Annotated in this window: 100 protein-coding genes and 1 pseudogene (2 of these 101 only partly in view); 45 read left to right on the forward strand and 56 right to left on the reverse strand. The window is 36.4% G+C overall.

Annotation, left to right across the window (positions count from 1 at the left end; translation table 11 throughout):
• Together R2Q16_RS04890 and R2Q16_RS04895 are read left to right on the forward strand one after the other, a co-directional pair.
• Nucleotides 1-592, forward strand: the 3' portion of a protein-coding gene (locus R2Q16_RS04890; RefSeq protein ID WP_316735499.1) for a HAMP domain-containing sensor histidine kinase. It extends 1,238 nt beyond the left edge of the window; only the last 592 of its 1,830 coding nucleotides appear in the window; its start codon lies beyond the left edge, outside the window; the stop codon is at nucleotides 590-592.
• 189 nt (nucleotides 593-781) lie between these two features.
• Nucleotides 782-1,477, forward strand: coding sequence for a response regulator transcription factor (locus R2Q16_RS04895; protein ID WP_316735500.1), 696 nt, complete (start codon nucleotides 782-784; stop codon nucleotides 1,475-1,477).
• Nucleotides 1,478-1,566: 89 nt separating this feature from the next.
• Here R2Q16_RS04895 and R2Q16_RS04900 read toward each other — a convergent pair whose 3' ends face one another.
• Nucleotides 1,567-2,394 carry a 1,4-dihydroxy-6-naphthoate synthase gene (locus R2Q16_RS04900; protein WP_316735501.1) on the reverse strand — a complete coding sequence of 276 codons (828 nt, stop codon included), beginning with the start codon at nucleotides 2,392-2,394 and terminating at the stop codon, nucleotides 1,567-1,569.
• A 42-nt stretch (nucleotides 2,395-2,436) separates the two neighbouring features.
• Nucleotides 2,437-3,060, reverse strand: a complete 624-nt coding sequence (gene mqnB, locus R2Q16_RS04905; RefSeq protein WP_316735502.1) for a futalosine hydrolase — start codon at nucleotides 3,058-3,060, stop codon at nucleotides 2,437-2,439.
• Nucleotides 3,061-3,192: 132 nt separating this feature from the next.
• Between mqnB and R2Q16_RS04910 the strand changes: the two genes are divergently transcribed.
• The 4 genes from R2Q16_RS04910 (at nucleotide 3,193) to R2Q16_RS04925 (ending at nucleotide 9,074) form a co-directional block, all read left to right on the forward strand.
• The gene (locus R2Q16_RS04910; RefSeq protein WP_316735503.1) at nucleotides 3,193-3,603 is read left to right on the forward strand and encodes a 6-pyruvoyl trahydropterin synthase family protein; all 411 of its coding nucleotides are present in this window, start codon (nucleotides 3,193-3,195) and stop codon (nucleotides 3,601-3,603) included.
• A 6-nt stretch (nucleotides 3,604-3,609) separates the two neighbouring features.
• Nucleotides 3,610-4,245 carry a GTP cyclohydrolase I FolE gene (gene folE, locus R2Q16_RS04915; protein WP_290240491.1) on the forward strand — a complete coding sequence of 212 codons (636 nt, stop codon included), beginning with the start codon at nucleotides 3,610-3,612 and terminating at the stop codon, nucleotides 4,243-4,245.
• Nucleotides 4,246-4,372: 127 nt separating this feature from the next.
• A complete protein-coding gene (gene fabD / locus R2Q16_RS04920; RefSeq protein WP_316735504.1) occupies nucleotides 4,373-5,254 on the forward strand; it encodes an ACP S-malonyltransferase in 882 nt (293 codons plus the stop codon).
• A gap of 88 nt (nucleotides 5,255-5,342) precedes the next feature.
• Entirely contained in the window at nucleotides 5,343-9,074 is a 3,732-nt protein-coding gene (locus R2Q16_RS04925) for a HAMP domain-containing sensor histidine kinase (RefSeq protein ID WP_316735505.1), read from the forward strand.
• Nucleotides 9,075-9,077: 3 nt separating this feature from the next.
• Here R2Q16_RS04925 and R2Q16_RS04930 read toward each other — a convergent pair whose 3' ends face one another.
• Nucleotides 9,078-9,980, reverse strand: a complete 903-nt coding sequence (locus tag R2Q16_RS04930; protein ID WP_316735506.1) for a hypothetical protein — start codon at nucleotides 9,978-9,980, stop codon at nucleotides 9,078-9,080.
• A gap of 207 nt (nucleotides 9,981-10,187) precedes the next feature.
• Between R2Q16_RS04930 and R2Q16_RS04935 the strand changes: the two genes are divergently transcribed.
• Nucleotides 10,188-11,732, forward strand: coding sequence for a glycoside hydrolase family 10 protein (locus tag R2Q16_RS04935; protein WP_316735507.1), 1,545 nt, complete (start codon nucleotides 10,188-10,190; stop codon nucleotides 11,730-11,732).
• On the opposite strand, the gene R2Q16_RS04940 is transcribed toward R2Q16_RS04935, so the two are convergent.
• From R2Q16_RS04940 to nagB, 3 genes are all read right to left on the reverse strand, one after another.
• Entirely contained in the window at nucleotides 11,733-12,875 is a 1,143-nt protein-coding gene (locus tag R2Q16_RS04940) for an acyltransferase family protein (protein ID WP_316735508.1), read from the reverse strand.
• A gap of 49 nt (nucleotides 12,876-12,924) precedes the next feature.
• Nucleotides 12,925-13,443 (reverse strand): transposase, encoded by a 519-nt coding sequence (locus tag R2Q16_RS04945; protein WP_316735509.1) that lies wholly within the window; start codon nucleotides 13,441-13,443, stop codon nucleotides 12,925-12,927.
• Between the two features lie 96 nt (nucleotides 13,444-13,539).
• The gene (nagB, locus tag R2Q16_RS04950) at nucleotides 13,540-15,465 is read right to left on the reverse strand and encodes a glucosamine-6-phosphate deaminase (RefSeq protein ID WP_316735510.1); all 1,926 of its coding nucleotides are present in this window, start codon (nucleotides 15,463-15,465) and stop codon (nucleotides 13,540-13,542) included.
• 157 nt (nucleotides 15,466-15,622) lie between these two features.
• On the opposite strand from nagB, the gene R2Q16_RS04955 reads away from it, so the two are divergent.
• From R2Q16_RS04955 to R2Q16_RS04975, 5 genes are all read left to right on the forward strand, one after another.
• A complete protein-coding gene (locus R2Q16_RS04955; protein WP_316735511.1) occupies nucleotides 15,623-16,819 on the forward strand; it encodes an anhydro-N-acetylmuramic acid kinase in 1,197 nt (398 codons plus the stop codon).
• 69 nt (nucleotides 16,820-16,888) lie between these two features.
• Entirely contained in the window at nucleotides 16,889-20,008 is a 3,120-nt protein-coding gene (locus tag R2Q16_RS04960) for a SusC/RagA family TonB-linked outer membrane protein (RefSeq protein WP_316735512.1), read from the forward strand.
• 18 nt (nucleotides 20,009-20,026) lie between these two features.
• Nucleotides 20,027-21,331: a RagB/SusD family nutrient uptake outer membrane protein gene (locus R2Q16_RS04965; protein ID WP_316735513.1), complete on the forward strand. Its 1,305-nt coding sequence runs from the start codon at nucleotides 20,027-20,029 to the stop codon at nucleotides 21,329-21,331.
• A 142-nt stretch (nucleotides 21,332-21,473) separates the two neighbouring features.
• Nucleotides 21,474-22,709 (forward strand): DEAD/DEAH box helicase, encoded by a 1,236-nt coding sequence (locus tag R2Q16_RS04970; protein WP_316735514.1) that lies wholly within the window; start codon nucleotides 21,474-21,476, stop codon nucleotides 22,707-22,709.
• A 48-nt stretch (nucleotides 22,710-22,757) separates the two neighbouring features.
• Nucleotides 22,758-23,669 carry an AEC family transporter gene (locus R2Q16_RS04975; RefSeq protein WP_316735516.1) on the forward strand — a complete coding sequence of 304 codons (912 nt, stop codon included), beginning with the start codon at nucleotides 22,758-22,760 and terminating at the stop codon, nucleotides 23,667-23,669.
• 353 nt (nucleotides 23,670-24,022) lie between these two features.
• Here R2Q16_RS04975 and R2Q16_RS04980 read toward each other — a convergent pair whose 3' ends face one another.
• Nucleotides 24,023-25,450, reverse strand: a complete 1,428-nt coding sequence (locus tag R2Q16_RS04980) for an L-serine ammonia-lyase (RefSeq protein ID WP_316735517.1) — start codon at nucleotides 25,448-25,450, stop codon at nucleotides 24,023-24,025.
• A gap of 141 nt (nucleotides 25,451-25,591) precedes the next feature.
• Here R2Q16_RS04980 and R2Q16_RS04985 point away from each other — a divergent pair, with 141 nt between their 5' ends.
• A complete protein-coding gene (locus tag R2Q16_RS04985) occupies nucleotides 25,592-26,089 on the forward strand; it encodes an RDD family protein (protein ID WP_316735518.1) in 498 nt (165 codons plus the stop codon).
• On the opposite strand, the gene R2Q16_RS04990 is transcribed toward R2Q16_RS04985, so the two are convergent.
• The 10 genes from R2Q16_RS04990 to miaB all read right to left on the reverse strand — a co-directional run bounded on the left by R2Q16_RS04990 (nucleotide 26,070) and on the right by miaB (nucleotide 39,647).
• Nucleotides 26,070-26,729, reverse strand: coding sequence for an MgtC/SapB family protein (locus R2Q16_RS04990; protein WP_316735520.1), 660 nt, complete (start codon nucleotides 26,727-26,729; stop codon nucleotides 26,070-26,072). The two genes, R2Q16_RS04985 and R2Q16_RS04990, sit on opposite strands and share 20 nt — an antisense overlap.
• A gap of 23 nt (nucleotides 26,730-26,752) precedes the next feature.
• Complete coding sequence (locus R2Q16_RS04995; protein ID WP_316735521.1) at nucleotides 26,753-27,778, reverse strand: PorP/SprF family type IX secretion system membrane protein; 1,026 nt, start codon at nucleotides 27,776-27,778, stop codon at nucleotides 26,753-26,755.
• Complete coding sequence (locus R2Q16_RS05000) at nucleotides 27,775-32,031, reverse strand: PKD domain-containing protein (protein WP_316735523.1); 4,257 nt, start codon at nucleotides 32,029-32,031, stop codon at nucleotides 27,775-27,777. The genes R2Q16_RS04995 and R2Q16_RS05000 overlap by 4 nt, the downstream gene beginning before the upstream one ends.
• Before the next feature lie 312 nt (nucleotides 32,032-32,343).
• Nucleotides 32,344-33,981, reverse strand: a complete 1,638-nt coding sequence (gene groL / locus R2Q16_RS05005) for a chaperonin GroEL (protein ID WP_316735525.1) — start codon at nucleotides 33,979-33,981, stop codon at nucleotides 32,344-32,346.
• 86 nt (nucleotides 33,982-34,067) lie between these two features.
• Complete coding sequence (gene groES, locus R2Q16_RS05010; RefSeq protein ID WP_025141798.1) at nucleotides 34,068-34,358, reverse strand: co-chaperone GroES; 291 nt, start codon at nucleotides 34,356-34,358, stop codon at nucleotides 34,068-34,070.
• Between the two features lie 488 nt (nucleotides 34,359-34,846).
• Nucleotides 34,847-35,203 (reverse strand): preprotein translocase subunit SecG, encoded by a 357-nt coding sequence (gene secG, locus R2Q16_RS05015; protein WP_316735529.1) that lies wholly within the window; start codon nucleotides 35,201-35,203, stop codon nucleotides 34,847-34,849.
• A gap of 13 nt (nucleotides 35,204-35,216) precedes the next feature.
• Nucleotides 35,217-36,314, reverse strand: a complete 1,098-nt coding sequence (locus tag R2Q16_RS05020) for a hypothetical protein (RefSeq protein ID WP_316735531.1) — start codon at nucleotides 36,312-36,314, stop codon at nucleotides 35,217-35,219.
• A gap of 53 nt (nucleotides 36,315-36,367) precedes the next feature.
• Complete coding sequence (locus R2Q16_RS05025; RefSeq protein WP_316735532.1) at nucleotides 36,368-36,871, reverse strand: LptE family protein; 504 nt, start codon at nucleotides 36,869-36,871, stop codon at nucleotides 36,368-36,370.
• Nucleotides 36,872-36,907: 36 nt separating this feature from the next.
• Complete coding sequence (locus R2Q16_RS05030) at nucleotides 36,908-38,152, reverse strand: sigma 54-interacting transcriptional regulator (protein WP_316735533.1); 1,245 nt, start codon at nucleotides 38,150-38,152, stop codon at nucleotides 36,908-36,910.
• 79 nt (nucleotides 38,153-38,231) lie between these two features.
• Nucleotides 38,232-39,647: a tRNA (N6-isopentenyl adenosine(37)-C2)-methylthiotransferase MiaB gene (gene miaB / locus R2Q16_RS05035; protein WP_316735534.1), complete on the reverse strand. Its 1,416-nt coding sequence runs from the start codon at nucleotides 39,645-39,647 to the stop codon at nucleotides 38,232-38,234.
• A 132-nt stretch (nucleotides 39,648-39,779) separates the two neighbouring features.
• Here miaB and R2Q16_RS05040 point away from each other — a divergent pair, with 132 nt between their 5' ends.
• Together R2Q16_RS05040 and R2Q16_RS05045 are read left to right on the forward strand one after the other, a co-directional pair.
• Nucleotides 39,780-40,340: a 5-formyltetrahydrofolate cyclo-ligase gene (locus R2Q16_RS05040; RefSeq protein WP_316735535.1), complete on the forward strand. Its 561-nt coding sequence runs from the start codon at nucleotides 39,780-39,782 to the stop codon at nucleotides 40,338-40,340.
• Between the two features lie 11 nt (nucleotides 40,341-40,351).
• Nucleotides 40,352-40,510: a hypothetical protein gene (locus R2Q16_RS05045; protein ID WP_316735537.1), complete on the forward strand. Its 159-nt coding sequence runs from the start codon at nucleotides 40,352-40,354 to the stop codon at nucleotides 40,508-40,510.
• An 84-nt stretch (nucleotides 40,511-40,594) separates the two neighbouring features.
• On the opposite strand, the gene R2Q16_RS05050 is transcribed toward R2Q16_RS05045, so the two are convergent.
• The 4 genes from R2Q16_RS05050 to R2Q16_RS05065 all read right to left on the reverse strand — a co-directional run bounded on the left by R2Q16_RS05050 (nucleotide 40,595) and on the right by R2Q16_RS05065 (nucleotide 44,342).
• Nucleotides 40,595-41,566 carry a formimidoylglutamase gene (locus R2Q16_RS05050; RefSeq protein WP_316735539.1) on the reverse strand — a complete coding sequence of 324 codons (972 nt, stop codon included), beginning with the start codon at nucleotides 41,564-41,566 and terminating at the stop codon, nucleotides 40,595-40,597.
• On the reverse strand, nucleotides 41,544-42,782 hold the full coding sequence (gene hutI, locus R2Q16_RS05055) for an imidazolonepropionase (protein ID WP_316735540.1): 1,239 nt from the start codon (nucleotides 42,780-42,782) through the stop codon (nucleotides 41,544-41,546). The genes R2Q16_RS05050 and hutI overlap by 23 nt, the downstream gene beginning before the upstream one ends.
• Nucleotides 42,783-42,855: 73 nt before the next feature.
• On the reverse strand, nucleotides 42,856-43,623 hold the full coding sequence (locus R2Q16_RS05060) for an exodeoxyribonuclease III (RefSeq protein WP_316735542.1): 768 nt from the start codon (nucleotides 43,621-43,623) through the stop codon (nucleotides 42,856-42,858).
• A complete protein-coding gene (locus R2Q16_RS05065; protein WP_316735544.1) occupies nucleotides 43,623-44,342 on the reverse strand; it encodes a peptidylprolyl isomerase in 720 nt (239 codons plus the stop codon). The genes R2Q16_RS05060 and R2Q16_RS05065 overlap by 1 nt, the downstream gene beginning before the upstream one ends.
• Nucleotides 44,343-44,436: 94 nt before the next feature.
• On the opposite strand from R2Q16_RS05065, the gene R2Q16_RS05070 reads away from it, so the two are divergent.
• The 7 genes from R2Q16_RS05070 to R2Q16_RS05100 all read left to right on the forward strand — a co-directional run bounded on the left by R2Q16_RS05070 (nucleotide 44,437) and on the right by R2Q16_RS05100 (nucleotide 49,389).
• Complete coding sequence (locus R2Q16_RS05070; protein ID WP_316735545.1) at nucleotides 44,437-44,841, forward strand: HYC_CC_PP family protein; 405 nt, start codon at nucleotides 44,437-44,439, stop codon at nucleotides 44,839-44,841.
• Between the two features lie 119 nt (nucleotides 44,842-44,960).
• Nucleotides 44,961-45,497, forward strand: a complete 537-nt coding sequence (locus R2Q16_RS05075) for a heavy-metal-associated domain-containing protein (RefSeq protein WP_316735547.1) — start codon at nucleotides 44,961-44,963, stop codon at nucleotides 45,495-45,497.
• A 3-nt stretch (nucleotides 45,498-45,500) separates the two neighbouring features.
• On the forward strand, nucleotides 45,501-46,310 hold the full coding sequence (locus R2Q16_RS05080) for a hypothetical protein (protein WP_316735548.1): 810 nt from the start codon (nucleotides 45,501-45,503) through the stop codon (nucleotides 46,308-46,310).
• 88 nt (nucleotides 46,311-46,398) lie between these two features.
• On the forward strand, nucleotides 46,399-46,902 hold the full coding sequence (locus R2Q16_RS05085; protein WP_316735549.1) for a DUF3347 domain-containing protein: 504 nt from the start codon (nucleotides 46,399-46,401) through the stop codon (nucleotides 46,900-46,902).
• Nucleotides 46,902-47,462, forward strand: coding sequence for an AraC family transcriptional regulator (locus R2Q16_RS05090; RefSeq protein ID WP_316735551.1), 561 nt, complete (start codon nucleotides 46,902-46,904; stop codon nucleotides 47,460-47,462). Before R2Q16_RS05085 ends, R2Q16_RS05090 begins: the two co-directional genes overlap by 1 nt.
• Nucleotides 47,463-47,667: 205 nt before the next feature.
• Entirely contained in the window at nucleotides 47,668-48,492 is an 825-nt protein-coding gene (gene ygiD, locus R2Q16_RS05095) for a 4,5-DOPA dioxygenase extradiol (protein WP_316735552.1), read from the forward strand.
• 177 nt (nucleotides 48,493-48,669) lie between these two features.
• Entirely contained in the window at nucleotides 48,670-49,389 is a 720-nt protein-coding gene (locus R2Q16_RS05100; RefSeq protein WP_316735553.1) for a heavy-metal-associated domain-containing protein, read from the forward strand.
• 3 nt (nucleotides 49,390-49,392) lie between these two features.
• Here R2Q16_RS05100 and R2Q16_RS05105 read toward each other — a convergent pair whose 3' ends face one another.
• Nucleotides 49,393-49,914: a YfiT family bacillithiol transferase gene (locus R2Q16_RS05105; protein ID WP_316735554.1), complete on the reverse strand. Its 522-nt coding sequence runs from the start codon at nucleotides 49,912-49,914 to the stop codon at nucleotides 49,393-49,395.
• 117 nt (nucleotides 49,915-50,031) lie between these two features.
• Entirely contained in the window at nucleotides 50,032-51,423 is a 1,392-nt protein-coding gene (locus R2Q16_RS05110) for an aldehyde dehydrogenase family protein (protein ID WP_316735555.1), read from the reverse strand.
• 160 nt (nucleotides 51,424-51,583) lie between these two features.
• Here R2Q16_RS05110 and R2Q16_RS05115 point away from each other — a divergent pair, with 160 nt between their 5' ends.
• Together R2Q16_RS05115 and R2Q16_RS05120 are read left to right on the forward strand one after the other, a co-directional pair.
• Entirely contained in the window at nucleotides 51,584-52,771 is a 1,188-nt protein-coding gene (locus tag R2Q16_RS05115; protein WP_316735556.1) for a hypothetical protein, read from the forward strand.
• Between the two features lie 273 nt (nucleotides 52,772-53,044).
• Entirely contained in the window at nucleotides 53,045-55,432 is a 2,388-nt protein-coding gene (locus R2Q16_RS05120; protein WP_316735557.1) for a S9 family peptidase, read from the forward strand.
• 440 nt (nucleotides 55,433-55,872) lie between these two features.
• Here the strand turns inward: R2Q16_RS05120 and R2Q16_RS05125 are convergent, their stop codons facing one another.
• The 6 genes from R2Q16_RS05125 to R2Q16_RS05150 form a co-directional block, all read right to left on the reverse strand.
• The gene (locus tag R2Q16_RS05125; RefSeq protein ID WP_316735558.1) at nucleotides 55,873-56,490 is read right to left on the reverse strand and encodes an ABC transporter ATP-binding protein; all 618 of its coding nucleotides are present in this window, start codon (nucleotides 56,488-56,490) and stop codon (nucleotides 55,873-55,875) included.
• Nucleotides 56,491-56,512: 22 nt separating this feature from the next.
• The gene (locus tag R2Q16_RS05130) at nucleotides 56,513-56,983 is read right to left on the reverse strand and encodes a GNAT family N-acetyltransferase (RefSeq protein ID WP_316735559.1); all 471 of its coding nucleotides are present in this window, start codon (nucleotides 56,981-56,983) and stop codon (nucleotides 56,513-56,515) included.
• Nucleotides 56,984-57,042: 59 nt separating this feature from the next.
• Nucleotides 57,043-57,828, reverse strand: coding sequence for an acyl-ACP--UDP-N-acetylglucosamine O-acyltransferase (lpxA, locus tag R2Q16_RS05135; RefSeq protein WP_010599175.1), 786 nt, complete (start codon nucleotides 57,826-57,828; stop codon nucleotides 57,043-57,045).
• Nucleotides 57,828-59,240 (reverse strand): bifunctional UDP-3-O-[3-hydroxymyristoyl] N-acetylglucosamine deacetylase/3-hydroxyacyl-ACP dehydratase, encoded by a 1,413-nt coding sequence (locus R2Q16_RS05140; RefSeq protein ID WP_316735560.1) that lies wholly within the window; start codon nucleotides 59,238-59,240, stop codon nucleotides 57,828-57,830. Before R2Q16_RS05140 ends, lpxA begins: the two co-directional genes overlap by 1 nt.
• Nucleotides 59,230-60,306, reverse strand: coding sequence for a UDP-3-O-(3-hydroxymyristoyl)glucosamine N-acyltransferase (gene lpxD / locus R2Q16_RS05145; RefSeq protein WP_316735561.1), 1,077 nt, complete (start codon nucleotides 60,304-60,306; stop codon nucleotides 59,230-59,232). Before lpxD ends, R2Q16_RS05140 begins: the two co-directional genes overlap by 11 nt.
• A 122-nt stretch (nucleotides 60,307-60,428) precedes the next feature.
• Nucleotides 60,429-61,652, reverse strand: coding sequence for an HD domain-containing protein (locus tag R2Q16_RS05150; protein ID WP_316735562.1), 1,224 nt, complete (start codon nucleotides 61,650-61,652; stop codon nucleotides 60,429-60,431).
• 111 nt (nucleotides 61,653-61,763) lie between these two features.
• Here R2Q16_RS05150 and R2Q16_RS05155 point away from each other — a divergent pair, with 111 nt between their 5' ends.
• From R2Q16_RS05155 to R2Q16_RS05170, 4 genes are all read left to right on the forward strand, one after another.
• Nucleotides 61,764-63,317 carry a PglZ domain-containing protein gene (locus tag R2Q16_RS05155; RefSeq protein ID WP_316735563.1) on the forward strand — a complete coding sequence of 518 codons (1,554 nt, stop codon included), beginning with the start codon at nucleotides 61,764-61,766 and terminating at the stop codon, nucleotides 63,315-63,317.
• A 150-nt stretch (nucleotides 63,318-63,467) separates the two neighbouring features.
• Nucleotides 63,468-63,887: a tRNA (adenosine(37)-N6)-threonylcarbamoyltransferase complex ATPase subunit type 1 TsaE gene (gene tsaE, locus R2Q16_RS05160; RefSeq protein ID WP_316735564.1), complete on the forward strand. Its 420-nt coding sequence runs from the start codon at nucleotides 63,468-63,470 to the stop codon at nucleotides 63,885-63,887.
• A gap of 144 nt (nucleotides 63,888-64,031) precedes the next feature.
• Nucleotides 64,032-65,261 carry an alanine dehydrogenase gene (locus R2Q16_RS05165; protein ID WP_316735565.1) on the forward strand — a complete coding sequence of 410 codons (1,230 nt, stop codon included), beginning with the start codon at nucleotides 64,032-64,034 and terminating at the stop codon, nucleotides 65,259-65,261.
• Between the two features lie 96 nt (nucleotides 65,262-65,357).
• Nucleotides 65,358-66,041 (forward strand): M15 family metallopeptidase, encoded by a 684-nt coding sequence (locus R2Q16_RS05170; protein WP_316735566.1) that lies wholly within the window; start codon nucleotides 65,358-65,360, stop codon nucleotides 66,039-66,041.
• A gap of 6 nt (nucleotides 66,042-66,047) precedes the next feature.
• On the opposite strand, the gene R2Q16_RS05175 is transcribed toward R2Q16_RS05170, so the two are convergent.
• From R2Q16_RS05175 to R2Q16_RS05205, 7 genes are all read right to left on the reverse strand, one after another.
• Entirely contained in the window at nucleotides 66,048-66,548 is a 501-nt protein-coding gene (locus R2Q16_RS05175) for a phosphoglycerate mutase family protein (RefSeq protein WP_316735567.1), read from the reverse strand.
• 117 nt (nucleotides 66,549-66,665) lie between these two features.
• Nucleotides 66,666-68,036 (reverse strand): RagB/SusD family nutrient uptake outer membrane protein, encoded by a 1,371-nt coding sequence (locus R2Q16_RS05180; protein ID WP_316735568.1) that lies wholly within the window; start codon nucleotides 68,034-68,036, stop codon nucleotides 66,666-66,668.
• A gap of 9 nt (nucleotides 68,037-68,045) precedes the next feature.
• Nucleotides 68,046-71,357, reverse strand: a complete 3,312-nt coding sequence (locus R2Q16_RS05185) for a TonB-dependent receptor (protein WP_316735569.1) — start codon at nucleotides 71,355-71,357, stop codon at nucleotides 68,046-68,048.
• 84 nt (nucleotides 71,358-71,441) lie between these two features.
• Nucleotides 71,442-72,467, reverse strand: a complete 1,026-nt coding sequence (locus tag R2Q16_RS05190; protein WP_316735570.1) for a FecR family protein — start codon at nucleotides 72,465-72,467, stop codon at nucleotides 71,442-71,444.
• 58 nt (nucleotides 72,468-72,525) lie between these two features.
• Complete coding sequence (locus tag R2Q16_RS05195) at nucleotides 72,526-73,074, reverse strand: RNA polymerase sigma factor (protein WP_316735571.1); 549 nt, start codon at nucleotides 73,072-73,074, stop codon at nucleotides 72,526-72,528.
• A gap of 85 nt (nucleotides 73,075-73,159) precedes the next feature.
• Nucleotides 73,160-74,200, reverse strand: a complete 1,041-nt coding sequence (locus R2Q16_RS05200) for an aminotransferase class I/II-fold pyridoxal phosphate-dependent enzyme (RefSeq protein WP_316735572.1) — start codon at nucleotides 74,198-74,200, stop codon at nucleotides 73,160-73,162.
• A 69-nt stretch (nucleotides 74,201-74,269) separates the two neighbouring features.
• Nucleotides 74,270-75,598, reverse strand: a complete 1,329-nt coding sequence (locus R2Q16_RS05205; protein ID WP_316735573.1) for a D-alanyl-D-alanine carboxypeptidase — start codon at nucleotides 75,596-75,598, stop codon at nucleotides 74,270-74,272.
• A gap of 106 nt (nucleotides 75,599-75,704) precedes the next feature.
• On the opposite strand from R2Q16_RS05205, the gene R2Q16_RS05210 reads away from it, so the two are divergent.
• The 4 genes from R2Q16_RS05210 to R2Q16_RS05225 all read left to right on the forward strand — a co-directional run bounded on the left by R2Q16_RS05210 (nucleotide 75,705) and on the right by R2Q16_RS05225 (nucleotide 79,093).
• Nucleotides 75,705-76,895 (forward strand): aspartyl protease family protein, encoded by a 1,191-nt coding sequence (locus R2Q16_RS05210; protein ID WP_316735574.1) that lies wholly within the window; start codon nucleotides 75,705-75,707, stop codon nucleotides 76,893-76,895.
• Between the two features lie 71 nt (nucleotides 76,896-76,966).
• Nucleotides 76,967-77,824 carry a phosphodiester glycosidase family protein gene (locus R2Q16_RS05215; RefSeq protein ID WP_316735575.1) on the forward strand — a complete coding sequence of 286 codons (858 nt, stop codon included), beginning with the start codon at nucleotides 76,967-76,969 and terminating at the stop codon, nucleotides 77,822-77,824.
• Between the two features lie 42 nt (nucleotides 77,825-77,866).
• The gene (locus tag R2Q16_RS05220; RefSeq protein WP_316735576.1) at nucleotides 77,867-78,796 is read left to right on the forward strand and encodes a hypothetical protein; all 930 of its coding nucleotides are present in this window, start codon (nucleotides 77,867-77,869) and stop codon (nucleotides 78,794-78,796) included.
• Nucleotides 78,797-78,901: 105 nt separating this feature from the next.
• The gene (locus R2Q16_RS05225; protein ID WP_010599196.1) at nucleotides 78,902-79,093 is read left to right on the forward strand and encodes a cold-shock protein; all 192 of its coding nucleotides are present in this window, start codon (nucleotides 78,902-78,904) and stop codon (nucleotides 79,091-79,093) included.
• A 67-nt stretch (nucleotides 79,094-79,160) separates the two neighbouring features.
• Here the strand turns inward: R2Q16_RS05225 and R2Q16_RS05230 are convergent, their stop codons facing one another.
• The 4 genes from R2Q16_RS05230 to R2Q16_RS05245 form a co-directional block, all read right to left on the reverse strand.
• Nucleotides 79,161-79,646 (reverse strand): hypothetical protein, encoded by a 486-nt coding sequence (locus tag R2Q16_RS05230; protein ID WP_316735577.1) that lies wholly within the window; start codon nucleotides 79,644-79,646, stop codon nucleotides 79,161-79,163.
• Nucleotides 79,643-80,224: an RNA polymerase sigma factor gene (locus R2Q16_RS05235; protein WP_316735578.1), complete on the reverse strand. Its 582-nt coding sequence runs from the start codon at nucleotides 80,222-80,224 to the stop codon at nucleotides 79,643-79,645. Before R2Q16_RS05235 ends, R2Q16_RS05230 begins: the two co-directional genes overlap by 4 nt.
• A 335-nt stretch (nucleotides 80,225-80,559) precedes the next feature.
• The gene (locus tag R2Q16_RS05240) at nucleotides 80,560-80,880 is read right to left on the reverse strand and encodes a multidrug efflux SMR transporter (protein WP_316735579.1); all 321 of its coding nucleotides are present in this window, start codon (nucleotides 80,878-80,880) and stop codon (nucleotides 80,560-80,562) included.
• Nucleotides 80,881-80,947: 67 nt separating this feature from the next.
• Entirely contained in the window at nucleotides 80,948-81,514 is a 567-nt protein-coding gene (locus tag R2Q16_RS05245) for a Crp/Fnr family transcriptional regulator (protein WP_316735580.1), read from the reverse strand.
• Nucleotides 81,515-81,647: 133 nt separating this feature from the next.
• Here R2Q16_RS05245 and R2Q16_RS05250 point away from each other — a divergent pair, with 133 nt between their 5' ends.
• Nucleotides 81,648-82,004, forward strand: coding sequence for a DUF6249 domain-containing protein (locus R2Q16_RS05250; RefSeq protein WP_316735581.1), 357 nt, complete (start codon nucleotides 81,648-81,650; stop codon nucleotides 82,002-82,004).
• Between the two features lie 50 nt (nucleotides 82,005-82,054).
• Here R2Q16_RS05250 and R2Q16_RS05255 read toward each other — a convergent pair whose 3' ends face one another.
• The 3 genes from R2Q16_RS05255 to R2Q16_RS05265 are packed head-to-tail and all read right to left on the reverse strand — an operon-like array spanning nucleotide 82,055 to nucleotide 84,162.
• Nucleotides 82,055-82,477: a hotdog fold thioesterase gene (locus R2Q16_RS05255; protein WP_316735582.1), complete on the reverse strand. Its 423-nt coding sequence runs from the start codon at nucleotides 82,475-82,477 to the stop codon at nucleotides 82,055-82,057.
• On the reverse strand, nucleotides 82,467-82,976 hold the full coding sequence (locus R2Q16_RS05260; protein ID WP_316735583.1) for a DinB family protein: 510 nt from the start codon (nucleotides 82,974-82,976) through the stop codon (nucleotides 82,467-82,469). The genes R2Q16_RS05255 and R2Q16_RS05260 overlap by 11 nt, the downstream gene beginning before the upstream one ends.
• A complete protein-coding gene (locus tag R2Q16_RS05265; protein ID WP_316735584.1) occupies nucleotides 82,957-84,162 on the reverse strand; it encodes a HAMP domain-containing sensor histidine kinase in 1,206 nt (401 codons plus the stop codon). Before R2Q16_RS05265 ends, R2Q16_RS05260 begins: the two co-directional genes overlap by 20 nt.
• 204 nt (nucleotides 84,163-84,366) lie before the next feature.
• Here R2Q16_RS05265 and gltX point away from each other — a divergent pair, with 204 nt between their 5' ends.
• From gltX to R2Q16_RS05305, 8 genes are all read left to right on the forward strand, one after another.
• Complete coding sequence (gene gltX, locus R2Q16_RS05270; protein WP_316735585.1) at nucleotides 84,367-85,875, forward strand: glutamate--tRNA ligase; 1,509 nt, start codon at nucleotides 84,367-84,369, stop codon at nucleotides 85,873-85,875.
• Nucleotides 85,876-86,011: 136 nt separating this feature from the next.
• Nucleotides 86,012-86,851 (forward strand): neutral zinc metallopeptidase, encoded by an 840-nt coding sequence (locus tag R2Q16_RS05275; RefSeq protein WP_316735586.1) that lies wholly within the window; start codon nucleotides 86,012-86,014, stop codon nucleotides 86,849-86,851.
• A gap of 143 nt (nucleotides 86,852-86,994) precedes the next feature.
• Nucleotides 86,995-88,134 (forward strand): hybrid sensor histidine kinase/response regulator, encoded by a 1,140-nt coding sequence (locus R2Q16_RS05280; RefSeq protein WP_316735587.1) that lies wholly within the window; start codon nucleotides 86,995-86,997, stop codon nucleotides 88,132-88,134.
• A gap of 6 nt (nucleotides 88,135-88,140) precedes the next feature.
• A complete protein-coding gene (locus tag R2Q16_RS05285) occupies nucleotides 88,141-91,728 on the forward strand; it encodes a response regulator (RefSeq protein WP_316735588.1) in 3,588 nt (1,195 codons plus the stop codon).
• A gap of 13 nt (nucleotides 91,729-91,741) precedes the next feature.
• A complete protein-coding gene (locus R2Q16_RS05290; RefSeq protein ID WP_316735589.1) occupies nucleotides 91,742-92,116 on the forward strand; it encodes a response regulator in 375 nt (124 codons plus the stop codon).
• The gene (locus R2Q16_RS05295; RefSeq protein WP_316735590.1) at nucleotides 92,113-92,931 is read left to right on the forward strand and encodes a protein-glutamate O-methyltransferase CheR; all 819 of its coding nucleotides are present in this window, start codon (nucleotides 92,113-92,115) and stop codon (nucleotides 92,929-92,931) included. The genes R2Q16_RS05290 and R2Q16_RS05295 overlap by 4 nt, the downstream gene beginning before the upstream one ends.
• Nucleotides 92,916-93,503, forward strand: coding sequence for a chemotaxis protein CheB (locus R2Q16_RS05300; protein WP_316735591.1), 588 nt, complete (start codon nucleotides 92,916-92,918; stop codon nucleotides 93,501-93,503). The genes R2Q16_RS05295 and R2Q16_RS05300 overlap by 16 nt, the downstream gene beginning before the upstream one ends.
• A 23-nt stretch (nucleotides 93,504-93,526) precedes the next feature.
• A complete protein-coding gene (locus tag R2Q16_RS05305; protein WP_316735592.1) occupies nucleotides 93,527-93,892 on the forward strand; it encodes a response regulator in 366 nt (121 codons plus the stop codon).
• Here the strand turns inward: R2Q16_RS05305 and R2Q16_RS05310 are convergent.
• From R2Q16_RS05310 to efp (R2Q16_RS05335), 6 genes are all read right to left on the reverse strand, one after another.
• Nucleotides 93,889-94,815, reverse strand: coding sequence for a DUF3137 domain-containing protein (locus R2Q16_RS05310; RefSeq protein WP_316735593.1), 927 nt, complete (start codon nucleotides 94,813-94,815; stop codon nucleotides 93,889-93,891). The two genes, R2Q16_RS05305 and R2Q16_RS05310, sit on opposite strands and share 4 nt — an antisense overlap.
• Nucleotides 94,816-94,841: 26 nt before the next feature.
• On the reverse strand, nucleotides 94,842-95,399 hold the full coding sequence (locus tag R2Q16_RS05315) for a LemA family protein (protein ID WP_316735594.1): 558 nt from the start codon (nucleotides 95,397-95,399) through the stop codon (nucleotides 94,842-94,844).
• Between the two features lie 49 nt (nucleotides 95,400-95,448).
• On the reverse strand, nucleotides 95,449-97,263 hold the full coding sequence (locus R2Q16_RS05320) for a hypothetical protein (RefSeq protein WP_316735595.1): 1,815 nt from the start codon (nucleotides 97,261-97,263) through the stop codon (nucleotides 95,449-95,451).
• Nucleotides 97,264-97,330: 67 nt separating this feature from the next.
• Nucleotides 97,331-99,118, reverse strand: a complete 1,788-nt coding sequence (locus R2Q16_RS05325; protein WP_316735596.1) for a hypothetical protein — start codon at nucleotides 99,116-99,118, stop codon at nucleotides 97,331-97,333.
• Between the two features lie 129 nt (nucleotides 99,119-99,247).
• Nucleotides 99,248-99,808 carry an elongation factor P gene (efp, locus tag R2Q16_RS05330; RefSeq protein WP_316735597.1) on the reverse strand — a complete coding sequence of 187 codons (561 nt, stop codon included), beginning with the start codon at nucleotides 99,806-99,808 and terminating at the stop codon, nucleotides 99,248-99,250.
• A gap of 111 nt (nucleotides 99,809-99,919) precedes the next feature.
• The gene (gene efp, locus R2Q16_RS05335) at nucleotides 99,920-100,480 is read right to left on the reverse strand and encodes an elongation factor P (RefSeq protein WP_316735598.1); all 561 of its coding nucleotides are present in this window, start codon (nucleotides 100,478-100,480) and stop codon (nucleotides 99,920-99,922) included.
• Nucleotides 100,481-100,941: 461 nt separating this feature from the next.
• Here efp (R2Q16_RS05335) and R2Q16_RS05340 point away from each other — a divergent pair, with 461 nt between their 5' ends.
• The 3 genes from R2Q16_RS05340 to R2Q16_RS05350 are packed head-to-tail and all read left to right on the forward strand — an operon-like array spanning nucleotide 100,942 to nucleotide 102,145.
• Nucleotides 100,942-101,574, forward strand: a complete 633-nt coding sequence (locus R2Q16_RS05340; RefSeq protein ID WP_316735599.1) for a peroxiredoxin — start codon at nucleotides 100,942-100,944, stop codon at nucleotides 101,572-101,574.
• A gap of 14 nt (nucleotides 101,575-101,588) precedes the next feature.
• A complete protein-coding gene (locus R2Q16_RS05345) occupies nucleotides 101,589-101,897 on the forward strand; it encodes a thioredoxin family protein (RefSeq protein WP_123207128.1) in 309 nt (102 codons plus the stop codon).
• Entirely contained in the window at nucleotides 101,897-102,145 is a 249-nt protein-coding gene (locus tag R2Q16_RS05350; protein WP_010599336.1) for a DUF6952 family protein, read from the forward strand. The genes R2Q16_RS05345 and R2Q16_RS05350 overlap by 1 nt, the downstream gene beginning before the upstream one ends.
• Before the next feature lie 120 nt (nucleotides 102,146-102,265).
• On the opposite strand, the gene ybeY is transcribed toward R2Q16_RS05350, so the two are convergent.
• The 7 genes from ybeY to R2Q16_RS05385 form a co-directional block, all read right to left on the reverse strand.
• Entirely contained in the window at nucleotides 102,266-102,703 is a 438-nt protein-coding gene (ybeY, locus tag R2Q16_RS05355; protein ID WP_316735600.1) for an rRNA maturation RNase YbeY, read from the reverse strand.
• Nucleotides 102,704-102,712: 9 nt separating this feature from the next.
• The gene (locus R2Q16_RS05360) at nucleotides 102,713-106,027 is read right to left on the reverse strand and encodes a DUF4175 family protein (protein WP_316735601.1); all 3,315 of its coding nucleotides are present in this window, start codon (nucleotides 106,025-106,027) and stop codon (nucleotides 102,713-102,715) included.
• Between the two features lie 345 nt (nucleotides 106,028-106,372).
• Nucleotides 106,373-108,958: a phosphoenolpyruvate carboxylase gene (locus R2Q16_RS05365; protein ID WP_316735602.1), complete on the reverse strand. Its 2,586-nt coding sequence runs from the start codon at nucleotides 108,956-108,958 to the stop codon at nucleotides 106,373-106,375.
• Between the two features lie 262 nt (nucleotides 108,959-109,220).
• A complete protein-coding gene (locus tag R2Q16_RS05370; RefSeq protein ID WP_316735603.1) occupies nucleotides 109,221-110,768 on the reverse strand; it encodes a DHA2 family efflux MFS transporter permease subunit in 1,548 nt (515 codons plus the stop codon).
• 7 nt (nucleotides 110,769-110,775) lie between these two features.
• Nucleotides 110,776-111,855: an HlyD family secretion protein gene (locus R2Q16_RS05375; protein WP_316735604.1), complete on the reverse strand. Its 1,080-nt coding sequence runs from the start codon at nucleotides 111,853-111,855 to the stop codon at nucleotides 110,776-110,778.
• A gap of 8 nt (nucleotides 111,856-111,863) precedes the next feature.
• A complete protein-coding gene (locus tag R2Q16_RS05380) occupies nucleotides 111,864-113,183 on the reverse strand; it encodes a TolC family protein (protein ID WP_316735605.1) in 1,320 nt (439 codons plus the stop codon).
• Nucleotides 113,180-113,806, reverse strand: coding sequence for a TetR/AcrR family transcriptional regulator (locus tag R2Q16_RS05385; protein WP_316735606.1), 627 nt, complete (start codon nucleotides 113,804-113,806; stop codon nucleotides 113,180-113,182). The genes R2Q16_RS05380 and R2Q16_RS05385 overlap by 4 nt, the downstream gene beginning before the upstream one ends.
• A 116-nt stretch (nucleotides 113,807-113,922) precedes the next feature.
• Here R2Q16_RS05385 and R2Q16_RS05390 point away from each other — a divergent pair.
• Nucleotides 113,923-115,343: pseudogene (locus R2Q16_RS05390) on the forward strand (glycoside hydrolase family 9 protein); it runs 379 nt beyond the window's last position.

Genomic DNA, 115,343 nt, shown 5'->3' on the forward strand with positions numbered 1-115,343 from the left:
GGTTACCGAAGATAAATCACGTTTAAAGCGCCTTGCAAATATCATCTATGATGAGAATGTACGCTTGGGCAGCCATATTGAACGTGTGTTAAGTATTGCCCGACTAGAAAAAGGCGAACTTAAAATGGAAAATACCGAAGTTGATATTAACGATTTAATTGTGATTGTGCTGGATAGCATGAGTCTTCAACTTGAAAAGAAAAATGCCATTTTAACCATAAATACCGACGCAGAACACGCAACCGTATTTGGCGATGAATTACATCTTTCTAATGTGCTTTATAACTTGATTGATAACGCGAATAAATACAGTAAAGAAATTCCTGATATTACGATAAGCACCCGAAACGTTGGTAAAAATTTGGTGATAGAAATTGCCGATAAAGGCATTGGAATGAATAAAGAACACACAAAGCGGATTTTCGATCAGTTTTATAGAGTACCAACTGGTAACTTACACGATGTTAAGGGCTTTGGACTGGGACTAAATTACGTTCAGGATATTGTGAAAAACCTGAATGGTAACATTAAAGTGAGTAGCGAAAAAGACAAGGGGACAACCTTCGAGATTATTTTACCGTATATAAATTAACCTATAAAACCATCGGCACAAAAGCGGGCTTTGTCGATACTTTAAAATTATGCCCGCATTTAATCTGTAATATAGCTGTTAATTAATTTAACTATTTCAAATTTGAATTAAACCGTTATGCAGAATTCCACTCAAACCTTAAGTAGCGTTTACTCTAAAAACAGCGTTTACTCAAATAAAATTAATAAAATGAAGAAAATACTTCTGGTAGAAGACGATCCAAATCTTGGCCTTCTGTTGCAAGATTACCTGCAATTGAAAGGTAAATTTGATGTAGTTTTATGTACTGATGGAGACGAAGGTTTTAAAGCATTTAGTAAGCAAAGCTTCGATTTATGCATTTTAGATGTTATGATGCCTAAAAAAGATGGTTTTACTTTGGGTAAAGACATTAGAAAAGTAAATGCACAAGTGCCAATAATCTTTGCAACGGCTAAAACAATGCTCGAAGATAAATCTGCAGCATACGATTTAGGTGGCGATGATTACATTACAAAGCCTTTCCGTATTGAAGAATTGTTATTGCGCATTAATGCAATGTTTAAAAGAGTTGCAAATAAAGCTGGCAGTGGCGAAGAAGCTACTGAAAGTCAGTTTTCAATTGGTAAATATAATTTTGATTATACCACGCAAATCATCACGCACGACGATAAAATTCAAAAACTTTCTACTAAAGAAGCCGAATTACTGCGTTTATTGTGCCTGAAAAAAAATACAGTTTTAACGAGAGAAGAAGCTCTACTTTCCATTTGGCATGATGACAATTACTTCAACGGCCGCAGTATGGATGTGTTTTTAAGTAAACTCAGAAAATACCTACGCGAAGATTCTACCGTAGAAATTATAAATGTACACGGCAAAGGTTATAAACTATTAGTGAGCTAATTGAACGAGAACAAAGGAGCAAGGAATAAAGATAAATTCGTCTTCAAACCTCTGCCCTGCTCCTTTGCTTTTACGCTTTCCCCTCGCCCTTAAACGTATAAATTTTCTGGCACAGCCGGAATCAAATTCTTCTCTTCCGCTAAGCTGAATAAGGTATCAACAGCCTTTTTACCTTCATCGCCTAAATCAATACTGTACTTATTTACATAAAGTTCAATGTGTTTGTACATCACGGCTTCATCCATTTCTTGAGCATGTTCACGAATAAATTCTATGCCTGATTTAGGATTTGCAAACGCATATTCAACCGATTTTCGAATCAAACGGTTAACTTTTAACTGAACCTCTTTATCCAATTTCCGGTTAATAACGATGCCACCAAGCGGAATAGCACAACCTGTTAGCTTCTCCCAATAATCGCCTAAATCAACAATCTTATTTAAGCCTTTATCCTGATAAGTAAATCTGTTTTCGTGTATAATCAAACCCAAATCAATTTCTTCATTTAACAAAGCTGATTCAATCTCCGAAAAAACCATAACTTTTTTATTCTGCAATTGCGGATAAGCAATACCCAACAAGAAATTTGCAGTAGTATACTTGCCAGGAATCCCAACAATTAAATCTGCTGGCAAATCATGGCCAAAAGGCTTTTTACTTATCAACAGCGGACCAACACCAAAACCTAAAGCACTACCGGCACCCAACAAAGCATATTGGTTAGCCACATACGCAAATGCATGAAAACTCAACTTTGTGATGTCTAATTCGCCATTTAGCGCTTTTTTATTGAGTGTTTCCACATCATCAAAAAAAACTTCGAACGTTAAACCTTCAGTATCAATCTTATTGTGAATTAAGGCGTCGAAAATAAATGTATCGTTAGGGCAGGGCGAAAAACCAAGTGTAAGTTTCATGGTTTCAAAATTAAAAAACTATGCTGCATTAGTTGGTCATAATCAATTCATATCTCCAATAAAAGATATTGCCCAATCGTTTAGGTTTTTAATGGCCAAACCTATTTTCCATTTATCTTTATTTCGAGGTTCAACATAGTTAGAAATACTTCGAATCTGTAAACAGTTAATTCTTTCATGATGGCAGGCAAATAATACTGCAGCACCTTCCATACTTTCGGTTGTTGGGTTTAGCCTCTTAATTAAGCTTTTAATGTTTTTATCATTGCCGCTCACGCGATTAACGGTGACTCCAGAAACCTGCGGTAAATCTACCTTAACATTACTTTTGCCTTGGTAAGTGCTTTCACCAAAGCCCAAATCGGAAATTGTTAAAAAGTTATCGCCATCTTCTGCGCCAAGCTCTGCAAAAGTATCTTGTGTAATATTTACAATTTTTCCAAGCTCAATACTTCTATCAAAACCACCTGCAATTCCTAAATTTAAAACCAAGTGATATTTTGATGATAGATGTTTACCTAAAGAAAACGCTGTAGCAACCATTCCAACGCCTGTAATCAGTACGTCGAATTTCTTTTCCTCAATAAAATCTCCTTCTGGCAAACTAAAATGCTGATAAAAAAAGGTAAGTTCTGCTTTGGTGGCTGCAACGATGAGTATTTTCATAAGTTTAAAGGTAAAGATTGCGTATTAAATCTTCCGTAAATAAAACGTTTAAGTTCATCATTCATTTTTACATCTTTTATAATTCGTTTGCGTTTCGTGGTAATACGTATATTTGCATTTTATTTTTTGATAATGATCTATATAACAAGAAAAGCATCGTTTAACGCGGCTCATAAATTAGCCAGGCCAGATTGGGATGCAGATAAAAATGCGGAGGTTTATGGCAAATGTGCCAATCCAAATTGGCATGGCCACAACTACTGGTTATACGTTACGGTTAAGGGCGAAATAAATCCTGAAACTGGTTTTTTGGTCGATTTAAAATGGCTTAAAGATGTAATGAATACTTACGTTGTAGATAAGGTTGATCATAAAAACTTAAACCTCGATGTAGATTTTATGAAAAATAAACTAGCATCAACAGAGAATTTAGCCATCGCAATCTGGGCGCAACTTTTGGCTCCAATTACTGAGGCTGGTGCAATTTTACACTGCGTTAAAATCTACGAAACTGAGAATAATTTTGTTGAATACTTTGGTTAAACCTTAATGGAAAAGAAAGATATTTTAAAAGGAGAATCGAGAGATGGTTATGTAAAAATAGACCGTTACGATGAATCTAAAATTGAAGCTGTAGCCACTCATTATAAAGATATTTTGGTTAATTTGGGTGAAAACCCTGAACGCGAAGGTTTGTTAAAAACGCCCGAGCGAGTTGCAAAAGCTTTACAATATTTAACACACGGTTACGATTTAAAACCCGATGAAATTTTAAAATCGGCAATGTTTGAAGAAGATTACAGCCAAATGGTTGTGGTTAAAGACATTGAGGTTTATTCTATGTGCGAACACCACATGTTGCCTTTTTTTGGTAAAGCACACATTGCATACATTCCAAACGGGCACATCGTTGGTTTAAGCAAAATCCCTCGCATTGTTGATGCTTTTGCCCGTAGATTGCAAGTACAGGAGCGTTTAACCAATGAAATTAGAGATTGTATTCAAAACACGCTAAGCCCAATGGGTGTTGCTGTTGTGATGGAGTGTAAACACCTTTGTATGGCGATGCGTGGCGTTCAGAAGCAAAATTCTGTTACTACAACTTCGGCCTTTACCGGTACTTTTTTAAGCAATGATAAAACAAGAGCCGAGTTTTTAAGGTTAATTACAGCAAGCTTAGATTAGGTAAGTATCGAATAGAAATATCTAGTATCAAGATGATATAATAACAGTACTAGATTCATTAAAATAACATAGACAGGCTAAGCGCCTTGGTTAACATCGCCATGCGTAATGCGCTAAATAACATAGAATGAAAGCATATATATTTCCTGGTCAGGGAGCACAATTTGTAGGAATGGGTAAAGATTTATACGAAAACCCAACAGCTGCAGCACTATTTGAAAAAGCAAACGAAATTATTGGTTTCCGCATAAGCGATATTATGTTTGGCGGAACTGATGAGGAACTTAAACAAACCAACGTAACGCAACCTGCAATTTTTTTACATTCCGTTATTTTAGCGAAGGTTTTAGGTGATGATTTTAAACCAAATGTTGTTGCGGGACACTCACTGGGCGAATTTTCAGCACTTGTATCGGCCAACGCATTAAGTTTTGAAGATGGTTTAAGATTGGTAATTGCCCGAGCAAATGCTATGCAGAAAGCTTGTGAGGCTCAACCATCAACAATGGCTGCAATTTTAGGGCTAGCTGATGATGTAGTTGAAAAAATTTGCGCTGAAATAGATGCAGTAGTTGTGCCTGCTAACTATAACTGCCCAGGTCAATTGGTAATTTCTGGAAGCATTGAAGGTATTGACTTAGCTTGTGCAAAATTAACAGAAGCCGGCGCAAAGAGAGTTTTAAAACTTAATGTTGGTGGTGCTTTTCACTCTCCATTAATGGAACCAGCAAAAATCGAACTTCAAACCGCAATAGAAAACACTAATATTTCTACGCCAATTTGCCCGATTTATCAAAATGTTGATGCAAAACCATATACTGACCCAGAGCAAATAAAGCAAAACTTAATCAAACAATTAACTGGTGCAGTACGTTGGACTCAAACCGTTACACATATGTTAGCCGATGGCGTAACTGAATTTGTTGAGGTTGGTCCGGGTAGCGTATTACAGGGATTAGTAAAAAAAGTAAGCCGTGAGGTGAGTACAAGCAGTGCAACAATTGCTTAAACAAGCTTTAAAATAATTAATATCCGGCGCCATAAGCATTCGTGTTTATGGCGTTATTTTTTATCAATATTTATATCTTTATCAATAGATGAAACTAAGCTTTGGTGTTAAAATAAGATTTCTATTGCTTATTCTAGGCTGCTGCCTGATTGCAACATCTATTTCCCTGAGTCGTTTCACCAACAAAACCGAACTTCTGGAAAGCGAAGCCAAAAAAGTTCAAGAAAATCTATCTATAAAAGAACAAATTGTTGATGATTTTTTATCTGACAATAAAAGAATAAAGCAGGCTGAAAAATTTCATTTAAACGCTGCTGAAGGTATTGGCTTTCTAGAAATCTACCGGAAAAACGGCATTAATCTACAAACATTTCAAAAAAACCAACTCAAATACTGGAGTACCATTAAGATTACAGATATCAATCCTCATTTTATTAAAGAAGGAAAATCGGTTCTACAATTATCTAACGGTTACTATGAAATTATTAAGAAAACAGATGGCGATTTCACATTACTTTTCTTAATTGCAATTCAATCTCAATACGCCGTTCCCGAAAACAGATATTTTAAAAATGATGTTGATGCACTGCTTTCTGATTCTAAAATAATAACCCTTGCATCCTATTATGATAAAGATGCATACGCCATTCGAAGCAATGATGATTCCTTTTTATTTAGTTTGAAAATTAAATCTGGTTATGCCGATGATTATTATTCTGACACCCAGCTTTGGCTTTTTGTTGCCGGAATAATCTGCGTTTGCATGTTTGTCAATTCTCTTTGCTCGCTAATCGCCAGAAGAGGTTATTTAATATTTGCCAGTTTGCTGCTCTTCGCCTTTTTCGTTTGCGGCCGTTTAACAGATATGTCATTTGGCTGGTTTAACCACAGGTTTCCGTTAGAATTATTTGACCCAAGAATTTACGCCAATAGTGATTTAATGCCATCACTGGGCGATTTTTTAATGAATGTTTTAACCGCAACCTGGTGGCTACTTTTTGTGTATAATCATAAGGAGCAGTATAAATTTCCGGAGTGGATAAAAAAGAGCAAGTGGATTGGAATTTTAATCCATGCCGTACTCCTATTTCATATTGGTGCAATCGCTTTTTTTGTTGATGATTTATTTTTCGGTTTAATAAACAACTCCAAAATTAATTTCGACATTATTAACATCCTTAAATTAAGCGGAAACAGCTGGGTGAGTATTGTTATTTTATGCTTGGTATGGTTTCAAATTTATTTGATAACGATTGTATCGATAGAGGTTAGTAAACAACTGAATGTTACCAATAAGGAACGTGTTATTCTCTTCATTATCGGTTTTATTGGCGTACTTATTTACAGGTTACTAAATAACTTCACAGCCTTTTTCATTGTTTATGCGCTTGTATTGTACATTGTTGCCAGAATATCTTACATAAAAACTAAGCATTTTTCTATAGGTTTATTAGCGATTTTGTTTTTCTGCCTCGCCTTTAACACCTCAATAAAATACATCAAATATAAAGACATTAAAGAGCGAAGTGAGCGTGAACTCCTGGCGAGAAAAGTACAAGCTTCAGATGATCCAAATGCAATTATCGCCCTTGGAAAACTAGAACGACAGTTACTTGAAGATGAATTTCTGGTAAAATATTTCAATGCAACTAAAGGTCAATCAAATTTTGCAGTTTTAAAAAATCACCTCAAAGGTTATTTAGATGGCTATTTAAGTCGCTATGATTATAACATTTACGATTATAATAAATTTGAAAATCCACTAAATAAAACAGATGTACAACCAATTGAAAAGTATAAACGTTTAGTAGAATCAGGCTCTGTAAAAATTGAGGCTTCAAATTTTTTCTATCAGGTTAATAATACCTTTGGTTACCAAGATTATTTTGGGATAATTCCGGTAGTTAGCGAGAATAGTTTGGTTGGTACGCTAATAATCGAACTGCGCTCTAAACCATATAATTACAGCAACCGCCTGCCTGACTTACTTGCCGACCAAAAATATAACAAGGATGAGGAGTTTAAAGGTTATTCTATCGCTTTATACAGTAACGACAAGTTGTTAAATCAATCGGGTGCTTACACCTATCCGCTTAGTGGAAAAATTTACAAAGGCAAAAAAGATGATTTTGTGGTTGTAAATGATGACGAACAACGCTATAGCCACTTACTCTTTAAGCCAAGCGCCAGTAAAATGGTGGTCATTAGTAAAGAAAAAGTGGGTTACATCGAGCGATTGGCAGCACTATCGTTTTTCTTCCTTGTTTTCATTATTTTTTGCTTCATATTGTATGGGTTAATCTGGCTTATTAAAAACCTGGATGATGATAAAGTTGGATGGTTTAGCATAAATCGATCGTTAATGATTAATGCCAACAAAATTCTCTACAAAACCCGTATCCAGGTTTCTATTGTATTAACGGTTGTGGCAACGCTACTTGTTGTAGGCTGGACAACCTACGGCTACATGAACAAGGAATACAGGGGGCAGCAGGATGTTTTGATAAAGGATAAAATTAGAAAGGTTCAGCAGAATTTTGAAAAGCAGGTTTTTAATGATGGGAAAATAAAAACTGATGATAATGCCATTGCAGATTTCAACAACTTTGCCGATATAAATAACGCCGATTTAACGCTTTATGATACCAAAGGTGATGTAATAATGACCACCTATCCTAAGCTTTATAATTTTAAAATTATTGGTCGGAAAATGGGGCCAATGGCTTTTCTAAACCTGAGTGGATTGCAACGTTCAGAATTTATTAATCAAGGTGAAAAAATAGGAAGCTTAACTTATGCCGCGGCCTATGCGCCAATCAGAAATGCGCAAAACAAAACAATCGCATTTATTGGTTTACCAAATTACTCTAACGAGGATGAATACAAGGACAAAATTGCCTTATTTGTAAGTAACCTAATTAACATTTACGCATTAGTATTTGTTGCAATCGGTGTGCTTGCTGTTTTCCTCGCCAATCAGATCACAAGCCCATTAACGTTTATTCAGGAGAGTATTAGCCGTACTAAAATTGGGCAAAAAAATGAACCAATCGTTTGGCGCAGGCATGATGAAATTGGTACGTTAATAAAAGAATACAACAGTATGATTGCCGCCCTGGAGGAAAGCGCTGCAAAGCTTGCCCGTTCTGAAAGGGAAAATGCCTGGAGAGAAATGGCTAAACAGGTTGCCCATGAAATTAAAAACCCGTTAACCCCATTAAAATTGGGCGTTCAATTATTAGAAAAATCATGGAAAGAAAATGATCCGAATTTTGAAGTTAAATTCAACAAGTTTAGCAAATCATTTATCGAGCAAATTGAAAGCCTTTCGAAAATCGCATCAGAGTTTTCTAATTTCGCTAAAATGCCTGATACAAAGTTGGAGCAAACGGCAATTTTACCAGTTATCGAACAAGCAAGAGAAGTATTTAGAAGCGCAGAAAATGTAGAAATTACGGTTACCAATAAAACTGAGATTAATGCATATATACAGGCGGATAGAGACCAGCTGTTGAGAACATTTAATAACCTTTTTAAAAATGCAATTGAGGCCATTGATGCTGATGCAGCTTGCAACATTAACGTTTTATTATACAACGACAACAAAAATGCTTACATAGAGATAAAAGATAACGGTAAAGGCATTCCGGCGGTTTTACACGATAAAATCTTCGTCCCAAACTTTACAACCAAAACATCGGGAACTGGCTTAGGTTTAGCTTTTGTTAAACAAGCCATAGAAAATGCCGGAGGAAGTATAACTTTTACATCAGTAGCAGGAAAAGGCACAACGTTTTATTTAAACTTCCCGTTGATATAGATTTTATTTAAGTTCGATTTGCGCTTTGCCCATTGTACCACCATCAGCATATAAAATAACGGTGTAAATGCCTTTGATAAAAGGCTTTGGGTTGCTCCAATCGATTGAATAAACAGCGCCATCATTATTATAATCTATAAAAATAGAATAACTGTATTGCATTTCCTGACCATCGGCTTCGAAGCGATTACTGTCATCAGCTAAGAGATTTCCTGCTGGGTCGAACACTCGAATATAAACATTATGGTGGCCTTTTTCAGCCAATTCATTTTGTATAATTTCGAATCTAATGTTTAATTTTTCAGCAGAAGAAGATTTCGTTACTTCGATTTTTTTTCCGCTTGATTTGGTTCTGTAAGCAAAAATATCTGCTTGTTTTAATTTAAGTGCAGCCGCCGTTTTAACCTTGGCATTTAGTGCAGAGTTTTCGTTTGCAAGGTTTGCCGCTTTGTCGTTAGCACTTTTCAATCCACTTTCAAGACTATCTCTGGATGATTTTAAAAAAATATTTTCGTTTTGGAGTTGAATGATTTGGTCGTTATAATTCTTTATAAAAACCTTTAATTCTTCAATCTGACTTTGCGCTTTATCTAATTCTGCCTGCGTAATTTCTCCTTTTTCTAAAGCAGCTTTTAACTCGTCAATCTTAGTTCGTGCTAATTTTTGTTCGCCTAAAAGCTTTTCGTTTAAATCAAGATTAAGCGCATTTACCTTATCTAATTCTACTTCAATTTTCTCAACTTCTAAACGTAATTTATCTTTCTCGGCACTTACTGTCACTAATTTCTCGCCCTGCTGCCTATCCTTAAAAAACAAATACCCGTTTGTTCCAATTAGTGCTGCAATTACAATTATTAAGAAGTAAATTTTATTTCTATCGCCTTTATTTACGTTTTGTGATTCCATTTTCTAATAATGCTCTTTCGTTTTCAGTTTAATATTGTTTGTCTTCACAGGTAAATGGTAACACAATTGGCATTTATAAATTCGGCGCAAATTAAAATTTTTAATAAAATATATGAGTTTTTAAAAAAAATCGTTTACTTGCTAAGGTTCAAAATGTATAATTGATTAATCAGCTATACAACCTAAATAAAAAAACAGACAGAAATAATGCTTAAAAACTTTCTATACGCACTTTTATCTTTAACTATACTACCATTTATATTAAATGCACAAGCAATATCAAAAATTGCACCAAAAAGAGAGTTTAGAGGGGTATGGGTGGCCACACTGTCTAATATCGACTGGCCATCAAGACCTGGTTTAAGTGTTGACCAACAAAAGCAAGAGTTAATTGGCATTTTAGAAAAGCATAAATCACAAGGCATTAACGCCATAATTTTACAGGTACGTCCTGCAGCCGATGCCTTTTACGGAAAATCTCGAGAGCCTTGGAGCCAATGGCTTATGGGAAAACAAGGTGTTGCACCCGCAGCCGGTTATGATCCATTAACTTTTGCAATTAAAGAAGCGCATTTTAGAGGTATTGAACTTCATGCCTGGTTTAATCCTTATCGTGCGAGTATGAATAGCGTAACTCCTTTAGCCGAGACACACATTACTAAAAAGCATCCGGAATGGTTTTTCACCTATGGTGGAAAAAAGCAATTCGACCCAGGTATTCCAGAAGTTAGAGAATACATCACGCAGGTGATTTTAGATGTAGTTAAAAACTACGATGTAGATGGGATTCATTTCGACGATTATTTTTATCCATATCCAATTGCCGGACAAAGAATAGACGATGGAAACACATTTTACAAGTACCCAAACAATTTTTCGGATATAAAAGACTGGCGAAGAAACAATGTCGATCTATTAATTAAAATGGTTGATGACAGTATTCATCACTACAAAAAATATGTAAAATTTGGAATTAGTCCTTTCGGAATTTGGCGCAACAAGTATGAAGATGCAGAAGGCTCGGCAAGTAGTGGACTTTCAAACTATGCCGAACTTTATGCCGATAGCCGAAAATGGGTTAGAGAAGGCTGGGTTGACTACATCAATCCGCAGATATATTTTACGTTTACAAGAAAAGCCGCTCCTTTTGGTGTTTTATTAGATTGGTGGAGCAACAATGCTTATGGAAGGCATGTTTACGTTGGTCATGGTGCTTACCTGGTAAATTCGAGAGCAGAATTGGCTTGGAGAAATCTTTCTGAAATTCCGAATCAAATTCGCACCTTAAGAGAAAGCAACCGCATTCAGGGCAGTGTTTTCTTTTCTTCAAAATCATTAAGCACAGTTGCCCGTTCGGTAGCCGATTCTTTAAAAAACGACTTGTATAAATATCAGGCTTTGCCGCCACAAATGCCCTGGCTGGATGAAACGCCTCCGAATGAACCACAGTTTTTAACAGCCGATGCGATGAAAGATGGTGTGCATTTGAAGTGGCAGCTACCATTAAAAGCTAAAGACGGAGAAACGGCTTCAGGCTTTGTTATTTATCGTTTTGATGAAGGTGAAAAGATTTCAATTTTAGATGCTAAGAATATTCTTAAAATCAGCTTTGAAGATTACGTTTCGTTTATTGATACAACCGTTGAAAGCGGCAAAAGATACAGTTATCTTGTTACCGCTTTGGATAGATTAAAAAATGAAAGTGAGCCAAGTGGACCTGTTGGTGTTGAAATTCCTTTAGCGAAAGAGTAATTAAACTTTAATGATGATGTTTTTCTTGTACATAATGTAGAGCAGAACATAAAAGCCTAAAACATAACTTATTGCCCAAACTAACGATGCGTTAATTGGCGAAAAATAAGGCGTGTAGCAGGTTTCGTAAAAACGCACTAATATTCCGGTTTTTGTGCCATCAGGCTTTGATACCTCAATCATGTTCAATACTCGTGGCATTAATCCTGCAAGGAAAAAAACTGTAATTGCATTTACGCCATAGACTACAAATGGTGTTGTAAATTTTTTATACCCTTGAACATCAATTATCCAGTAACAAAGGGCTAGTGCAACGGATGCTAAACCGCCGGTGTATAAAACAAAAGAGCTTGTCCATAATGATTTGTTGATTGGAAAGTTCAAATCCAGTAAAAGCCCCAAAACAACAGTAAATATTCCGGCAGAAAAAAGCCAGGCAACTTTTGTTGGATTATCAACGTCTTTTCTTTTCATCCAGATACCAACCAAGATTCCAAACAAACAAGTTCCTATGGCTGGCAATGTGCTTAAAACGCCTTCCGGGTCCCAGGTTTTAGATGATGCCCAAGTGTGTGCTTCCGTTAAAATTCCACGGTCTATCCATGCCGCTAAATTGGTTTCTTTTTCCATGTTCGCATAACCTACGCCCGGAACGGGAACCAAAGTCATCAGTGCCCAGTAAAGGCCTAAAATTATAATTAAGGTTTTGAAGATATTTTTCTCAGATACTTTTAGAAAGATAATTGAACTGATGATGAAAACGATGCCGATTCTTTGTAAAACGCCTAGTAACCTTACTGTTTGAAAGGCATTTGCAGGATCGTTAATCAGCTTACCAAAAATTGCCAGGAAAAAACCTAAAAAGTACAATATTAAACCCCTTTTTATCGCTTTAATAATTGTTTTTTTATGTGTTGATGCATCTGCTTTACTACTGCTCATTGCAAATGCAATTGAAACGCCAACAATCCACAAAAAGAAAGGAAAAATTAAATCGGTTGGTGTACAACCATTCCATTCTGCGTGCTCCAAAGGTGCATAAATATGCCCCCAGCTTCCAGGATTGTTAACTAAAATCATGGCAGCTACGGTTAATCCTCTAAAAAAATCAAGAGAAAGCAGGCGTTGTTTGGGTTGGGACATTGCTGGTTAGTTTGGTATAAACTTACGAAGTCTATTATGCATGTGCAAATTAGACTTCGTAAGTTTGTTTGTGATCGGCAATAAAGCCTGCAAGATCTTTAAACCATTCTAAAACTTTTTTCTTGCTAATTAATGTAGACTTGTTTAAAACAAAAGAGTTGTAAGAGGAATATTTATAATCTTGGAGCCTTGATGCTAATCCAGCTTTAATTGGATTTTGATGAATGTAGGTGATTATTCTGGTGTAATAACTTTCAGAATCGATTATTTTGGCTTTATAGCGTCCTTGAAATAAACTACCGACCCGATTGTATGATTTATTAACTGATTTGGAATAAGAGATAAAGAAATTCTTAATTCCTTTTTCGAAATTAACCTTATCCTTTATTCGAATAAAGAAATGAAAATGATTTGGCATTAAACAATACGCATACACATCGACATAAGGTAATACGTATTTTTGAAATTGATTAAGAAAGTATTTGTAATTACTCTCTTCAAAAAAAATTAAACTTTTGTTGTTTCCACGATTAAATACGTGGTAAAAACAATTTTCCTCTATTTTCATATTTAAGTTTTAAAATGAAATAAGGATGGTTGTTATTAAAAACTTACGAAGTCTGATTGCATGTGCACATCAGACTTCGTAAGTTTAAGCAAGACTTTAATCAGCAAACTTCCAGCGTACGAAAGCCTCCATAGCTTCGTATTCTGCCAAACCTAAAGCATCATAAGCTTTTGCAGTATCCCGGTTACGGTCTTCTGCTCTTTGCCAAAATTCTCTTGCATCATCACCCGGGAAAACAGCTCTGTCTTTTTGGCTTTGGTGTTTGAAAATAGCATATTTTTTGCGTTCAAGTTCTTGAGGACTAATTGGTACAGCCATTTCAATTTCGTGTGTTTCAAACTCATGCCATGCACCGCGGTACATCCATAACCAGCAATCTTTTGCCCAAGCTTCTGTTTTACGAAGCTCAGTTAAAGCAGCCAAAATTATATTGAAACAAACGATGTGCGTTCCATGCGGGTCTTCAAAATCGCCCGCAGCAAATACTTGCTGAGGTTTTACCTTTTGCAATAGCTCTTTGGTAAGCTCAACATCAAGTTGAGTAACTGGATTTTTTTGGTTTTTGCCGCTCTCGTAAAAAGGTAGCGCTTGGAAATGAATATGATCATCTTCTAAACCACAATATCTTGCTCCTGCTATCGCTTCGCCTTTTCTAATTAATCCTTTAACGGTTTGAATTTCCGGAGTATCTACCTGGTTCGGTTTTTTCTTATCAATAAATGTTCTCATTTTCTGATAAAGCTCCTTTAAATGAGTGTTATCCATACCCATTTTCTCGGTAAAATCTACATTAAATTCTACGAAACGTAAAGCATCATCATCCCAAACAGCAGTATTTCCGGATGTTTGGTAAGCCACATGCACATCATGTTTTTGATCAACCAAACGAATAAAAGTACCGCCCATTGATATTACATCATCATCAGGATGCGGAGAGAAAATGATTACACGTTTTTTTGCAGGCTCTGCTCTTTCAGGGCGCTGAGAATCATCTGCATTGGCTTTGCCTCCGGGCCAGCCCGTTATCGTGTGCTGTAATTTATTAAAAATATGAATATTGATGTTGTAAACCGGACCTTTTTCGGTAGCCAGTTGCGCCATCCCATTATTGTTGTAATCGTCTTCGGTAAGTTTTAAAATTGGCTTATGTAGCGTATTTGCCAACCAAATAACCGATTTACGGATTAAAGAATCCGTCCAGATACAATCTTTTACCAACCATGGCGTATCAAAACGCGTTAAAGCAGAAGCCGCAGGTTCATCTAAAATAAACTCAACATTATCTGATAATTGAAGGTAAGTTGCCGGAACATCACCAGAAATTTCGCCTTCTACAGCCTTTTTAATAATCGAAGCTTTTTTACGGCTCCAAGCCATTAAAATAATTTCGCGGGCTTTGAAAATTGTACCAATACCCATTGTAATGGCCTTTGTTGGCACAAAAGATTTTCCACCAAAATCACGAGCCGCATCACGGCGTGTTAAATCATCAAGTGTAACTAAACGTGTACCTGAGTTTGGTGCAGAACCAGGCTCGTTAAAACCAATGTGACCAGTACGACCAATACCTAAAATCTGAATATCTAGACCGCCCAAATCACCAATCTTCTTCTCGTAGTCTAAACAGAAAGCAGGAATATCTTCCAATGCCAGTGTTCCGTCAGGAATGTGAACATTATTCTTATCGATATCAATGTGGTCGAAAAGGTTTTCATTCATAAACGTAACGTAACTTTGCGCCGCATTGGGCTGCATTGGATAATATTCATCCAAATTAAAAGTAATTACATTCTTGAAACTTAAACCCTCTTCTTTGTGCAATCTCACCAATTCGGCGTAAACTGCAATTGGGGTAACACCTGTTGCTAAGCCCAGTACGGCAGGTGCGTTGTTTGCTTGTTTTGTCTTAATCATACCTGCAATGCGTTGCGCAACATTTACAGAAGCAATTTTTGGATTTTCGAACACGCTTACAGGGAGTTTCTCGAAGCGTGTCTCCTCCAGTAGATTTAATCTAGCCATTTTTTTGTTATGGATTTTAATGTACGGAGCAGTAAATATAGCAACATATGGCGGGTATTTTGCAAAGGTTTTTTACTTTTATTGCAAGAAAATCTGCAAAAGTGGCTTAAAATACAAATCAAACGTTTGCTCGTTTTTCAATTAAAATCAATTGGTTATGAATATTCAAATAAAAAAACTGTACGAAAAAGCTAATAAAGCAGAAAGGCTGATAATTGGCTTGATGAGTGGAACATCAATGGATGGTTTGGATATTGCCCTTTGCAAAATTAAAGGAAATGGTCCAGACACTGATGTTAAAATTGTACAGTTTAAAACAGGAGATTATACGGATGATTTCAGGGCGAAAATAAAAGCCATTTTCTCCAAGAAAGAAGTTGATTTGCAGCTTGTTTGTTTAATGAATGAATACATTGCAGAGGTACATAGTGAGCTCATTAATCAAGCTTTGAAAGAATGGGGATATGAAAGTGAAGATATAGATTTTATAGCCAGTCACGGGCAAACGATATTTCATGCGCCCAAATCATTACATAAATTAGAAAGTTACCCCAATGGCACATTGCAAATTGGAGATGGTGACCATATTGCCTTAAAAACCGGAATTATTACGCTGTCAGATTTTAGACAGAAACATCTTGCGGCTGGAGGTGAAGGCGCTCCATTAGCCGTTTATGGTGATTACCTTATTTTTTCTAAACCCGGTGAAAATCGCGTAATGCTAAATATTGGAGGAATTTCAAATTTCACTTACCTGCCAGCGAATTCAAAGGCTGATGAAATTTTCTCTACGGATATTGGTCCAGGCAATACTATGATGGACCAATATATGCAGCAGCATTTCAATAAGTTTTATGATAAAAATGCCGAAGTTTCATCATCAGGAAATTTAAACGAAAAGCTTTTATCAGCTTTGCTGGATTGCGACTTTTTTAATGAAAGTTTCCCTAAAACAACCGGACCTGAATTATTTAACCTCGACTATTTAAAATCGGCACAACAAAAATCATCAACAGAAAATATAAGTAAGGAAGATGTAATGACAACATTATGCCATTTTTCTGCAGAAACAATCTCTAAAGCTATTAAATGCTGCTTTGATGAAACTTCTGAAATACACATATTTATGAGTGGCGGCGGCATGCACAACCCATTGTTAGTTAGCTTATTAAAAGATAAGTTATCATCAGCTAATTTTAAATCTACTGATGATTTAAACATTAATCCGGATGCTAAAGAAGCTGTACTATTTGCCGTTTTAGCAAACGAAACGCTTTGCGGAAAACCAATAAACTTTGGCAAAAGACAAGGTGTTCCTTCCGTTTGTATGGGAAAGATTAGCCTCCCCGAATAAAAAATTTGGTTTGTGTGGTAATTTGCTAAATTTGTTTATTAGCTAATCATAATCAACAAACCGAATTTTATGGAAAAAAGTTACCTAAAATGGTCGCCAAAATTATTATCAATTTTGATGATCTCTTTTGTGCTGCTTTTACTCACAGAAATGGCAAATGCTCAAAATAAGCGTTATACCATTGCAGGAAAAGTAACCGAATCTGCAAATAAAGAACCAATACCTGGTGCAGTTGTAAAAATCTTAAATACCAATCTGGCTACAAGCACTTCAGGAAATGGGAGTTATAGTTTTTCTGTCGATCTTCCGGCAGGTAAATATCAAATTCAATTCTCTTATGTAGGCTTCAAAACGTCAATTCAGAATCTCGACTTAGGTTCTGCAGACCAAGTTCAAGTTAACGGAGCGCTTGCTGGCGATGCTGTTGGTTTGGACGAAGTAATTGTAACTGGTACATCACAAGGAACAACGAGAAAAGAACTGGGAAGTTATGTAAGTACCGTAAAGGGAGATGATTTAAATCGTGCGGGCAGCGGAAACGTGCTTTCCTCTTTACAAGGTAAAACGGCAGGTGCTCAAATCAGCCAAAACTCTGGCGACCCTGCAGGTGGTTTATCTGTAAGGTTAAGAGGGATAAGTTCTGTAAACTCATCATCAGAGCCATTATATATTATCGATGGGGTAATTGTAAATAACTCTACAACAAGAGTTACCAATACATCAGCCAATTACGATGGCGGAAATTTTGTTGGAAGCATTGGCCAAAACAGAATGGTTGACATTAATCCAGCCGATATTGACAGAATTGAGGTTTTAAATGGTGCTGCAGCTGCGGCCATTTATGGTTCAAGAGCAAACTCTGGTGTAATTCAAATTTTCACTAAAAGGGGCGCAAGCGGAAAAGCGCAAGTTAGTTTCAACACCAGCTTAACCATTAGCGAATTGCGCAAGCAAATTGAAGTCAATCAATCGCCAGTTAAATTTGGTGGCTCGGTTAATAGCCAAACACAAGATGTGTTAACGCCTGCATTAACCAATACAACACCAGTTACAAGATATAACTATCAGGATTATATTTTTAGAACAGGTTACGGAACAGACAACACCGTTTCTATAAGCGGCGGAACAGATAATACAAAATTCTATACTTCTGCCAGTTACTTCACCAATCAGGGCATCATCAAAAACACAGATTTTTCTAGGTATAATCTAAGAGCAAACGTAGATCAGAAAATTACCGAGTGGGCTTCATTGAGTGCTGGCTTAAATTACATCAGAAGTGCGGCAAATGAAAAACCAGACGGAAACTCATTTTTCTCTCCGATGAATTCAGTAACCATTATTGGTAATTTCCATGATATTTTTGCAAGAGATGTTAATGGCAACTTATTGGCTGTTGGCGAACGCGGACGTGTAAATCCAGTTTCTGTAATTGAAGATATTAAACAGCGACAAGAAACCAATCGTGTTATTGCAAGTGCAAACCTGAAACTATATCCGGTTAAAAACTTAACCTTAAACTTCTTACTTGGTGTAGATAATTCTGGCGCAAACGGAACAACGTATATTCCTCCGTTTGCTTATAATGTAAATCCCGATTTCTTTGGCGGTGGCGCGAGTTTAGATGGTACATTAAATGGCTATGCAAGTACAGCGAGTAACAATGCTTTCCAATTTAACAATGAAATCAATGCAACTTATCAGGCAAAAATATCTGATAAAATTTCTTCAACAACACAGTTAGGTTATTCATTTCAGTATGAGCAAACCCGTTATCAATTGGTAAATGGTCGTGGTTTAGCCCCACTTATTGAAACCGTTAATGCTGCAGCAACGCAGTTGCCAAGTGTTGATGGCAGAACCCAGTTATCCGTTACTGGTGGTTACTTACAGCAAACATTTAAATACAAAGATCATTTCTTTTTAACTGGCGCAGTAAGGGTCGATCAATCGACAGTATTTGGTGCTGATAACCGTACGCAAACCTATTTCAAAGGAAATGCAAGTTATGTTTTATCTTCAGCCGATTATTGGAAAAATTTAGGGGTTTCGTCTTGGTGGGATACTTTCAAAATCAGAGCAGCTTATGGCGAATCGGGTAACTTAACCGGAATTGGTGCTTACGATCGGATTAACGCCTATTCAACACAATCATTTTTGGGAAGGGCATCCTTATTCTCTAGTGCTCAATTGGCAAATGAGAATGTTAAACCGGAGCGTCAGCGTGAGTTAGAATTAGGTACTGATATGTCTTTCTTTAAAAACAGATTGGGCTTACAATTCAACTGGTACAATAAAAAAGTTAGCGATTTATTAATTGCAAGCGTTACCGCACCATCTACAGGTTTTTCTAGTTTCTTAGATAATATTGGTTCACTTCAAAATAGAGGTATTGAATTGGTATTAAACGGCACTCCATTAAAATCAAATGATTTTAGCTGGAATACAACCCTTGTATTTAACAGAAATAGAAACAAAGCACTTGATGTTGGCGGTTTAAGATTATTCAGCACAAACCCTGGCGCACCGGTTGCCATTATTAACGGAGAAGCAATTGGTGTATTTTACGGAACTTTCTTTGCCCGCAAAGCGGATGGAAGCTTACTAACCAATGCGGCAGGTATTCCTCAATTAGAGCGAGGCATTCAAAATTCTGCTACAAGTTTTACACCTCAAAGAGATGCCAATGGCTTGCCGACTGGTACAACTTTACGTAAAGTTCTAGGCGATCCTAATCCGGATTATACCGCTTCATTTGTAAATGATTTTACCTATAAGAAGTTCAACTTACATGTTCAGTTAGATGCGGTTCAGGGTGGCGATGTTTGGAATGCAGATTGGAGAACTCGTCAAGGTGTGGGTAATGGTAAAGTAGCCGAAGCAGAGCAACTTGGTCAGTTACCACGCGGTTATGTTGCGGGTGTTTATGCTACCGAAGAATGGAGAATTGATGATGGTTCTTTCGTTAAATTAAGAGAAATTTCATTGAGCTACAACATCGGGAAAATAAAATATCTGAGAGATTTAACGGTTACTTTAAGCGGTAGAAACCTTGTTTCGTGGGATAATTATAAAGGGTATGATCCTGAGTTAAATTCCGGCGGGCAATCGACCATTTTAAGAAACATCGATTTTGGTTCGGTGCCAATCCCTAGAACCTTCAGTTTAGGTTTACAAGTTAAATTTTAATCTTCAGCAGAAAAATTTATGAAAAATTTACGAAATAATACCTCAAAATATATTAGCTGTATTGCCCTATCGGCGGTTTTACTTTCATCATCTTGTACCAAAGAATATCAAGATCCATCGAGAGCGAAAACGGATGTTGCACTAACTACGCAACAAGGTTTAACAGCTGTTGCCATAGGTTTGCAACGCGTTTACACCTTAAACAGAACTGGTGTAATGTTTAATTCAATTGCAGCAAATGGATTTGTGACCAACGAGCTTTCTTTATTAAATGCTGGTAACATTCCCGAACTGCAATTAAGCACGGGTGGAAATGCGGTTGATGGTACAAATACCATTTTATTTAACCTTTGGACCAGCGCTAACAAAATTGTTTACGATGCGGATTTGGTAATTTCAAACGCAGGTAATTTAGGCGATAAAGGTTATGCCGCTGGACTAATTGGCTACTCAAGCATATTCAAAGCCTTGGCTATTGGAAATATGGCGCAGTACTGGGAAAGAATACCCGATGGAACGGGTAAGAATGTTGCATTTATAACTCGTGCGGCAGGATTTACCAAAGCAATTGCAGTATTAGACAATGCTTTAACCGTAATTGCTGCCAATCCAATTTCTGCTGGCTTTAACAGCAATGTACCGGCCGATGTGAGCATTGTGAATACACTTCATGCCTTAAAAGCAAGATATGCTTTGTTTTCTGGTAATTATCCATTAGCATTAACAGAAGCAAACTTAGTTACTTTAACAACAGCTTCTTCTTTTAGGTTTGATGCAACCTCACCAAATATTCTTTTCTCAATTATTGCTTCAAACAACGTGTTTCAACCTTTAAATGCAAATTTAGGTTTAGCAGGGATTTATGTACCAGATGCAGCAGATAGAAGATTAGCTTTCTATACGAAAATGGAGGGAACACCAACAGCAACTTTAAGAATGAATGGTTTTGCAGCCACAACATCAACACCTTTTCCTATTTATTTACCTGGAGAAATGACTTTAATTAAAGCTGAGGCATATGCCAGAACGCCTGATTTACCTAACGCTTTAACTGAGTTAAATAAAGTTGTTACTAAAGTTTCTACAGCTGATGCTTTTGGCGTTGGCGCAGCTTTACCTGCATTAACCGGAACTTACACACAACAACAATTATTGGATTTGATATACAAACACCGCAGCATTGAACTTTATGCTTCGGGTTTAAAAATTGAAGACATGAGAAGATTCAACCAACCGCTTGCCGATAGAAAGCGTAATTTCTTCCCTTATCCTTTTCAAGAGCGAGATAACAATCCGAATACACCTGCCGACCCGGCATTTTAAAAATCAAAAACCTCAAGATAAAACTTGAGGTTTTTTATGCCCTTTTTTACGATTCATTTTCTCACACAAAGTGATATTCAAATCATCCTTGCTATTGGCTATATTTTAAGGTACTTTTGCTGAAATAGATAAAGATAACAGATTGAATTTTAACGACTTTAATTTTAACCCCGATTTATACGAAGGACTTATGTCTATGGGGTATAAAAGCGCTACTCCGATACAAGAACAAGCCATTCCGGTAATTCTAGATAACCACGACCTTATTGCCTGTGCACAAACGGGAACCGGCAAAACAGCAAGCTATCTTTTACCTGTTATGGATAAGATTAGCCGTGCAGCTGACAGGCATAACAATACTTTAATTTTAGCTCCAACCAGAGAACTTGCTCAACAAATCGATTTGCAAGTTGAAGCCTTAGCTTATTTCACCAACATCAGCTCTTTAGCAGTTTACGGCGGTGGCGACGGAATCGCTTACGAGCAGCAAAAACGTTCGATGCGTGAAGGTGTTGATATTATTATTGCTACTCCTGGCCGTTTAATGGCGCATTTATCTTCTGGCGTTTTAAAGTTAGAGCATTTGCAGCATTTGATTTTGGATGAAGCCGATAGAATGTTGGATATGGGTTTCTACGATGACATCATGCGCATTGTAAGTTATCTCCCAAAGAAAAGGCAAACGTTATTATTTTCGGCTACAATGGCGCCGAAAATCAGGAAAATGGCAGGCAGCATTTTGCACAACCCGCAACAAATCACCATTTCGATTGCTAAACCTGCAGAGGGAATAGACCAGCAAGCTTACAATATTCACGACCAGCAAAAGCAAGCTTTATTAACCGATATTTTCAAAGATGGAACTTACAAAAGTGCCATCATCTTTGCATCAACAAAAGAAAAAGTTAAAGCTTTGTACAAAACTTTTAGAGGGTTAAAGATTAATGCAGAGGCTTTCCATTCAGATTTAGGGCAAAAAGAACGTGAGGATATTTTGCTGGCTTTTAAAAACAAAAGGCTTCCAATCATCATCGGAACAGATGTTTTATCTCGTGGTATTGATGTAGAAGGTGTTGATTTGGTTATCAACTATGATGTTCCAGGCGACCCTGCAGATTATGTACACCGAATAGGTAGAACGGCAAGAGCAGCAACCAAAGGAACAGCAATTACGCTTGTAAACGGTAGAGATAAACGTAAGTTTGATAACATCGAAAAACTTATCGAAAAGGAAGTTCCACGCATAACTTTGCCAGAGCACATTGCAACTATGGAAATTACGCATGTTGAAGAAAAACGCCCTCAACATCAACGAAACAATGGAAAGAAAAAGGTTTGGCATAAAAAGAAACCAAAACCAAGCAATCCGAATTCATAAATATTTAAACGCCAATGAAAATTATTGGCGTTTTTCTTTTCTCCTAAAATGGCAAATTTTATTCTAATCGGCTTATGTATTATTGCAGGTATTCTTTTTAGGAAAAGTAAAGCCCTGCCGAAAGATGCACACAAAGGCATCAATGCCTGGATAATTTATATTGCACTTCCGGCGGTTTCGTTCAAATACCTTCCGCACATTACCTGGACAAAAGATTTGCTTTTTCCTGCCCTTGCGCCCATTGCCGTTTGGCTGCTGGGTTGGTTGTTCATCACCCTGTATAGCAAATTCAGCAAAATTAGTAGCGCAACTTCGGGTGGTTTAAAGCTTGTGAGTTCGTTAAGCAACACTTCATTTATTGGCTTTCCATTAATTATTGCCTATTTCAGCGAAAAAGAATTGGCCATTGCCATCATCTGCGATCAGATTACGTTTACATTACTTTCAACAATAGGTATTATTGTTGCCATTCGTTCATCTCAAAAGCAAAAACTCAGCGCAAAACTGGTCGTTAAAAAAGTGCTTACTTTCCCACCACTTATTGGTTGTATTTTAGCCCTTATTTTACCGAGGTATTTAAATTTATCATCTTTTGATGTATTATTTGATAAACTAGCCGGAACGGTTGGTCCATTAGCTTTGTTCTCAATTGGCTTACAATTGCGGTTCGGTGGATGGTTTAGTGAAATCAAACACATCAGTTTTGCTTTAATATACAAATTAATTCTAGCGCCACTTGCTATTTTAACCATCGCATTAATTTTGGGTATGAATGGTATGATTGCCAAAATAACCATTTTCGAAATGGCTATGCCAACCTTATTAACTGCCGGAGTAGTTGCCGACCAACACAATTTAAATCCAAAGGTTTCTAATTTGGTTGTTGGGATTGGGATTTTGCTTTCCTTTGTTACAACGGGTTTTTGGTGGTTAATTTTAACTCACACAAACTTATTTTAATTCTTCTTGAAAAGGAACGGTAGATTCAATTGGCGGTCTGTAGTCCTGCTAACATTACAAGTCCGCACTCGTGCCTCGCTTGCGGGCTTTCCATTTATATCAGGTTTATGAACAAAGGCAGCTGCAAGGAAACCCCTTACGAAGAATTACAGGCCCTACTTTATAGCCCCGACATAAACGGAAATACTTTTGGCTTACCAAAACTTACGAAGTTTCTTCTAAAAAAGTTCATTAAACCTCGTAAGTTGCCGAGTGGGGTTTCCTGAGCCAAAAGATTGCAGTGTTGGCGGGAAGAAAGTTCCCGAAGCAACACAACAATCGCGCTTCAAATTATTTATAGAATCTTTCTCGGCTTAACACTCTGGTAAGCTAATTGGAATATTTGTTGCCAAACCGCCGTCTGATGTTTCCTTATATTTCGCGTTCATATCCAGAGCGGTTTCCCACATGGTATTCACCACAGCATCCAAACTTACTTTGGCTTTATCCGGATTACTTTGCAATGCCAACTGGCTTGCCGTAATGGCCTTAATTGCGCCCATTGTGTTTCTTTCGATGCAAGGAATTTGAACCAAACCACCAATCGGATCGCAGGTTAAACCCAAATGATGCTCCATAGCAATCTCGGCAGCCATTAAAACCTGGCGTTGGGAACCACCCAAACACTCAGTCAAAGCCGCAGCAGCCATTGCCGATGAAACACCAATTTCTGCCTGACAGCCGCCCATAGCCGCCGAAATAGTTGCACCCTTTTTGAAAATACTGCCAATTTCTGAAGCACAAGCAATAAACTGCGTGATTTTATCTTCAGAATAGCCATTGCAAAAGACGATAAAATACTGTAAAACCGCCGGAATTACACCCGCAGCACCATTTGTTGGCGCAGTTACCACCCGCCCGAACGAAGCGTTTTCTTCGTTTACCGCTAAAGCAAAGCAACTTACCCAATCTAAAATATAATTGAAGCCGTTGCCACCTTTTCTGATGGCATCTATCCAGGTATCATAGTTTGAGTATTCTGCTTTATTGATTAATCTTTTATTAAGTGGAAATGCTCTTCTGGCAACATCCAGACCGCCTGGCAGAAACCCTGTGGTGTGGCAACCGCGATATATACAGTCTCTCATTACCGCGAAATGCTGCAAAATACCTGCTCTGGTTACCAATTCTGGCCGCCAAGCTAACTCGTTTTCCATTACAATTTCGCTAACTTTTAAGCCCGTAGATAAGCACCAGTGTAATAGTTCTTTTGCTTTATCAACCGGGAAAGGCAAATCTACCTGTGGTTTTTGACTGTTATCTTCACCTTCCTTTACCACAAAACCACCTCCAATAGAATAATACGTTTCGGAAAATGCTTTGCCGTTTTTTAAAAGCGCTTGAAAAGTTACCGCATTAGGGTGAAATGGTAAGCTTTCAGCAAATAAGAACAAAAGATCGTTTTCGTAATCGAAATCTATAACTAAGTTTCCGGCAAGGTTTAATTTTTTATCTTTTTGAATGGTTTTAAATGTTGGCGTTACTGCATCAACATCAAAAGTAACCGGATCTGCTCCTGTTAGGCCTAATAAAATTGCAACATCGGTTCCGTGGCCAACACCTGTTTTTGCAAGTGAACCATAGAGTAATATTTTTATCGTTTCAACCTCGACAAGTAAGCTATGTTCTTTTAACGAGGCAGTGAATTGTTGAGCCGCCCGCCACGGACCAAGTGTATGCGAACTTGATGGACCAATTCCTATTTTAAAAATATCGAAAACCGAAATTTGTTCTTTTATCATGAATTTAGTTAGTTACAGATTATCAAAATTGGGATGAATCCGTTAATACAAAGCTATGATTGTTTTTAAGATTTTACAGAAATTAATTTTGCTTGTTAATCGTAATCATTTATATTGAATGATATTTTAAAAACGCTCCAAATGGCCTTTAAAACAACGAATTTCGAAGAAGTTGATTATCGCTTTTGTCAGGCTTCTTCAGGATTAAGGTTTGCAAATTATTTAATTGATACAATCGTTATTTATCTATTGATGTTTGCATTAGGCATAATAACTTATTACGTCAACCCTGAAATTATCGATTCTGTGGATGATGGCATTACCAATAGAATAATAGGCATGATATTCTATGGTGTAATTATGTCGTTTACTGAAGCCATGCTAAATGGAAAATCAATTGGCAAGCTCATCACCAAAACAAAAGCTGTAAATTTAGATGGTAGCGACCTGAGTTTTGAAAAAGCATTTACCCGTAACCTTTTAAGGATTATTCCTTTCGAACCTTTCAGTGCCTTAGGAACACCTTCTAATCCTTGGCATGATAGGTTGTCGCAAACCATGGTTGTTGAAGAAAAGAAAGTGGCTTTGCAAGTACAGAAAACTGAATTATTCGGTTCTGTTAAAAATCAAACTCTATAATATCGTTATCCTTCAGCATTTGCTCAACAAACTTCTGGTGGTTTTTTGGCGTTCCGGTAGCAGTCCAGTTTCCGGTAATTACATTATTAACCAATTGGTGTTTTCCACGTTGCGGTTTTAATTTATTTTCTTTGAAAACCTCTTCATAGCTCTCTAAATCGCCATTGGTATGCTGCTTTTTAACAATTCGATAAATACGTTTGGTGAAACGTCTATCTCCAATTTCTTCTAGAAAAGGAAAAATGATTAAGGCTAAAAGTACCACGCCGGTTACTCCTATTGCCTGCTCATAATAACCGCCGCCAATTGCCATTCCGATTGCAGCAACAATCCAAATGATGCAAGCCGTTGTTAAACCTTTAACCCGATTTTCTTCCTTGAAGATTACTCCTGCACCTAAAAACCCAATTCCGGTAACAATATTTGAGGCAATTCTATCTTGACTACTTGCGCCGATTTTTACCGAAAGAATGGTAAAAAGTGTAGCTCCTAAACCAATCATCATCATGGTTTTTAATCCAGCAGATTTGCTTCTGTATTCCCTTTCGGCACCGATTAATCCGCAAAGCAAAGTTGCCAACAAAAATTTATTGACTTCACTTTGTGTGATAAAATGATGATTGTCTAAGATCTCGTTCATGATTTTGCCTTATCAGAAGCAAATTAGTAAAAATCATAACATCTTAACCCATTTGAACGACCATAATTAGAACTATTTGGCCAATATTTTTCATACCCAACACCAATTTCAGATGTTCCTCCGGTATTGGTGTAATTTAATTTTGAGGTTGTTGCATCGTGGCTTAAACCAATTCTGAATTTTTCGCCATTTGTTCGCCTGTTAAAAATATCGAAGATTACAGAAAAAACAATTGCATCGTTACCGTTTGTTCCGCCATCGTTTCTATACCAAATACCTGCATTTACGCCAGCATATTTGAACTGCGTACCTAAACTGAACGACATTACGTTTTGCTGGCGATAGGCAACGATAGAAGGAATTAGGTAAGCACCATCTCTATCATATTGATCGGGAACGATTGCTAATTTATAGCTCATATTAGCCGAAACCCTAATCGGTAATCTGGTTTGAAAACCTGATAAGGATTCGTCCGGACGATTTAAATGATGCGCCCCCAACCCAAACATAAAATTTTTGTACACAATATTTCCGCCAGCAGCAGCATCGAAATAGAATCTGCTATCAACATTTGGGCGTTCCGCACCAGAAATTCCACCTGGAATAATTCCGGCATTTATATCAATCTGATCACCAAAAACCAATTTATCCCAATTTAATTTTTGATTGGTTATTCCGCCTTGTAATCCAAATGAAAGTGTAAAATCATCGCCACCAATAATGTAAGAATAACTCAGGGCAATATTGTTTTTTTGTAGGTAAGCTGTTCCTTCACTACTTCTATTAAAAATTATCCCAACACCGCTGTTCAGTTTTTGAAGATTTAAATCTGCAGATGCGCTCATGTAAGAGAAATCACCGGAAAGACCAGTCCACTGATTACGGTACAAAGCATTGAATCTGATATCGCCCTCAAACTGACCAGTTAACGCAGGGTTTAAATAAATGGGTGAGTTATAAAACTGACTGTAAATATGATCTTGCCCTTTAGTTAAAAAAGGAAAAATGATAAACAATATAAATAGGTTAATCCAACTACGCTTCATCATCTTATTAAATATATTGTACCCGTTTTACGCGGTGCTGAATTATCATAAGTCATACCTTTCCAGTCGCCACCATTTATAAACTTCACTTCAATTTTCCAAAAATAAACGCCTTGCGGTTGCTCTTGCCCATTAAATGTACCGTCCCATCCTTCTGATGGAGCACCATCATCCAGTTTGGTCGTCTCCCATAAAGCCTGTCCCCATTTGTTAAAAACTGTCATTTTCCAAGAATCAATGCCACGTCCCTTTGCTTTAAAAGTTCTCAATTCGTTTTTCGCACTAGCCGGTATAAAAGAGTTTGGCACATGCAGCGTTCCGGGTACACCAATCACTCTTATTATTTGTGTTGATGTAGCCGCACAACCTTCTTTGTTTATTACCTTAAGCGTTACGGTGTATTCGCCAACATTATTATAGGTATGTGATGGATTTTGTAATGTTGAGCTTGAACCATCGCCAAAACTCCATTCCCAACTTCCGGCTCCGTTAACACTCGCATCTCTAAAATTGAATGTATAATTCGGAATAGAGAGTTCATTTCCGGGCAGCACATTAAAGTTAGATTGAGGAGGTGTAACCAGCTGAATGTAATTTGGTAAAACAGATACATTCTTACAGCCCTGACTATTTGTTGCTGTTAAGGTTACAGTATAATTCACTCCGCTCCCGGTAAAAGTATGCGTTGGCTCAAATTGGTTTGAGGTCGTTCCATCACCAAAATCCCAAAGGTAGGCCACTGCATTTTGGCTGTTATTTTTAAACCTAACAACCGTACCGCTACAGCCCACAGTTTTATCTGCTGTAAAACCAACCGTCGGTTGTTCTAAAACCACAATAGTTTCGGTAGTATAGTTAATCGAGCAATCGTTAGAAGCGTACAAAGTAACCAAGTATGTTCCGGGCTTGGTGAAGGTATGCGCAACCATTTCTGGTGAGCTGTTGGTTAAAGCTGATGCCCCATCACCAAAGGTGTAATAAAATGTACTTGCGCCTTTCGTATTATTTTTAAAGTTAACCAAAAGTGGCGCACAGCCCCTCAATTCAGGGGCATCAACAACTAATTCTGGTATAATATTATTAGGAGAAACCCTAATCACGTATTGAGATGTACTTGAACTGCAGGCATTTGTTGCCGTCATTTTTACAATGTAATCTGTAACCTCATTAGTTGTGTAAGTATGGGTAACTGTACTTTTATCATTGGTGGTAAAGGTTGGCGAGCCATCACCGAAATCATAAGTAAAGCTTGTATAAGTGCCGGGCGATGTATTGCTGAAAGTTGTGGTAAAAGGCGAGCAACCAGCCGTTTTATTAGGAGAAAAAACTGAAATAGGTGCTGCTTTTACAAGTACCGTAGATGTTCTGGTGATTACGCCACAAGCAGTTGTTGCCCTAAGTGTAACCGTGTAAGTAATATCTTCCCCTGCCGGATCTGGACGATAATCTATTCTTGGAGGATTGGCTAGATTTGAAGTTGTTCCATTTCCAAAATCCCAGGCAAATGTTGAACCTGTTAAATCTGATGATGTATTTACGAAATTTACACTGAACGGCCCGCAATCGGCTGTTTTATCTTGGGTATAGGCAACCGTGATATTATCTCTGGTTGTAAAAGTATGAGTTGTTTCATCGGCCAGACAGCCTGAAGCACTTGTTACAACCAATCTTACAACAACGCTAGTATTACTTGTTGTAATTGTGTAGCCAGGAAATGTTGCCCCAGTTCCGATTTGTACATTATTCGCAAACCAGGTGTATGTTGCATTCCTGCCGGGATAAAGCCCTGCCTGGACTATTGATGGAGTTAAAACAAATGGCGCACAACCAATATCTGTAGTATAAACAATTTCAGCTCTAGCGTTTTGGTTAACCGTTATCAACACAACATTGCTCGTATTTGCCGAGCCTCCTGAGCACGCTGCACTTGTAACTAAACGGCGGTAACGAATGCTAACCGTTGGTTGCGGTGGTGTAAAGTTAATGTCGGTTGCACCAGCAACATCTGTCCATGTTGTACCATTAAAGCTAGATTGCCATTGATAATTAAATGTTCCATTTGCGCCTGTTGGTAAAGTGCCAGTTAGTGGATTTATTGGCGTGCCAATACAAATGGCTTGATTCGCAGAAATTGAATTGTTTGCAATCGCGGGCAAAACATCCAATTGTATTACATTACTTTCTGAAGGACAAGCACCACTTGTTACAACTCTTCTAAAATAAATGTTCGAACTTACCGTAATGCTTAAATCTTTTGTTGTTCTGCCTGGTAAATTTGCCCATGTAATTCCGTCCGTACTACTTTGCCATTGATAGGTATAAGTACCATTTCCACCTGTTGGAGTTGTACCGATTACTGAAATTGTTTGCCCAGAACAAACAGTTGTAGAAGCTGTACTAATGGTATTTGTGATGGCATTAGGATATGAAATGGTTACTTCATCCCAACTATCTGGGCAAGCGCCTCCAGCAGTCATTGTCCACCTAAAAACATAATCATTTCCTGCCACCAATCCAGAAACTGTAGTATTATATTGAGTTGGGTTTGTAATAGTTGCAGACGAACTGGTTACCTGCGTCCATAATCCAACTTCATTATTCCCGTTTAAAGTTGCAGTTGATCCAGTACATATGGTTTGATCAGGTCCTGCATCCGCTCCTTGAACAATCACCGTTTGAGGTGCAGAAGTAACTGTACCACAGGCACCACTTGTAACGCTTAATGTTATGGTATAAGTTCCGGCTGTAGTAAAATTGAATATGGGATCTTTACTGCTTGCGGTTGTTCCCCCAGAAAATGAAACCGATGGCGTAACTGTCCATGAATAAGTTGGAACTGAATTACAGGTATTATCAATTTCTGAAATATTAGCTGGAGCAAGTGTCCTAGGCGCACAGACTGTTGTACTTGGTAATGTGAATATAGGCTTTGGCGGGTCTTGAATACAAATCTCCTGTTGAACCGGGTCAGCATCACAAGCACCAGAACTAACGGAGGTTAATCTAATCGTATGTACTCCACGGGCTAAAAATCTATAAACAAAATTATAAGAGCGTGGTCTGTTTGCTTGTACAAGAACTCCGTCTACCCACCAGTTATAAGTTACATTATTTGGCTCGCAACCTGCTGATGTAGTATTTGGGTTTTCGCCCAATTGTGAGGTATTGATGAACGTAACATCTGTGTTTGTACACGCAGGAGTATCATAAGTAAACGAATTAATAGGTTTGACAACCACTTTAGCATAAGCCGTTAATGGGTCACCAAGGTTTCCACAGAAATCATTCGTTACTCTGATAGATACATTAAAAGCATTATAAATAGGCCCGGATGTTGTATTTGAAACCTGACCACAAGATGATGTGGTGTAATCATGTCCAACCCTGCTTCCCGCCTTTAGGATATCACAATAGGTATAAATTGTAGATCGTCCGTCGCCCCAGTTAATTACGTACCTATCTCCTGGAAAATTATTTAAAATCCCGCTCGCGGTTAAATCTACATTAAATTGATACGAGGCTAATGGTAAGCATACAGGGTTATTATTTACAGTTGCAAACGCAGTTGTAGCCTGGTTATTAATGATGAAATAAGCCTTAGTACCAACCGTTCCGTCAGGCATAGTTGCTTTGGCAAAAATGGTATAATGTGCAAGTTGTGCAGTAAAAGTTTTTGGAGCATTTAAATCTAACGAAGTTACAACACTGCTTATTTCATTTTTCACAGTTGCACTAACACTAGCATTTGCTGAAGAGTTATTGGAAAGTATCAGGTCATAATTAGCCCTTGTAATACAAGTACCAAAGGCTTCTTGGCCAGCCGGTGCATTATTTAATGGGGTTGATAAGACTTCTGCTCTAACAGGTGCCCCTCCTCTTACTTCGAAAGGAGCAGATTCTGTACTAATCTCTGCTGGAGCTGTTGATTTTACTCTAATCTTATAGCCAATTCCAGCCGGTGTTGTTACTGGAATTATAGCATTTGCATAGGTGCTGTAAAAACCAACGTAGGTTCCAATTCGTTGTTCGGCAGCAAAACTCCCACTGGCATCTGATAAGTAAACCTCAAAAACGTTCGCTGTAGCAATACACGAAGCATTGCCAATTGTAAATGGAACTGCAATTGTACTTCCTGGTGTGTATGGTCCGGCATCAACACCACTCACAGTCAATTGCGAGAATGTGTTCAATGCACAGAACATCGTCATCGAGAAAACAAGCACAGAACATAAAATCTGTCTACACCAAATCTTCATAAAATCTTTAACAATAGGGTATTAAAGAGATCTTTTCGCACAAAAAAATAAACGACAAATTGAAAGCGCCGATATGACTTGTTAACTCAGTTTGTTTAGTAAATTTTATTCGATAGAGGTGATCTTTTGTTGTTTGTAAATTGCAAAAGTATATTATGAAATTTAGTCTATCTAAAATTTTACACGAAAGCAATCTTTAACAGATTGCAAATAGGTAAAACTTGCGTTTTTAAAAAGATTTCAAACAAAAAATCCCCCAAAACTTTAGTTTTGAGGGATTTAATTTACACGTAATTCTTATGACCTGAATGATTACATCATGCCGCCCATGCCGCCGCCACCCATTGGAGGGTGAGCGCTAGCACCAGCTTCTTCTGGTTCATCAGCTAAAACAACTTCTGTTGTTAATAACATTGCTGCAATAGATGCTGCATTTTCTAATGCTACACGAGATACTTTAGTTGGGTCGATAACACCAGCGCCAATTAAGTTTTCGTAAACATTAGTACGAGCATTGTACCCGAAATCTGCAGTTCCTTCTTTAACTTTTTGTACTACGATAGAACCTTCAATACCTGCGTTTTCGCAAATTTGACGTAATGGCTCCTCAATCGCACGACGGATAATTTGAATACCAGTGTTTTCATCTTCGTTAACACCTTTTAAATCAGCTAAAGATGCAACCGCACGAATGAAAGCAACACCACCACCAGCAACAATACCTTCTTCTACAGCAGCACGAGTTGCATGTAAAGCATCATCAACACGGTCTTTTTTCTCTTTCATTTCAACTTCACTAGCCGCACCAACGTAAAGAACTGCAACACCGCCAGCTAATTTAGCCAAACGCTCTTGTAATTTTTCTTTATCGTAATCAGATGTAGTCGTTTCGATTTGAGCTTTGATTTGGCTAACGCGAGATTTAATATCTTCTGAGTTACCAGCACCATTAATTACAGTTGTATTGTCTTTATCAACAACAACTTTCTCAGCAGAACCTAAGTAAGTTAAATCAGCATTTTCTAATTTATAACCTCTTTCTTCTGAAACAACGATACCGCCAGTTAAGATAGCGATGTCTTCTAACATTGCTTTTCTTCTATCGCCAAAACCTGGTGCTTTAACAGCAACAACTTTTAACGAACCACGAATTTTGTTAACTACTAAGGTAGCTAAAGCCTCGCCATCTAAATCTTCAGAAATGATAACTAAAGGCTTACCAGTTTGAACAGTTTTTTCTAAAACAGGCAACAATTCTTTCATGTTGCTGATTTTTTTATCGTAGATTAAAATGTAAGGGCTGTCTAATTCAGCTTCCATTTTATCTGCATTGGTAACAAAGTATGGAGATAAATAACCTCTGTCAAACTGCATACCTTCCACCGTTTTAACTTCAGTTTCAGTACCTTTTGCCTCTTCAACAGTAATTACACCATCTTTACCAACTTTGCTCATTGCCTCAGCAATTAAAGCGCCAATAACCTCGTCGTTATTAGCCGAGATAGATGCAACTTGCTTAATTTTGTTATTGTCTTCACCAACCGTTTGCGATTGAGTTTTTAAGTTCTCTACAACAGCAGCAACAGCTTTATCAATACCACGTTTTAAATCCATTGGATTTGCGCCCGCAGCAACGTTTTTGATACCAGTAGTAATAATTGCCTGAGCCAAAACCGTAGCAGTTGTTGTTCCATCACCAGCAATATCAGCTGTTTTAGAAGCAACTTCTTTAACCATTTGAGCGCCCATGTTTTCAACCGCATCTTTCAATTCGATTTCCTTAGCAACCGTAACACCATCTTTTGTAATGGCTGGAGAACCGAATTTTTTATCAATAATAACGTTACGGCCTTTCGGACCTAAAGTTACCTTTACTGCATTCGCTAAGATATCAACACCACGTTTCAGGGCGTCACGTGCTTCCACGTTATATTTTACTTGTTTTGACATTTTGATTTAAGATTTTAGAATTATGACTTACGATTTTTTAAATCGCCTCATCTTTCAACTTTTAACTTTCTACTTTTAACTTATAATTATCCTACAACAGCGTAGATATCAGTTTCACGCATAATTAGATAATCTTTACCTTCGTAAGGGAATTCGGTACCACCGTATTTACCATAAATTACAACATCGCCAACTTTCACACTAGCTTTTTTACCTTCAGAATCTTCTTCAGAAACAGAAACTACAGTTCCTTTAGATGGTTTTTCTTTTGCAGTATCAGGGATATACAAACCCGATGCAGTTTTTTCTTCTGCCGCAGCTGGTTCAACAATAACTCTGTTCGAACTGCCAGCAATTGGTTTTAGGTTTAACGCCATTTTTTTATTATTTATTTTGAGTTTACTTTTAATTACTAAGCTTACAATTAACACTTATTATGCCAAGCACCATTGAGGGACAAATTTGCCAATTTTTTAAACAATTACAGAATGTTGCGTGTCAGCTTGGCAGAGCTTATGAAATAAATTCGTTGATGTTTAAGATTTGGAAAGCAACATCAGTAGCATTTAGGTTCGGGTTGGCCCCGCTTTTCGCTGCAAGTCCTCGTTACACTCCGGGCTTTACGCTGCAATCGGGTTTAGAAACAAGGGAAGCTATTTGGCTAAAGCCATTTTGCACCACAAAAAATAGGCAGCTAAAGCAGCCAGCAATTAATTGCGTATTCTCCATATAAATATGTTATCCAATTTGCAGTGCTCATTGCCGCTGGTTTCAACCAACGGACAATTGAAAGGATCTAATTGCATTAAACAAAAAAAGCTTTCCCTTTTGAGGAAAGCTTTTTAAAATGTTTTGTTGGTTTAAACTATTTCTTAGTTGTATCTGCTGTTGCAGGTGCAGCCGGAGTTGCACTTTTAGTTGCGCCACCACCAATTGGAGAAGGTGTAGGCATTTTGTTTAAACGTTCCTGTAATTCTGTGTTACCAGTAGCAGCAGTACCGCCTGATTTACCCATTGTAGTAATACCTAAAGTTAAAACAACAATAAGGGCTAACAAAATCCACGATCCTTTTTCTAAAACATCGCCTGTACGTTGCACACCAAACATATTGCTGGTGCCACCACCTGTTGCTAAACCACCACCTTTAGGGTTTTGTACCAATACAAATAAGCCTAAAGCTACACACGCAACGATTAATAAAATGATTAAAAGGGTTATCATGATAAAATATATTTTATAATTTCTTTTCTATAGATTGGATAAGGTCGGCAAAGTAACCACTTTTTTCTGGATATTTCAAACTTAATTTTTTATAAGTATCTATCGCTTTGTGATAAAGCATTTGCTCAATATAAATTTTCGCTAGCGTCTCCGAAACTAAGTCGTAATGGTCTTCAGCGCTTTTCTTCGCCTTATTCTCATTATCAATTTGTTCGGGTTTCGGTGGTTTTATTGTTGGGTCTTCCTTTAAAAACCGCTCAATAATTTCTGCACCCTTTACATCCTTAACCTCGGCAGATGGATATTCGGCCAAATGATCGGCAACTTCAAAAGGTGTTTGAATGTGAAAAATATGCTCTACATATTGTTGTTGAAAAGCTGCTTGCTCTGCGGTTTTTTGTTCAGGTTGTTTTACAACAGCCGGATTTGGTTGTGCATAAGGCTGAAAAATCTGCTCATGCTCCTTTCTGGTTTTTGCCAGCCACCACAAGAAAGTATAAGGCATTTTATCATCATCATACTTAGAAAGGTAGCTATTCTCCGGCTCATCGGGAATTACGGTTTCAATATTCGGAGCAGCAGTAACAACATCTGTACTTAGTTTTTGCTCAAACGCAAAGAAATCGGCAGCAACTACACTTTCAATGTAATCAGCATCTTTAATTTCAGTTTGAAAATCCTCTTGCTCTTTAACTGGTTCTACCTTTTCAACTTCTTCAATAACTGGATTTACAACAGCTTTTACTTCTCCAATTTCTTCGTAAACTTCCTGTTCATCTTCAACCTCAATGTATTCGGTTTCAAAAGTTTCAATTTCTGGCAAAGGCTGATTTGAAATCACCCCTGTTAACTCAACTGCCTGTTCAGCCTTTTCTTCCTCAACAAGAACGTCATCTTCAATATCGGCTTCCTGTAAAATATTATACAAAACATGCCCATTGCTATACAAAGCTGCTTTCGATACATATTCTGCATCGGCTTTAGCCAAAAGTAAATGAATGGGCTGCGAATAAGGAAATTGTGCTAACAAATCCAACAAAGCCGGCACATGTGCCTTCCTTACTTTTCCGGGTTGAGCCAATAAATCGGTAAGAAGTTGTTTGTTATCCATTATTGAGGTTTGCTACTAAGTTAAAAATTGAAGTCGATTTTTAAAATTTTTAGCTACCACTGCGCAAAGGCACGGTTAAAAATATCTTCAGTTAACTGTTTATTAATATTTTCTATCGCCTGTGGCTGAACGGCTTGCAAAGAACCGCCCAACGGGAAATCGAAAAAGCGGGTAAAGCTTTCTTCAAAACTTTCTTTTTCATGCCCTTCGATATTATTCTTGTATTTAACCGCAATGGTTATGGTTATGCGGTTATTTGAAGCAGTAGGTGTACTGCTTGATGTTAATGCCACTGGTTTAATGCTGTAATCTGTTATCTTTCCTTCAAAAATAGCATCACCATCATTTGGTGTAATGCTCAATTTAGTTTGGGTTCTGATTCGGGCTTTTAGTGATTCGGTAAAATCCTGACTTAATGTTGGAACAACCAACGGTGCTGCATTTTCAAAAAACCTAACTGTTACTGTTTTTAAACCTTCGGTTGATGCCCCACTAAAAGTATAAGCACATGAGCTTAATACAGCAGTAAGTAGAAGTGCAAATATTTTAATTTTCATTCAATAGATTCTTTAACAATCGCAGATGGATTTCCTTTATAAATTTAATTCTTTGATTTTTCTGTAAAGTGTACGTTCAGAAATACCTAATTCCTGTGCTGCAAATTTACGCTTGCCTTTATGCTTTTTCAGCGCCTTTTTGATTAAATCTGATTCTTTATCGACTAATGATAGTGATTCTTCAACTTCCTCTGCATCATGTGCAAAATAATCGGAATTATTATTGTTGTTGAGGTTGTTATTTGAGGTTGGATGCTGAATGGTAAAAGCGTGCTCCTGACCAGCAGGCAGCTCCACATCTCTGTACAATTGGTTTATATATTGTGGATTATCAGCCAAAACGGTTGCCGTATTTCCGCCGTGCTGGATAATTTCAGCTACAAGTTTTTTCAGCTCAACCATATCTTTTTTCATATCGAAAAGCACTTTATATAAAATATCCCTTTCGGTAAAGTCCTCTTTCGATTGTGCATTTATCGCCATTGGCAAATTACTTCCGGCTTCGTTTGGTATGTAATTTAAAATTGCCTGTCCGCTAACATTTCTGTCTTTTTCTAACACACAAATCTGCTCTGCAATATTTTTTAGCTGACGAACATTACCAGGCCAACTATAATTAGTTAAAATTTGAATAGCTTCAGGCTCCAGCTGTAATCCTGGCGAACGGTATTTATCACTAAAATCGGCTGCAAATTTTCTGAAAAGCAAATAAATATCTTCCTTACGCTCTTGCAAAGCAGGAATACGCAATGGAACTGTATTTAATCTATAATATAAATCTTCGCGAAATTTTCCGTTTTTAACGCGGTTATAAACATCAACGTTAGTTGCTGCAATAATACGCACATCGGTTTTTTGAACTTTCGATGAACCTACACGTAAATATTCGCCACTTTCTAAAATTCTTAACAAACGAGCTTGTGTGCCAAGTGGCAATTCAGCAACCTCATCTAAGAAAATGGTTCCACCGTTGGCCACTTCGAAATAACCTTTACGAGCTTCATGTGCGCCCGTAAACGATCCCTTCTCATGCCCGAATAATTCAGAATCTATCGTTCCTTCTGGAATGGCACCACAGTTTACAGCGATAAAAGCACCGTGTTTACGAGCGCTCATTTGATGGATAATTTGTGAAAAAACTTCTTTACCACTTCCGCTTTCGCCCGTAATTAAAACCGACATATCTGTTGGCGCAACCTGACTAGCAATATCTATGGCACGATTAAGCAATGGTGAGTTACCAATAATCCCGAATCGTTGTTTAATATTTTGTGTATCCATTCTTTAGTATCAAGTATTTAGTATCAGGTATCAAGATTGGGCTTTAACTAGGCAAACTTTCCGCTTTAAGCATTCAGCCTTAAACTATCTTTCCAATCAGCGTAGCCGAAGTACATCTTTCGATATAAACATTTGCATATTGACCAGGCTTTACCCCATCAATAGCAGGAAAAATTGCCATCGCACCGCTATCGCCTCTTCCGCAATAATCTTTATCCGATTTTTTTGAAGTGCCTTCAATTAACACACGAATCGTTTTGCCTACCCATTCTTGCAAACGCATCAAAGAGTGTGCTTGTTGTTTGGCTAAAATCTCAGCCAAACGGCGTTTTTTAACTTCTTCAGGTATATCATCCGCAAGCTTACGGGCCGCTAAAGTACCAGGTCTTTCAGAATAAGTGAAGTTGTAAGCAAAATCATACTGAACATAATCCATCATGCTTAAAGTTTCTTCATGCTCCTCTTCCGTTTCAGTACAGAAACCTGCAATAATATCTGTAGAAATTGCACAACCCGGAATAATATTTCTAATTGCATCAATCCTGTTAATGTACCATTCACGGGTATATGTTCTGTTCATTAATTCCAAAACACGTGTATTACCAGATTGAACCGGTAAGTGAATGTAATTGCAAATGTTATCGTATTTAGCGATGGTATGTAAAACCTCATCGGTAATATCTTTAGGATGCGAAGTAGAGAAACGAACCCTTAAATCAGGACTTACTAAAGCGGTTTGCTCCAGTAGCTGTGCAAAGTTTACAGTTTCTGTTCCATCTTCTGAAGTCCAGGTATAAGAATCTACGTTTTGCCCTAAAAGCGTAACCTCTCTATAACCTGCTTCAAACAATGTTGCTGCTTCTTCAATTATAGAATGTGCATCTCTGCTACGTTCACGACCACGGGTAAACGGTACAACACAGAAAGAACACATATTATTACAGCCACGGGTAATAGAAATAAATGCTGTAATGCCGTTACTATTTAAACGAACCGGACTAATATCGGCGTAAGTTTCCTCACGGGATAACAGAACATTAACTGCTTTATGTCCGCTCTCCACTTGTTCAATTAAATTTGGCAAATCGCGGTAAGCATCTGGCCCAACTACAACATCAACCAAGCGTTCTTCTTCTAAGAATTTAGATTTTAAACGCTCTGCCATGCAGCCTAAAACACCAACAATTAATTTCGGATTACGGCGTTTTTCTACTCCAAATTGTGAGAGCCGGTTTCTAACCCTTGTTTCTGCGTTTTCGCGAATGGAACAAGTGTTAATAAAAATCACATCTGCTTGGTGATAATCTCCAGTGGTTTCAAATCCAGTTTCTGAAAGAATAGAGGCTACTATTTCGCTGTCGGCGAAATTCATTGCACAGCCATAACTTTCAATGTATAATTTACGTGCATCTGCTTTTATTGGTGTATCTAAAATTAAAGCCTCACCTTGCCTAGCTTCGTCGTGTGTTTTATCCTGTACTTGTAAATCAATCATTCCTTTAAAACCTTTGGGGATTGCAAAAATACATAAATAAAATTAAAAGTGACAAATTGACATATTTACTTTAAATGTTTACAAAGGGATTATTTTAGAATGATTTAAGCGCTAGATTTTTAAATTTGTTTTATGCTGAAAGCCGTAATTAGAAAGCAAGCGCTAAAAGAAAGGTTATCTTATAGTGATAATGAGTATCAGAAACTAAATAAGATGCTACTCGAACGATTTCAAGTTTGGGATTTTAGCGCAGTTAAAACCATTCATATCTTTTTACCAATAGTTGAAAAGAAAGAGCCAAACACATTTCTATTGATTGAATGGCTCACTGAAAATTATCCTCAGATTAAAATAATTGTACCAAAAGCAGATTTTGATACCGCTTTAATGACTAACCATGAATATTTAGGTGTAAATGATTTACAAAAGAACCTTTACAATATCCTGGAGCCTCAAAAGGGAAAAATTCATGATGGAGAAATTGATTTAGTTTTTATTCCGCTTCTAGCTTTCGATAAAATGGGCAATCGGGTTGGTTATGGTAAAGGTTTTTACGACCGTTTTCTGGAAAATACAAATGCTAAAAAAATAGGCTTATCTTTGTACCCTGCAATTGAAAAAATTGATGATGTGAACGAACACGACATTAAATTAGATTTTTGCATTACACCAAAAGGAATTATTAAATTTTAAGCTAGCAAATCATGTCACAAGAAATCGTTATTAAAACTGAAAAACAATACGAAGACAATATGATTGCTGTATTCGAACTTCAGGAAAAGGAAGAACTTACCGCAGAAGATTTAAGGCAAATTGACCTGATGCTGAAAGCTGGCGAGAAATACGAAGCGGAGCATTTGTAGAAATTATCTCGAATTCTCCCGCACATTACGCTGATTTCCGCAGAACAAAATCTGTGTAAATTCCCGAAATCTGGGGGAAACAATCTAAGCTTGCGCTTTCACAAAATCACTCACCAAATAAGCAATTAGCTTTGAAGTTAACTTGCTCACCCTCCCATCAAGCAATCTTGTTGCACCTTCGCTAATGTGCAGATAAGAAAACCTTTTTGGATTCGTTAAAATCAACTTACGAACATCATTAACAGAGAATCCTGAAGGTGTTTCTGCACTTGAAAGTACATTTTGAATACTGTCTAAATCTATTTCTAAACCTATCGTTTCACCTAAACCGGAAAGTATATTTTCAACCGGCTTGCTTTTCAAAATATCATCAAAAAATAATGCTTTTAGTTTAGGATTGGTTTCTATTTGATTTAAAATAGCCTCATTATTGTAGTTTTGATGCAATCCATACATAAAATAGTTTTCGAGAAATTTTTCGGCCAAAGCATAGGTAAATCCATTCCCGCTATGTCTGCCTTCTGACGTTCTCAAATCGGCATGGGCATCTACATTTAAAACATTAATTGCTTGGTTTTTTGCTTTTGATGCGCCTTTAATTATTGGATAGGCATTGTTGTGACCACCACCAATTACTATCGGGATTTTACCTGCCGCAACAATTTTTTCAATCACCGGATAAACTAAATTGTCAATCTCAGCAACTTTATTTCTCAAGCAATTAATTGCAGAATCTTCAGGTTCTTCAATTTCAAAATGACCTAAAACTAAAATTTCCTCACCAGATAAAAATCGATTGCTTTGGATATTTAAAAAAGCCATTAAGGCTGGTCGCCAAGTTGTAGATGCGCCAGCAACACCCAAATTAGCACGAATGCCAATATCTTCCGGAATACCCAAAAGCACAAATTTGGCATTTGATGATTGCAAACCATCCAAAGAAGATATAACTTGAACCTTTTCGCCTAGCTTTGTTTCACCTTCGCGATAAATTATCAGATTATTAATTTCGCTCTGCGAATATATTTTCAGGCTATCCATTATAAATTTCGCCATTTAAAATGATGGTCTCTATTTGTGTTTCGCCGAAGCTATATGGCAAATAGGCAATTGAAGGCATCGGTTTTGTGATGAATAAATTCGCTTTTTTGCCGATTGCAATACTTCCGTAGTCATTGCTGATTTCTATAGCCGCAGCCCCATTTAAACTCGCGGCATTTATCGCTTGCTCTGGTTGCATTTTAAGTTTTATGCAGCCCAAAGAAACCACAAAATTCATATTCCCTGATGGCGTAGAACCTGGATTATAATCAGATGCAAGCGCAACAGCAACATTTTCGGCAATTAAGCTTTTAGCATCTGCAAAAGGTATACCAAGATAAAACGAGCATGACGGTAAAAGCGTTGCGATTGTAGAACTATGTTTTAAGGCAGAAACTGTTTCTTCACTTGTTTCTTCGAGATGGTCAACTGAAATTGCATTATTTTTTAGGCCGATTTCTACAGCGCCGGAAATAGATAATTGATTAGCATGTATTTTAGGTTTCAAACCATATTTTGCGCCTGCTTTTAAAAGCTTACCTGTCTGTTCAACAGAGAAAAAGCCCCTTTCGCAAAAAACATCAATATAATCTGCTAATTTTTCTGCTGCAATTTGAGGCAACATTTCGTTTATTATTAAATCGATATAGCCTTGTTGATTTTCTTTAAACTCTTTCGGAAAGGCATGCGCTGCTAAAAATGTTGCTTTAATTGGTATCGGAAAGGTCGCTTTTAACCGTTGGATTACTTTAAGCATTTTAATTTCACTTTCTACCGTTAAACCGTAGCCACTTTTTACCTCAACGGCACCAGTTCCTTGCAAAATCATTTGCTTCAATCGAATAGAAGCGCTCTCAAACAATTCATCTTCAGTTGCATTTTGAAGTTTATTTGCCGAATTTAAAATTCCACCTCCAGCTGCTGCAATCTCTTCATAAGTCTTCCCTTGAATTTTCATAGCAAACTCTTCTTCCCGCGAAGCGGCAAAAACAATGTGTGTATGACTATCGCACCAAGATGGGAAAACGTACTTACCCTTTGCAGTGATAGATGAAAGATGTAAAATAGAAGGTGGAATTTCGCTCATCTTACCAAAATCTTTAATCAAACCATCTTCAATTAAAAGCCAGGCATTTTCCAAAACAGGCAAATTATTCATTTCGCTTCCGCGAAGAACAAATTTATCTTTTGGATGTAAGCCAACGAGGCCTTTTATATTTGTGATGAGCATATTGGTTAGTTTATTAAGTATCAAGTAGCGAGAATCAAGTATCAAGACTGCGTTTGCAATCATCCATATTACATTACTCCATCTCTAACAAAACAGGACAATGGTCTGAATGAATCGCATCTGGTAAAATTCTAACGTTCCTTAATCTGCTTTCCATTGGTCGTGTAGCTAAATGGTAATCGATGCGCCAACCTAAGTTTTTACCTCGAGCACCTGCCCGATAACTCCACCAGGTGTAATGGTGAGGATCTTTATTGAAATGCCTGAACGTATCGATAAAGCCATTATCTAAAAATAGTTGCATCCATTCACGTTCTTCAGGCAAAAAACCTGATGAATTTGCGTTAGATTTCGGGTTGTGAATATCTATTGAAGTATGGCAAATGTTGTAATCTCCACTGACAATCAGGTTAGGAATTTCTTTTCTTAATTCGGCGATATAAGTATCAAAAAATTTCATGAAAGCATATTTTTTCAACTGGCGTTCATCTCCACTCGAGCCTGAAGGCATGTATAAACTCATGAGCGAGAAATTATCAAAATCAGCTCTTAAAATTCTGCCTTCCTTATCAATCCATTCTTCTCCACAACCATATTCTATATGATTAGGCTTAATCTTAGTTAAGATTGCCACGCCGCTGTAACCTTTTTTCTCCGCCGGAAACCAATAATGATGATAACCAAGCTGCTCTACCAAAGCAATAATTTCAGGAATTTGCGATGGCATAGCCTTTATCTCCTGGAGGCAAATCATATCAGCATTTGTGGCCTGCAACCAACCGAAAAAGTTTTTAGTGCTTGCTGCACGAATTCCATTTACGTTGTAAGAGATGATTTTCATTAGGATTTCATTATAAGTTTATCTTTTAATGAATCTTTCGCCAACTGTTTCTCCAACTTTTTAGCTTCTCTCCTTTTCAAAATGGTAATATCCATTTTAACATCGTTTTTTGGGCGATTATTTTTATCGGTTTCTAAAACTGCAATTTTATCAACCATATCTAAACCAGAAATAATCTCTCCATAAACTGTATAATTCCTATCCAAGTGCGGTGTACCACCAATGGTTTTATAAACCTGTCTCTGCCATTCCGGAATTTTAAATTTCAAACGTTTTTCTTCCAGACTATTTAATTGTTCATCAGTAAAAACTTTGCCTTGCACTAAATAAAACTGACTTCCACTAGATGCTTTTTCTGGATTATTATCTCTTGCAGCAGCCAAAACACCCTTTTTATGAAATAAGCTATCTCTAAATTCTGCCGGGACGGTGTATTTTGGCCCGCCTTCGCCCAACAAAGAGTCTGGTTTAGCATTCCTCGAATCTGGGTCGCCACCTTGAATCATGAAATCTTTTATCACCCTGTGAAACAAGGTACCATTATAATATTTGGCTTTAGTTAGTTTTAGAAAGTTATCGCGATGCAAAGGCGTTTCATTATATAATTTCACAATACATTCTCCAAATTCAGTTTTAATGCGGATGTATTGATTTTTAGGCTTTGCGGCAAATGCAGACAGCACCGAAAATGTGCAGATAAACAAGAGTAATTTCTTCATTTTAGTAGTGTTTGATGCTAAATTAAAGTAAAAAATGAAATTCAATAAATAAAGCGTTTTAATATTCGGTTTTTTTTGCCTTAACTTTGTAGTAATGAAGTTAAAACAAAAAATAGCACTTTCTTTGGCCGTATTTTATGCGGTTAGTATTATTGGTTTGGCTTTAAGTTTTCATTTCTGCGGTGGTAAACTTGCGAATGTACAATTGTTCAGTAATGAAATTGCTTGTAAGTTTTGCAAAGATATTCCTGCTGAAAAAATAAAGGATGACGGCTGTTGCAAAAACACGCAGGTTACCGTTAAAGTAAAAGATAGTCATCAAACCGCGGCAAAAGTAGAAATGCCGAAGCTGTTTTCTATTCAGTTATTTATTCATCCACCAGTTTTAGAATTTCTAACAAACGTTACTCCAGCTTTTTTCAGTAAAATCACCAACAAAGCACCGCCACTTTCCTCGCGGATTGCCTTGCATGTTTTCAATTGTATTTTTAGGAATTAGGATTTATTAAATCCGTCATGCTGTCCCGAACGTTCGAGATAAGCATCTCTATTGTCATATGACTCTGAAATAAATTCAGAGCGACAACGACACAAAGTTTAATTCTAATTTCAAAAATCATGAAAACAATAAAAATATTCAGCATCATTATGTTGCTATTTGCCGTTAAAGCTTCGGCGCAACAAATATCAACAGCAGATTTACAGGTTACCGGTTTAACCTGCTCAATGTGTTCTAACGCCACTCAAAAATCGTTAGAAACGTTAGGCTTCATCAATACAGTAAAGCCAGATTTAAATAAAAACATCTTTGTATTAACATTTAAAAAAGGCGCTGATATTAACATCGATTTAATTCGTAAGAAAGTACAGGATGCTGGTTTTTCGGTTGGTGGTTTAACTGCCGATTTCACTTTCAATCAGGTAAAAGTCGACGATAAAGGTCAGGCGATTGTGGATGGTAATGTTTATCGATTTGTAAATGCAAAAAACAAAACCTTAAACGGAACAGTAAAAGCATCGGTAGTGGATAAAAATTTCATTTCAGGTTCTGCATTTAAAAAACAAGCTGCGACTGCAAATTCTGATGCTTACGCAAGCGGAACCGCTGTGGTAAACGGAAAGAAAACTCGTGTTTATCACTTAGTGCTTTCTTAAACCATGAGCAGATTATTAGTTATGGTGTTGGTTTTAATCAGCACTTTTAATCTTGCTTCAAGTCAGGAACTTTACGTTTTTACCGAGCCTGCGAGCAACATGCCGACTAAATCGATTGGGATACGTTTAACTAACGAAGGGATGTTGAACAATCCAGGGTTTGTAAGCAGAACCATTCCAGAGGTAATGTTTGGCTTTAACAAAAATCTGATGGCACATGCACAGGCATTTCTATCCGATATGGATGGTCGATATCGCCTCGAAGGTGGAAGTTTGTACGCAAAGTACCGTTTTTTATCAATAGATGAAGCTCAAAGCCATTTTAGAGCCGCCGCATTTGGTAGAATAAGCACAAGTAAAAGACCGGAAATAAGTAGAGATATTAATCTGGAGGGTGATAATACGGGTTGGCAAGCGGGTTTAATATTTACCCAGTTGATACATAAATTGGCTCTTTCGGCTACATTAGGCTACACCGATGCCATTGTAAATGATAAGGTTAATCGATTTGCGCCAAAGCCCGATAAGATGCTTTCTTACAGTTTATCGTCTGGTTATTTGGTTTTGCCAGTCGTTTATAAAAACTATAAGGAACCCAATTTTAATGTCTATTTTGAAATGTTGGGCAAAACAGACCCTGGTACGGGCGAATCTTATTTAGATTTAGCGCCTGCCGTTCAGGTTATTTTGAACAGCAGAACCAGAATTGATTTAGGTTATCGTTTTCAGGCAACTGGAAATATGGCAAACCGATATTTAAAAAACATGTATCTGCTAAGAGCAGAATTTAACTTTTTTAATGCATTAAAATAAAAAAATACGATGAACCTGTTTAAGCAACAAATCTTAATTATTTACAGCCTACACAAGTTTCATCACAAACAATTAAAATATATTCAAGATGAAAAAAATCATGATAATGATGGCAATAATTGCCATTGCAAGTGTAAAATTAACATTTGCGCAAAGCAAAACCGATGCAGCTTTTAATCAATTATTATCGGCTTATTACGATGTAAAAAATGCTTTAGCAACTGATAAGAATGATGTAGCAGTAGAAAAAGTAAAGACTTTATTAGCAAAAGTTGATGCCATTCCACACAAAGATTTACCTGCAACACAACACACGCTTTGGATGGAACAAGCTAAAATCATCAAAGCAAAAGCTACAGAATTAGCCGCTGGAAAAGATATCAAGGCTCAAAGAAAATCTTTTGAAGGTATTTCGTATGCAATGATTAAAACAGTAAGAAATATCAAATTCAACAGTGCAACAGTTTATGTTCAGCATTGCCCAATGGCGAAAGCAAGTTGGTTAAATGAGAAAGAAAACATCGAAAATCCATACTACGGAAGTATGATGTTCGATTGTGGCGACGTTTCTGAAACCATTAAATTGAAATAATGAATTTGCATATCAAAAATATGGTATGCAACCGCTGCAAAATGGTGGTTAAAGCTGAGTTGGAAAAACTCGGCTTTAACCCTATTTCGGTTGAATTGGGAACTGTTTCCATCAAGGAAAATATTTCTGCTGATGATAAAATGAAGCTATCTGAGAGATTAAATTCTTTTGGCTTTGAACTTTTAGAGGATAAGAAAACTCAAATTACCGAGCAAATCAAAACTTCCATCATCAATTTGGTTCACTATACAAAAGAACCTTTAAAAATTAATCTATCCTCTTATTTAAGCGAGCATCTTAATATCGAATATCCACAGTTAAGCGCTATATTTTCTGAAATTGAAAATCAAACTATTGAAAAGTATTTCATCGCCCAAAAAATAGAAAAGGCGAAAGAAATGCTTACTTATGGCGAATTAACGCTGAGCGAAATTGCATATCAGTTGAATTATAGCAGCGTTGCGCATCTTTCGGCTCAATTTAAAAAAGTTACAACCTTAACGCCTTCAGTCTATAAAAATGAAACATCTGATAAAAGAAAAACATTGGATGAAATTTGAAATTCTTCTATCAATCACTCCGTCAGTTGAAACTGACGGCAAAGAATGCTAACGATAATAACCGATTAGGCACAATGCTATTCATTGCCGTCGACTTTAGTCGACGAAAAAAAGAGCAGATGGCTTTAGCCACCCTATCTTTTCTTAACATATATCAAGTAGCAAAAACTGGCGATGCTGTAACTTTACATAAAAATTCAACAGCATGCCAACCTTATCACAATTCAGAAGTTTTACGCAACGTTTGCCTAAAACAGATTTGATGCCTACACTTTTTATTGGTCACGGTTCGCCAATGAACGGCATTGAAAATAATGAATTTAGCCAAAGTTGGGCCGAATTGGCTACATATATACCTGTTCCAAAAGCCGTTTTAGTTGTATCTGCGCATTGGTATACACATGGAACTTTCGTTACAGCTATGGATTTTCCATCAACAATTCACGATTTTGGTGGATTTCCGCAAGCGTTGTTTGATGTACAATACCCTGCTTCTGGTGATGTCGAATTAGCAGCTGAAATTCCATCGTTAATTCACTCTACGAACGTTAATTTAGACCACGATTGGGGCTTGGACCACGGAACATGGACCATCATCAGACATATGTATCCAAAAGCTAATATCCCTGTATTGCAATTAAGCATTGATTATACAAAATCGCCAGAACAGCACTACGAAATTGCTAAGGAGATTTATGCTTTGCGCAAAAAAGGCGTTTTAGTTATCGGGAGTGGAAATATGGTACATAATCTTCGTATGTTAAGCTGGGAAATGATAAACGGTGGCGGTTACGATTGGGCAAATGAGATGAACGATAAATTTAAAAACCTAATTGCAAACGGCGACCATAAACCTTTAATTGATTATAGAAATTTGGGGAGCGATGCGATGTTGGCCATCCCAACACCCGAACACTATTTACCTTTAATTTATACTTTGGGTTTGAAGAATGATAAAGAAGAAATTTCTTTCTTTAATGATAAAGCAGTTGGTGGTTCGTTAACCATGACATCGGTTTTGATTGGGTAGGATTTTAGCAGCAACTTCAAATACCCTGTCATTCTGAGGCACGAAGAATCTGCAGCCTATGAAACAGATTCTTCGTGCCTCAGAATGACATAATTTTTCAAAATTCTATAACATTTTATGATTATTCTGTAACGATTTCCGTCCTCATATAAGGTAAATTTGCTTAAAATTTCAGTTATGACACATACCTATCAACTTACTGGCATGACTTGCAGTAGTTGCGAAAATAAAGTTAAAAACAACCTTTTAATTCTACCTGATGTAACTGCCGTAGAGGTTTCTAAAGATGCCAATTCTGCAACCATCAGTATGGAAAAACATATTAGTGTAGATGATTTACAAAAAGCTTTGGGTGGCAACGATAGTAAATATCAAATTGCTCCTAATGCACACAGCGAAATAGCCGAAGAAACAAAATCATGGGCTGAAACCTATAAACCTATTCTTTTAATTTTTGGTTACGTAACTACAATTTCGTTATTGGTTGCCTGGCAACAAAATACTGTAAACTGGATGGTTTTTATGCGTGTTTTTATGGCAGGCTTCTTCTTAACCTTTTCTTTTTTTAAGATGTTAAACCTCAAAGCTTTTGCCGAGAGTTATGTGATGTATGATATCGTAGCAAAAAAATTTAGTGCCTGGGGTTATATTTATGCTTTTATTGAACTTGGTTTGGGCTTAAGTTTTGCCCTTAATTTAGCGCCAGTTGTGGTAAACTGGGTAACTTTGGTTGTAATGACCGTAAGTATTCTCGGCGTTATAGAAAGTGTTTTAAATAAGAAAAAGATTCAATGCGCTTGTTTAGGTGCTGTTTTTAATCTACCGATGAGTACCGTTACTATTGTTGAAGATGCAATGATGATTGCAATGAGTGCAGCAATGTTAATTTTGATGTGAGTTTTAAGTAACTGTATTTGTGATGTGAGCCAGATGGTGTTTTCCATGCCAAGCATAAGTACCCAACATATTGGCTAAAGTAAATTCTTTACCGTGTTCTGGGTGGATATAGGTTCGTTGAAAATCTTCAATTTTTAAGGTTTTTAAAAAAACGACCAAACGTTGGTGCAAGGCTGTAAGCAAAACAACAGAAATTGAAATATCACCATTTTTTGCATCCTCAGTTTCGGCCCAACGCTCTTCAAAATATGGTCTGATGGTAGGAATATCTTCTGTAATCGCTTGCTTGAAACGGATATATGCATTTACATGGCTATCTGGAAGATGATGAACAACCTGTCGCAAAGTCCAGCTATTGGGGCGATAAGTTTGATTGAGTTCATCATTACTTAGATTTTGAGTAGCTTCTTTGATTTGATCAGGCAAAGCCTCAATTTCCGAAATCCAGATATTCATCTGTTTCTCATCTAAAACTTCTGGCATGATAAATTGCCCGATTGGGTATTTGAGTTGTTCTAAATCCATATTGGAAAAATAGGGCTTTTATAAGAATTATTAGGAAGTTTTTTTACCACTGAAACACAGAAATCAGGGAATGTCTTGCTTTAATCCAGTTTATCCTGAAAATCTTAAAATCCTGCTCTACATTAGCTTTTTTAACCATTTGAGTAAACCCATTTTATATGGAGGATAAATCATTTTGGTCATCCCTAATTTAGATTGAGAAACAACAGCTCTTTCGTGTGAAAAATTTTTGAAACCGAATATTCCATGTGAGCTGCCCATTCCGCTACTGTTAACGCCACCAAAAGGTAAATTCGGGTTGCTGATGTGAACCAAAACATCGTTAACACAAGTACCGCCTGAGCTGGTTTCCTTAATAATTTTTTCCTTATAGGTCGAATTTTCAGAAAAGATATAAAGTGCCAAAGGTTTACTCTTTGAGTTTACAAAATCTATCGCCTGTTGTAAATTTTTATACTTTACTATCGGTAAAACCGGACCAAAAATTTCTTCCTGCATAATGCTGTTTTCTGAACTTACGAAAGTTAAAACCGTTGGATTTATTGTTAAAGATTCGTGGTTTGTTTCTCCACCAAATTCTAGTTTGGCCCCATCATTTACTGCATTTTTTATTAATCCGTCCAATCGTTTAAATTGTTTTTCATTGATGATTTTACCAAAAACCTGTTCATTAATTTTTCCATCAATAAAAAACATTTTTTGGGCTGCTGTTTTAAAATGACTTATAAATTCTGCTTCTCGTTTCTCATCAATTAAAACATAATCTGGAGCGATACAAGTTTGACCAGCATTAACCAACTTGCCCCAGGCAATTTTCTCCGCCGCCTTCTTTAAATCAGCAGAATTATCAATTATTGCAGGTGATTTTCCACCTAACTCTAACGTTACCGACGTGAGATTTTTAGACGCTGCCTCCATTACAACCCTGCCGATTGCAGTACTACCTGTAAAAAAAATATGGTCGAATGGGTGTTTCAGTAATGTTGTGGAAACATCCGCATCACCCTCAAAACAGGCAATCTCTTTTTCATCAAAAGTTTTGGAAATGATTTCATTAATCACAGTGGCAGTATTTGAACTTATTTCTGATGGCTTTAATATCACACAATTTCCAGCTGCTATTGCAGAAATCAGCGGACTCATAACCAGTTGAAAAGGATAATTCCAAGGTGCAATTATCAAACAAACACCTTTAGGCTCATAGTATATTTTGTTGCTGGCAAGAAGATTACTGATTGTTTTAGCAACCGATTTTGGTTTCATCCAGCTTTTAAGTTTCTTAATCGCATGGTCTATCTCAGCATAAGTAAAAAACAATTCGGTTACAGCGGTTTCAAATTGGCTTTTACGCAGGTCTTTTTCCAAAGCAACATATATCTCTTCTTCCGAATTTTCTATTGCTTGCTTAAGATTTTTCAATTTCGAAATTCTAATTTTTGCATCCGTTTTACGTAAATCGAATTTGTGTTGCTGTTGTAAATCGAATACCGATTTTATTTTTTTTTCCATTTGATTTTCTGTCATCTTGAGCTTGTCGAAAGGGAATGCCAAGTCTTCTATAAACTCAGACTGGCACCAGTATTCGCAATTTAAATTTAGTTAAAATCAATTCATTTCATCAAAAACTCATCCATTTAAAGCATATTGCAATTAATTTTAAATCACACAAATGAAGAAATTGTTTTTTGCTTTAGCATTCTTAATCCCAACGGTTACTTATGCACAAACCATTAAAACAGATGTTTTAGTTTTAGGTAATTCAAATTCTGCTTTTGCCGCAGGCGTTCAGGCATCAGAATCCGGTGTAAATGCAATTATTTTAACACAAAGTGATGGCCTTAAACTAGCAGATTTTAAAAACCTTTCAGAAAATGGAGTGAAAATGGCATTTGAAAAGAGGGCCAGAAAATCTTTAAAAATTGCTGATAGTGTTGCGCTTCCAGAAATAACTAATCAAATTTTAAATGCTGTGATTAAAAACTGGGCAGATAGTTCTAAACTTTTCGATGTAATTAACAACACGCCATATTATGAAATAAAACGTTCGGGCAATGGTTGGGAAGCAAAACTTACAAAAGATAAAAGCATTAAAGCAAAAATTCTAATTGTTGCAGATGATATTCAGAAAGTCCTTCCAGCATTAAAAATCTCAAGTTTAAATCCCACTGAAACAAGCAAACTAAACTATTCTGAAAATCTTTATCGCACCACAATTGGGGGAATAAACGGAACGTCAGATTTTTTATCGCTTTACAATTTGCTAATTCCTAATCAAGAAAACATCCTTTATATTAAACCCAATAAATACGAAATTGGGCAAGCAACTGGAGCAACCGCAGCTTATGCGGCGTTTTTTCAAACCAAAACCAGTTTATCAAATTTAAAAAGAATACAAGGCGAATTGTTAAGTTATAAACTTCCATTACTGCCTTTTGAGGATGTAAAAATTGCAGATTCAAATTGGTTAGCAATTCAAAAAGTTGGCATAACTGGGATTCTAAAGGCAGAAATAAGAGGAGAGAAATTATTTTTCAATCCGGAGAACGAGGTTTCTTATAATGAAATTAAGCAACCCATTAAAGATTACTATTATAAGGCTCAAATCTGGTTTGACGACCACCAAAATGTACCAATTAATTTAGAAAACACAATTTTAATGGTTAGCTATGTTGGTAATAAAGCTGTGGATGCAACGAAAACCGAGATTGAAAAAAAATGGAACAAGAGTTATAAATTTTCATCAAAATATGATTTAAAAAAGGTTTTAACTCGAAGAGAATTTTCGGTTATCGTTAACGAATATTTAAAGCCATTTGATGTTGTGAATGTAGATAGAACAGGAAGAGTAATTCGATAAGTATCTACAGCTTTTTTGCCGCGGAAACACGGAATACACGGAAAAAATTCCTTCTATAATCCGTGTATAAGTGGCAAATATTTGATGCTTTTCTATTTTCTTATCATAAATTTTTATATCAAATTACCTTTACGAGTAAAGAAAAAATTCTCAACCTAATCGTGTAAATCTGTATTTTCGTGGCAATTATTTCCTGTTCAGTGTTGTAACATTTCCATTTCCTTTCAGATTTAGAATCGGCATTATCTAAATTGCATCATCCAAACTAAATTCATGAAAAAATATTTACTCTTTCTACTGTTATGTACAGGAGAATATACTTTTGCACAACAAATTGCGCCATTAACTGTAGAAAAAATAATGCGAGACCCAAAATGGATGGGAACTTCGCCTACAAATTTCCGTTGGACAGCAGATAGTAAAACGCTATACTTTAATTGGAATCCCGAGAATAAAACAAAGGAAGAATTATATAAAATATCAGCTATTGCTACAAAACCATTAAAGACTGTTGATAAAGAAGATGAAAAATTATTAAGCCTCAACTATGTTCATAATAAAGATAAATCTTTGGGCTTGGTTGAGAAAAGCGGAGATATTTATCTTCAAAATTTCAAAACAAAAAAAGAAACCCGCTTAACTAATACGATGGAACGCGAAAGCACACCCGTATTTCTTACCAACGGGAATATTGCTTATCAGCTCGGCGATAATATTTTCGAATTAGATTTAAAAACAGCCGAAACGAAGCAAATTACCAATTTTGTTAAAGGCAAAGCTGTCGGAAGAACGCCTGGAAAAGCTGTATCCGAGCAAGATAATTGGTTAAAAGCTCAACAAACCGAATTATTTGACATCATCAAAAAACGGAATGCGGAGAATCGTGTTGGTGGCATTCGTGGTGGAAGAGGTCGATTTGCTGCATCATCTGCAGATACAAAATCTTTAAAACCACTTTATACTGATGATAAGTTTCTGAATGGCGTTGTAATCAGTCCCGATGGAAGATTTGTAACCTACAAATTAACTACGCCCGCGCAAAATAACCATAGCACCATTGTACCTAATTACGTTACAGCATCTGGTTATACTGAAGATATTCCAGGCAGAACAAAGGTTGGTGAAAATGAAAACATATCGCAAGGATTTATTTTTGACACACAAAGGGATACCGTATATGCCATTCAAACTGCAACAATACCTGGAATTAAAGACATTCCCGATTTTTACAAAGATTACCCGAAAGTATTGGATAGTTTAAAAAAGAAAAACGCTGATAGACCCGTTAATTTCTTTGGTCCACAATGGAATGAAAATGGAACCATAGGAATCATGATTGCTACTTCTGCTGATAATAAAGACCGTTGGATTTTAAAACTAGATGCGCTGACTGGCAAATTTGATTTAATAGACCGCCAACATGATGAAGCTTGGATTGGTGGACCGGGTATTAGCGGATTCTTTCAGGGTAGTACAGGTTGGATTGATAATAACCGCTTTTACTATCAGAGCGAAGCATCGGGATATTCACATTTGTACGTCACGAATGTTTCAACTGGTGATAAGAAACAACTGACCTCTGGAAAATATGAGGTACAATCTGTCCAACTCTCAAAAGACAACAGCACGTTTTATTTGAAAACGAATAAGGAACACCCAGGCATTACCAATTTCTTTAAAATAAGCGTGAATGGCGGTGAGCTTTATCAAATCACAACAATGAAAGGTTTAAATGATATTACCTTATCACCAGATGAAAAATACATCGCCATTAACTATTCATACTTGAACAAACCAAATGAATTATACATTCAGGCAAATAAAGTTGGCGCTAAAGCGGTTAAAATTACTGAATCCACTTCTACTGAATTTAATTCTTATAAATGGCGTGAACCGGATATGGTTTCATTTAAAAACCGTTACGGAGCAGATGTTTATGCAAGGGTTTACAAGTCAGATAAGCCTCATTCAAATCACCCTGCTGTAGTTTTCGTTCATGGCGCAGGCTATTTACAGAATATTCACTTTGGCTGGAGCACCTATTTCCGAGAGTATATGTTTAATAATTTATTAGCTGATAATGGCTACACGGTTATTGACATAGACTATACGGCGAGCTCTGGTTACGGTCGCGACCACAGAACTGGTATTTACCGCCATATGGGAGGAAAAGATTTAACAGACCAGGTTGATGGTGTTAAATTTTTAGTCGAAAAATATGGTGTTAACCCTAAACATGTGGGTTTGTATGGCGGTTCTTACGGAGGTTTTATAACATTAATGGCTATGTTTAACGAATCGGATGTTTTTGCGAGTGGTGCTGCCTTACGTTCAGTTACTGATTGGGCACATTACAACCACGGCTATACATCAAACATCTTAAATGAGCCCTTTAACGACCCAATTGCTTACAAAAAGAGTTCACCAATATACTTTGCTGATAAGCTGAAAGGAAACTTATTAATGGCGCACGGCATGGTGGATGTTAATGTTCACTTTCAAGATATTGTTCGCATTTCGCAACGTTTTATAGAACTTGGAAAAGATAATTGGGAATTAGCTGTTTATCCTGTTGAAGATCATGGTTTTATCGAGCCAAGCAGCTGGACCGATGAATATAAACGGATATTTAAACTTTACGAAAATACTTTAAAGAAATAGATTTATAAATCCCTCTTAATAAAAATTAAGGGGGATTTTTTCTTAACGGTTTCGTTATTCTCAGGTATACGGGAGAATCTTAAAACTATTTAAAGAATGTTACGCCTCGATCTTCTTTCCGTTATTGAGTGCCTTTTTTAATAGATTTAAAATCCTTATATAAAAGAAATGCCTTTGGGAACCACTCCAAAGGCATAATCAACCTAAACCTCAAACTAAACTATGAAAAATCTTTTGTCTGTTACGACTATATTTTGTTTCCGCAGGGCGGATATTATTATCTATTTCCTGAAGAGATAAAATAAAATATTTGTTTCTCTTTTTGGTGGTGCAAAGGTAAGAACTATTAATTAATTACAAAATATTTTTTTAAAATAATTTAGAAAATACAAATTTATGACAAAGCGTTGGTTTTCGACAATATAAAAAACCAAGTTAACCTATTTATAATCAGCAACTTGAATCGATTCTTTACAAAATTCATATTCAGAAATTTGGTTAGAACCAATTATTGTTAATCTGTCTTTAGTGAAGTTTTCCATCAATTCGCGATACCAACTTATCCCTTGAAGGTCTAAATTACTAGTTGGTTCGTCTAAAAATAGAATCGGAGAATCAGAACAGCAAGCCAAAGCCAGCTTGGTTCTTTGCTTCATCCCAGACGAAAAATATTTAATTTGCTTATTAATAGATTTCTCCAGCCCTAGAACTGAAATAATAGATTTTGCATCAACACCAACAGCGAAATTTTTAAATTTAAAGTGAAAATCAATTGTTTCCCTCAAAGTAAATGTTTCCACTAATTCTAGGTAGGGAGCGGCTAAACCAATTTGCTTATAAATATTCTCGACAGGAATTTCTGTGTTATTTTCGGAGAAAAGAAGTTTACCTTCTGAAGGTGTAAGATTACCCGTAATAACGCTCAATAAGGTAGATTTGCCAGAACCATTCGGCCCTAGAATTGCGTAACTATTACCAGAATTAAATTCAAAGTTCAGATTTCTAAAAATCCATTCCTTATTAAATCTTCTTCCAACGTTATCTAAAACTATCTTCATATTAGGTATCAAGATGTTAGTATCAGGTATCAAGATTAGTAATTGTTTTAGCCATGCAAACACTATTATCTACACCAATGTACTGACCGTAGTTCTGCGTAATTTTATAACTAAGCTTTTGATAAAGAGAAATAGCCTCTGGTTGTTTTTTCCCAGTTTCCAAAACACACTCAGAGTACCCAAGTTCGGCAGCCCATTGCTCCAATTCTGTTAAAATTCTGGCTGCAAAACCTTGTTTCCTAAACTCAGGATGAACAAACATGCGTTTAACCTCTGCAGCGGTTTCAGAAAAAGGTTTAATTGCTCCACAAGCCACAGGAACTCCATCTTGATAAGCAACAACAACTTCTCTTATTAGATCGATTTTATTATACTGAGCATAAAATGAATGTTCTGCACCATCTCTAACAGCTAAATCTTTATCCAGCAATACAACCAGCTGCTTAAAATCCGAATTAGCAGAATCTGTTCTGATAAGCGTTACACCATCCATGATATTTTATATTACCATCTTAGATACCTAAGAAATTTAAGACCTAGGTTCTACCTAAACTAGCTGCCCATTCCAAAACCCTTCATCACACCACGGTTCGAGTTGCGAATAAAATCCACAATCTCATCACGGATTTCAGTAGGTTTAAATTCAGCCTCAATCATATCTAAGGCTTTGGTTACATTGTTATGTTTTACAAAAAGTACGCGGTAAATTTCCTGAATTTCATCGATTTGCTCATTAGTAAAACCTCTTCTTCTTAAACCAACGGAGTTGATGCCTGCATAAGAAAGTGGTTCACGAGCTGCCTTTACATATGGAGGCACATCTTTACGAACCAATGAACCGCCTGTTACAAAAGCATAAGAGCCAACTTTAACAAATTGATGAATCGCCACCAAACCAGCCAATACAACATTATTACCAATGGTGATGTGACCCGCCAAAGTTGTACTGTTCGAGAAAATACAATTATTTCCAACCTCACAATCGTGAGCAATGTGTGAATATGCTTGAATTAGGCAATTGCTACCAATTACTGTTTTCCACTTATCTTTTGTACCACGGTTTATGGTTACGCATTCGCGGATGGTTGTATTATCGCCAATTTCAGCAGTAGTAACTTCACCTGCAAATTTTAAATCTTGTGGCTCACCAGAAATTACTGCCCCAGGAAAGATACGACAGTTTTTACCTATCCGAGCACCATCCATTATGGTAACGTTAGAACCGATCCATGTGCCTTCACCAATAACAACATCCTTGTGTATGACTACGAAAGGTTCGATTACTACGTTTTCGGCTATTTTGGCTTGGGGATGAATATATGCTAAAGGTTGTATCATTATTGAGCAGGTTCTGTTTGTTTAACTTTTGAAATTTGCGCCATCATTTCGGCTTCTACAACGATTTTTTCGCCAACCATACCAACACCTTTCATTTGAGCGATGCCTCTTCTGATTGGTTCTAGTAAATCGCAACGGAAAACAATAGTATCGCCAGGAAGAACTTGCGCCCTGAAACGTACGTTGTCTATTTTTAAGAAATAAGTAAGGTAGTTGCTTGGGTCTGGCACGGTACTTAAAACCAAAATACCACCAACCTGAGCCATCGCCTCGATTTGAATTACGCCTGGGAAAACGGGCGCTCCAGGAAAATGCCCTTTAAAAAACTCCTCGTTCATGGTTACGTTTTTAACGCCCACAACATGGTTTTTAGAAAGTTCAAGAATTTTATCTACGAACAAAAACGGTTGGCGATGAGGCAAAATCTCCATAATCTGAACAATATCATACAATGGTTTTGCGCTTGGATCGTACACTTTCTGGATTTTTTTGTTTTTTTCTTTCTTAATTGCAGCTTTTATCTTTTTTGCAAAAGCAACGTTTGCAGCATGCCCAGGTCTGGCTGCCATAATATGGCCTTTTAAGTGCATACCCACTAAAGCCAAATCGCCTATCATATCTAACAATTTATGACGGGCAGGTTCATTTTGGTAGCGAAGTTCCATGTTATTCAGGATGCCCTGAGGTGCTACATCTATATCTTTACGGTTAAAAAGCTTTGCCAAGTGATTTAACTCATCTTTGGTTACTTCCTTATCAACAATTACGATAGCGTTATTTAAATCGCCGCCTTTAATTAAGTTGTGTTGTAACTGATATTCTAATTCGTGTAAGAAACAAAATGTTCTGCAAGAAGCAATTTCCTTTTTAAACTCAGCAATTGTATTAATCCCCGCGTGTTGGCTACCCAAAACCGGAGAATTATAATCAATCATACAGGTAAAACGATAGTCATCTAAAGGCATGGCTACAATTTCAACTTTTCTATCTGCTTCAGTATAAGTAATGTTATGCGGAATGGTAAAGTATTCGCGGTCAGCATTTTGCTCAATCGTTCCAACTTCTTCCAATAAATCAATAAATTGAATAGAACTTCCATCCATAATCGGCGTTTCAGGTCCATCTAATTTTATTAGAACGTTATCAAGATCCATACCTACAAGAGAGGCCATAACATGCTCTACAGTGCTAACACTAGCGCCATTTTGAGTTATTGTCGTTCCACGAGAAGTGTCGGTAACATTATCTGCATCTGCATCAATAATTGGCTGGCCATCCAAATCTACACGTTGGAATTTAAAGCCATGATTTTCTGGCGCAGGGCAAAAAGTTAAGGTAACATTAGCACCGGTGTGTAAACCCACGCCCGAAGCTGATATTTCTTTGTTAATCGTTCTTTGTCTAACGTTCATTGTTTATTGTATTCTTTTCGATTTCAGATGTAAGTCTTTTTATTTCCTCTTCGAGTACGTTTATTCTCTTTTCAACATCAGGCAGATGCTTAAAAATTACTGAAGCACGCATCCAATTACGCAAAGGTTGCGCAGGGCTGCCATGCCATTGTTTATCTTCTTCAGTTATATTAAAGTTGATACCTGCTTGTGCACCAATCTGTGTTCCTTTTGCTAAAGTTAAATGCCCGGCAATGCCCACCTGTCCTCCAATAACGGAATTAGGTCCAATCTTTGTACTACCAGAAACACCAGATTGAGCTGCTAGAACAGTATTTTCGCCAATCTCCGCATTGTGCGCAATTTGGATTAAATTATCAATTTTTGCACCCTTTTTTATGATGGTAGAACCCATAGTAGCCCTATCAATTGTAGTATTGGCACCAATTTCTACATCGTCTTCGATAATAACATTACCGATTTGTGGTATTTTATTATACGTTCCATCTTTTTGAGGAGCAAAGCCAAAACCATCGCTACCGATAACGGTATTTGAGTGTATGGTTACCCTTTTGCCTATAATCGAATTATGATAGATTTTTACCCCTGAAAAAAACGTGCTGTTCTCTCCTATTTTTGAATTTGCGCCAACAAAAGTTTGCGCATTTAATTTACAGCCATCAGCAATTTCCACGTTTTCAGAAACATAGGCAAAGGCATCAATAAAAACATTTTTACCCACTTTTGCCGTTGGATGAACAAAAGCCAGTTTATCAATCCCGGTTTGTTCTGCCTGTGCATTCATAGCTTCGTTATACTTATCTAACAAAACTGTAAATGAACTATATGGGTTTTCTACACGAATTAATGTGCTTGTAAATTCCTGAGTTGGAACGAAAGTTTTTGAAACGATAACTACCGAAGCCTGAGTAGAATATAAAAAATTCTCATATTTCGGATTGGAAAGAAAAGACAAAGAACCTTCTTTCCCATCTTCTATTTTAGACAGTTCGCTAACGGTTACATCCGGGTTACCATCAATGGTACCATCTAAAAAAAGACTTATCTGCTTGGCAGTAAATTGCATCGTACAAAGGTAAATGTTAAATTGATATGAACAAATAAACCTACAGGGCTTAATTGATGTATATTTTACGCAATAATAAGACTTAAAACGCCTCTAAAAACTAAATATTTTGTTAAATAAACTTAAATCCCACGAGGATAACAAAGTATATACTTTTCTACGGTTTTTTGCAGCGACTCTAAGTTCGATAAATCAGAGGCTTTGGCTATATCTACAATATCATTATTTTTCATTAAAATTTTAATATTGCCAACGCCAGCATTATAGGCTCTGTTTTGTATCGAATCGGTAAATACAAAATAATTTGCCTCATCGGCAGTTATGCCTAACAAATCCATTGTAGCACTTTGAAGAAAATCTACCCGCTCATTACTTGCCTTTTCATTGCTCATTTCTACTTTATAAAGGTTTCTTGACGTAAGCATTTTGCAAAGCGTGGATAAAATTTTATCAGGATGTTGTACCCAAACTTTCACCGCAGCATAAATATCCTGGTCATCTATATTGGTAAAATGTTGTAAATTTTCCTGCTGTTTAAAAAAGTTTTCCTCGTTAATATCGTTTTTTAGAAAATAGTTTAATGATGGCGCTGCAAATAAATTTTCGCCTGCGGCGGATAACTGCTTAGCCCTTTCTAATAGCTTAACCAAAATCATTTCGCCAGCAATTACTGTTTTGTGCAAATAAACCTGCCAATACATTAATCTGCGGGCTATTAAAAATTTTTCAATCGAATAAATGCCTTTTTCTTCGATAACCAAGTCATCATCGAAAACATTGAACATTTTAATAATTCTATCAAAACTAATTACCCCTTCACTTACACCAGTAAAAAAGCTATCGCGGTTCAGGTAATCCATTCTATCTAAATCCAACTGGCCAGAAATTAACTGATGCAAGAATTTTTTATGATATGTGTCGTTAAAAATTTCGATTGCATGGGTTAGTTTTCCGCTAAAATGCTGGTTCAATTCCTGCATCAGCTTTGCTGAAATATCTTCGTGCTTTATTCCAGTAACTAAAGAATGTTCCAAAGCATGAGAAAACGGACCGTGACCAATATCGTGTAGTAAAATAGCCAGTATTGCGGCTTCTTCTTCACCTTCGGTGATGTTATGCCCTTTGCTTTTTAAGAGTGCGATAGCCAAACTCATTAAATGCATAGCACCTAAAGCATGATGAAAACGGGTATGTAAAGCCCCTGGATAAACCAAATGCGTCATTCCAAGCTGCTTGATGTACCGCAATCGCTGAAAATAAGGATGCGAAATTACATCATAAACCAGTTCGCTATGAATGCTGATGAACCCATAAACCGGGTCGTTTATTATTTTTTTCTTGTTCAATCGTTAAAAATAGTTAAATAGATAGATACGGTACAAAAATTGCTATTTTTATTTAGAGTTTGATTTACAAGCCAAAATATAAAGGCGCTTACACCCTATTTTTACAAAAACATGCAAGAAACTAAAATTTTATGGGCCGATGATGAAATCGACTTACTAAAACCACATATATTATTATTGAATGATAAAGGTTACGCTGTTACCACTTTTACCAACGGAAATGATGCTTTAGAAGCCTTTGGAAAATCGCATTTCGATTTGGTTTTTTTAGATGAAAATATGCCTGGAATGAGCGGAATTGAAACGCTTTCGGCGATTAAAAATCTAAATCCTGATGTACCAGTGGTATTAATAACCAAAAGTGAAGAAGAAAACCTGATGGAAGACGCCATCGGAAGCAAGATCGATGATTATTTGATTAAGCCTGTAAACCCTAAACAGGTTTTATTGACTATCAAAAAATTAATTGATAAAAAACTTTTGGTGAGCGAGAAAACGTCAATGGCTTATCAGCAAGATTTCCGAAGATTAGGTATGACGCTTGGCGACAAACTTAATTATGAAGAATGGATTGACGTTTATAAAAAGATTGTTTTCTGGGAATTAGAACTGGAGAAATTAGACGACCCTCAAATGCATGAAATTTTAACCATGCAAAAACAAGAGGCAAATACTCAATTCTCAAAGTTTATAGAAGAGCATTATTTAGGCTGGATTAAAGAAAAAGATAAAGCGCCATTGCTTTCTAACGAATTACTTAAGAAAAAAGCTTTTCCGCATATTAATGACACCACCCCTGTGTTTTTTATTTTGATTGATAACCTTCGTTACGACCAATGGAAAATCATTAATCCATTAATATCTGAGTATTTCCGTATTGATGAAGAAGATATGTACAGCAGTATTCTTCCAACGGCAACTCAATACGCTCGTAATGCAATATTTTCTGGCCTAATGCCTTTAGATATGGAAAAACGTTTTCCGCAGCTTTGGCAAAATGACGATGATGAGGGTGGAAAAAATATGCACGAAGAGGCGTTTTTAGCTGATAACATTAAACGTAGTTTACGTAAAGATTGCAAGTTTAGTTACAACAAAATTTTAACTTTTGAGCAAGGCAAAGATTTAGTAGAACAAACAAATAATTTGCTTAAAAATGATTTTAATGCGATAGTTTTCAACTTTGTTGATATGTTAAGCCATGCCCGTACCGATATGCAAATGATACGTGAATTGGCAAATGATGATGCAGCTTACCGCTCATTAACTTTATCGTGGTTTGAGCATTCACCATTGTTCGATTTATTAAAGAAAATATCGCAAAAACAGGTTAAGGTAATTATTACTACCGACCACGGGACCATCCGTGTTAAAAAACCGGTAAAAGTAATTGGCGATAGAAGCACGAATACAAATTTGAGATATAAACAAGGCAGAAATTTAAACTTCAACGCGAAAGAAGTTTTTGCAATTAAAAATCCGCACGATGCTTTATTGCCAAAAATTAACATCAGTAGTAGTTATATTTTTGCACGGGAAGATAGTTATTTCGTTTATCCGAATAATTACAACCAGTTTGTAAATTATTACAACGAAACGTTTCAGCATGGCGGGATTTCGTTAGAAGAAATGATTATTCCGGTGGTAACGTATTCACCGAGGTAACTTTCTATTCTATATATAATCCGTCATCCTGAACTCACTTCAGGATCTCCTTTGGATATTATTATTAGAGATACTGAAACAAGTTCAGTATGACGATAACTTAAAAGGCAAAAGCAATACAATTAAGTGTTACTTTTGCCTTTATTTTTTATGATGGAATTAACAGTTAATGGCTTAGCCGATTTACCAAAAGTTGCCAAAGCGCTTTTAGATTTTGCCGGCTATGAAAAAATTTTCATTTTCAACGGCGATATGGGTGCTGGTAAAACGACTTTTATTAAAGTTTTTTGCGCTGCATTAGGCATTAATGATGTTGTATCAAGTCCGACCTATTCTATTGTTAACGAATATATAAGTGCCAAAGGTCCTGTTTACCATTTCGATTTTTACAGAATTAAAAACATTCAGGAAGCGTATGATTTGGGCTACGAAGAGTATTTTTATAGTGGTGGCATTTGCCTCATTGAGTGGCCAGAACTTGTTGCCGAATTATTGCCTAAAGAATTAATTAGTATAAATATCAGCATTGCTGAGGAAGAGCAAAGAATATTTACCTTTTCTAAAGGTTAGTAAAAAAGCACCACAAACTTTGCGCTACAAAAACTATTAAAACATAATTGCTATTTCAGTTCCCTTACATTTAGTTATCAGTATTTTAACAGATTTTCCTTATCTTGAACCACCTAAAACAATAACATTTTTTTTTAAAACATCATGGCTACAGGATTACGCGAAGGAATGGCCGACATAGCTCGACAGGGTTTATTGCAAACCCAAGAGGCAACGCTAGAAACCCGAAACAGAAAGAATAATCTAAACATCGGAATACCCAAAGAAATATCTTTCCAGGAAAACAGAATTGCTTTAACGCCCTTATCTGTAGCGCTTCTGGTTAACAATGGCCACCGGGTTATTTTGGAAAGTGGCGCAGGCATTGCAGCAAACTTTTCTGATACGGAATATGCAGAGCAAGGTGCAAAAATTGCTTACGATAAAAAAGAGGTTTTTGATTGCGACATTTTGGTAAAAATTGCGCCACCGATGTTGGAAGAAATTGCCTTAATGCATAAAGGGCAAACCTTAATTTCATCCTTACAAACCGGAACGTTAAAGCAAGAATACCTTAAAGCTTTAATGCACAAAAAGATTAACGCTTTATGTTTTGAACATTTACGTGATGAAGGAAATGTTTTGAGCGTAGTTAGAGCAATGAGCGAAATTGTGGGTTCTACGTCGATTTTAATTGCCGCAGAATATTTAAGCAACGTAACCGGAGGCAAAGGCTTAATGCTTGGGGGTTTTACAGGTGTACCGCCAACTGAAATTGTAATTTTAGGTGCCGGAACTGTTGGTGAATATGCCGCAAGAACCGCACTTGCTTTAGGTGCAGAAGTAAAGGTTTTCGATAGTTCAATCTACCGTTTGCGCCGTTTGCAAAATAATTTGGGAAATAGCCGTGTTTTTACTTCCGTTATGCAGCCAATTGTTTTAAACAAAGCGATTGTTACTTGCGACGTTGTTATTGGGGCAATTCGGGCAAGCCACGGCCGAAGCCCTTGCATTGTAATGGAAGAAACGGTTGCGAGAATGAAACCGCATTCTGTTGTTATTGATGTAAGCATTGACCAAGGTGGTTGTTTTGAAACTTCAGAAGTAACGAACCATACTAACCCTGTTTTCAGGAAATATGATGTAATTCATTATTGCGTTCCGAATATCGCCTCTCGAGTTCCGAGGACTGCTTCGTACGCATTAACTAATATTTTTGCGCCCATTTTATTAGATATTGGGGAGTTTGGAGGATTAATGAATATGGTTTGGAATAATCCGGGCATCAGAGAAGCACTATACATTTACCAAGGGAATGTTACCAATAAAGACTTGGCAGATATGTTTAATTTGCCTTTTAAAAATTTGGAATTACTTGTTGTTTCTAATCAATAATTCTTCTTTTTCGTCATTGCGAGGCACGAAGCAATCTCTGAATTATAAAGATTGCTTCGTGCCTCGCAATAACGACCGATTTAATTCAGTATAAATATGAAATTAAACTTTTTTGTTCTTCTTTTTTTTGCATCATTTTCAGCTTTTGCTCAAACGAAACCTGAAGCACTGCAAAAACTTGTTGTCGTTAATTCTTATAATCAATATTTAAATTCGATAAAAACCAATCCAGACAACGAACTTGTGGAGATTAAAAAAGCCATTCCAAATATAAAACTGGATATACGTTATGCTACCAAAAACAATTTTATGCAGCAGGTTATGTATAAACAAGCAAGGGCTTTTGCGAGGAAACCTGTGGTGGAATCGATAAAGAAAGTACAGGCAGAATTAAATAAAAAAGGTTTAGGCTTGAAAATTTTTGACGGTTATCGCCCGTACAAAATTACAGTTGAATTTTACAAAAAGGCAAGTGATAAAAATTTCGTCGCGAATCCAGCGAAAGGTTCTAAGCATAACAGAGGATGTGCGCTAGATTTAACCATAATCAATTTAAAAACTGGTAAAGAAGTTGAAATGGCAACACCTTACGATAGTTTTTCCAAAGCTGCATCGGCTAATTACGAACCTGTATCAGAATTAGTTCGGAAAAACCGAGAATATTTAATCGCAGTTATGAAGAAAAATAAGCTAAACGTTTTAGATAACGAGTGGTGGCATTATGATTTTCAAGGTTGGGAACAGTATGATATTATGGATATCCCCTTCCAAAAACTATAAAAAAAATTACAAATGGTGTGGAACGCCAAATTGCTCCATCTTAACTTTTGCTTTATCGCCCCTAACATTTAGGCGAAAAATAAAATCATAATCATCATCAGTTAACTCTGCTCTTGGGCGTTTACCGCCAAAAGCTTCAATAATTTCTAAAACGGTATTGGAGTGCCCTGCAATTATAATTTTCTTGCCAACGTAATTGGCTTTCACAGTATCGGCAAGAGCTTTTATATCATTATATTCGATAACTTTTGGTATCACTAAAGAGTCCAAAGTTTGTCGTGTTCTTTTGTATGGTGTGGTATAAGCCGCATCAAAATTTACCTTTTTCAAAAACTTAGCTAAATCGCCAGCTCGGGTTTTGCCTTCATCAGATAAATCTGGATTTTTTTCCTGTGGGTTAGATTTATCCTTTTCTGCATGTCTAACTACCCAAACTTCTGTTGTTTGTGCTTGTACATTTATCAGAAGTAAAAATGATAGCGATAAAAGGAAAAAAAGCTTTTTCATAGGTATTTATTTTTGGTTATAAATATTGAAAAAATTATCGGCTTGAAGAAATCTAGGCAAAAATGAAAAAACCGATACTGTTACCACAGTATCGGCTGAAAGGTTAAATTTTAAAAATTAATAGCCTTGATTTTGCCATCCATTTTTATTGTTAACGTTATCAATCTCGGTTTGAGGGACCGGATAAATACTTCTGAAGGCAGGTATACCTGGAAAAACAGTAGCCATTTGTGCTGTTCTAACAATATCGAACCAACGGTCGGCCTCTAAAGCCAATTCCAAACGTCTTTCTAAATACACTGCAGCTCTAAAATCTGCTTGCGTTAACAAAGTTACCGCAGTTTTATTGGTTGCATTTGCATTTGTTCTCACCGCATTTAATGCTCTGAAAGCTTCTGCATTTCCGTAAGCCACTTCATTCAAAGCCTCTGCGTACATCAATAAGACATCAGCGCAACGCAATACCGGAAAATCGCCACTAATTTCTGTAGAATTAGAGACTGCGCTATTAAACTTACCCGGACGGATACCTGTTCCCGTTGGCGCAACTAACGCTCGACGGTTATCTCCGGTTTCAAATAATGCCTGCGGAATGGTTATTGTATTGGTGTTATTATTATTTCTATAACGATTATCCTGATTAACTGCTTCCTTAACCCCACCATTTAAATACAAAACGGCAAAAATAATATCCTTACTGGTTTTTAATCCACTAGGAAATGTTGTGTTTTGTGGCACTAAAGAAAGATTGGCACCTGCATAAATAGCGGTTGCAATTGGTTGCAAAGTAGTTACAACCATGGCGTAGTTTTTCTGGTATAAATAAACTTTCGCCAGCAAAGCTGATGCCGCGTAGCTTGTTGCTTTACCCCGTTGTGCATCAGGCCATGTTGTTGGCAGTTTTGTTACGGCATCCGTTAAATCATTAATAATCTGTTGATAAATTGCAGCGGAAGTTGCCCTGGTATTCTCTCTTGCTTCGGCAGTTTTTTGAACCGTTAATACCAAAGGAACATTACCCCATAGACGGGTTAAATTGAAATAACTTAATGCTCTGATAAATTTCGCCTGACCGATAATTTGATTTTTTGTTGCATCAGCCATGCTAATTCCCGAGGCTCTATCTAAAACAATATTAGCCCTATAAATGGCTTTGTAATGTCCTTGCCAAGATGCCGAAAGAATTGCATTTGCGGAGGTTTCAGAGAAAACCTCTATGGAATTACGCACTCCAGCACCAGAACCTGGGTCGTTATCGGTAACATTATCACCACGAATTTCGCCTAAGGTAAGTAGATTATTTCCATACAAACTATCGGTTTGCAAAGCATCATAACAACTTACCAACCCTCCTTGTAAACCTTTTTCATCAACATAAAAGGTATTTTCTGTGTAAGAATCAAGCGGTTTTAAATCTAAAAATTTCTTGCAGGATGTAATTGTAACAACTAATCCACATGCTATGATTGATATAATATATTTTTTCATTTTCGTAAATTATAAAGTGATGTTTAAACCAATAGATGTTGTTTTTGCTGTTGGATAAACGCCATAATCTTCACCGTTTGTAGTCGCTGCTGAGCGATTAGTAACCTCAGGATTGTAACCTGTATATTTGGTAAACGTAAATGGATTTTGCATCGAAACATATATCCTAACCTTGGTTAAAGAAATTTTCTTGAAAAAATCTGTTGGGAAAGTATAACCCAAAGCAATGTTTCTAATACGCAGATATGAGCCATCTTCAACATGCCATGTTGATGTTGTTCCGTTGCTACCTTTAGCCACACGGTTTGCCCTTACATCTTGTCCGCTACCTGGTTTACTTTCAGAAACCCATCTATCTAAAGAGCTAATCATGTTATTCATATTACCTTCCTTGTTTGCAAAATATCTACGAGAAAGATTTAGAATTTTATTTCCGTAAACACCTTGCATCGCAACATTTAAATCGATGCCTTTATATTCTGCAGATGTTGCAAAACCGTAAGTGAATTTTGGTAAATAGTTGCCTACAATTTCACGGTCTTTGGTTAAATCAATCACGCCATCACCATCAACATCCTTAAATTTAAAATCTCCTGGTTTTGATGTATTCAAATCGAAATTACCTTGTGTATCCAAATAATGAGGATAAGCATTTACTTCTGCCTGATTTTTGAAAACACCTAAAACTACTGGCAAATAATACGACCCGATAGGCTCTCCAACTCTGGTTAAGAAATAAGCATTTGCTACAGAACCTGTACTAATAATATCAGCATTTCCAGGGCCTAATTCTACAACCCTATTAATGTTTTTAGAGAAGTTCCCGCTTGCAGTCCACTTTACGGCACCAAATTGTTGTGTAGTACCTAAGTTAACATCAATACCCTTATTGTTTACTTTACCAATATTTTTCAATTCTGATGAAAAACCGGTTGATAGCGGCACAGGAACATTAAGCAATAAATCGGTCGTATTACTATTGTAGGCATCAACCGATAAGTTTAACTGATTGTTCCAAAAAGCAACATCTAAACCAACATTTAGTTGTGTTGTTTTTTCCCAACTTAAATCATCGTTCGGTTGCGCAAATGGTGCCGCACCATTTGTTACACCAGGTGTTCCACCACCAAAAACATAACCATAGTTAGTCATTGCACCCTGAGCTAAATAATTTGGTATGTTGAAGTTACCCGTTTGACCAAAACTTGCCCTCAATTTCAAATCAGATATTGTCTTACTGCTTTTTAAGAATTCTTCCTCTGATAATCTCCATCCAACAGATGCTGATGGAAAGTAACCCCATTTATTGTTTGCACCAAATCTAGATGAACCGTCAGCTCTCATTGATCCTGTAAAGAGATACTTGCCCTTATAACTGTATTGTAATCTGGCAATACCAGAAGCCAAAGACCATTGTTGTCTGGTTGATGTTCCATTAGTAACTAAACCAGCGCTTAAATATTCAATTTGGTCACTAATAAAACCTCTCGTTGCAACCGCATAATTACCGCTTAAATCATCTTTTTGATTAGACCAACCTAACAATGCGCTAATATTATGGTCACCAAATGTTTTTGTATAATTTAAGGTATGCTCCAACAACCAATTGGTTTCTCTTATGGTTCTAGAACTTGCCTGTGCATCAGATAATGGGTTTCCAGCTGTGTTTGATAATGGAATAATCGACGGACGGAAAGTATCTTCAGCACTATTGAAGATATCGATACCTAATTGTAGCTTGTATTTTAAATCTTTCAAAAATTCTAACTCAACGAAAGTGTTTCCTGTTAATCTATTTGAGCCCACATCATCCTTTTGCAACATCGCCAAAGCTACGGGATTCCAAGCTTGTGTTTCTCCGTTACCAGTAATCGTTGAGCCATTCGGCAATGTTGTTACTTGACCAGGGCTCCATGAGTTTTGAGCAAAACTATAGCTTCCATTTGCATTATAAACCGGCCATAAAGGCGAGTAGTGAAGCGCCGATGCTACGATACCACCAGTATTTAATCCGTTTGCATTGCCTGCATTGTAGGCACCGTTAGCATTTAGCCTCTTTTCTTTAATTATAGATGGCGTAATATTTACACCGTATCTAAAAATCCCCTTCTTACCGTCTAAATTTAATCGACCGCTATAACGCTTAAAGCCACTATTTAAAATGATACCATCTTGGTCAAAATATTCTAACGAAGCATAATATTTCATAGTTTCAGTACCACCAGATGCAGATACCGAGTGATTTTGGATTTTCGCTGTTCTAAAAATTTCATCCTGCCAATCAGTATTGGTTAACCCTTGCTGACCAGCTAAATAGGGCAAAATTTCTAAAGGAATTACGGCACTTGTATTATTACCAGAATTTACCAAACGTTGCGCGTTGCTATCATTACTGCTATAAGCAATTGTTGGCAATCCATTGGCAACATTTCGACGGTTAATTGCATCCATGGCATCGGCATAAGTATTGTTTCTCGATTCAATTGTCATTTGCGCATATTGATAAGCATCCATCATGTCAATTTTATGCGCTAAACTTTGCCAACCCGTGTAACTATTTGCACTAATTACCGCAGCACCAGTTTTACCTTGCTTTGTTGTAATTAAAACCACCCCGTTCGAGCCACGAGAACCGTAAATAGCTGCAGAAGAAGCGTCTTTTAAAACTTCTATAGAGGCAATGTCATTAGTATTAATTGTATTGATATTATCATTAGAAATCGGAACTCCATCCACAACATAAAGTGGATTTGAACCCGCGGTAATTGTTCCAACACCCCTTACTTTAATGGACAATGCGCCACCTGGTGCACCAGAGCCTTGCGACACCTGAACGCCAGCCATTTTACCAACCATTGCTTCCGCAGCATTATTTATGGGTTGGTTTTCTAAATCACTTGCTTTAATACTTGCAATTGCGGTGGTTACATCTTTCTTTTTCTGACTTCCGTAACCTACAATAACAACATCTGTTAAATTTGCCGATTCAGGTGCGAGTTGAATCATTAACGTTGCTTGTTCGCCTGCTTTTAACAAATAATTTTCGATGGTTTTCGTTGTGTAACCAATGTAAGAAGCACTAATGGTGTAAGGTACATTTGCAGTTAATCCGGAAATCAAGAACTTTCCATCAGCATTTACCATTATACCTTTTTTCTCGTTGGTTTTTGTGTTGAGTAAAAGAATCGAAGAGCCGATAAGTGGTTGCCCTGTTTCATCTTTCACAATTCCCGTAATCTCCGATGTTTGAGCTCGGGCAGTTGCGGCCGCTATGATAAGCAGCACGCAAAAGAACAAGTGTTTTGTAAATTTTCTTAGCATAGTTATAATTGTTTATAGTTTTTTTGGCGAAAATTTTCCCCTAATCGCTATTTGAAGCAATTCACTTAATTAAAAATCAAAGATTTATTTGCTAATTATATAGCCTTCAGTTGTTTTGGTTAGGGTTAGTTCGTTTAACTCGGTAATTTCTTTAATTATTCGTTCTGGTTTTTGATTCAAATTAATTGTACCTGTAAATGAAATTTCATTCAAATCGTTTTCATCGTAGATGATTTTTATCTGATAATGTGCTTTTAGCCTTTCAAACACCTCTTTTAAGGCTACCTGGGTAAAATTCAACTCTGTCGATTTTATCTTTTGCTTTGCCAGCAATGTGCCTGTGCTTACATTAACCTTATCCTGCGATTTATCATATTCAAGCTTCTCGCCTGGCATTAAAATCTGACTAAAAGCATTCAAATTGGTTGCTTCAACTACGTTTTTAATCCAAACTTTTCCTGTATGAAGCTCAACTTTAACAAGCTCAGCGTTCTGGTTAGCTGTAATTGTGAAAGAAGTTCCTAACGCTGTTGTTGAAATTCCGTTAGAATAAACTGTAAAAGGATGCTTCTTATCTTTAGCGACCTTAAAAAAGCTCTTTCCTTTTAGATAAACTTCTCTGCTTTGCTTAACAAAAGGTACGGCATATCTTATTTCCCCACCAGGATAAACCATCACCGTAGAACTATCAGGTAATCGTACGTTCTGATTATTATTTGTATAGTTTACAAATGACTTCCAAACGATTTCTGCCTCTTTTCCTTTCTGACCAAGTTTAACCTTAGCTGAATTAAAAGCCGATGGTTCAGGCTTGTTTAGTATATAAAATCCAACGGTTAGCATCACCAATACCATGGCCGCTACCGAGATAATTTTATATCTTTTTAGCCTTAACGATTTGCTTATTGTTTTGCTCTTTATCGCCTTAAACAACGATTCGCTTTTTTCATTCGTAATTAAAGCATCTTCCACGTCATCCCATTCATCCTTTTTAAGCAAATGTTCTGGCAAATCCTCAACTTCATTTAAGTAGCTTGCAACTAAAATCGATTCTTCTGGGGTACATTTTCCCTTAAAATATCTAGCTAATAGCTCTTCAGATACATTCATAATTACAAATACGATTTGAATTTAGATTATCCCGTAACGGAATTAATTTTTTTTCAGTTTAACTGAGAAATTTTAACAGCAAGATAAAAGCTGGCAGATATGAGTAACCATCTAGTTGTTTAATGGCAAGTGAAATGTGCTTTTCCACTGTTCTAGGAGAAATGGACAGTTGTTCGGCGATTTCTTTGTAAGAATACCCTTGCAAGCGATTTAAAACGAAAACCTGTTTACGTGTTGGTGGTAAACAATTGAGCACAGCTTCGAGCTGTATTTTTGTATCGAAATGGAGGGATTGCTCGACTAGGCGATTGTCGATTTCAAGTTTATAAAGATTGAGATTTCGCTCATCATTTGCTATTTTTTTGAAATAATCGAGCAGGGTTGTTTTTGCTATTTTAAATAATTGAATATCTAGGGGAAAATCTTCTGAAAGTGTGTGTTTAAATCGCCATAGCTTGATAAAAGCCATTTGGGTAAGCTCTTCGGCTAAATCATCAGAAGCTGTTTTCTTTAGATAATAGCCATAAACTTTCTTATGCCATAGTTTAAAAACTATTTCAAAAGATTTGTGGTTTCCCTGTCTTATATTTTCGATATAATTTGACAATGGCTCAGTTTGCTGGTTAGTTAAGTTAAAATAAATATAGTGTTAATTTTATTTAATCAACATTGAATTTTTCCAGCCAACAAAATTATTCCGAAGCAACAATTAATGATTTGATATCGTTTTCGGTATGCCAACTCGAAATAATAATGCGATTAATTGATGCATTATTTGTACCCGGATAAGGAAAGGATGATATCAAAATTTGTTTTGCCAAAAGTTTATCTGCTAAACCTGAATCATGAAATAAAAATGCAGGAAAGTTTTGGGCAAAGTCGCATTTTAAATTTAATCCATTTTGTAAAAGAGAAATATTTTGATAAAGTTTTTTAAGTGCATTCTGATAAATCGCTTCGGCTTTTATAAATGCAAATAATCCGGCGGCAGATGGTGGCGATGCGCCGATAAACGTATTTGTTTTTTTTAATTGGCTAATTATTCTTTCTGATGCCAACACCAAACCGGCATCAATACCCAAAGCCTTTGCCATTGACGCGACAACCACGTTTTCTACATTTTTGAGCTTCGGCAATTTTAAATATGCTCCAAAACCATCATTATTTACACCAATGCCATGAGAATCATCAACGATTAAAATAATTTTTTTGTCTTTCTCTATGCTCTTTAAAAAACTAAAATCATAAATTTCAGGAATCAGATTATTAATAGAGTTACTGATTATAACCCATTTGTCTTCCTTAGCAGTATTTATATCCTCAACTATCTTTTTTGACCAATCCGCAAAAGTTCCAGCTGAATCGGGTTGTTTTTTTTGCCAAAGTGCAGGATGTGTTGAAGGCGCATAAATTACCGTTCCAAAGTCTGAAAGTTCGTTAACCGTTAGTTGGGCAGCCAAATAGCCGCTCGATGTAATTAATGCAGCGTCTGCTTTAAATCTTTCAGCAGCTTCTATTTCTGCTTCATTATAAATCCCTAATTGAATATTATTGCTTCTACTTGTGCCATTATTTAAGCCAAACTTTTTGATGCCTTCTATATATAAACTAGTAAAATCTTCATTTTGAGGAATGCCTAAGTAGGCCGTTCCGCCAAAGTATAAGTATTCCTTTCCAGAAACATAAATGCTTCTCGAAAAGGGCTGATTTATTCCAGTAAAATCTAAATTCATTTTAATAACTTCTGCCTAAAGTGTCGTTTGATGCTTTTATCAAAGATTAACTTTTTGTGTTCCTTTTTCTTAAAAATTTTCGTGGATATAAGTCACAATTCGAACCATTTCAGCACGAACTTCGGCCGTTGGTAAAACGAAATTATTATTCATAAAAGAATAGATATAGGTTTTGCCTTTTTTAGTGATAACGTAGCCACTTTGATTATGCACACCACCCAATGAACCAGTTTTTCCAAAAACAAAAGGCTTATCGGTTTTAGGATAAGCATTTCTTAGTGTTCCACTTTTTCCTCCGGCAGGCATCATATCAAAAAGCTTTTCAGGGTTATTTACCAGATGATAAATGGAATCTAACAGATAAACATTATCTCTTGGTGTAAATAAATTCTGACGGGATAATCCAGACCCATCAATCCATTTTATTTTATCAGGCAAGAAGGCTAAATGTTTTTTGGTTACATGCTGAATTGCCTTTGTGGTACTTAAGGTATCGCCAATTTGATTGGAAATTACCAGCAATAAATGCTCTGCTATAAAATTATCGCTTGGCAACATCATATGTTTTAAAACAGAATCTCTTTTGGCTCCCGATAGGGTTTTAGCGTCAGCTGGCATCTTCATTTTAACCAAACCAACCGTTTTATGGAGCGTATCAGATAAAACTTCAAGCGTAGTTTGAACATTTGTTTTGTATGGATTTTGCTGGTTATAATTGGGCTTTACGGCTACCGCCGGATAGTGAAAACTGTTGGTCAGAAAATCTCTGGTTACCCTGAAATCTCCGGTTGTTTTAGTAGAATCTACAGCGAAACAATGTGCGAAAACCTTTGGAGCAATATTTATTTTATTCGGATTAATATAGCTTGATGTTACCATGTTATCCATAATTGGTAATTCGGTAATTTCGGGTTGATAATAAAAATCATAATCATCCCAAGCCCAGCCATCGCCAAAAAAAGTACCTGAATATCTGCCCGGGGCAAAAAATATTTTTTTGGTTGATGATTGCAGAAAATTGTACGCCGATTTATCTTTTATGTTAAACTGTAAAAATGAAGGGTCGCCTGTACCCCAAAAAATAAGCGAATCATTTTTTTCTATGTATCGCAAGGCAGGCATCGCCTCTGGAAGCATTTTTAAACTCGCAAAAAAAGTGTACAATTTTGTGTTCGATGCTGGGGTAAAATATTTATCCGCATCCCGCTCAAAAATCATCTTATTCTCTTCCAAATTGTAAAGTGCAAAGCCAACTTGATATTGATCTACAACCGCTGAATTTTTAAATTCTTTAGCAACCTTTCTGGAAATTATTTTATCAGTCGAACAGCCAAACAAAAGGCTCATTAACAGTGTGGAAACAACTAAAAATGACAGTGATAATCGGTTTGTAATCATCTTTAAAGTTATTATAAATAATACAAACTAAATGATTAAATTTAATATAATGTTAACCAAATGTAAATCGACCCTGTTTTTAAGGTGTTGCGCCTTAACTGTTTGCATGCTTTTTTTGCTAATTCCGCTAAAAAACCATGCACAGGATTTCCATTTTATGGAGAATCAGAAAAGGCTGTCCATTTCATTTAAGTTAATTAAAAATTTAATTGTAATTCCGGTTTACGTAAACGGAAAAGGCCCGTATGATTTTGTGCTTGATACTGGCGTTGGACCAATGATTATAACCGATCCTTCTATTATCGATTCGTTAGATTTTGCCCTGATGAGAAAAATTAAGGTTTCTGGCCTAGGCATAGAAAGTGTTGAAGCTTTTGTATCACAAAATGTAAATGCAAGAATCAGCAGGGCGAAAATAGAACACATTCCAACGGCCATTTTGAAGGAAGATTTCTTTAACTTATCGGGGCATTTGGGCACAAAAATTTACGGACTAATCGGTTACAGTTTCTTTAACAGTTTCGTGGTCGATATTCGGTACACCAATAACCGTATTGTGATTAGTTATCCCGATTCGAAAATAAAATACAAAGGCAGTAAAATTCCAATATCTATCGAAAACATGAAAGCATATGTTTATGCCGATGTAGAAGTTCCGGATGGTGGCATTATACAAGCCAAATTTTTGATAGATACGGGCGCAAGTCATGCCTTATCTATGGAAATGCTCAACGGGAATATGTTTCCACTTCCCTTTTCAAAAATTAAGGCCAATTTAGGTATGAGCTTAAGTGGTCAAATACGGGGCTATATGGGGCGCATCAAACAGTTTTCGATAGGCAATTATGATTTTAAGGATGTAATCTCCGGCTTTCCTGATTATCATGTCATTTCAGAGAAAATTGATTTAAAAAGCCGAAACGGAAATCTTGGAGCAGAGCTTTTAAGGAAATTTAACATTCAATTAAACTATCGTGATGGTTTTATGTATGTAAAACCAAATAGTTTTTTCAAAACCCCTTTTGAGCACGATATGATTGGCATGGTGGTTTATCTCGACCAAAAAAGTTATACAAGGTATTTAATTGGGGATGTTGATGAAAATTCTCCTGCCGAAAAATCGGGTATTTGCCCCAATGATGAAATTATTGGAGTAAACTTTAAATCGATGAATAATTACACTTTAAATGACCTTGCCGACCTCTTCAAATCTGGAACCAACAGAAGTGTAATTTTGGAGATTTATCGAGATGAAAAAGTCATCTTTAAAGTTATACATCTCGAACGCCGTATCTAATTGGTAATTTTCAGGTTACAAGCTTAATGGTAAAATTATAGCCTTTAAATTAGCTGCTCAAATATTCTACTATGTTCAAAAACTTTTTATTGCTTGCTGTTACCTGTATTTCAGCCACGCTTGTTCATGCACAAAACATCGATTCGATTACAGTTGTTAAAGCAAAATGGCAAAAAACCAAAGTATCAAAGCAAGTAAGATTATTTACCCATCACTTTAATTCAAATAACTTATTTGCTGCAAACGAAAATATTTCATTTTTGGAGGTAAAAAATAGTGGAAGAAAAGCTGTATTTGCCTTTGGTGCAGAAGAAAAAACGCTTTTAAATACAAGTGATTTTGGCATCAGAGATTCGGCAATCGCTTCCATGAATGGAAATTTTTTCGATGTTAAAAATGGTGGCTCTGTCGATTTTGTAAAAGTTGATGGCAATACCATTAATGTTAATCGGTTAGAGAAAGGGCATACTAGAGCAAGGCATCAGCAAGCCGCTGTTGTAATAAATAATGGCAAAATTTCAGTTAAAAAATGGGACGGAACTGCTGATTGGGAAACCAAATTACCTGAAAATAATGTAATGCTAAATGGCCCACTATTAACTTTTAACGGAACAGATGAAATTTTAGATACAGCAGCCTTTAACCGATTGCGCCACCCTCGAACTTGTATTGGTGTAAAACCAAACGGTAAAATTATAATGCTAACCGTTGATGGACGGCACGAAAACTCTGCCGGCATGAGCCTTTTTGAATTAACGAAAATAATGAAATGGCTGGGCTGCGAAACAGCCATTAATTTTGATGGAGGCGGTTCAACAACTTTATGGTTAAGTAAAAGCGGCATCATCAATTATCCAAGCGATAATAAAAAATGGGATCACGAAGGACAGCGAAAAGTGGCAAATGTAATTCTGGTTAAGAAAAAATAAATTATTTTAGCCCAAAAATCAGCTTCATTCGTTATAATAAATATGATAAAATACTTTTGGCTAATTCTAATTTCGTCAACCCTCTTATTAGCATGCGAATTGGGCAGTAAAAGAACCAACGCCAAACTTCGAGATTTTACATTCGAACCTGTAAAAGGTATCCGTTACGTGGAAGCAAAAAGACGTTTTAGCAACGGCCTATCTTTTAACGAACAAGGTTTTATGCAGAAACCTTCGTGGATTATTGAAGTTGCCGCCGAAGATACCATGATGGCCTGGAGCCCACAAAAGCAAATTATGCAGAAATTCTATCTTCAATACGATCACGGAAATGTGTACAATTTTGCTGAAGAGTGGTTTAAAGTAAAGGCAATAACTAAAGATAGTTTGGTTTTTCAGCGTGTTCAAGTAAATAATAAAGTTATTGCCAGCGATTTCCGTTCAGATGTTAACATGACTTTCTATGCGCAGGATTACATCGCTAAAAAGTTAAAAAAGCCGATTGAAGAATTGCAGCAACCGACTAAGGCCGACACTGCATTTATCAAGAAAATTTCGGCAAAAACGAACCTAAATAGCGATAGTGCATTTGCGGCTACTGCTCCTGTTCAATTCATACCAAAAAGTAAAATTGTAAAGGTTAGTCAAACAGAAGAACCAGCCGATAAGCTCAGCGGCAGAACGGCTTCCTACAACTATATGTTTCCAAAATATCGAATGGAAATTGATAAAGCTTACAAAGATTTTGCTTATCAGTTTACGGCCATTGTTGATGTAAACGGAGGCATCCATGTAAAAGCCGTTCATGGAATTTTAAAGGGACAAGAAGAGCAGAAAAAAGAGGTGGTTCAAGGCATTGCCGATATCTATATTCGTAACCTTTTTTATGTAGTTCCGGGCAGCACTTTAGGTATCGCACATAACAGCGAAATTACAATAGGCGTGTTAGGCAAGTCAATTAAAAAGCCCTAATAATCATTCGGTTACAAATTTTTAACGTTAAAAAAATGTTAAAAAAATATTTTGATTTTAAAAATTAAAACCTACCTTGCGTTCTTAATTTTAATATTTAATACAATGCAAGAAGGCACAGTAAAATTCTTCAATGTAACTAAAGGTTTTGGCTTTATCATCCCAGCAAACGGCGATAGCGAAATCTTTGTTCATTCAACAGGTCTTATCGATGAAATCCGTGAAAACGACAAAGTACAATACGAAGTTGCTAACGGTAAAAAGGGCTTAAACGCCGTTAATGTGAAAGTAATTTAATTAACTATCATATTTACAAAAAAGCCCCGACAAAATCGGGGCTTTTTCACTTTTTGGCCTTTTAAAATTAAGTTTTTTGAACAAGCTTTTTGCGTAAAAAATAATCCATAAATATTAAGGCCAGTATCAAATCAATGCCAATAAATACGTATAAAGCGGTTGGCGTTATGTAATGTTCTACATTAAAGTTTACTGAAAAATTAAGCTTAAAATCTGGTACTGTAAAATTTGTAGTTGAAATTATATAGCCAAAAATTCCTAAAATAGAAACCAAAAAAAATGTTGCAATACCGAAAATAATCCGAGTATCAACCTTGGTTTTTAGCACAACTGGGGCTGGTTCAAGCGCAATATTTTCCATTACATTTCTGGTGAAAGACATTGATGGCGCATCAATTTCAATTCCGTTTAAGACTTCGTTAACAAGCAATAATTCTTCATATTGTTGCTTAATATCAATATTGGTTGCCAATAAATGCTCAATTCCCTTCCTATCGGCATCATCTAGGTTACCGTCAATATAATCCCAAAGTTGTTGTTCTATCAAGTTCATAATAACTCCTTTACTTCATCTTTTAACAAAAATTGCAATTTTTCCTTAAGCCTTTGCCTGGCCCGGTGCAATTTTACTTTTATGGTATTGGCCTCCATGTTTAGCACTTCTGCAATTTCTTCTAAACTTTGTTCGCCTTTGTAAAACATGGTAATTATCGCAGCATCATCCGGCAACAAAAGTTTAATCGCATCATTTAAAAAATTATGACTGTTTTGCTTTTCGTAAATATTTGCATTCAAACCCGATGTATGATTTTCGAGTTGCAAATAAGTTTCTTCATCATTTATAGATGATGTATCCAAACGTTTTTTACGCAAAAAAGTCATGGCGGTTGTGTAAGTTATGGTGTACAACCATGTACTAAATTTTGATGTTTGCTTAAAACTCCCCAAGGCTTTATAGGCCTTTACAAAGCAATCTTGCGCAATTTCCTCGGCATCTTCGCGGTTTTTTGCAAAGCGCAATGCAAGTGTAAATACAAATCGCTGATGCCGCTTAACCAACAAGGCATATTGCCCGGTGTTTCCGGTTAAAACATCGTTTATTAATTCTAAATCTGTAAGCTCTTGCTTCATGCACTTGGTAAGACTACACAACAGATAGAGAGGTTACAGATAATTTCGATGTTTCTTAATTTTAGAAAATGAAAGATGGTGTTTAATGGCTTCTTTAGTCCCGCTTTTCGTTACAAGTCCGCACTCGTGCCTCGCTTGCGGGCTTTTCACTTCAATCGGGTTTATAAACAAAGGCTTGTGCAAACTGCAAATGCTAAAATGAAATGCTGTTTTTGCCTTTTAGCCCCGGTTGTAACGGTACCCTGCAGCGAGGACGCAGGACGAAGCGAAGCGTACAAGTGTAAAACGGGATGAAGCATAAATATTTGCAGCAAGGTTTCGCTTCAAAAAAAATATTAGTGCGCTGCGAAAAACTTTAACCCCGCAATTGAGCCAATTAAGGTACATATAAAGAATATGCGCCAAAATGTTGCAGGCTCGTTAAAATAAATTATGCCAATAATTACGGTACCAACGGCTCCAATGCCCGTCCAAACGGCGTAAGCTGTACCCATTGGCAAGGTTTGCGTTGCTTTATTTAAGAGCAAAAAGCTGAGGACAATGCAAATAAAAAAGGCTACGCTCCATTTTATGTTGCTGAAATTGTTTGATAATTTTAAACAAGTGGTAAAACCAACTTCAAAAAGCCCGGCGATAATTAATATAATCCAATTCATAATAATGTGTTTCGGCAAAGTTAAGGCACATTATTTGGCTGGAATTTTACAAATGTTAAAAAATGAATTATTTTATTGAGGCTCTTATTCGGCTCAGCGTTACTTGCGTAACCCCTAAAAACGAGGCTATATGTTTCAGGGCAACCCGCTTAATAAGTTCTGGCGTTTGGTTTATGAAATCATGATAACGTTCGGAAGCCGTTTTAAACGAGCGATCGATTAGCCGTTTTTCGGTCGCTATTAATTCATGCTCAACAATTTTTCGCCCCCAGTTTGCGATTTCCAAATCGTTGTTATAGAGCTTAAATAAATCGTCTATCTTAATTTTCAGTAAGGTTGAATGTTCCAGAAGTTCGATATTTTCGTAACCTGGCTTATTGTTTATGTAACTATTGAATGAAAAAAGAATGCTTCCGCTTTGTCCAAACCAAAACGTAATTTGCTGATTTTCGCCGTTGGAGTAAGCTCGAGCAATACCTTGCTCCAATACAAAGAAATTGGGTTCAATTTTATCAGCATGGATTAATATAGTTCCCCTTGGATAATTAACCGCTGAAACATGCGCAGAAATTTTTGCCAAAGCATGTTTGCTTAGCGAATTAAAAACAGCCAATTTTTCCAGTTGATTAATCAATTTCGTATTATTTTTTATAAAGCTATAATTTTTTTGCCGCCTGCTGTAACCTGATTTAAAAGTATGTTGTCATACTACCCAGAACACGGTTTAAAATTAATTAAAGAAATATTTACACTAAAAAATTATAATCATGGAAGGCGGAATATTAGTACCAATTTCAATTTTCTTAGGCACTTTCGCAATGGTGTTTGGAATTCGATATTTATCAAACAAAGAAAAAATGGCAATGATCGAACGCGGCATTAATCCGGGTATCGGCAAATCGGCACCAAGGCCATATTTAAGCTTGAAATTCGGCTTACTATTAGTGGGTTTAGGCATTGGTTTATTGGTTGCATTATTTACGGTTCGCAGTGTTTTCGGACCAAATATGTCGCATCAGGAAGAAGGCCAATCGGTTGCAATTTACTTTGGTTGCCTGGGTGTTTTCGGCGGATTAGGTTTAATTACATCATTCCTAATCGAAAAGAAAGCGATTGATAAATAAGAAAAACTTGAAAATTTAAAGCCTGCTTTGCAAATGCAAAGCAGGCTTTTTTATTGGGGTTTATTAATTATCGCAACCGTTAACCGGCTTATGCAATTCATTTTCCCACGTTCATCATAAATTTTTATATCCCAAATGTGGGTTTTTGCACCACGGTGAATAACCGTACAAATGCCTTTTACTAAACCACTTTTAACCGGACGAAGGTGGTTTGCGTTTATCTCCAACCCTACCGCCATATATTTTTCGGGATCGATACACATGTAAGATGCAATGCTACCAAGTGTTTCGGCTAAAACTACTGATGCACCGCCGTGCAAAATGCCTGCGGGTTGATGTGTCCGTTCATCAACCGGCATTGTTCCCACAATAAAATCTTCACCTATTTCTGTAAATTTTATATCCAATAAACCGCCAATATGATTTTTCGGACGGCCATTTAAATCATCGATACTAAAGTTTTTAAACCACATGATAACGCTCTTTTAATATGCTTACATGATGATTAACATGCCCTGCAGTAATAAATAAAATTGATTTGACATTTATTTCTCTCCCCGAAGCCACACCAACACGGTTTAACTCCTCATCATTTAAACTTCTAAAAAGGTAAAGATTTGCCTTTCTTAGCGCAGCGAATTCTTCAATCATGTCTTCGTAATTACGTTCGCTGAAACGAGCGTTCGCAACGTAATCATCTTCATTAAAACCTGGTAAATGCTGCTTTTCGTTTCTTGCAAAACAAGTAATTCGGAAAGCGAAAACGCGTTCGGTATCAATAATATGCCCAAGCATTTCCTTTAGCGTCCATTTGCCTTCGGCGTAGGCGTAATTTTCTTTTTCTTTATTGGATTCGAATAAAGCCGGAATACTAAAAATCTGCTCTTCTAAGGTTTCGAAGATATCCTTATCAACCTTACTGATGTAGGTTTCGCCCCAAGCTGGGTATTCGTTAGGCAGTGGTCGGTTCATATCTTAAACTGCTTTTTAATATAATTCTAAAAGTTGTTCCTTTTCCTAGTTCAGAATCTTTAACAAAAATTTCACCGCTATGGTAATTCTCAACAATTCGCTTTGTTAACGATAAACCCAATCCCCAACCTCTTTTCCTGGTGGTATAACCAGGTTGAAAAACTGCATCAAATTTAGAACGTGGAATCCCTTTACCCGAATCGGTTACATCAATAAAAACCTGTTCTTTTGCCAAATTTTCAATGATGTTCACTGAAATAGACCCTTCATTTTCTATGGCATTTGCAGCATTTTTTAAAAGATTTTCAATTACCCAATCAAACAACGGAATGTTTAACATGGCTCTAACTTGTTCATCTCCAACAATGGTGAATTTTACCTTATCAGATGTTCTGATTTTAAAGTAGTCGATAAAGTTGTTGATAACAACGTACACAACATGGTCTTCAAGAATCGGTTTTGAACCAATTTTAGAGAAACGATCGGTGATAATTTCCAATCGTTTAATATCGTTTTCCATCTCGGCGATTAAAGGATCATCTTCTGCATCAAACTTCGATTTCATCAATTCTACCCAAGCCATTAATGACGAGATTGGTGTGCCAAGCTGATGTGCCGTTTCTTTAGCCAAACCAACCCAAACATGATCTTGCTCATCTCTTCTGGCCGAACTAAATGCCGCATAAGCCGTTAAAAGAAACAGAAAGATAACCGCCATTTGTATGTATGGGAAATAGCGCAACTGGGTTAAAATGAACGAATCTCTGTAATAAGCCTTAAATTCGTCGCCAAAAATATTCAAGGTAGCGGGTTTATGTTGCATTCTCATGGTTTGCAACTGTTTCGCAAAATATAAACTATCGTAAACCAACTTAACATTATCCGGGTACATGGTTTTTGTACTATCCAAACCTGTAGCCGAAATAATTAATCCATCTTTATTGGTTAAAATAACTGGCATTTTAGTATTCTGCCGAACGGTTTCTACAAGCCCAACTAACACATCGTTGTCCATTAAAAGCATTGAACGCTCTTGAACTCTAACCCATAATTGAAATTGGTTGGCTTCTTCACGCTCCATCTTTTTTACGAAAGAATCGGTATAAAACACTGAGGCAATGCCAATTAAAATGGCAAATATGAGTAGGAAAAACTTCCAGCGGCGCTTCTTTTCGTATGGATTCATGCTTTGGGTAGGCAAATTACAATAACAAAACGAAAAAAACATAAAACGATTATGCTTTTTCTAAAACGAGAATACAATGATATGCGGCAAGAAATCAATTTAAAACAGATGAAAAACATATCTTTGCGACGTCTTGCGTTAGGCGCAGGGCGTTAGGCGTTCGAAACGCTAAACGCCAATCGCTAAACGCTCAAACACCCCATCATGGAAAAAAAAGTTAGAGTAAGATTTGCGCCAAGCCCAACCGGAGGCTTGCATTTAGGCGGCGTTCGTACAGCGCTATTTAATTATTTATTTGCTAAAAAACACAACGGAACTTTCGTTTTACGTGTAGAAGACACCGACCAAAATCGCTTTGTTGAAGGTGCGGAAGAATATATTGTAAACTGCCTAGATTGGTGTGGTATTACTCCGGATGAAAGTCCGGCGAAGCCGGGAAACTACGGCCCTTACCGCCAAAGTGAGCGCAAACCAAGCTATAGAAAATTTGCTGAGCAATTAATTAGTGACGGTTATGCATACTATGCTTTTGATACGCCTGAAGATTTAGATGCTAAACGTAAAGAAATTCCAAATTTCCAGTACGGACAAGCAACACGTATGCAAATGCGTAACTCGCTAACACTAACCATTAGCGAGGTTGAAGAATTACTTGCAGCCAAAACGCCTCATGTAATTCGTATTAAAGTACCTGAAAATGAAAATGTATATTTCAACGACTTAATTCGTGGTGATGTAAGTTTTGATACAACAATTGTTGATGATAAAGTTTTGTTAAAGGCAGATGGAATGCCAACTTATCATTTAGCTGTTGTAGTTGATGATAAAGCGATGGAAATCAGTCATGCTTTTCGTGGCGAAGAATGGTTGCCATCTGCGCCAATCCACATTTTACTTTGGAAATATTTAGGATGGGAAAGTGAAATGCCACAATGGGCGCATTTACCACTTATCTTAAAACCCGATGGACATGGAAAACTGAGTAAACGCGATGGAGACCGTTTAGGTTTTCCGGTTTATGCTATGAATTGGGCAGACCCAAAAACTGGCGATGTAACCAAAGGATTTAAAGAGATGGGCTTCTTGCCAGAAGCTTTTGTAAACATGCTTGCACTTTTAGGCTGGAATGATGGAACCGAGCAAGAGCTTTTCTCGCTTGCAGAGCTAGAACAAAAATTTGATGTGGAACGCATAAGTAAAGCCGGTGCAAAATTCGATTTCGAAAAAGCCAAATGGTATAACCACGAGTGGATTAAGCAGTTTCCGGTTGCCAGTTTACAGTTGCCTGTTAAAGCGGAATTGCAAAAAGCAGGAATAGCAGTTAATGATGATGCCTTTTTGAGCACTGTAATCAATTTAATAAAAGATAGATGTACGCTATTGCCAGATTTTGCTGCACAAAGTGGATATTTCTTTACAGCACCAAAAGAATACGATGTTGCATCGGTTAAACCAAAATGGACACCAGAAAAAGCTGCATTTTTTAATGCTTTTGCAGAAAGTTTAGAATTAAAAGATGCTATTTCTGCCGAAGCGGCTTTTAAAGCATTGGCAGAAGAAAAAGGATTTAAACCAGGCGAATTGATGTTGCCCTTCAGAATAATGTTAGTTGGTGGAAAGTTTGGTCCCGGCGTTTTTGACATTGCAATTTTACTTGGGGTTGAAGAAACTAAAGCCAGAATCGCAAAAGCCATTACCGAGTTTAACAGCTAATTAAAATAGAAATATTTAAAAGCCCGAATTTAAATCGGGCTTTTATTTTTAAGATTCTTGTGAAGAATAATCTAGCTTAAAATCTTTACTTTAGTATTGGTTTTACAATTAAGTTTCATTATAAAAATATATACATATGCAGTGGTTTGGTAAAGGCAGCAACAATGTAGAAGATAGCAGAGGCAGTGGCGGCAGAAGAACCGTTTTAGGTGGTGGCGTAGGCATTATCATTGTTGTTTTAGGTTTAATTTTTGGCAAAGATTTAACAGGTTTGGTTAGTCAGTTGCCGCAAACTGAGAGCACACAAGCCAAGAAGGGTGTTCCGGCAAATGATGCTCAGGCACAATTTATTTCAGGTGTTTTAGAATCAACCGAGCAAGTTTGGGATAAAGAATTCCAAAACATGGGCAAAACTTACGAGAAACCAGTATTGAATATATTCGAAGGCCAAATTCAAACGGCTTGCGGTGGAGCAAGTTCTGCAGTTGGTCCTTTTTATTGCCCTGGCGACCACAAAGTTTACATCGATTTATCATTTTATGATGAATTGAAAACCCGGTTTGGCGCCGCCGGAGATTTTGCCCAAGCTTATGTAATTGCTCACGAAGTTGGTCACCACGTTCAAAATCTTTTAGGTATTTCTGACAAATTACAACAAGCCAGAGGCAGATTAAGTGAAACCGAATACAATAAATTATCTGTTAAGCTAGAATTACAAGCTGATTTTTTTGCTGGCTTGTGGGCGCATCAAGCCCAAAACCTAAAAGATTTTAGGCTAGATCCAGGTGATATTGAAGAAGCTTTAACCGCAGCCAATGCCATTGGCGATGATAAATTACAAAAACAAGCAACCGGAGAGGTTACGCCAGACTCTTTTACTCACGGAACTTCGCAACAACGTATGTTTTGGTTTAAAAAAGGTTTTGAAACTGGCGATATCAGTCAAGGCGATACTTTCAATAGCCGAGAATTATAAGTAATTGTAATCATCCCGCAAAACATCCTTAAATAAAAATTATTTTAAAACTTTTTTAAACCAGGATTGTTTGTTTACAGTTAAGAGCAATTTTATGCGCCAACCAAACAAAGTACTCAGGCTTGCTTAATGAATTTTAAAAGATGATCCTTATTGTTGATGACAGGCCTGAAAACCTAATTTCTTTACAAAAAGTGCTTCAAGCTCATAATTTCGAGGTTGAAACCGCATCTTCGGGAGAAGAAGCACTAAAAAAAGTTTTAAAGAATAACTACGTTTTAATTATTCTTGATGTTCAAATGCCCGATATGGACGGCTTTGAAGTTGCGGAAGCCATTTCGGGTTTTAGTGGGGCAAAAGACACTGCGATTATATTTCTATCGGCAGTTAATACCGAACTTAAATTTATTACAAAAGGTTATTTAAGTGGTGGTTTAGACTATATTACTAAACCTGTTGATATTAATGTTCTGCTGCTTAAAATAAAAACCTTTTACCGTATTTACGAGCAAAACCGTAAACTATTCGAAATTCAGGAGAAGTTACTGGAAGAAATTGAATTCCGTAAGCAGGCTGAGCATAAAAAAGATGAGTTTATCAGCATTGCAAGCCATGAATTAAAAACGCCATTAACAAGTGTTAAAGGTTATATTCAATTGCTTCAACGAAGTTTGAATAGAGACGACAAAACAATGGCTCAAAACCATTTGGAAAAGGCAAGCATCCAACTCGAAAAACTGAATGATTTAATTGTTGATTTGCTTGATATTTCTAAAATTGAAAGCGGTAAGCTGAAATTTAACATGCAATATTTTTGTGCAGATAACATGTTAAACAATGCCATTGAGATGTTGCAGCAATCCAATCCGGATTTTAAAATCAACAAAATTGGGCAAACCAACGAGATGATTTTTGCAGATGAAATGCGGATTGAGCAAGTGGTTATCAACTTCATTACTAATGCTATAAAATACTCGCCTGGCACAAACCAAATTAACATCACCATTAACATTCTGGATGAGAAATTGTATCTCGCCGTTAAAGATTTTGGTATCGGAATCCCGGCAGAGCAGCAAGGCAAAATTTTCGATAAATTTTATCGTGTAGAAGAAAACAGCAATCGTTTCAATGGCTTGGGCATAGGTTTGTACATCTGCTCAGAAATTATTAAACGCCACGGTGGCACAATTGGCGTAAAAAGCGCCGAAGGTGAAGGCTCGGAGTTTTACTTCATCATCCCGATTAAGCAAATCGACAACTCAACAGATAATCCCGAACAATAATTATAAATGAAAACAACCCTTAAAAATAATTTGCGCCTAGGCCTTGGGCTGTCGTTAATTATTCTTTTTATAAGTTCTCTTGCTTCTTACATCAGTATCAGCAACCTTATTAAAAGTACCGAACTTGTAAAGCATAGCGATGAAGTAATTCTTGATGCCGAACGAATTATATCATCATTAAAGGACGCTGAAACCGGGCAAAGGGGATTTTTATTAACCGGGAACAAAGTTTTCCTACAGCCATATTATGGTGCGAGTGATACCGCGGCAGCTATTTTAAATCGTGTTGAAATTGCGACAAAAGATAATCCTATACAACAAAAAAATGTAGCTGCATTAAGGGAGATTTTACGCAAACGGATGGGCATTATTAAATCTACGGTAGAGATTAAAACCATCGGCGGCGCAGTAGATCCAACTGTTTTATTTCAGGGAAAAGTTTATATGGACAGTTCTAGAGCAACTGTTTCGAAAATAGTAAAAGAAGAGAAGCGCTTACTCGATTACAGAGCTGCTGAATTAAATAAGCTTACTTCTTATACCCCAATTCTTATTATTGTGGCGGCTTTGCTTGCCATTTTAATTACGTTATTCTTTTATCGAAAAGTTTCTGTTGATTTTGATGAACGCGTTAAGCTTCAGCAAGAAATTGAGGATAAAAAGCGTGAAATGGAAAAACGCATTACGGCCATCAAGGAAATTGCACACCAGATTTCTGACGGTAATTATGGCGTTAAAATGGAAGGCCAGACAAAAGATGATATTGGTGAATTAGCAGAATCGCTAAACACGATGTCTTTCTCGCTCAAAAAATCTTTTGATACACTCGCTGAGAATGAGTGGCTCCAAACTGGCGTTGCCAATTTGAATGTTAAAATGGTTGGCGAAAAAGACGTATTCCATTTAGCTGATGATATTATTGAGTTTTTGGCAACTTATACAAACAGCCAAATTGGTGCGCTTTATTTATTTAAAGATGATGGATATTTGCACTTAAAGGGGATTTATTCGTTAAGAAAAGATCAGTTACCTGAAGCTTTAGAAATTGGGCAAGGACTGGTTGGTCAGGCGGTAAAATCAGGAAAAGCTATTTTACTGAATGAAGTTCCGGATAATGAATTGACGATTATTTTTTCATCAGGAAAAATAATTCCTGCGCAATTATTGATATTGCCGATTATCAGAAACGGAATTACAATTGGCGGTTTGGAATTGGGTTCAATTTCTGCGTTTGGCGAACTGGAAAAACACTTCCTTAATCTTGTTTTATCTGATGTTGGCTCAGCCTTGCTTGCTGCACAAAACCGAATGAAATTGCAACATCTTTTAGAGGAAACGCAGGCTCAGTCGGAAGAATTGCAGGTTCAGCATGAAGAATTGGAGGGTATGAATGCTGAGCTTGAGGCTCAGGCACAGAAACTTCAGGCATCAGAAGAAGAATTGCGTGTTCAACAAGAAGAATTGCTACAAAGCAACCAGGAGCTGGAAGAAAGAAGTAGTTTGCTCGAAGAGAAAAATGAACTTATTGAAGAGCGAAATGTAGAAATTCAACATAAAGCCGAAGCGTTAGAATTAAGTACGCGGTATAAATCAGAATTTCTTGCAAACATGTCGCACGAGTTGCGCACACCGTTAAATTCAATTCTATTGCTTTCGCGTTTGATGGCCGAAAACGAAGCTATGGATAGAGAGCATCAGGAATATGCAGAAGTTATTCAAAGCTCCGGACAAGGTTTGTTAAGTTTAATTGATGAGATTCTCGATTTATCTAAAATTGAGGCTGGCAAAATGGAACTCGACAGAAGTAATGTTAGTGTTGATAGTATTGTTTCTAACCTCACTTCGCTTTTTAATCCTTTGGCTAAAGAAAAAAGCTTGACGCTGATTATCGATAAAACCAAAACAGTTCCTGAGTTTTTCCATACTGATAAAATGAGGTTGGAGCAAATTCTGAAAAACTTGTTGTCAAATGCCATAAAATTCACTGCGCAGGGCTCTGTTCGCTTAAACATCAGTAAAAATGAAAAGTTAAATGCAATTAACTTTAAAGTAACTGATACCGGTGTCGGCATTTCTCCAGATAAGCAAGCAATGGTATTTGAAGCTTTTCAGCAAGCTGATGGCTCTACCAGACGTAAATTTGGCGGAACAGGTTTAGGTTTATCAATTAGCAGAGAGCTTTCTAAACTACTTGGAGGACACATCGAACTTAAAAGTGCGGAGGGAGAAGGCAGTGTCTTCACTTTAATTCTGCCGATTGATAAAAACAAGGGTTTAGAAATGCCAAAAGAATTGGCAGATAAGGCAATTGCTGTCGTTCCAGAAATTCCTGTTCTAAAAGTTAGCAATCTTACCGTTGCAAATATTCCGCAAGATGTTGATGATGACAGAGATAGTATTCAGCCTGATGATAAAGTAATTTTAATTATTGAGGATGATACTCCGTTTGCTAAAACACTCTTAGATTTCACCAGAAAAAGAAATTACAAAGGTTTAGTTGCCGTACGCGGCGATGTTGGTATCGAAATGGCAAAAGCCTTTAAACCGCTTGCGATTTTATTAGACATTCAGCTGCCGATAAAAGATGGGTGGCAAGTGATGGAGGAACTTAAATCAGATCCTGAAACTCGTCCGATTCCGGTTCACATTATGTCTTCATTGCAGGTTAAGAAAGAAAGCTTGCTTAAAGGGGCTGTTGATTTTATTAATAAACCTTTCGCATTTGAGCACATGCAAGAGATATTCCAAAAGTTGGAGCATGCTTTAAGTCGCCACCCTAAAAAGGTTTTAATTGTAGAAGAAAACGAGCAGCACGCAAAGGCATTAAGTTATTTCTTGAGTAATTTTAACATCCAAACTGAAATTGTAAATCAAGTTAACGAAGGCGTTTCTGCATTGCACAAGCCGGATGTTAACTGTGTAATTTTAGATATGGGCATTCCTGATAAAAACGCTTACGAAACTCTCGAAGTTGTTAAGAAAACACCGGGATTAGAGAATTTGCCAATTATTATTTTCACTGGTAAAAATCTATCCAAAGGAGAAGAAAACAGAATCAAGCAATACGCCGATTCTATCGTTGTAAAAACGGCACATTCTTACCAGAGAATATTGGATGAAGCTGGCTTATTCTTACACCTCGTGGAAGAAAAAAATAAAGACAACGTTAAAAAACCATCGAGATTTACAGAACTGCAAGATGTTTTGCAAGGTAAAACGGTTTTAGTTGCTGATGATGATGTTCGAAATATCTTTTCACTTACGAAAATGCTTGAGCAGCATAACATGAAAGTAATTGCTGCAACCGATGGAAAGGAAGCGCTGAAATTACTGGATGAAAACCCAACTGTTGATGTTGTATTGATGGATATGATGATGCCTGAGTTGGATGGTTATGAAACCACAACAGCCATCAGGCAAAATCTAAAACACCGCAATTTGCCAATACTGGCTGTTACGGCAAAAGCTATGATGGGCGATAGAGAAAAATGTATTGCCGCAGGTGCATCAGATTATATCAGCAAACCTGTTGATATGGATCAGCTAATTAGTCTATTGCGAGTTTGGTTATACGAAAATCATCACAAATCTTAATATTATTTACCTTATGCCTCAAAAATTAATTCTCATTATTGATGATGATAACCGAAACATTTTTGCACTAAAAGCTGTTCTGAAATCGAAAGGTTTTGGCTGTTTATCTGCATCAAGCGCAAAAGAAGGATTTACGATTATAGAAAATAGCGGAAATGTTTCAGTTGTGCTTATGGATATGATGATGCCCGACATGGATGGATATCAGGCAATGGCCGCAATGAAAAAATCTGAAAAAATGAGAAACATTCCGGTTTTAGCAGTTACGGCGCAAGCAATGGTGGGTGATAAAGAACGCTGCCTTAGTGCAGGTGCTTCAGGCTATGTTTCAAAACCCATAAACGTAGATGAATTAATGTTACAAATAGAAGAGGTTACAAATAAGTGATTGGTGATACAATAGATAATGAACAAGTAGAATTGTTGCTTAATGATGTTTTTGAAGTCTATGGTTATGATTTTCTTGAATACTCTCATGCATCAATAAAACGAAGAATTTCGCGTCTTTACGGGCTGGATAAATTCGTTAGCTTCGCTGAGTTTAGATATACTGTAAAAAGCGATAAGAAATACTTTAAACGCTTTTTAGAAGAAATTACGGTTAACGTTACAGAAATGTTCCGCGACCCATCGTTTTACAGAGCACTTAGAAATGATGTTTTACCAGCTTTGGGCACTTATCCTTTCATACGAATTTGGGTTGCAGGTTGTTCTACTGGTGAAGAAGCTTATTCTTTAGCAATTATACTAAAAGAATTAAATCTCCTTAATAAAAGCCTTATCTACGCAACCGATATTAATCCATCAGTTTTAGAAAAGGCAAAAAAAGGCATGTTTCCCATTAACTATCTAAAAAGTTATTCGGAAAATTATCTTCAATCTGGTGGAACAAAAGACTTTTCATCCTATTACACAGCAAATTATACATTGGCAAAGTTCGACGAAAATTTGAGTTCAAAAATGATTTTTTCAACGCATAATTTAGTTTCCGACCGCTCCTTCAATGAATTTCAACTAATATTGTGCCGCAATGTTTTAATCTATTTTGATAAGGATTTGCAACATAAAGTTTTTCAGCTTTTTGATAGCAGCTTAGAGAAATTGGGTTATTTAGCATTAGGAAGTAAAGAAAGTTTAGATTTTTGGCCAAATGCTAAAGGATATAAAAGAATTAAATTAGAGAAAATATGGCGCAAATTGTAAACAATTGTAATGCGCTGGTTATCGGTGGTTCTGCTGGTAGTTTAGATGTTTTGCTCGAAATTTTTCCTGCTCTTGATGCTCATCTTGATTTTCCGATTATTTTGGTTACCCACCGCAAATCTGGCAGCGATTCTTTACTTACCGATTTATTGCAGAGCAGAACGGCTTTAAAGGTTCATGAGATTGATGAGAAGCAGGAAATGGCACCAGGAAATGTGTACATAGCGCCTGCCGATTATCATTTACTTATCGAGCAAAACAAAACCTTTTCTTTAGATTATTCGGAAAAGATTAATTACTCTCGTCCATCTATTGACGTTACTTTTCAATCTGCAGCCGAAGTTTTTAAGCAGGATTTAGTTTGCGTTTTGCTATCTGGCTCTAATGCCGATGGCGTTAATGGCCTGAAAATTGTAAACAATTTTGGCGGTTTGGTCGTTATACAAAATCCAAACACAGCAATTATGCCATATATGCCACAACAGGCCGTAAATGATGTAAAGCCATCTATGATTTTACACAGTTATGAAATGGCTGATTTTATAAATTCATTAAATAAAAAAGAAGATTAAAACCCATTATTTCAGTAAAGATTATGGCCGATATTAAAAAAGTATTTGTGTTTGATGACAACAGGGATATTCTGGATTTATGTACTTTCATTCTTGAAGATGCCGGTTATGAAATAAAAACCTCGGAAAGTGCAGATGAAATTGAAAAACAGGTTTCGGATTACATGCCAGATTTAATTTTTATGGATAATTGGTTGCCAGAATTAGGCGGCGTAGAAGCGACAAAGGCTATTAAAAACCATCCAGAATTGAAGCACATTCCGGTAATATATTTTTCTGCAAATAACGATATTTCCTCACTTGCCAAACAAGCTGGTGCCGACAGTTATTTATCAAAGCCCTTTGATATTTCATCGCTTGAAGCAATTGTAAAAAAGCATCTGAGTTAAATTTTACCCCAGATTCTGGTATTCAAATCAAGTTCCTTTACAATTTCGTACATAAACTTTATTGCAGCTACATCCTGATTTAGCAGTTCGGGATTTAGCAAAGTTTTAAAAACCGGTGCTTCAAAATAATTTCTATCCAAAGGGAAAGCGATATTCATTCTATTATTAATAAATGATAAGGAGATGGTATTTTTCGAATTGCTGTTCAATTCTAAAATTCGCTCCATCATCGCAGGTGTTAAAATATAGCGAGCCTCAACCTGATCTGTACCTCTGGTTGTAAATGTTTGATTGAAAACACTATTTTCTAACTCAACAATGGTATTTTCGCCAAAGGAAAAAACGTTTTTAGAAAACCATGCACCCATTTTTCCAAGTAAATCTTTGGGCCTAACAATAGTTACGGCTTTGAAATTTTTGTTAAAATCTGCCACGAAAACAATCCCTTTAAATATATCATGCCACTCGGTTCTTGTCCCGTTTTTTGTTTGCACTTCTGTTTTATATTCGGCATGTACTTCAGCAAAATAAAAACTGGTTTTATCGGCTTTGCCACTTATTAAATCTTCGGTATGGTAGCGGTCTGGCTCTTGCGTAAAAAGTTGTGTCTGCTCAAATTCGCCAGAAGAAATACCCAAACTTGGCTGAATCTGCAAGCTATCATTTATAAATTTCAGTACAGTGCCAATAACTTCAATTTTAAAAGCATGTTTGTAAGCGCTGAGTTCATCAGAAATTTTATACAATAATATGCCGCCATAAACTGCAGGAATTAAACCAACGAGAAGCGCAAAACCGCCTAAGCCAAAATAGAAACCAGCAATAGTTGCAACAATTGCAATCCCCACAAAAGTGTAACCTTTTTTTTGGGTCGATGCTATCTTTTGGCGATTAACTTCTAAAGCAGCAAGTATATTTTGCAATGCTGCGTTATTTGCAACATCAACCATTAATTATTAAACAATTCTTTTGCGCTGATATTTTTACGTTCTTCTTCTGCAGTAGCCAAAACCGGAGTTGGGTGGAAATTCAACATGCCTGCAAACATATTTCCGGGAAACATCATAATTGCATTATTGTAATCGGTAACAGCAGAATTATATGTTCTCCTGGCCGCAGCAATTTGTTCCTCACTTTCCGTCCATGTGGTTTGTAAATTGATGAAATTTTGATTGGCTTTTAAATCAGGGTAGTTTTCTACATTAATCATCAAGCCTTTTACACTAGAACTTAATTGCGCATCTATCTGCGCTTTCTCTGCATCACTAACAGATCTCGATGTTGCTTTAGCACGCAGCTCTACAATTTTTGTTAAAGTAGATTGTTCGTAATTTGTGTATTGTTTTACAGTTTCTACGAGATTCGGAATTAAATCGAAGCGCTTTTTTAACATTACGTCAATAGCCGAAAAAGCATTGATAACCTGATTTTTTTTACCAATTAATGAATTGTAAAAGAAAATTCCGAAAAGGAAAATAGCAGCAATAATAACGAGGGCAATAATCATAGGTTTATATTTTTGTTTATGTGATATAAATATAAAAAGGTTTTATCTATTAACGATTATTTTTAAGTTGCTTTTCTCTTAATCTTCTTCGTTCTAAGCGCTTTTGCTTGCGCAATTCATGACTTGCCTTCATCGCCTTAAATTTGTCGATATGCGCTTTCATTTCCTTTTGCTTTTCCTCTGTTAAACCAACACTATGTTTAATTCCTAAAAAAAGGCTTTTCCAAATCAGATTAAAAAAAGAGGTGTTTTGCGGTCGCTGATAATCTACCGTTGCAGAAATAAATTTTCCATCCTTTCCAGGATTTTCGGAGTTGATGATTAGCGCATTTGCCAAAATCGACAATAAACCTCGCGTTACAAGATGGTCTTTTTCCGGATCGTTTTTCATCAGTGCAACAGATAAATCGAAGTAAGAAAAATCTACATTTCCCTTCGAACCGAAATCATCAGCTTTAAAATTAAATCGAAGGCGATTAACATTGCCACGATTAATACGGACCAAACCCAAGGGCTTTGTAATTTGATTTAAAACCCTAGCGTTAAAGTTTTGCAAAACGCCACTGTAAGAAAAATCTCCCGTTCGGGATGCTAAATCGAATTTGAAATCTAAATCTAACTTACCCTGACCAAGCAAATAGGTGCTTAAATTTGCCTGCATAATAGGTTTTTTAGTTTTTACATTTCCGATATTGGTTACGTTATTAATTTCACCAGATGTGTGTTCAAAAGAAATTCGGCCTCTTTGCTCACTTTCTTCGTTGTAAACCGCGTAGCTCACATCAATATCTTTTAGTAGAATTTTATCAATTAAAATAGGCGCCGGAACATTTTGCAATAACTGATGTGGGTATTTACCAATCTTACTTTCTTTTTCCTGCCCTGGCAAACTGTTGTCGTTAAAAACCGTAATGTAGCCGTTTGCAATCGCCATTTCTTTCGCCCTTAATTCTTGCTTGCTGATGTAAAGCGGCAAATTAATACCATTTAAATTGATGTCATTCATCAAGATGTTAAACCTGTCTTTCGAATAACCAGCAACTTTGCCAAATTTCATTTCATCATAACGAGGCTCAAAAGCGAAATTATTGATGCTTAAACGCCCGGTTGAAGCCTTAAAATCTAGTTGGTTTAATTTGATGTGGTACAAACTATCCGGCGTAGCATAATCATAGTTTTTTAAGTTTAGCAATACGTCCTTAAGCAGATAAATCCTGGAAGAATCTTCAAAAGAAGTAGAATCAACTAATAAATCAACTAAGGTGATGTTAAAATCATCAATAGAAAAAACATCAAACTGATTAACATTTTTGTTTACGTAATTGAAACTTGCATCCCTAAAAAGGATTTTTTTTATGCTGAACTCTTTTAAGCTGTTCGAGATAAAAGTGTAAGGCGATTTTATCGGTCGGGCCGGACGGTTTTCATTGAAATCCAATTGCCTGTTAACCATGTAAACCTCTGGATTATCAAACAAAACTTCATCTATTTGCAGCTTTTTTTCTTGGTAAAGCGTTATTGGATGAAAATGTTTGACAACCAGTTTTTTTAACGAAACGGTATATAAGTTATTTGGTGCTCTTTTTAATGCAACCAGTTGATTGTATCGGTTAGTATCCGCAGAAATTTTTACATTTTGCAAAGTGGCGCTTCCTGTAAAAATGTTTGTACTCACCTTGCTAAAGCTGATTGTATATAAGCTATCCGTAGATTTGTACAGTAATGTTTTTATCTGTTCTGTTAACAGCGGACGAGATTTTACGTTTAAAAACCAGGCAATACCAGCCATTAACGCAAACAGAATAAGAAAACTTATTCCAATCCATTTAAAAACTATAAAACGTTTTTTGTTTATTGTTGGCATTTAAAAAATAAGGCTGACAGGTTTCTACAGCAATATACACTTTAAACATATTGCTTAAAAGCATTTGCTAATTTTGTTCTCTTTTCGCCTTCCTCGCTTCTTTTCTATCAGCCCTTTTTTGTTCTCTTATTTTTTTTGCGATTACCTTTTGTTGCTTAACAGGATTTTTTTCTGGAACAATTCCTACACCAACAATATCTTTAATGCCAACGAAAACGGTTTTCCACATTAGGTTAAAAAACGAAGCCGAATTTATTCTGGAGTTGGTCATTGTTGCCGTTCTTGGTGCTTCGCCTTTCTTCGGGTTTTCATCTTTAACTAAAATCGTATTTGCTAAAAATGACAATAAACCTTTTTCTTTTGTGCCTTCGCCATCTATATTATCAGATAATAATTTCACTTTCAAATTATTATAAAGCATACTCATCGAACCAAATGCTGACCTTAAATTTCCATTCGCTTTAAAGCTAACTTGCTGTACATTTCCACTTTCAATTTCGATTAAACCAAGATTTTTTGATAAGGAATTAAGGTTTCTGAAATCGAATTTCCCTAAACTTCCGCTGTAACTGAAAGCACCATTTTTATCAGTAAGATTGAAATCTATCTTAACGTTAAGTTTTCCGCTACCCATTAAAAGTGACTTAAAATTGGCAAGGGCATGATTGTTTTTAACCAGTCTCAAACTGTCATTAGTTACATTTAAAATGTTTCCGCTAAGCGATTTAAACTCAACAGCCCCGGTTTTTTTACTAACCGGATTATATTCAGCATATTTTAGATTAACATTTTTTAGGCTAACCGTATCGATAATTGTTGGAATATTCAATCTTTTTAAAGCCATGTGCGGAAAGTTTCTACCCTTATCAAATCCTGGTGGCGGTGGCGATTCCCTACTCATAAAAACTTCAACGTTTCCGGGGCCGATTATTAAAGACTTAGCCTGAAGCTTTTGATCCGTATTTAAGCCAATAAAATCAACGCCGTTAAACTCAATTTTCTCGAAAGATAAATCGTATCTATCTTTTTGAACTTTGTACTTTCGGGCAAAAGCTAACTCCGGATAAAGTGGTGTAAGTTTAAAACCTTTCACCGTAAGCTGTTTTGATGCAGCAGAACCCAAAATCGTATCCACTTTCATCGAATACATTTTATCTTTTGTAATTGATTTATAACCCGCCAGCCTGAACGAAATATCCTTAGTATAATAAAACCTTGAAGTATCGCCTCCAGATAAAGAATCTAAAAGAAAATCTTTCACATTTATATCCAAATGTTTAATGGAATTTTTGGTTTTCTTTGCTCCGCTTTTATTAATATAATCAAAATCAGCATCGACAATTTTTACAGAATGAACCCGAATAGATTTCAGAGATTTTGAGATTTGCTCATAAAGTGTTTTTTCAACTTTTGTGGTATCTGGTTTTTTAGGCACTATATTAAAAATCATATTGATAGATGGTTTATCCAGCAATATTTCATTTACATCTACACGTTTTTTAAAATAGGCCGTTAACAAACTCACCCTTGTGATTTGTAATTTCTTCAATTTTAATTCAAAGGTGTGCGCAGGTGCAAGTTTGAGTGTTTTTAAACTATCAAAAACCAATGTATCTGGCGTTAAGGTTACATCGCGAAGCGCCAAACTACCCGTTATTACGTTTAAATTAATGCTTTTAAAATCAATTTTATATAGATGATGCGAACCATTATAAACGCCCTCCTTAATTTTTTCTGTTAAAATTGGTTTCCAGCGGGCGCTGATAAACATTGCGGCGAAAGCTAAAATCAAAATTAATCCGCCAAAAATTCCGGCAATCCAAATCCCAATTTTATTTTTATTTCGAGCTGTCATTTGATAATGGTTTATCGCTACTTAACAGATTAAGCGCAAAAAGGTTTTTCCATTAACGTTATACCATTCATAAAACACAAAAAGCCCTTGAAAATTAATTCAAGAGCTTTTTGTGATAATTTTTAGCTATTATTTTACACGCTCAACATATTCGCCTGTACGCGTATCAACTTTAATTTTATCGCCTTGGTTAACAAACATTGGTACTTTTACTTCAACTCCGTTTTCCAAAGTTGCCGCTTTTAAAGCGTTTGTAGAAGTATCGCCTTTTACTGCCGGTTCTGAATAGGTAATTTCAAATTCAGCAAAGTTTGGTAACTGGCCCATAATTGCTTCATCGCTTTCCATAGAAACGATAACGCTCATGCCTTCTTTCAAAAATTTAATCGCCGAACCGAATAACGATTTCTCTACGTTATATTGCTCGTAACTATTGTTATCCATTACCACCAAATAATCGCCATCTTCATATAGATATTGATAATCGTTCGTTTCAACACGGCAAATTTCAACAGCTTCGTCGGTATTCATACGAGCTTCTACAATTCTGCCTGATTTAATGTTACGAAACTTGCCAGTATAAAAAGCGCCGCCTTTACCTGGTGTACGGTGATTCCACTCATCAACGGTAACCAATTCGTTGTTTACACGAAGAATATTACCTGTTTTAATTTCTGATGCTTTTGCCATATTATGTTTTATCCGATTTGGATTTTATATTTTAAATTTTTGTGTCGCCAAAGGTAAAATTATTTTGGCAAAAACCTATAAAGGTTTAAGGCAGAAGGTTTAGTGCAAAACCTATTTTACGCGTTCCATGTAGTCGCCGGTTTTTGTATCAACCTTAACTTTATCACCTTGATTAATAAATAATGGCACTCTGATTTCGGCTCCGGTTTCTACGGTTGCATATTTTTGAGCACTTGTTGAAGTATCGCCTTTCACAGCTGGCTCAGTATATGTAATTTCAAGCTCTACACTATTTGGTAATTGCGCAACAATTGGTTCTTCACTTTCGAACGCAACAGTAACATTCATACCTTCTTTTAAAAACTTAATCGCATTGCCAAAAAGCAATTTTGGAATGTTGTATTGCTCAAAAGTGTTGTTGTCCATCACCACCAAATAATCACCATCTTCATAAAGGTATTGATAATCATTAGTTTCTACGCGGCAAATGGTAACTTCTTCATCCGTACGGAAACGATATTCGACAATTTTTCCGGTTTTTACATTACGCATTCTAGATTGATAAAATGCTCTTAAATTACCCGGCGTACGGTGAATATATTCTTCTACGCTTACCAACTCTCCATTAAAGCGTAATACATTTCCGCTTTTTACTTCTGATGCTTTTGCCATTATTTGAAATTATGTTCTGTTAATCGAACATCAAAGTTAAAAAAAGGATTTTTGATTTGAAATAAACAAATACTAATCGATTTGGTTAATTTATTATGATTCATGGCGTTTGAAATTAAACTAAGAATTACAGGTTTTTGTTAAATAAACCCGACAGAAGTGGAAATACTTTTAATATGGCTGATGAAGAAGATTGCCACGTCGTTCCTCCTCGCAATGACGGAATTGTGAGCATGACAGCAATTTATTAAAAGATTGCAACGAATGGCGGGACTGCGAGCTACGAAAAGCATCAACCGTACGTTTTCAAATAATTAATAGCGAAATCTTATACATTCTATAATATATATAGTTTTTGCCTATATCATCATCAATAAATACAATGAATAATTAGTAAATCTGGGTTGATTGAGAAGTGATTTCGCCGTACCTTTGTGGCACAAAATTAAAGACAAAAAATTATGGCAATAGTAGGTAAAAAATTCCCGAGTGTTAGTATTGATGCAATGTCAGACATGGGTGATGACTTGAAAATCAACGTATTTGAAGAAGCAGCTAGTAAAAACAAAAAAGTTATTTTATTCTGGTATCCAAAAGATTTTACTTTTGTTTGCCCTACAGAATTACACGCTTTTCAAGCGGCTTTACCTGAGTTTGAAAAAAGAAATACAATTGTAATTGGTGCATCTTGCGATACTAACGAAGTTCACTTCGCTTGGTTAAATACTCCAAAAGATAATGGTGGTATAGAAGGTGTTACTTATCCAATTTTAGCAGATACGCACAGACAATTATCTGGCATTTTAGATATTTTAGACCAAGAAGTTAATTATGACGAAGAAGGAAATGAATCTTTCTCAGGTTCAAATGTTTCTTTCAGAGCTACTTATTTAATTGACGAAACTGGTAAAGTTTTCCACGAAAGTGTTAACGATATGCCATTAGGTAGAAACGTAAAAGAATATTTACGCTTAATTGATGCTTACGCACACGTTCAAAAACACGGTGAAGTTTGTCCTGCAAACTGGGAAGAAGGAAAAGAAGCAATGAACGCAAACAGAACTGGCGTTGCCGAATATTTAGCTGCTAACTAATTAAATAAAACGTTATGTTTTTAGAATTAACAGAAGATAACCTTCAACAGTATTTAGCTGATAACTCGAAAGTTATGGTTCAGTATGCTGCATCTTGGTGTGGTAACTGCCGAATCATGAAACCAAAGTTTAAAAAATTAGCGGCTGAAAATGAAGATGTAGCTTTCTTAATTGTTGATGCCGAAAAACTTCCGAACTCACGCAAATTTGCAAACGTTGATAATTTACCAACTTTTGCAGCTTTTGAAGGCGGAGCTTTGGTAGACCAAGTGCAAACCAACAAAGCAGAAGGTTTAATTGAATTATTTAATAAGATAAAATAATGAAGATTCCGGTTATTAGACAATTATTTCAAAACACCACTCCTGCTCAGTTGGAAACAACTTTAGAAGTTTTAGAGGCTTTCTGCGAGTTTAGAGGGGTTAGCGAACACGAAGTTGATGTTGCTGGCGAAATGATTACCAATATTTGCGGTGCGCTTGAAGTACACCAAATGGTAAGCGAAGGCGCTGCTGAAAAAGATGCGCTTAATGCTTTCGGCCAAAAAGTTATGGGTTCGATTGATAGATAATTTTCTTTAATCAGACTCTTTAAACAAAAAAACCTTTGTGGAAACGCAAAGGTTTTTTTGTTTTAATATACATCTCGTCATTGCAAGGCACGAAGAAATCTTTCTAGCGCTAATTAACTATTACAAAAATCCAACTTCACTTCTATAACTCAAATATTCATCCTCTTTCTGAGTCATTAATGTTTTGGCTGCTTTCCCTTTATCCTTGTAACCTAGCAAATGCAAAGTTCCATGTATGATAATGCGGCAAACCTCATCAAAATCATTTGTTTTAAAAGTTTTGGCATTCTCCTTAACACGCTCTATACTTATAAAAATGTCGCTTACGATTTCTTTTTCTACCTCAGAATTATCGAAAGTAATGATATCGGTATATGTATCGTGATTTAGGTATTGTTGATTAATGCCTAATAAATATTCGTCGCTACAGAAAATAAAATTCAGCTCCTGGAGTTTAAAACCTTCTTTTTCAATTGTAGATTTTATCCACTTTTTAACTTTCAGTTTTTGCGGTAAGCTGTATTTTATTGATTCGGTAAAAAAATTAATTGCTGGCATAAAAAGGAATTATTGCTGCAAATTTAACGATTTCAAATACTCGGTAATCTTGTTTTTATAATAATAATTTAAAGATGGTGGGAGCTTTTGCAAAACATCATCACCATTTTGCAATTGCTTTTTGTAATCATCAAGCATTTTTTTGTACGATGGCGGAAATTCTTTTGCGGCTTTGCTTTCTCGTTTATCATCCTCTTCCTGATCTTTTTCTGCCTTTTCTGCATCAAGCATTTTGGTTAAAAGCTCCTTTTGGCGGTTCATGGTTTCTTGCTGAAGTTTTTTATTCACCAAATCGCTTTCAGTTTCCTTCATTTCTTTAATCGCCTCATTTAAATTGCCAAGCTTACCTTTTCCATCTTTATTTTCTTCTCGATTAATTTTTTCAAGTGCTTGTCTAATCATCTGCTGCTGTTGGGCCATTTTGCCAAACTCCTGACTCATTTCCCCTTTTCCAACCGTTCCTTGATTGCCACCTGATTTTTGCATTTGCTCTCTGGCTTTTTGCATGCTTTTATTAAGCTGATCTTGCATCTGCGATAGCTGCTTCATGCCTTGTTTCTGTTTTCCCTTTCCGCCTTTCGAGTTTTTTTGCATATTCTGCAACTGGTTTAAAGCCTCGCTCAACATCAGCGAAAGGTTATTAATTGAAGTCATGGTAAACTGTTGATATCTGTTTGCTTCTGCCGTTCTGCGGTCGCCTAGATTGTCTAAACTTTTATCAAGGTTGAAATTGATTTTATTCATTTCCTCGTTAACAGTCGATTCTATTTGCGGAACCCTTTTACTTAAGCTGTACAAACTATCCGAAATCGTTTTAAGGTTATCTTTAATATTACGCTGTTTCTGAACATTGCTGGTGTAAGATGGATCTGAAGCATTCATTTTTTTCAAAGCCAGCATAACCTTTTCCTGGTCAAAAGAAGTATTCAGCAAGTTCTCCAGCAATCTGCGCAACTCTTTTGCATTGAGATTATTTTCCATCTCCTCGCCCTGTTGTTGCATTTCGCTCATTTTTTGAGCCAGTTTCTCCATCTCCTCAGCTGCTTTTTGCTGTTTTTGACTAGCAGATTTACTATCCTTTTTGTCTAAGGCATCTTTCCCGTCTTGCTGTTGTTTCTGGATTTCCTGTATATCTTTTTCTGGATTTTCGAAAGGATTTGGACGTTCGAGCGACTGATTTTTTTCCTCAAGCTTTTTTAAGTCATCCTTAATGTCTTTCATCTCCTTATTCAAGCCCTCTTGCTTTTGCTTTAAAGATTCATTGTCTTGCTTTTTATCAGCGGTTTGCGTCGCAAGTTCTTTTTGTTGCTTAGCCAAGTCATTTAATCTATCAATATCGTTCTGCAAATGCTGTTCAAACTCCAGCTGTTTATAAAGCTCCAAAATTCTATCAAGCTCATTTTTCAGCGTTTTATTATCAAGCTGCATTTTAGATAACTCATTTTGCGTTTGATCTTTATTACGCTCATTCATTAAATTTTGTAGCTTTTGCAAAAGTTCTTTGGTTTTTTCATCAAGGACGTTATCAAACAAATCTTTTATCTGCTTTTGTTTTTCTTGCAAATCTTTATTTTCTGCCTGGTTTTCTTGTTGTTGCTGATTATTTTTCTGGTTTAAATCCTTAATTTCTTTAACTGCCTCTTCGAGTTGTTTTTGTTTATCCAATAATTGTTCAATCTGCTTTTTATCTTCAAATGAGATCTGTTTTTTATCAATTAAAGTTTGAGCAACTTTTTTGCTTTCCTTCTCAATTGTACCAGCCAACCTAATTGCCGATTGCATTTTCTGCTTTAATGCCTGATTATTCGCACTAATCTGCTCAGCGGTTTCGTGTTTTGTGGGCTGTTTAAAAGTCTTTATTTCCGAACGAGAAATCTTTGCGCCGTTTACGCCATCGTTATCTGCAACCTCAAAATAATATTCAATTTCTTGTCCGGGCTTGGCCATTACATTTTTCAAATCCCAGAAATAGAAAAATCTATTTTCGGTAACATCATTTTTTATGCTGATGTTTTTAGAAAACGTTTTGATAATTTTATTGCCCTCCTTAATATTGTATTTAAAACTAAGTCGACTAAAACCATAATCATCAGAAATTTGTCCGCTGAAGTACAGGACTTTGCTACTTACAGAATCCTTTCTTTCCTCAACAGAAATACTGGGCGCCTGATCTTTAATTACATTAATTTGGTGTGAAAGCGAATCTTTAACCTTAACAAAATCATTCTGCGGCGTAATGCTATACTTCGCATTTGTTTTAATGGTTGCAATAAAAGAAGTGTTATTTTCAACTACCTTAATTAAATGTGGATTATTATTCAATGTAAATAAGATCGAATTACTTTGTCCGGTTTTGAAATTCCAAACCACTTTTGTTCCCTCCGGTAAAAGGATATCGCCAACATTACTTATCGTTTCTGCTTTTTTCTTCAAATAAGCCGGAAAATTTAAAATCGCTGTAGCATTTAACAATTCTGGGCGAGGTTTTACCGTTACCACAAATTCAGACGAACTAAATCCGCCGCCCTTAAAAACAAGTATTTTATCGCCTTGAATATTTTTAATGCTATAATTAAATCGACTAATGTTTTCTTTAGTCAGTTTGTAAGTATTCTTCCCATCTTCTACATAAACCTCAGCAGGCAATTCGTTACCTTTTAATTTTAGGTTAATGGTTAAATCATCACCCTGTGTAACCCTTAAATTTTTATTTAAAACAGAGAAATCGAATGGCGCTTTTGGCGCAATGTATTCATCGTATTTAAAGAAACTATTTGTGCCTTCTTTTAAGATTGTGGGTGCTAAAACTGCAATTATCAAAATTATCGATAAGGGAATAAAAAGATATTTCAGGTACTTCCTATTGTCGTTAATCCGAACTGCGGTATTAAAAGGAACCGGTTTTAAATCAAAAATTTTCTGAGCTATACTCGCTAAAATCAGTTGGTTTTCGGGTAAATTTTCAGATAAACGCTGCAACTGAAGTGTGTTCAAAAGTTTATCTTTGATATCGCTAAAATGGTTACCAATAATTACCGAAGCTTCATCAAAAGAAAGGTGTTTACCTAGCTTAAGCATCGAAAGCAGTGGTTTAATAATTAACAAACCGATAACACCCGCAGCAACTATTAAAAACGAAAAAAAGATAAAAGTTTTAAATACAGCCCCCGGATTAAGGTAATACAGACTCAAAAAAATGAGCAGATACAGCGCAAGTAAAATCGCTGCACTATAAATGCTTCCCCGCAAAATCTTATTCAAATAAAACTTGCGGATAAATTCATCTATTTTTCTGATTAGCTCATTATAATTATTGCTCACCATATCAACGTAAATGTAAAGATAATTCCAATCAATTGTAGTTAATCAATTATGGTAACGTCATTATTATAAATTTTTTATGCCCCGTTTAATTTTATTTGAAAATGATGGCTTCGGTGTTTCATGGCAACTCCAGCCCCGCTTTTCGCTACAACAAAAGCAAAAAAACTTTTGGTTTTCGCTGCAATCGGGTTTATTTAACTACGGCTTGTATTTCTAGCGTTCAGCTAAAATTCCTAATATCTATTAAATGGCAAAAAGTAAGTTCATTAACCAAAAAAAGGTCTGTGCGAACACAGACCTTGGAATCAATAACTATAAAATAATCTGCAAATCTGCAACAAACCCTTATGCCAAATTTCTACCTGCATTTACAATTCCGAAAACTGTTCTAACCGCTAATTTTTCTAGCGCTGTTTGGTCTTTCTCATTTTGGTCGTGCTGTAGCTTTTCCAAAGCAAAATGCTGAATCAAAACAAGTGGCAATATAATTTTCTCACGCGTAGCGATAGATTTTTTATCAACCGGATAATTCGACATTAAAACCTCCTGTCCTGATAGTTTTAGAAGCATTGTCTTCGTTAATTCAAATTCGTTGTGTAATTGAGTCCAAAAAGCACCAAATTCTTTATCGTTAGCCAAATGAGCCGTAATTACAAAATCTGATTTACTCATACTCATCATACAATTATCAACGATTGTTTTTAGGTAATTAGAATCTTCGTAAACTTTAACAACCTTTTCCCAATTGCCAGCTTTTTCTTGATTTTTTATGGCTGTTCCCATTCCATAAAAACCAGGCACATTCTGCTTCAACATACTCCATGCGGTAACAAAGCTAATGGCTCGTAAATCTTCCAGTTTCATTTCTCCGCCACCGTTTCTTTTAACCGGGCGACTGCTGATATTTGCCTGCGACAATAACTTTAGCGGAGAAAGTTTTTCCAGATAACTCACGAAAAGCGGATGTTCACGTAAATCAACAAAAGCTTTATAGCCATCTTCAGCCATTTCATCAAGCAAAGCTTTATTTTCAGGATCTAAAAGCACGTTGTGTTTCTCTTTTAAACCGGATGAAATACCCGCATTAATTAATTGTTCGATATTAAATTCTGCACTTTCTACAGAGCCATATTGCGAACTAATGGTTTGGCCTTGAACAGTTAACTGAATGTTTTTATTTGCAATTTCTTTACCCATTGATGCGTAAAAACGATGTGTTTTACCTCCGCCACGAGCCGGTGGACCGCCACGACCATCAAAGAATGCAAGTTGAATATTGTGTTTTTTAGAAATTTCAGAAAGTGAGGTTTTGCCATTAAAAATAGACCAGTTCGCCATTAAATAACCGCCATCTTTTGTACTATCAGAATAACCAAGCATAATATCTTGTTTGTTCCCACGAGTAGCTAGGTGCGCCTTGTAAAACGGATTGCTGTAGAGCGTATCCATAATTGCTCCGGCACCTTTTAAGTCGTTCACCGTTTCGAAAAGGGGCACAAAATCGATTGTCAATGAATCCTTGCTCCAGCCATTCCAAAGAAATAGTTCAATTAGCTGCAAAATATCGCTCGCTTGCTGGCAATTGCTAATGATAAAACGGTGGCAAGCCTTTTCGCCATTACGTTTTTGGATGCCCTTAATTTCCTTAATGGTTTGAATGGTATCATCAATCAAAGCATCAGCCTCGCTAACGTAAACAGGCGTAGCTTCTTTAAAGGAAATTAATTTAAGTTTTTCGGCTTCCGAAAGCTTATCGTAATCGGCAGGATAAAGAGAGGAAATCGGTTTATTCTGACGGCAATATGCATGAACATTTCTAAGTACGCGACTATCCTGACGGATATCCAGCGAAGCAAAATAATTTCCGTATAAATCAATTTTACGAATCAAATCATTTACTAAGTCAACAAACAAGCCATCATGCTCATCTAATAGTGTAACCTTAATTTTGTTAAGATTATCTCTGAGCTCATCAGAAATATCGTGTAATTCACAAGTTTGGTCAAATGCATTGTGATACAACACATCATGGAGCTTAGCAATATTTTCTTCTACCCCTCTAAAGGTAATTCTGCGTTTAATAACCCTAAAATCACGATAGTAACAACGGAAAAGAATTTGGCGTAACATCTTCGAAACTTCTAAAGTTGTATCGGCGTGAATGTTTGGATTTCCATCTCTGTCGCCTCCCGGCCAAAATCCAAGTTCTAAAATTTTCTTGGTTTCCAGGTTATATTCATCAAGGTTTTGGTCTATTTCTTCCTGAATATTTGCTGCAGCAAAATAGAAAGTGTTTTCTAAGAACCAGGCAAGATTTAAAGCCTCATCAACCGGTGTTGGCGATGTTTTATTAAAAAATGGCGTTTTACCCAATTGCTGCAATAAAGAATTCATCGAGATGATATCATTATCCCTAATTGCCTTAGTTAAATCGGTAATAATTGCTAAAACACTACCAGGATAAAACTGAGTTGGATGTGCGGTTAAAACCAGTCGTAGCGATAGTTCATCAATCAGCTTTTCAATTTTTGCCAACATTGGTTTGTTATCAGCATTTTTCTTTAAGATAAAAGCAAGCGTGCTTTGCTCATCTGTAGTGTTTAATTTTGTAAATGAAGCATCCTCAACTGCGTCAAAAAGCACAACCTGACGCTCTATGTATTGAATGAACCGAAAGAGTAAATCAACGATATCTTTTCGCTCTGTATAGCTGGTAAACTTGGCGAAAAATTCTTCGATAATTTGAGCCGGTTTTTGCCCGTTAGCAATACCTTCTTCGCAGCTTTTAAAAAATAAAGGCAACAATGTACCTGTATCTTTAATTTTGTAAAACGGAAGGGTTAAAAACAGACTGTTATAAAGTTCAAATTTTGAGATTACCTCGTTATTGAAAATGGATTCGCGTTGTGTTGTTAAACGGAGTTTAGGCATAACTTAAGCAATAGTTTTGTATATGGTAATACTACAAAAAATGCGTAAGGTATTAAAATTCTAAGGCTTACAATTTGGATAATTGTATAATAAATTTTAATTTTAGAATCTTATTTGGCTACTTGGTAGCAAGATAAGAACATTTGCAATGTTTAAGGGCATTGCATTGATTGTTAATTTTTTGGGTTAAAACAGCCGATGTAATAAAATACACCGGCTGTTTTTATTTTTTAGCATTATTTACACTGTTTTCTTGCCAATTTTAGTGGGCATCGGTAACAATGTTTGCATTTTTCTTAAACTTTTGAAGATATAACAAAGGTATCGAGAACAACATTATCAATCCGGCAACCCAATAAGCATCGTTGTAAGTTAACAACATTGTTTGCTTTATTACTGTTCCTTCGATGGCTTTCATGGCCATTAATTTTGCATCGATAAATGACGAACCTTTGGCCATAAAAGCATTAATCAATCCGTTTAATTTTTGAGTAAATGCCGGGTTATATTCGTTAACATTTGTAAGTAAATTACTTCTGTGGAAACCTGCACGAACGTGGATTAGAGTTGTTAAAGCTGCAATACCAAAGGAGCCGCCCAATTGTCTGCTCATATTGTTCAAACCCGAACCTTGTCCAATTTCTGCTCCAGTTAAATCTTGCATGGCAAGCGTAGTTAATGGAACAAATAATAAAGCCATTCCGAAACCTCTAATTACCAAAGGCCAGAAAAAATCGCCCGTTCCAGAAGCTAAGGTAGATTTACTCAACATCCAACAGAAAACGAAGAATAAAAACATCCCTCCTGTTGCCATAAATTGCGCAGGAACGCCCTTTTTAAGCATAATACCGATAAAAGGCATCATCGCAATGGTACAAATACCCCCAGCTATAAAAAGTTTACCAGTTTGTAGTGGCGTAAAACCTAATAAATTCTGTGCAAAAACCGGGAATACGAATACCGAACCGTACAATCCAAAACCTAAAATGAAGGACGTAAACATCCCGATGGAGAAACTTCTCTTTTTCATGATTTTGAGGTTTACAATTGGATGGTCTGTTGAGGTTTCTCGCCATATAAACAATAGTAATCCAAAAACAGATAATACGGCTAGTGCTACAATGTAAGGTGTTGAAAACCAGTCTTCGCTCTCTCCTTTTTCTAATAATGTTTGCAAACTTCCAACTGCAACTGCCAGTAATCCAATTCCCCACCAATCAACAGGTTTTCCTTTACCATCTTTTGGTGTTTCTCGAATAAAAGTTATGGTACAATAAGCTGCCAAAATCCCGACAGGAATATTCACATAGAAAATCCAAGGCCAATCTGCTATTTCCAAAATGTAACCACCAATTGTTGGTCCAACGGTTGGCCCAACAACTGCACCTAAGCCAAAAAGTGCTGTGGCAATACCCACATCCTCACGCGGCCAGGTTTCAATTAAAATTGCTTGGGCGGTAGAAATTAATCCACCTCCGGCAACACCTTGTAAAATTCTAAATAAGATTAATTCTTCTAACGATGTTGCATTACCGCATAAAAATGAAACTATTGTAAAAACGATGATAGAAGTTAAAAAATAATTTTTTCGCCCGAAACGACTACCTAACCATCCTGACATTGGCAGAATGATTACGTTCGCAACGGCATATCCAGTAGATAACCAGGCGATATCCTCAAGGGTAGCGCCCAGGTTTCCCTGTATTTGAGGGATTGCTACGTTTACGATAGTTGTATCAATCAGCTCCAATAATGAAGCCGTGATTACCGTAAAAGTAATAATCCACTTTTTTAAACCTACTTCGGCCATTATAATATTATTTAGTAGAAACTGATGCTTTTACACTCATACCTGGGCGCAACTTGGCTAACAATTCTTTTGATGGATGAATTTTGATTTTTACCGGAATACGTTGAACAACTTTTACGAAGTTACCTGTAGCATTATCAGGAGGCAATAAAGAACCTTTTGCGCCAGTAATTGGCGAAAAGTTATAAACCTCTCCTTGAATTTTTTCTTCCGGATAAGCATCAACTTCGATTTCTACTTTTGAACCTTCTTTAATTTTCTCCAATTGTGTTTCTTTAAAGTTTGCAGTCACATAAATGCTTCCATCATTAACTACAGAAAATAAAGACTGTCCAGCTTGAACCAATTGCCCTTTTTGAACATTCTTTTTAGAAACGATACCTGTTGCAGGCGCTTTAATATTTGTATATGATAATTGAAGTTGAGCAAAATCGATATCACTTTGGCGTTGACTGATTACATTGCTACTAACAGCCAATTGCGATTGAGTTGTACCAACCTGCTTAACCGCAGCATTGTATTGATCTTGCGCTGCCTGATAAGCCGCAATAGCCGATTGTTTTGCCGCTTCTGCCGATTCTTTGTTCGCTTTAGCTTGGTCAAAAGCTTGTTGTGTTATCGAACCATCTTTTACAAGGTTTTCGTAACGATTATAATCTTTCTGCGCTAAATTTACCTTAACATTTGCTGCCTGAACGTTAGATTTCGCAGCCTCTACATTTGCTTTAGCAGTACTTGTATTGGCTTGCGTAGCCACAATTTGCGATTGTGAAACACCAACACCAGCACTTGCACCTTTCTGGCCAGATTGTGCTTGCTCTAATCTCACTTTATAATCTGCATCATCAAGCTTAACCAAAACCTGTCCTTCATTTACACGTGTGTTCTCTTCAAAATTTATATCCTTAACATAACCACCAACACGAGCAACAACAGGACTGATATCTCCGTCAATCTGTGCATCATCCGTATCTACGTGTTTGCTGTAATAATTCCACTCTGTGATACCAAAAACGATACCTATTACCAGTAAAACACCTAAGATGATAGGTACTACTTTACTTTTCTTTTTATTTTCAGTTGTCATTGCTGTATTTATTGCGTTATTTTTCCTGTTGATTTTAGTAATGTATAGTAAGCCAAACCTGCATCAGCTTTAGCTATTTCTAAATTTATTTTTGCTTGATATAATAAAGTTTCCGCATCAATTCTATCTGTAACCGATGCTACATTGTTTTTATATTTCGATGCTAATAATTTATCATTTTCTGTTGCCTGAGCAATTGAAGTTTCCAAAACCTGAATTTTGTTTACAGCAACCTGATAGCTTTGGAAATTTTTATTAATATCCGTTTTTACGTTATCCGATAAAATATCTTTTTGAATGAGGATTTCGCTTTGCTTAATCTTCGCCTCGCTTACTTTATTATGGTTCGACCATAGGCTTGCGATGTTCCATGAAACGGTTGCGCCCAAAGTAACCGGCATTAAATATTGATTGGTTGGTGGAATAAAATTACCACTTGGGTTGATGTAATATAAATTTGCGCCCACTCCAACTGTAGGTAAAGCATTTGCTCTTATACTTTTGACATTGAACCCGGCAACCTTGTTTTGCATATCAAGTTGCTTTAATTCCTGGCGATTTGCCATTGCCAAACCCATATATTCATTTAACGAACTGGTTGTTTTTAAACCGGCATTCGGGTCGGTAATTTGAACTTCAGTATCTTCAGGCAAACCTAAAAGGATGTCCAGATTATAGTTAATTACTTTACGATTGCTTTCGATATCCAATTGCGTTAGCGTAACATTTGCCTGCTGTAATTGGAAACGCAGCACATCATTTTTAGTTACAATGCCTTGTTCGAAGAAACGCTGAGCTTGTTTAATTTGAGCTGCAATCGACTCTAAATTTTGAGCAACAACTTTTTTGCTTTGTGCTACTTTGTATAAAGCATAATAAGTATTAATTACTGCATAAGTAACTTCTTCCTTGCTCTTGTCGGCATCTAAACGAGCAACATCAGCTAATAATTTAGTCGATTCTTTTGCATATTTTAACTTTCCGCCACCGTAAACCAGTTCTTGCACAGCTGCAGTACCCACAAAAGCATCGGCTCTTCTCGGCAATTGTAAAGAAGAACCTCCGCCAGGTAGTGTAAAAGTACTTGTTGGAATTTCAGCATGATTGTACATAAAACTTGCATTTGCAGTAGGCAACACATTGTCTTTTACAACCTCAAGCTGCGCCACAGCCTGGTCAATTTTATTTTGAGATAATTTTAAGTTTTTACTATTGGCTAAGCCAAGTTCAATTGCCTGATTGATATTTAGTTCTTTTGTGCTTTGTGCAAATAAAGCCGCCGGAACTAATGATGCCACAAGCATTAATCTAATTGATTTGGGTATCATTTTTTTGTTGTTAAATATACTGTTACAAGATTTTGTAAATGAGCAATGGCTCGCTCTTTAATTAGTTTATTGTCTTTCGGGTTGCCTAAATCAATAACTTCGCCCTGAGAAATTTTATGAGGCGCAATTACTACATTGGTTAGCGTACCCATAATCGTCGAAATCAACATCCTTACATCAACGTCGATAAAACTGCCATCTTCAATCCCATCCATAATGATTCTATCCAAAATCAGCATATTATGGCTCATTGCATTTTTAATTTTATCGTACATCTCCGGTCTTTGCGTTAAAGAAAGTTCTCGATGCATCATTTTATGAAAAGCAATATTTGAGAAAATTCTGTTGGCATAACCTTCTATCACTTTGTGTAATTTTTGAAGTGAAGAAATTTTGTCTTCATTAATGATTCTTAATTGAGATGCAAAACCAGCAATGCGACTATTCATAATCTCAATAAAAACGCCTTCCTTCGAACCGAAGTAATAATTAATCATGGCCATGTTTGCTCCCGATTCTTTCGAAATCTGACGGGTTGATGTGCCTTCATAACCTGTTTCGCAAAACAGCTTTTCGGCAGCTTCAATTATGGCTTGTCTTTTATCTATCTTTTCTACTTTCATTTCTTTTTGATGGCACAAAATTAATCAAACGATTGATTAATTTCCAAATGTTATTTGTCATCTTTTACATTATCTTGATAAAAGCTTAATTTTAAAGGAATAAAATTTCTAAACGAATGAAAAGGTTAATCATTTTTACCGTGATAGTTCTAATATCTACCTGTTTGATAGCCTTCAAAAAAGCAGAAAAAAGCTGGATAAGAATAAATTTATTAGGCTATACACCCGCAGGGACTAAAGTTGCCATTTGGGCAAGCAAGGAAAACATAAAGCCTACCTCATTCGAAATTATTGAAAAAGTATCAGGCAAGGTTGTATTTACATCAAAAAATATTAAAACTTTTGGTGCCTATGGCCCATTCGATAGAACGGCAAGGTTAAACTTTTCGGATTTTAAGGGCGAAGGGAGATTTTTTATTCGCGTAAATAATATTAACTCACCAGAGGTGATTATAAACGACGAGGTTTACAAAGGCGCTGCTGATTTCTGCCTTCGGTACATGCGGCAACAAAGAAGTGGTTTCAATCCATATTTAAAAGATAGCTGCCATACACATGATGGGTTTTCATTATATGGTTCAAAAGCTGGAATTAAAGACAGTACACATTTTGATGCTTCTGGAGGTTGGCACGATGCCAGTGATTATTTGCAATATTCAACCACTTCGGCAAATGCAACCTACCATTTGTTAATGGCGTACCGAGATTTTCCCGAAGTCTTTGGTGATGAAAAGCAATCAAATGGATTGGATGGCAAAAACAACATTGCCGATGTATTAGATGAAGCAAAATGGGGCTTGGATTGGTGATTGAAGATGCATCCTCAAAAAAAAATAATGTTTAACCAACTTGCCGACGACCGCGACCATATAACCATGCGTATCCCCAAAGAAGATAACCAGTATGGCAAAGGCTTTGAAAGGCCATTATATTTTATATCAGGAGAACCACAGCAACGCGGCAAATTTTTAAATAATACTACCGGAACAAGTTCTACAGCTGCAAAGTTTAGTAGTGCATTTAACTTAGGCGCTTATTTATTCAATAAAATTGATGATTCTTATGCTGTAAAATTGAAAGAAAAATCTAAAACGGCTTGGCAGTTTGCACTCAAAAAACCTGGCGTTACACAAACAGCTTCTGTTAAATCTCCGTACATCTATGCAGAAGATAATTGGGTTGATGATATGGAACTTGCTGCCGCTGCACTAAATTTTAATAATCCAAGAAATGCCAAAAAAAATCTTAAAAGCGCTTTAAGTTTTGCCGAACAGGAGAAAATAACGCCTTGGATGCAGAAAGATACCGCAGCGCACTATCAATATTATCCATTCATTAATATTGGCCACTATGAACTAGCAAAACAATTAAATGGTAACGAAAAAACGAAGGTTACAAACTTTTATAAAGCAGGAATAACAGAAGTTTGGAATAGGGCGCAGCAAAATGCTTTTTATCGTGGCGTTCCCTTTATTTGGTGCAGCAATAATTTAACGGTTTCATTTTCCATACAATGTTCTTGGTACGCAAATTTAAC

Source organism: Pedobacter aquatilis, from assembly GCF_032678425.1.
In the GTDB taxonomy this organism is placed as follows: Bacteria; Bacteroidota; Bacteroidia; order Sphingobacteriales; family Sphingobacteriaceae; genus Pedobacter; species Pedobacter aquatilis_B.

Coding starts and splice junctions, on each gene's coding strand:
- R2Q16_RS05025 (WP_316735532.1), bottom strand. CDS start 36,871: ATGAAAATTAAAATATTTGCACTTCTACTTACTGCTGTATTAAGCTCA.
- R2Q16_RS05275 (WP_316735586.1), top strand. CDS start 86,012: ATGCAGTGGTTTGGTAAAGGCAGCAACAATGTAGAAGATAGCAGAGGC.
- R2Q16_RS05285 (WP_316735588.1), top strand. CDS start 88,141: ATGAAAACAACCCTTAAAAATAATTTGCGCCTAGGCCTTGGGCTGTCG.
- R2Q16_RS04995 (WP_316735521.1), bottom strand. CDS start 27,778: ATGATGAAGCGTAGTTGGATTAACCTATTTATATTGTTTATCATTTTT.
- R2Q16_RS05370 (WP_316735603.1), bottom strand. CDS start 110,768: ATGGCCGAAGTAGGTTTAAAAAAGTGGATTATTACTTTTACGGTAATC.
- R2Q16_RS05290 (WP_316735589.1), top strand. CDS start 91,742: ATGCCTCAAAAATTAATTCTCATTATTGATGATGATAACCGAAACATT.
- R2Q16_RS05100 (WP_316735553.1), top strand. CDS start 48,670: ATGACACATACCTATCAACTTACTGGCATGACTTGCAGTAGTTGCGAA.
- R2Q16_RS04895 (WP_316735500.1), top strand. CDS start 782: ATGAAGAAAATACTTCTGGTAGAAGACGATCCAAATCTTGGCCTTCTG.
- R2Q16_RS05040 (WP_316735535.1), top strand. CDS start 39,780: ATGCTGAAAGCCGTAATTAGAAAGCAAGCGCTAAAAGAAAGGTTATCT.
- R2Q16_RS05190 (WP_316735570.1), bottom strand. CDS start 72,467: ATGAATGTATCTGAAGAGCTATTAGCTAGATATTTTAAGGGAAAATGT.
- R2Q16_RS05235 (WP_316735578.1), bottom strand. CDS start 80,224: ATGAAGCAAGAGCTTACAGATTTAGAATTAATAAACGATGTTTTAACC.
- groES (WP_025141798.1), bottom strand. CDS start 34,358: ATGGCGTTAAACCTAAAACCAATTGCTGGCAGTTCGAACAGAGTTATT.
- R2Q16_RS05115 (WP_316735556.1), top strand. CDS start 51,584: ATGAAGAAATTGTTTTTTGCTTTAGCATTCTTAATCCCAACGGTTACT.
- groL (WP_316735525.1), bottom strand. CDS start 33,981: ATGTCAAAACAAGTAAAATATAACGTGGAAGCACGTGACGCCCTGAAA.
- R2Q16_RS05045 (WP_316735537.1), top strand. CDS start 40,352: ATGTCACAAGAAATCGTTATTAAAACTGAAAAACAATACGAAGACAAT.
- R2Q16_RS04975 (WP_316735516.1), top strand. CDS start 22,758: ATGGCAAATTTTATTCTAATCGGCTTATGTATTATTGCAGGTATTCTT.
- R2Q16_RS05105 (WP_316735554.1), bottom strand. CDS start 49,914: ATGGATTTAGAACAACTCAAATACCCAATCGGGCAATTTATCATGCCA.
- R2Q16_RS04955 (WP_316735511.1), top strand. CDS start 15,623: ATGAATATTCAAATAAAAAAACTGTACGAAAAAGCTAATAAAGCAGAA.
- R2Q16_RS05345 (WP_123207128.1), top strand. CDS start 101,589: ATGTTTTTAGAATTAACAGAAGATAACCTTCAACAGTATTTAGCTGAT.
- efp (WP_316735597.1), bottom strand. CDS start 99,808: ATGGCAAAAGCATCAGAAATTAAAACAGGTAATATTCTTCGTGTAAAC.
- folE (WP_290240491.1), top strand. CDS start 3,610: ATGGAAAAGAAAGATATTTTAAAAGGAGAATCGAGAGATGGTTATGTA.
- R2Q16_RS05120 (WP_316735557.1), top strand. CDS start 53,045: ATGAAAAAATATTTACTCTTTCTACTGTTATGTACAGGAGAATATACT.
- miaB (WP_316735534.1), bottom strand. CDS start 39,647: ATGATTGATTTACAAGTACAGGATAAAACACACGACGAAGCTAGGCAA.
- hutI (WP_316735540.1), bottom strand. CDS start 42,782: ATGCTCATCACAAATATAAAAGGCCTCGTTGGCTTACATCCAAAAGAT.
- R2Q16_RS05185 (WP_316735569.1), bottom strand. CDS start 71,357: ATGCTAAGAAAATTTACAAAACACTTGTTCTTTTGCGTGCTGCTTATC.
- ybeY (WP_316735600.1), bottom strand. CDS start 102,703: ATGCCAGCAATTAATTTTTTTACCGAATCAATAAAATACAGCTTACCG.
- R2Q16_RS05360 (WP_316735601.1), bottom strand. CDS start 106,027: ATGGTGAGCAATAATTATAATGAGCTAATCAGAAAAATAGATGAATTT.
- R2Q16_RS05230 (WP_316735577.1), bottom strand. CDS start 79,646: ATGAACTTGATAGAACAACAACTTTGGGATTATATTGACGGTAACCTA.
- ygiD (WP_316735552.1), top strand. CDS start 47,668: ATGCCAACCTTATCACAATTCAGAAGTTTTACGCAACGTTTGCCTAAA.
- R2Q16_RS05350 (WP_010599336.1), top strand. CDS start 101,897: ATGAAGATTCCGGTTATTAGACAATTATTTCAAAACACCACTCCTGCT.
- R2Q16_RS05165 (WP_316735565.1), top strand. CDS start 64,032: ATGGCTACAGGATTACGCGAAGGAATGGCCGACATAGCTCGACAGGGT.
- R2Q16_RS04965 (WP_316735513.1), top strand. CDS start 20,027: ATGAAAAATTTACGAAATAATACCTCAAAATATATTAGCTGTATTGCC.
- R2Q16_RS05380 (WP_316735605.1), bottom strand. CDS start 113,183: ATGATACCCAAATCAATTAGATTAATGCTTGTGGCATCATTAGTTCCG.
- R2Q16_RS05225 (WP_010599196.1), top strand. CDS start 78,902: ATGCAAGAAGGCACAGTAAAATTCTTCAATGTAACTAAAGGTTTTGGC.
- efp (WP_316735598.1), bottom strand. CDS start 100,480: ATGGCAAAAGCATCAGAAGTAAAAAGCGGAAATGTATTACGCTTTAAT.
- R2Q16_RS05220 (WP_316735576.1), top strand. CDS start 77,867: ATGATAAAATACTTTTGGCTAATTCTAATTTCGTCAACCCTCTTATTA.
- R2Q16_RS05125 (WP_316735558.1), bottom strand. CDS start 56,490: ATGAAGATAGTTTTAGATAACGTTGGAAGAAGATTTAATAAGGAATGG.
- R2Q16_RS04940 (WP_316735508.1), bottom strand. CDS start 12,875: ATGTCCCAACCCAAACAACGCCTGCTTTCTCTTGATTTTTTTAGAGGA.
- R2Q16_RS04925 (WP_316735505.1), top strand. CDS start 5,343: ATGAAACTAAGCTTTGGTGTTAAAATAAGATTTCTATTGCTTATTCTA.
- R2Q16_RS05385 (WP_316735606.1), bottom strand. CDS start 113,806: ATGAAAGTAGAAAAGATAGATAAAAGACAAGCCATAATTGAAGCTGCC.
- R2Q16_RS04900 (WP_316735501.1), bottom strand. CDS start 2,394: ATGAAACTTACACTTGGTTTTTCGCCCTGCCCTAACGATACATTTATT.
- R2Q16_RS05265 (WP_316735584.1), bottom strand. CDS start 84,162: ATGAATCCATACGAAAAGAAGCGCCGCTGGAAGTTTTTCCTACTCATA.
- R2Q16_RS05375 (WP_316735604.1), bottom strand. CDS start 111,855: ATGACAACTGAAAATAAAAAGAAAAGTAAAGTAGTACCTATCATCTTA.
- tsaE (WP_316735564.1), top strand. CDS start 63,468: ATGATGGAATTAACAGTTAATGGCTTAGCCGATTTACCAAAAGTTGCC.
- R2Q16_RS05315 (WP_316735594.1), bottom strand. CDS start 95,399: ATGATTATTGCCCTCGTTATTATTGCTGCTATTTTCCTTTTCGGAATT.
- secG (WP_316735529.1), bottom strand. CDS start 35,203: ATGATAACCCTTTTAATCATTTTATTAATCGTTGCGTGTGTAGCTTTA.
- lpxD (WP_316735561.1), bottom strand. CDS start 60,306: ATGCAATTTACTGCCAAGCAGATAAGTCTTTTTTTAGATGGTACCATT.
- R2Q16_RS05030 (WP_316735533.1), bottom strand. CDS start 38,152: ATGGATACACAAAATATTAAACAACGATTCGGGATTATTGGTAACTCA.
- R2Q16_RS05210 (WP_316735574.1), top strand. CDS start 75,705: ATGCTTTTTTTGCTAATTCCGCTAAAAAACCATGCACAGGATTTCCAT.
- R2Q16_RS05255 (WP_316735582.1), bottom strand. CDS start 82,477: ATGTGGTTTAAAAACTTTAGTATCGATGATTTAAATGGCCGTCCGAAA.
- R2Q16_RS05340 (WP_316735599.1), top strand. CDS start 100,942: ATGGCAATAGTAGGTAAAAAATTCCCGAGTGTTAGTATTGATGCAATG.
- R2Q16_RS05060 (WP_316735542.1), bottom strand. CDS start 43,623: ATGAAAATCATCTCTTACAACGTAAATGGAATTCGTGCAGCAAGCACT.
- R2Q16_RS05070 (WP_316735545.1), top strand. CDS start 44,437: ATGAAGTTAAAACAAAAAATAGCACTTTCTTTGGCCGTATTTTATGCG.
- R2Q16_RS05065 (WP_316735544.1), bottom strand. CDS start 44,342: ATGAAGAAATTACTCTTGTTTATCTGCACATTTTCGGTGCTGTCTGCA.
- R2Q16_RS05020 (WP_316735531.1), bottom strand. CDS start 36,314: ATGGATAACAAACAACTTCTTACCGATTTATTGGCTCAACCCGGAAAA.
- R2Q16_RS04910 (WP_316735503.1), top strand. CDS start 3,193: ATGATCTATATAACAAGAAAAGCATCGTTTAACGCGGCTCATAAATTA.
- R2Q16_RS05215 (WP_316735575.1), top strand. CDS start 76,967: ATGTTCAAAAACTTTTTATTGCTTGCTGTTACCTGTATTTCAGCCACG.
- R2Q16_RS05000 (WP_316735523.1), bottom strand. CDS start 32,031: ATGAAGATTTGGTGTAGACAGATTTTATGTTCTGTGCTTGTTTTCTCG.
- R2Q16_RS05365 (WP_316735602.1), bottom strand. CDS start 108,958: ATGCCTAAACTCCGTTTAACAACACAACGCGAATCCATTTTCAATAAC.
- R2Q16_RS05050 (WP_316735539.1), bottom strand. CDS start 41,566: ATGGCGAAATTTATAATGGATAGCCTGAAAATATATTCGCAGAGCGAA.
- fabD (WP_316735504.1), top strand. CDS start 4,373: ATGAAAGCATATATATTTCCTGGTCAGGGAGCACAATTTGTAGGAATG.
- R2Q16_RS05305 (WP_316735592.1), top strand. CDS start 93,527: ATGGCCGATATTAAAAAAGTATTTGTGTTTGATGACAACAGGGATATT.
- R2Q16_RS05080 (WP_316735548.1), top strand. CDS start 45,501: ATGAGCAGATTATTAGTTATGGTGTTGGTTTTAATCAGCACTTTTAAT.
- R2Q16_RS05260 (WP_316735583.1), bottom strand. CDS start 82,976: ATGAACCGACCACTGCCTAACGAATACCCAGCTTGGGGCGAAACCTAC.
- mqnB (WP_316735502.1), bottom strand. CDS start 3,060: ATGAAAATACTCATCGTTGCAGCCACCAAAGCAGAACTTACCTTTTTT.
- R2Q16_RS05200 (WP_316735572.1), bottom strand. CDS start 74,200: ATGAATTTAGATTTTACTGGAATAAATCAGCCCTTTTCGAGAAGCATT.
- R2Q16_RS05250 (WP_316735581.1), top strand. CDS start 81,648: ATGGAAGGCGGAATATTAGTACCAATTTCAATTTTCTTAGGCACTTTC.
- R2Q16_RS04960 (WP_316735512.1), top strand. CDS start 16,889: ATGGAAAAAAGTTACCTAAAATGGTCGCCAAAATTATTATCAATTTTG.
- nagB (WP_316735510.1), bottom strand. CDS start 15,465: ATGGCTAGATTAAATCTACTGGAGGAGACACGCTTCGAGAAACTCCCT.
- R2Q16_RS05175 (WP_316735567.1), bottom strand. CDS start 66,548: ATGAAAAAGCTTTTTTTCCTTTTATCGCTATCATTTTTACTTCTGATA.
- R2Q16_RS05130 (WP_316735559.1), bottom strand. CDS start 56,983: ATGGATGGTGTAACGCTTATCAGAACAGATTCTGCTAATTCGGATTTT.
- R2Q16_RS05240 (WP_316735579.1), bottom strand. CDS start 80,880: ATGAATTGGATTATATTAATTATCGCCGGGCTTTTTGAAGTTGGTTTT.
- R2Q16_RS04980 (WP_316735517.1), bottom strand. CDS start 25,450: ATGATAAAAGAACAAATTTCGGTTTTCGATATTTTTAAAATAGGAATT.
- R2Q16_RS05090 (WP_316735551.1), top strand. CDS start 46,902: ATGAATTTGCATATCAAAAATATGGTATGCAACCGCTGCAAAATGGTG.
- R2Q16_RS05110 (WP_316735555.1), bottom strand. CDS start 51,423: ATGGAAAAAAAAATAAAATCGGTATTCGATTTACAACAGCAACACAAA.
- R2Q16_RS05085 (WP_316735549.1), top strand. CDS start 46,399: ATGAAAAAAATCATGATAATGATGGCAATAATTGCCATTGCAAGTGTA.
- R2Q16_RS05205 (WP_316735573.1), bottom strand. CDS start 75,598: ATGATTACAAACCGATTATCACTGTCATTTTTAGTTGTTTCCACACTG.
- gltX (WP_316735585.1), top strand. CDS start 84,367: ATGGAAAAAAAAGTTAGAGTAAGATTTGCGCCAAGCCCAACCGGAGGC.
- R2Q16_RS04935 (WP_316735507.1), top strand. CDS start 10,188: ATGCTTAAAAACTTTCTATACGCACTTTTATCTTTAACTATACTACCA.
- R2Q16_RS05170 (WP_316735566.1), top strand. CDS start 65,358: ATGAAATTAAACTTTTTTGTTCTTCTTTTTTTTGCATCATTTTCAGCT.
- R2Q16_RS05075 (WP_316735547.1), top strand. CDS start 44,961: ATGAAAACAATAAAAATATTCAGCATCATTATGTTGCTATTTGCCGTT.
- R2Q16_RS04945 (WP_316735509.1), bottom strand. CDS start 13,443: ATGAAAATAGAGGAAAATTGTTTTTACCACGTATTTAATCGTGGAAAC.
- R2Q16_RS04930 (WP_316735506.1), bottom strand. CDS start 9,980: ATGGAATCACAAAACGTAAATAAAGGCGATAGAAATAAAATTTACTTC.
- R2Q16_RS05280 (WP_316735587.1), top strand. CDS start 86,995: ATGATCCTTATTGTTGATGACAGGCCTGAAAACCTAATTTCTTTACAA.
- R2Q16_RS05320 (WP_316735595.1), bottom strand. CDS start 97,263: ATGCCAACAATAAACAAAAAACGTTTTATAGTTTTTAAATGGATTGGA.
- lpxA (WP_010599175.1), bottom strand. CDS start 57,828: ATGATACAACCTTTAGCATATATTCATCCCCAAGCCAAAATAGCCGAA.
- R2Q16_RS05180 (WP_316735568.1), bottom strand. CDS start 68,036: ATGAAAAAATATATTATATCAATCATAGCATGTGGATTAGTTGTTACA.
- R2Q16_RS05155 (WP_316735563.1), top strand. CDS start 61,764: ATGCAAGAAACTAAAATTTTATGGGCCGATGATGAAATCGACTTACTA.
- R2Q16_RS04990 (WP_316735520.1), bottom strand. CDS start 26,729: ATGAACGAGATCTTAGACAATCATCATTTTATCACACAAAGTGAAGTC.
- R2Q16_RS04985 (WP_316735518.1), top strand. CDS start 25,592: ATGGCCTTTAAAACAACGAATTTCGAAGAAGTTGATTATCGCTTTTGT.
- R2Q16_RS05140 (WP_316735560.1), bottom strand. CDS start 59,240: ATGAACGTTAGACAAAGAACGATTAACAAAGAAATATCAGCTTCGGGC.
- R2Q16_RS05300 (WP_316735591.1), top strand. CDS start 92,916: ATGGCGCAAATTGTAAACAATTGTAATGCGCTGGTTATCGGTGGTTCT.
- R2Q16_RS05325 (WP_316735596.1), bottom strand. CDS start 99,118: ATGACAGCTCGAAATAAAAATAAAATTGGGATTTGGATTGCCGGAATT.